The 102,408-nt window shown below is 70.3% G+C and carries 98 protein-coding genes and 1 pseudogene (1 of these 99 running past the window's edge); 69 read left to right on the top strand and 30 right to left on the bottom strand.

Annotated features, from left to right (window positions below; all coding sequences use genetic code 11):
• Positions 1 to 130: 130 nt before the first annotated feature.
• Positions 131 to 367 carry an AlpA family transcriptional regulator gene (locus ACFV20_RS03405; protein WP_071528887.1) on the bottom strand — a complete coding sequence of 79 codons (237 nt, stop codon included), beginning with the start codon at positions 365 to 367 and terminating at the stop codon, positions 131 to 133.
• Positions 368 to 753: 386 nt separating this feature from the next.
• On the opposite strand from ACFV20_RS03405, the gene ACFV20_RS03400 reads away from it, so the two are divergent.
• Positions 754 to 1,071 carry a helix-turn-helix domain-containing protein gene (locus ACFV20_RS03400; protein ID WP_042176503.1) on the top strand — a complete coding sequence of 106 codons (318 nt, stop codon included), beginning with the start codon at positions 754 to 756 and terminating at the stop codon, positions 1,069 to 1,071.
• Position 1,072: 1 nt separating this feature from the next.
• Positions 1,073 to 2,395 carry a tyrosine-type recombinase/integrase gene (locus tag ACFV20_RS03395; protein ID WP_385651984.1) on the top strand — a complete coding sequence of 441 codons (1,323 nt, stop codon included), beginning with the start codon at positions 1,073 to 1,075 and terminating at the stop codon, positions 2,393 to 2,395.
• 67 nt (positions 2,396 to 2,462) lie between these two features.
• Here the strand turns inward: ACFV20_RS03395 and ACFV20_RS03390 are convergent, their stop codons facing one another.
• A complete protein-coding gene (locus ACFV20_RS03390) occupies positions 2,463 to 3,104 on the bottom strand; it encodes a hypothetical protein (RefSeq protein WP_385651824.1) in 642 nt (213 codons plus the stop codon).
• A 306-nt stretch (positions 3,105 to 3,410) separates the two neighbouring features.
• Between ACFV20_RS03390 and hemL the strand changes: the two genes are divergently transcribed.
• The 7 genes from hemL (at position 3,411) to ccsB (ending at position 11,312) form a co-directional block, all read left to right on the top strand.
• A complete protein-coding gene (gene hemL / locus ACFV20_RS03385; protein ID WP_385651823.1) occupies positions 3,411 to 4,727 on the top strand; it encodes a glutamate-1-semialdehyde 2,1-aminomutase in 1,317 nt (438 codons plus the stop codon).
• Entirely contained in the window at positions 4,724 to 5,422 is a 699-nt protein-coding gene (locus ACFV20_RS03380) for a histidine phosphatase family protein (protein ID WP_385651822.1), read from the top strand. The genes hemL and ACFV20_RS03380 overlap by 4 nt, the downstream gene beginning before the upstream one ends.
• A 256-nt stretch (positions 5,423 to 5,678) precedes the next feature.
• Positions 5,679 to 6,974, top strand: a complete 1,296-nt coding sequence (locus tag ACFV20_RS03375; protein ID WP_385651819.1) for a polysaccharide deacetylase family protein — start codon at positions 5,679 to 5,681, stop codon at positions 6,972 to 6,974.
• A 66-nt stretch (positions 6,975 to 7,040) separates the two neighbouring features.
• Positions 7,041 to 7,688, top strand: a complete 648-nt coding sequence (locus ACFV20_RS03370) for a TlpA family protein disulfide reductase (RefSeq protein WP_385651817.1) — start codon at positions 7,041 to 7,043, stop codon at positions 7,686 to 7,688.
• Positions 7,689 to 7,701: 13 nt separating this feature from the next.
• Positions 7,702 to 8,475, top strand: a complete 774-nt coding sequence (locus tag ACFV20_RS03365; protein ID WP_385651816.1) for a cytochrome c biogenesis CcdA family protein — start codon at positions 7,702 to 7,704, stop codon at positions 8,473 to 8,475.
• Between the two features lie 3 nt (positions 8,476 to 8,478).
• Entirely contained in the window at positions 8,479 to 10,233 is a 1,755-nt protein-coding gene (locus ACFV20_RS03360; protein ID WP_385651814.1) for a cytochrome c biogenesis protein ResB, read from the top strand.
• On the top strand, positions 10,230 to 11,312 hold the full coding sequence (gene ccsB, locus ACFV20_RS03355) for a c-type cytochrome biogenesis protein CcsB (protein WP_385651811.1): 1,083 nt from the start codon (positions 10,230 to 10,232) through the stop codon (positions 11,310 to 11,312). Before ACFV20_RS03360 ends, ccsB begins: the two co-directional genes overlap by 4 nt.
• A 15-nt stretch (positions 11,313 to 11,327) precedes the next feature.
• Here ccsB and ACFV20_RS03350 read toward each other — a convergent pair whose 3' ends face one another.
• Positions 11,328 to 12,740: a condensation domain-containing protein gene (locus ACFV20_RS03350; RefSeq protein ID WP_385651810.1), complete on the bottom strand. Its 1,413-nt coding sequence runs from the start codon at positions 12,738 to 12,740 to the stop codon at positions 11,328 to 11,330.
• Between the two features lie 292 nt (positions 12,741 to 13,032).
• On the opposite strand from ACFV20_RS03350, the gene ACFV20_RS03345 reads away from it, so the two are divergent.
• Both ACFV20_RS03345 and ACFV20_RS03340 read left to right on the top strand, forming a co-directional pair.
• Positions 13,033 to 14,100 (top strand): ferritin-like protein, encoded by a 1,068-nt coding sequence (locus ACFV20_RS03345; protein WP_385651808.1) that lies wholly within the window; start codon positions 13,033 to 13,035, stop codon positions 14,098 to 14,100.
• 91 nt (positions 14,101 to 14,191) lie between these two features.
• Positions 14,192 to 15,079: a hypothetical protein gene (locus ACFV20_RS03340; protein ID WP_385651806.1), complete on the top strand. Its 888-nt coding sequence runs from the start codon at positions 14,192 to 14,194 to the stop codon at positions 15,077 to 15,079.
• Here the strand turns inward: ACFV20_RS03340 and ACFV20_RS03335 are convergent.
• Complete coding sequence (locus ACFV20_RS03335; protein WP_385651803.1) at positions 15,057 to 15,677, bottom strand: hypothetical protein; 621 nt, start codon at positions 15,675 to 15,677, stop codon at positions 15,057 to 15,059. The genes ACFV20_RS03340 and ACFV20_RS03335 overlap by 23 nt on opposite strands.
• 104 nt (positions 15,678 to 15,781) lie before the next feature.
• On the opposite strand from ACFV20_RS03335, the gene ACFV20_RS03330 reads away from it, so the two are divergent.
• Both ACFV20_RS03330 and ACFV20_RS03325 read left to right on the top strand, forming a co-directional pair.
• Positions 15,782 to 16,720 carry a Scr1 family TA system antitoxin-like transcriptional regulator gene (locus ACFV20_RS03330; RefSeq protein WP_385651801.1) on the top strand — a complete coding sequence of 313 codons (939 nt, stop codon included), beginning with the start codon at positions 15,782 to 15,784 and terminating at the stop codon, positions 16,718 to 16,720.
• Positions 16,668 to 16,778: a DUF397 domain-containing protein gene (locus tag ACFV20_RS03325; RefSeq protein WP_385651982.1), complete on the top strand. Its 111-nt coding sequence runs from the start codon at positions 16,668 to 16,670 to the stop codon at positions 16,776 to 16,778. The genes ACFV20_RS03330 and ACFV20_RS03325 overlap by 53 nt, the downstream gene beginning before the upstream one ends.
• Before the next feature lie 3 nt (positions 16,779 to 16,781).
• On the opposite strand, the gene ACFV20_RS03320 is transcribed toward ACFV20_RS03325, so the two are convergent.
• Positions 16,782 to 17,075 (bottom strand): PLD nuclease N-terminal domain-containing protein, encoded by a 294-nt coding sequence (locus ACFV20_RS03320; RefSeq protein WP_385651800.1) that lies wholly within the window; start codon positions 17,073 to 17,075, stop codon positions 16,782 to 16,784.
• Positions 17,076 to 17,141: 66 nt separating this feature from the next.
• Here ACFV20_RS03320 and ACFV20_RS03315 point away from each other — a divergent pair, with 66 nt between their 5' ends.
• Both ACFV20_RS03315 and mqnP read left to right on the top strand, forming a co-directional pair.
• On the top strand, positions 17,142 to 18,593 hold the full coding sequence (locus ACFV20_RS03315; protein WP_234846840.1) for a menaquinone biosynthesis decarboxylase: 1,452 nt from the start codon (positions 17,142 to 17,144) through the stop codon (positions 18,591 to 18,593).
• Entirely contained in the window at positions 18,590 to 19,492 is a 903-nt protein-coding gene (gene mqnP / locus ACFV20_RS03310) for a menaquinone biosynthesis prenyltransferase MqnP (RefSeq protein ID WP_385651798.1), read from the top strand. The genes ACFV20_RS03315 and mqnP overlap by 4 nt, the downstream gene beginning before the upstream one ends.
• On the opposite strand, the gene ACFV20_RS03305 is transcribed toward mqnP, so the two are convergent.
• Positions 19,493 to 20,101 (bottom strand): rhomboid family intramembrane serine protease, encoded by a 609-nt coding sequence (locus ACFV20_RS03305; protein ID WP_385651796.1) that lies wholly within the window; start codon positions 20,099 to 20,101, stop codon positions 19,493 to 19,495. It lies immediately after the preceding gene.
• Positions 20,102 to 20,192: 91 nt separating this feature from the next.
• Between ACFV20_RS03305 and ACFV20_RS03300 the strand changes: the two genes are divergently transcribed.
• From ACFV20_RS03300 to ACFV20_RS03260, 9 genes and pseudogenes are all read left to right on the top strand, one after another.
• Positions 20,193 to 20,879 carry a UbiX family flavin prenyltransferase gene (locus ACFV20_RS03300; RefSeq protein WP_385651793.1) on the top strand — a complete coding sequence of 229 codons (687 nt, stop codon included), beginning with the start codon at positions 20,193 to 20,195 and terminating at the stop codon, positions 20,877 to 20,879.
• A 57-nt stretch (positions 20,880 to 20,936) separates the two neighbouring features.
• The gene (locus ACFV20_RS03295) at positions 20,937 to 21,392 is read left to right on the top strand and encodes an Lrp/AsnC family transcriptional regulator (protein ID WP_385651792.1); all 456 of its coding nucleotides are present in this window, start codon (positions 20,937 to 20,939) and stop codon (positions 21,390 to 21,392) included.
• A 45-nt stretch (positions 21,393 to 21,437) separates the two neighbouring features.
• On the top strand, positions 21,438 to 22,601 hold the full coding sequence (gene mqnE, locus ACFV20_RS03290) for an aminofutalosine synthase MqnE (RefSeq protein WP_234846836.1): 1,164 nt from the start codon (positions 21,438 to 21,440) through the stop codon (positions 22,599 to 22,601).
• A 69-nt stretch (positions 22,602 to 22,670) separates the two neighbouring features.
• A complete protein-coding gene (locus ACFV20_RS03285; protein ID WP_385651790.1) occupies positions 22,671 to 23,321 on the top strand; it encodes a UdgX family uracil-DNA binding protein in 651 nt (216 codons plus the stop codon).
• A gap of 16 nt (positions 23,322 to 23,337) precedes the next feature.
• Entirely contained in the window at positions 23,338 to 23,862 is a 525-nt protein-coding gene (locus tag ACFV20_RS03280; protein ID WP_385651788.1) for a GNAT family N-acetyltransferase, read from the top strand.
• Positions 23,863 to 23,953: 91 nt separating this feature from the next.
• Complete coding sequence (locus tag ACFV20_RS03275) at positions 23,954 to 24,253, top strand: DUF4229 domain-containing protein (protein ID WP_385651786.1); 300 nt, start codon at positions 23,954 to 23,956, stop codon at positions 24,251 to 24,253.
• 205 nt (positions 24,254 to 24,458) lie between these two features.
• A pseudogene (locus ACFV20_RS03270) lies at positions 24,459 to 24,518 on the top strand (putative leader peptide); the annotation flags it as partial.
• 67 nt (positions 24,519 to 24,585) lie between these two features.
• On the top strand, positions 24,586 to 25,896 hold the full coding sequence (locus ACFV20_RS03265; RefSeq protein ID WP_385651784.1) for a dicarboxylate/amino acid:cation symporter: 1,311 nt from the start codon (positions 24,586 to 24,588) through the stop codon (positions 25,894 to 25,896).
• A 124-nt stretch (positions 25,897 to 26,020) separates the two neighbouring features.
• Positions 26,021 to 26,686 carry a TetR/AcrR family transcriptional regulator gene (locus ACFV20_RS03260; RefSeq protein ID WP_385651782.1) on the top strand — a complete coding sequence of 222 codons (666 nt, stop codon included), beginning with the start codon at positions 26,021 to 26,023 and terminating at the stop codon, positions 26,684 to 26,686.
• On the opposite strand, the gene ACFV20_RS03255 is transcribed toward ACFV20_RS03260, so the two are convergent.
• Complete coding sequence (locus ACFV20_RS03255) at positions 26,674 to 27,528, bottom strand: MaoC family dehydratase (protein WP_385651780.1); 855 nt, start codon at positions 27,526 to 27,528, stop codon at positions 26,674 to 26,676. The two genes, ACFV20_RS03260 and ACFV20_RS03255, sit on opposite strands and share 13 nt — an antisense overlap.
• The gene (locus tag ACFV20_RS03250; protein WP_385651778.1) at positions 27,528 to 28,835 is read right to left on the bottom strand and encodes a 3-oxoacyl-ACP reductase; all 1,308 of its coding nucleotides are present in this window, start codon (positions 28,833 to 28,835) and stop codon (positions 27,528 to 27,530) included. The genes ACFV20_RS03255 and ACFV20_RS03250 overlap by 1 nt, the downstream gene beginning before the upstream one ends.
• 121 nt (positions 28,836 to 28,956) lie before the next feature.
• Here ACFV20_RS03250 and ACFV20_RS03245 point away from each other — a divergent pair, with 121 nt between their 5' ends.
• From ACFV20_RS03245 to kstD, 4 genes are all read left to right on the top strand, one after another.
• On the top strand, positions 28,957 to 30,258 hold the full coding sequence (locus ACFV20_RS03245; protein WP_385651776.1) for an acetyl-CoA C-acetyltransferase: 1,302 nt from the start codon (positions 28,957 to 28,959) through the stop codon (positions 30,256 to 30,258).
• 241 nt (positions 30,259 to 30,499) lie between these two features.
• Positions 30,500 to 32,419 (top strand): AMP-dependent synthetase/ligase, encoded by a 1,920-nt coding sequence (locus tag ACFV20_RS03240; protein ID WP_385651773.1) that lies wholly within the window; start codon positions 30,500 to 30,502, stop codon positions 32,417 to 32,419.
• Between the two features lie 107 nt (positions 32,420 to 32,526).
• Positions 32,527 to 33,648 carry a substrate-binding domain-containing protein gene (locus ACFV20_RS03235; protein WP_385651770.1) on the top strand — a complete coding sequence of 374 codons (1,122 nt, stop codon included), beginning with the start codon at positions 32,527 to 32,529 and terminating at the stop codon, positions 33,646 to 33,648.
• A gap of 187 nt (positions 33,649 to 33,835) precedes the next feature.
• Positions 33,836 to 35,617: a 3-oxosteroid 1-dehydrogenase gene (kstD, locus tag ACFV20_RS03230; protein ID WP_385651769.1), complete on the top strand. Its 1,782-nt coding sequence runs from the start codon at positions 33,836 to 33,838 to the stop codon at positions 35,615 to 35,617.
• A gap of 19 nt (positions 35,618 to 35,636) precedes the next feature.
• Here kstD and ACFV20_RS03225 read toward each other — a convergent pair whose 3' ends face one another.
• Both ACFV20_RS03225 and ACFV20_RS03220 read right to left on the bottom strand, forming a co-directional pair.
• Positions 35,637 to 36,374 carry a class I SAM-dependent methyltransferase gene (locus tag ACFV20_RS03225; protein ID WP_385651767.1) on the bottom strand — a complete coding sequence of 246 codons (738 nt, stop codon included), beginning with the start codon at positions 36,372 to 36,374 and terminating at the stop codon, positions 35,637 to 35,639.
• Between the two features lie 201 nt (positions 36,375 to 36,575).
• Positions 36,576 to 36,779 (bottom strand): cold-shock protein, encoded by a 204-nt coding sequence (locus tag ACFV20_RS03220; RefSeq protein ID WP_004984723.1) that lies wholly within the window; start codon positions 36,777 to 36,779, stop codon positions 36,576 to 36,578.
• 321 nt (positions 36,780 to 37,100) lie between these two features.
• On the opposite strand from ACFV20_RS03220, the gene ACFV20_RS03215 reads away from it, so the two are divergent.
• Positions 37,101 to 37,949 carry a menaquinone biosynthetic enzyme MqnA/MqnD family protein gene (locus tag ACFV20_RS03215; protein WP_385651766.1) on the top strand — a complete coding sequence of 283 codons (849 nt, stop codon included), beginning with the start codon at positions 37,101 to 37,103 and terminating at the stop codon, positions 37,947 to 37,949.
• 213 nt (positions 37,950 to 38,162) lie between these two features.
• Entirely contained in the window at positions 38,163 to 40,184 is a 2,022-nt protein-coding gene (locus tag ACFV20_RS03210) for a serine/threonine-protein kinase (RefSeq protein ID WP_385651763.1), read from the top strand.
• A 49-nt stretch (positions 40,185 to 40,233) separates the two neighbouring features.
• On the opposite strand, the gene ACFV20_RS03205 is transcribed toward ACFV20_RS03210, so the two are convergent.
• Positions 40,234 to 44,880 carry an FtsK/SpoIIIE domain-containing protein gene (locus ACFV20_RS03205; protein WP_385651760.1) on the bottom strand — a complete coding sequence of 1,549 codons (4,647 nt, stop codon included), beginning with the start codon at positions 44,878 to 44,880 and terminating at the stop codon, positions 40,234 to 40,236.
• A gap of 392 nt (positions 44,881 to 45,272) precedes the next feature.
• On the opposite strand from ACFV20_RS03205, the gene ACFV20_RS03200 reads away from it, so the two are divergent.
• Entirely contained in the window at positions 45,273 to 45,575 is a 303-nt protein-coding gene (locus ACFV20_RS03200; protein ID WP_030840100.1) for a WXG100 family type VII secretion target, read from the top strand.
• 104 nt (positions 45,576 to 45,679) lie between these two features.
• On the opposite strand, the gene ACFV20_RS03195 is transcribed toward ACFV20_RS03200, so the two are convergent.
• The gene (locus ACFV20_RS03195) at positions 45,680 to 46,360 is read right to left on the bottom strand and encodes a hypothetical protein (RefSeq protein WP_385651757.1); all 681 of its coding nucleotides are present in this window, start codon (positions 46,358 to 46,360) and stop codon (positions 45,680 to 45,682) included.
• Positions 46,361 to 46,502: 142 nt separating this feature from the next.
• On the opposite strand from ACFV20_RS03195, the gene ACFV20_RS03190 reads away from it, so the two are divergent.
• The 6 genes from ACFV20_RS03190 (at position 46,503) to ACFV20_RS03165 (ending at position 50,511) form a co-directional block, all read left to right on the top strand.
• Positions 46,503 to 46,814, top strand: coding sequence for a WXG100 family type VII secretion target (locus tag ACFV20_RS03190; RefSeq protein WP_385651754.1), 312 nt, complete (start codon positions 46,503 to 46,505; stop codon positions 46,812 to 46,814).
• Positions 46,811 to 48,070, top strand: coding sequence for a putative T7SS-secreted protein (locus ACFV20_RS03185; RefSeq protein WP_385651751.1), 1,260 nt, complete (start codon positions 46,811 to 46,813; stop codon positions 48,068 to 48,070). Before ACFV20_RS03190 ends, ACFV20_RS03185 begins: the two co-directional genes overlap by 4 nt.
• Before the next feature lie 36 nt (positions 48,071 to 48,106).
• Complete coding sequence (locus tag ACFV20_RS03180) at positions 48,107 to 48,700, top strand: hypothetical protein (RefSeq protein WP_385651749.1); 594 nt, start codon at positions 48,107 to 48,109, stop codon at positions 48,698 to 48,700.
• Positions 48,681 to 49,349: a hypothetical protein gene (locus tag ACFV20_RS03175; protein WP_385651747.1), complete on the top strand. Its 669-nt coding sequence runs from the start codon at positions 48,681 to 48,683 to the stop codon at positions 49,347 to 49,349. The genes ACFV20_RS03180 and ACFV20_RS03175 overlap by 20 nt, the downstream gene beginning before the upstream one ends.
• On the top strand, positions 49,346 to 49,924 hold the full coding sequence (locus ACFV20_RS03170) for a hypothetical protein (protein ID WP_385651745.1): 579 nt from the start codon (positions 49,346 to 49,348) through the stop codon (positions 49,922 to 49,924). Before ACFV20_RS03175 ends, ACFV20_RS03170 begins: the two co-directional genes overlap by 4 nt.
• Before the next feature lie 62 nt (positions 49,925 to 49,986).
• Positions 49,987 to 50,511: a hypothetical protein gene (locus ACFV20_RS03165; RefSeq protein WP_385651743.1), complete on the top strand. Its 525-nt coding sequence runs from the start codon at positions 49,987 to 49,989 to the stop codon at positions 50,509 to 50,511.
• A gap of 93 nt (positions 50,512 to 50,604) precedes the next feature.
• On the opposite strand, the gene ACFV20_RS03160 is transcribed toward ACFV20_RS03165, so the two are convergent.
• The 8 genes from ACFV20_RS03160 to ACFV20_RS03125 form a co-directional block, all read right to left on the bottom strand.
• On the bottom strand, positions 50,605 to 51,246 hold the full coding sequence (locus tag ACFV20_RS03160) for a hypothetical protein (RefSeq protein ID WP_385651741.1): 642 nt from the start codon (positions 51,244 to 51,246) through the stop codon (positions 50,605 to 50,607).
• Positions 51,247 to 51,289: 43 nt separating this feature from the next.
• Complete coding sequence (locus tag ACFV20_RS03155) at positions 51,290 to 51,922, bottom strand: hypothetical protein (protein ID WP_385651738.1); 633 nt, start codon at positions 51,920 to 51,922, stop codon at positions 51,290 to 51,292.
• Positions 51,909 to 52,322 carry a hypothetical protein gene (locus ACFV20_RS03150; protein ID WP_385651736.1) on the bottom strand — a complete coding sequence of 138 codons (414 nt, stop codon included), beginning with the start codon at positions 52,320 to 52,322 and terminating at the stop codon, positions 51,909 to 51,911. The genes ACFV20_RS03155 and ACFV20_RS03150 overlap by 14 nt, the downstream gene beginning before the upstream one ends.
• Positions 52,323 to 52,331: 9 nt before the next feature.
• Positions 52,332 to 53,681 (bottom strand): hypothetical protein, encoded by a 1,350-nt coding sequence (locus tag ACFV20_RS03145; protein ID WP_385651734.1) that lies wholly within the window; start codon positions 53,679 to 53,681, stop codon positions 52,332 to 52,334.
• Positions 53,678 to 53,977: a hypothetical protein gene (locus ACFV20_RS03140; protein ID WP_385651732.1), complete on the bottom strand. Its 300-nt coding sequence runs from the start codon at positions 53,975 to 53,977 to the stop codon at positions 53,678 to 53,680. Before ACFV20_RS03140 ends, ACFV20_RS03145 begins: the two co-directional genes overlap by 4 nt.
• 40 nt (positions 53,978 to 54,017) lie before the next feature.
• Positions 54,018 to 55,049 (bottom strand): hypothetical protein, encoded by a 1,032-nt coding sequence (locus tag ACFV20_RS03135; protein WP_385651729.1) that lies wholly within the window; start codon positions 55,047 to 55,049, stop codon positions 54,018 to 54,020.
• Positions 55,037 to 55,690 carry a hypothetical protein gene (locus ACFV20_RS03130; RefSeq protein ID WP_385651980.1) on the bottom strand — a complete coding sequence of 218 codons (654 nt, stop codon included), beginning with the start codon at positions 55,688 to 55,690 and terminating at the stop codon, positions 55,037 to 55,039. Before ACFV20_RS03130 ends, ACFV20_RS03135 begins: the two co-directional genes overlap by 13 nt.
• 539 nt (positions 55,691 to 56,229) lie before the next feature.
• On the bottom strand, positions 56,230 to 57,045 hold the full coding sequence (locus tag ACFV20_RS03125) for a hypothetical protein (protein WP_385651727.1): 816 nt from the start codon (positions 57,043 to 57,045) through the stop codon (positions 56,230 to 56,232).
• An 81-nt stretch (positions 57,046 to 57,126) separates the two neighbouring features.
• Between ACFV20_RS03125 and ACFV20_RS03120 the strand changes: the two genes are divergently transcribed.
• Positions 57,127 to 57,591, top strand: a complete 465-nt coding sequence (locus tag ACFV20_RS03120; RefSeq protein WP_385651725.1) for a hypothetical protein — start codon at positions 57,127 to 57,129, stop codon at positions 57,589 to 57,591.
• Between the two features lie 12 nt (positions 57,592 to 57,603).
• Here ACFV20_RS03120 and ACFV20_RS03115 read toward each other — a convergent pair whose 3' ends face one another.
• The 3 genes from ACFV20_RS03115 to ACFV20_RS03105 are packed head-to-tail and all read right to left on the bottom strand — an operon-like array spanning position 57,604 to position 61,709.
• On the bottom strand, positions 57,604 to 58,320 hold the full coding sequence (locus ACFV20_RS03115; protein ID WP_385651722.1) for a hypothetical protein: 717 nt from the start codon (positions 58,318 to 58,320) through the stop codon (positions 57,604 to 57,606).
• Between the two features lie 49 nt (positions 58,321 to 58,369).
• On the bottom strand, positions 58,370 to 59,668 hold the full coding sequence (locus tag ACFV20_RS03110) for a hypothetical protein (protein WP_385651719.1): 1,299 nt from the start codon (positions 59,666 to 59,668) through the stop codon (positions 58,370 to 58,372).
• Entirely contained in the window at positions 59,658 to 61,709 is a 2,052-nt protein-coding gene (locus ACFV20_RS03105; RefSeq protein ID WP_385651718.1) for a hypothetical protein, read from the bottom strand. The genes ACFV20_RS03110 and ACFV20_RS03105 overlap by 11 nt, the downstream gene beginning before the upstream one ends.
• Before the next feature lie 625 nt (positions 61,710 to 62,334).
• Here ACFV20_RS03105 and ACFV20_RS03100 point away from each other — a divergent pair.
• The 10 genes from ACFV20_RS03100 (at position 62,335) to ACFV20_RS03055 (ending at position 69,665) form a co-directional block, all read left to right on the top strand.
• A complete protein-coding gene (locus ACFV20_RS03100) occupies positions 62,335 to 63,072 on the top strand; it encodes a hypothetical protein (protein ID WP_385651717.1) in 738 nt (245 codons plus the stop codon).
• A 17-nt stretch (positions 63,073 to 63,089) separates the two neighbouring features.
• Positions 63,090 to 63,980 (top strand): hypothetical protein, encoded by an 891-nt coding sequence (locus tag ACFV20_RS03095; protein ID WP_385651714.1) that lies wholly within the window; start codon positions 63,090 to 63,092, stop codon positions 63,978 to 63,980.
• Positions 63,977 to 65,284, top strand: a complete 1,308-nt coding sequence (locus ACFV20_RS03090) for a CpaF family protein (protein ID WP_385651712.1) — start codon at positions 63,977 to 63,979, stop codon at positions 65,282 to 65,284. Before ACFV20_RS03095 ends, ACFV20_RS03090 begins: the two co-directional genes overlap by 4 nt.
• A gap of 46 nt (positions 65,285 to 65,330) precedes the next feature.
• Complete coding sequence (locus tag ACFV20_RS03085; RefSeq protein ID WP_385651978.1) at positions 65,331 to 66,281, top strand: type II secretion system F family protein; 951 nt, start codon at positions 65,331 to 65,333, stop codon at positions 66,279 to 66,281.
• Complete coding sequence (locus tag ACFV20_RS03080; protein ID WP_385651711.1) at positions 66,281 to 67,204, top strand: type II secretion system F family protein; 924 nt, start codon at positions 66,281 to 66,283, stop codon at positions 67,202 to 67,204. Before ACFV20_RS03085 ends, ACFV20_RS03080 begins: the two co-directional genes overlap by 1 nt.
• 113 nt (positions 67,205 to 67,317) lie before the next feature.
• Entirely contained in the window at positions 67,318 to 67,569 is a 252-nt protein-coding gene (locus ACFV20_RS03075; RefSeq protein ID WP_010041603.1) for a hypothetical protein, read from the top strand.
• A 56-nt stretch (positions 67,570 to 67,625) separates the two neighbouring features.
• On the top strand, positions 67,626 to 68,087 hold the full coding sequence (locus tag ACFV20_RS03070; RefSeq protein ID WP_385651709.1) for a TadE family protein: 462 nt from the start codon (positions 67,626 to 67,628) through the stop codon (positions 68,085 to 68,087).
• Positions 68,088 to 68,516, top strand: coding sequence for a TadE/TadG family type IV pilus assembly protein (locus ACFV20_RS03065; RefSeq protein WP_385651707.1), 429 nt, complete (start codon positions 68,088 to 68,090; stop codon positions 68,514 to 68,516).
• 125 nt (positions 68,517 to 68,641) lie between these two features.
• Positions 68,642 to 69,064: a pilus assembly protein TadG-related protein gene (locus ACFV20_RS03060; RefSeq protein WP_385651706.1), complete on the top strand. Its 423-nt coding sequence runs from the start codon at positions 68,642 to 68,644 to the stop codon at positions 69,062 to 69,064.
• A gap of 373 nt (positions 69,065 to 69,437) precedes the next feature.
• Positions 69,438 to 69,665 carry a hypothetical protein gene (locus ACFV20_RS03055; protein WP_366710518.1) on the top strand — a complete coding sequence of 76 codons (228 nt, stop codon included), beginning with the start codon at positions 69,438 to 69,440 and terminating at the stop codon, positions 69,663 to 69,665.
• Positions 69,666 to 69,730: 65 nt separating this feature from the next.
• On the opposite strand, the gene ACFV20_RS03050 is transcribed toward ACFV20_RS03055, so the two are convergent.
• From ACFV20_RS03050 to ACFV20_RS03040, 3 genes are all read right to left on the bottom strand, one after another.
• Entirely contained in the window at positions 69,731 to 70,084 is a 354-nt protein-coding gene (locus tag ACFV20_RS03050) for a hypothetical protein (RefSeq protein ID WP_385651704.1), read from the bottom strand.
• Between the two features lie 240 nt (positions 70,085 to 70,324).
• Positions 70,325 to 71,383 (bottom strand): hypothetical protein, encoded by a 1,059-nt coding sequence (locus ACFV20_RS03045; RefSeq protein WP_385651702.1) that lies wholly within the window; start codon positions 71,381 to 71,383, stop codon positions 70,325 to 70,327.
• Positions 71,380 to 72,027, bottom strand: coding sequence for a hypothetical protein (locus ACFV20_RS03040; protein WP_385651699.1), 648 nt, complete (start codon positions 72,025 to 72,027; stop codon positions 71,380 to 71,382). Before ACFV20_RS03040 ends, ACFV20_RS03045 begins: the two co-directional genes overlap by 4 nt.
• Before the next feature lie 325 nt (positions 72,028 to 72,352).
• Between ACFV20_RS03040 and ACFV20_RS03035 the strand changes: the two genes are divergently transcribed.
• From ACFV20_RS03035 to ACFV20_RS03020, 4 genes are all read left to right on the top strand, one after another.
• On the top strand, positions 72,353 to 75,391 hold the full coding sequence (locus tag ACFV20_RS03035) for a BTAD domain-containing putative transcriptional regulator (protein WP_385651697.1): 3,039 nt from the start codon (positions 72,353 to 72,355) through the stop codon (positions 75,389 to 75,391).
• Entirely contained in the window at positions 75,388 to 76,116 is a 729-nt protein-coding gene (locus ACFV20_RS03030) for a prepilin peptidase (RefSeq protein WP_385651694.1), read from the top strand. Before ACFV20_RS03035 ends, ACFV20_RS03030 begins: the two co-directional genes overlap by 4 nt.
• Positions 76,117 to 76,398: 282 nt before the next feature.
• On the top strand, positions 76,399 to 77,598 hold the full coding sequence (gene mqnC / locus ACFV20_RS03025; protein ID WP_385651691.1) for a cyclic dehypoxanthinyl futalosine synthase: 1,200 nt from the start codon (positions 76,399 to 76,401) through the stop codon (positions 77,596 to 77,598).
• Between the two features lie 7 nt (positions 77,599 to 77,605).
• Positions 77,606 to 78,283 carry a hypothetical protein gene (locus ACFV20_RS03020; protein ID WP_385651690.1) on the top strand — a complete coding sequence of 226 codons (678 nt, stop codon included), beginning with the start codon at positions 77,606 to 77,608 and terminating at the stop codon, positions 78,281 to 78,283.
• Between the two features lie 43 nt (positions 78,284 to 78,326).
• Here the strand turns inward: ACFV20_RS03020 and ACFV20_RS03015 are convergent, their stop codons facing one another.
• The gene (locus ACFV20_RS03015; RefSeq protein WP_385651688.1) at positions 78,327 to 79,349 is read right to left on the bottom strand and encodes a chitinase; all 1,023 of its coding nucleotides are present in this window, start codon (positions 79,347 to 79,349) and stop codon (positions 78,327 to 78,329) included.
• A gap of 379 nt (positions 79,350 to 79,728) precedes the next feature.
• Between ACFV20_RS03015 and ACFV20_RS03010 the strand changes: the two genes are divergently transcribed.
• Positions 79,729 to 80,424, top strand: coding sequence for a demethylmenaquinone methyltransferase (locus ACFV20_RS03010; protein WP_385651687.1), 696 nt, complete (start codon positions 79,729 to 79,731; stop codon positions 80,422 to 80,424).
• Here ACFV20_RS03010 and ACFV20_RS03005 read toward each other — a convergent pair.
• Together ACFV20_RS03005 and ACFV20_RS03000 are read right to left on the bottom strand one after the other, a co-directional pair.
• Positions 80,411 to 80,722 (bottom strand): PASTA domain-containing protein, encoded by a 312-nt coding sequence (locus tag ACFV20_RS03005; RefSeq protein ID WP_385651684.1) that lies wholly within the window; start codon positions 80,720 to 80,722, stop codon positions 80,411 to 80,413. The genes ACFV20_RS03010 and ACFV20_RS03005 overlap by 14 nt on opposite strands.
• Positions 80,723 to 80,961: 239 nt before the next feature.
• Complete coding sequence (locus tag ACFV20_RS03000) at positions 80,962 to 81,486, bottom strand: GNAT family N-acetyltransferase (RefSeq protein WP_385651682.1); 525 nt, start codon at positions 81,484 to 81,486, stop codon at positions 80,962 to 80,964.
• 98 nt (positions 81,487 to 81,584) lie between these two features.
• On the opposite strand from ACFV20_RS03000, the gene ACFV20_RS02995 reads away from it, so the two are divergent.
• A complete protein-coding gene (locus tag ACFV20_RS02995; RefSeq protein WP_385651680.1) occupies positions 81,585 to 82,877 on the top strand; it encodes a geranylgeranyl reductase family protein in 1,293 nt (430 codons plus the stop codon).
• Positions 82,878 to 83,329: 452 nt separating this feature from the next.
• On the opposite strand, the gene ACFV20_RS02990 is transcribed toward ACFV20_RS02995, so the two are convergent.
• Positions 83,330 to 84,163: a C40 family peptidase gene (locus ACFV20_RS02990; RefSeq protein ID WP_385651977.1), complete on the bottom strand. Its 834-nt coding sequence runs from the start codon at positions 84,161 to 84,163 to the stop codon at positions 83,330 to 83,332.
• 763 nt (positions 84,164 to 84,926) lie between these two features.
• Here ACFV20_RS02990 and ACFV20_RS02985 point away from each other — a divergent pair.
• From ACFV20_RS02985 to recQ, 15 genes are all read left to right on the top strand, one after another.
• Positions 84,927 to 85,286 (top strand): NADH-quinone oxidoreductase subunit A, encoded by a 360-nt coding sequence (locus ACFV20_RS02985; RefSeq protein WP_003992243.1) that lies wholly within the window; start codon positions 84,927 to 84,929, stop codon positions 85,284 to 85,286.
• A gap of 13 nt (positions 85,287 to 85,299) precedes the next feature.
• Complete coding sequence (locus ACFV20_RS02980; RefSeq protein ID WP_007383964.1) at positions 85,300 to 85,854, top strand: NADH-quinone oxidoreductase subunit B family protein; 555 nt, start codon at positions 85,300 to 85,302, stop codon at positions 85,852 to 85,854.
• Positions 85,851 to 86,591, top strand: a complete 741-nt coding sequence (locus tag ACFV20_RS02975) for an NADH-quinone oxidoreductase subunit C (protein ID WP_385651678.1) — start codon at positions 85,851 to 85,853, stop codon at positions 86,589 to 86,591. The genes ACFV20_RS02980 and ACFV20_RS02975 overlap by 4 nt, the downstream gene beginning before the upstream one ends.
• On the top strand, positions 86,588 to 87,910 hold the full coding sequence (locus ACFV20_RS02970) for an NADH-quinone oxidoreductase subunit D (protein WP_053669589.1): 1,323 nt from the start codon (positions 86,588 to 86,590) through the stop codon (positions 87,908 to 87,910). The genes ACFV20_RS02975 and ACFV20_RS02970 overlap by 4 nt, the downstream gene beginning before the upstream one ends.
• Positions 87,907 to 88,767: an NADH-quinone oxidoreductase subunit NuoE gene (gene nuoE, locus ACFV20_RS02965; RefSeq protein WP_385651675.1), complete on the top strand. Its 861-nt coding sequence runs from the start codon at positions 87,907 to 87,909 to the stop codon at positions 88,765 to 88,767. Before ACFV20_RS02970 ends, nuoE begins: the two co-directional genes overlap by 4 nt.
• Positions 88,767 to 90,113: an NADH-quinone oxidoreductase subunit NuoF gene (nuoF, locus tag ACFV20_RS02960; RefSeq protein WP_385651674.1), complete on the top strand. Its 1,347-nt coding sequence runs from the start codon at positions 88,767 to 88,769 to the stop codon at positions 90,111 to 90,113. The genes nuoE and nuoF overlap by 1 nt, the downstream gene beginning before the upstream one ends.
• Entirely contained in the window at positions 90,110 to 92,614 is a 2,505-nt protein-coding gene (locus ACFV20_RS02955; RefSeq protein WP_385651673.1) for an NADH-quinone oxidoreductase subunit G, read from the top strand. Before nuoF ends, ACFV20_RS02955 begins: the two co-directional genes overlap by 4 nt.
• Positions 92,611 to 93,984 carry an NADH-quinone oxidoreductase subunit NuoH gene (nuoH, locus tag ACFV20_RS02950; RefSeq protein ID WP_385651670.1) on the top strand — a complete coding sequence of 458 codons (1,374 nt, stop codon included), beginning with the start codon at positions 92,611 to 92,613 and terminating at the stop codon, positions 93,982 to 93,984. The genes ACFV20_RS02955 and nuoH overlap by 4 nt, the downstream gene beginning before the upstream one ends.
• A complete protein-coding gene (gene nuoI, locus ACFV20_RS02945; RefSeq protein WP_362047301.1) occupies positions 93,977 to 94,642 on the top strand; it encodes an NADH-quinone oxidoreductase subunit NuoI in 666 nt (221 codons plus the stop codon). Before nuoH ends, nuoI begins: the two co-directional genes overlap by 8 nt.
• Positions 94,639 to 95,484, top strand: coding sequence for an NADH-quinone oxidoreductase subunit J (locus ACFV20_RS02940; protein ID WP_385651669.1), 846 nt, complete (start codon positions 94,639 to 94,641; stop codon positions 95,482 to 95,484). Before nuoI ends, ACFV20_RS02940 begins: the two co-directional genes overlap by 4 nt.
• Positions 95,481 to 95,780, top strand: a complete 300-nt coding sequence (gene nuoK, locus ACFV20_RS02935; RefSeq protein WP_003992252.1) for an NADH-quinone oxidoreductase subunit NuoK — start codon at positions 95,481 to 95,483, stop codon at positions 95,778 to 95,780. Before ACFV20_RS02940 ends, nuoK begins: the two co-directional genes overlap by 4 nt.
• A 15-nt stretch (positions 95,781 to 95,795) precedes the next feature.
• The gene (nuoL, locus tag ACFV20_RS02930; protein ID WP_385651666.1) at positions 95,796 to 97,760 is read left to right on the top strand and encodes an NADH-quinone oxidoreductase subunit L; all 1,965 of its coding nucleotides are present in this window, start codon (positions 95,796 to 95,798) and stop codon (positions 97,758 to 97,760) included.
• A 5-nt stretch (positions 97,761 to 97,765) separates the two neighbouring features.
• Complete coding sequence (locus ACFV20_RS02925) at positions 97,766 to 99,337, top strand: NADH-quinone oxidoreductase subunit M (protein ID WP_385651665.1); 1,572 nt, start codon at positions 97,766 to 97,768, stop codon at positions 99,335 to 99,337.
• Positions 99,334 to 100,983 carry an NADH-quinone oxidoreductase subunit NuoN gene (nuoN, locus tag ACFV20_RS02920; RefSeq protein WP_385651663.1) on the top strand — a complete coding sequence of 550 codons (1,650 nt, stop codon included), beginning with the start codon at positions 99,334 to 99,336 and terminating at the stop codon, positions 100,981 to 100,983. Before ACFV20_RS02925 ends, nuoN begins: the two co-directional genes overlap by 4 nt.
• Positions 100,984 to 101,260: 277 nt before the next feature.
• Positions 101,261 to 102,408 carry the 5' portion of a DNA helicase RecQ gene (recQ, locus tag ACFV20_RS02915; RefSeq protein WP_385651976.1) on the top strand. Its footprint extends 1,012 nt past the window's final position, so 1,148 of the gene's 2,160 nt are visible here — the first part of the coding sequence; its start codon is at positions 101,261 to 101,263; its stop codon lies beyond the right edge, outside the window.

Raw genomic sequence — 102,408 nt, 5'->3', positions numbered from 1 at the left:
GGGCCGGTTGGGCGGCGCGCCGGGACCACACCTCCTTTTTTTTTTGGGGGGGGGGGGGGGGGGGGGGGGGGGGGGGGGGGCGGGGGGGGGGGGCCCCCCCCCCCCCCGCTTCGCTTCCCGTGAGGGGTTCTCAGACCGCCAGGTCGTACGCGGCCTGGGCATTGAGCCAGGCGTCCACCTCGGTCCAGCGGTAGCGCAGGTGGCGGCCGACCTTGTGCACGTTCGGGCCGATGCCCCGGTACTTCCACTGGTAGAGCGTCTTGACCGGCACCCCGAGGTACTCGGCGACTTCCGCCGGGGTGGCCAGGGGGCCACGTCGGGAGGCATCGGCGGTGGCGCGGGCGGGACGGGGGGAAAGGCTCGGCATAGGGCTCCCTTTTCGGTTTCGGACAACTGCGTGGACAACACGGCCACACCCTGGGCGGAGAAGTCCAGAGTTGGTTCTAGAAGACTCCAGAAGTTCCCGTTGGTGAGCACGGGAGGCAATACCGTAAGGGCGAATTGGCGGTTGACCAAAAAGTCGGCGCCAGGGTGGCGGGTGGTTCGTACGGGCAGGTGGCGCCCCATCGGCGAAGGATGAAGTTAGCTATAGTGCGCTCGCTTTCCGGCGAGCTGAGTCGGTGACGCAGCCTCTCCAGTACCGTATGGCAGGCATTAGTCGGGGCGATTGTGGATCGGGTGGGAAGCGACTTCTGTAGGGTTTAAGAACCAACTCTTGCCAAAGGCTTCGGCTGCAAGTTACAGCTACCTGTTATGGCAACTAGACCTCTTGAAATGGGCCCCGCCGGCCTGCATACCGCCCGCGCCATCGAGCGCATGCGGCTGGCGCTCGGCCTCACCCAGCATCAACTGGCCGCCCGCTGCACCGCGATGGGCCGCCCGATGACCAATACCGCGCTCAGTCGCACGGAGCGCGCCCATCGGCGCTGCGACATCGACGATCTCGTCCTGATAGCCGCAGCCCTCGGTGTCCCGCCGGCGGATCTGCTGCCTACTGGGGCCCGGCTCGCTCATCCTCGTCACTCCGCGGCAGACGCCTGCGGCGGAGCCCGGGAGGCCCTCCTTGGCTGACGTGTACGACCGCTGGCACAAGTCCCATCCCAAGCCGGACGAGACCCAGTGCAGCGAGCACAAGAGCCGCACCCGGTGGATGGTTCCGACCTCTGACCACGGGACCGGGAAGCGCTGGCAGGTCCGGTACCGGGACCTGGACGGCCACCAGCGCAAGGAGAACTTCCACACGAGGGCCGAGGCCGACAAACGGGCGGCCGAGGTCGACGTCGAGATCCGGAGCGGCAGCTACGTTGTTCCCGCCGAGACGAAGCAGACGCTCGGCGCCTACGCCCAGAGGTGGCTCGACGCGAACTCGGTCGGCCCGACCACGGCCCTCCGCTACGAGGCCACCGTCCGCAACCACATCGTGTCCCACCTCGGCCGGCGCGAGCTGCGGTCCTTGAACAAGCCCTCGGTCGTTCAGGGCTGGATCCGCACACTGCAGGACGGCGGCTTCGAGGTGTCGACGATCGAGGGCATCTTCGACGTCCTCTCCAGCATCCTCGGCATGGCCGTGGAGGACGGACTGCTGCCGAAGAATCCGTGCAAGTCGAAGTCGGTCAAGCTGCCGACCGCGACCAAGAAGAAGATCGTCCCCTGGTCCCTGGAGCGCGTGCGTGCCGTCATCGCAGGGTTGCCCGAGCGCTTCCAGGCAGGCGGCAAGCTCGCCTTCGGGTGCGGCCTGCGCCAGGGAGAGGTCTTCGGATGCGCCGTCGAGGACATCGACTTCAGGGGCGGCTGGATCCACGTCAACCGCCAGGTGCGGCTCGTCGGCACGAAGCCCGTCTTCGCCCTGCCCAAGGGCAACAGGATCCGGTCAGTGCCGCTGTCGGCTCAGCTGGCCACTGCCCTCAAGGCCCACATGAGGCGATTCCCGCCGACGGAGGTCACGCTGCCCTGGGCGAAGCCCGACGGCGAGCCCAAGACCTTCCGGCTGCTCTTCGTCGACGAGAAGGGCCGAGCGTACAACCGCAGCGTCTTCAACATGGGCGCCTGGAAGCGAGCCCTGGTCGCCGCCGGCGTGATCCCTCCCCGCGAGCGCGGGGCGAGGTACCTCCAGGCGGCGCCTGAGGACGGCATGCACGCCCTCCGTCACGCGTATGCCTCCGTGCTCCTGGACGCGGGGGAGAGCATCAAGGCGCTCTCCGAGTACCTCGGCCACTCGGACCCGGGTTTTACGCTCCGGACGTACACGCACCTGCTGCCGTCCAGCGAGAGCCGGACCCGCAAGGCGATCGACGACGCCTTCACCGGCGCGGAGCCGTCGGAAACCGGAGAGCCGCAGGGCACATCACCGCCCTCACCAGAACCAATGTGCCCTCAATGTGCCCTAGCCGCCTGACGGCCGTTCCCCGGCACGCAAAAGGGCGAGGCCCGAAGACCCCGCCCGATCCGCAAGAAACCCCACCTCAGGGCCACACCAGGCAGTACGGCTGGTGCCCCGCCTCGTGGAGCCGTACCGAGAAGTCCTGCCACTCGTGCAGCAGCTGGTAGACGTTGAACGCGTCGCGGGGGCCGCCGCGGTCGGGGACCGTCGACCAGATGAAGGCCGCCGCGCCCACCGCCTCCTCGCCGATGCCGCGCAGCGGGTCGACGACCGTCATCGGGAGCTTGACCACCGCGTAGTCGGGGTGCAGGACGACGAGCTCCAGGGGCGGGACCTTGTGCAGGGGGACGCCCTCGATGCCCGTGAGCACCATCGCCGCCATCGTCTCCGGCTTGATCTTCGTGAACATGCCGTTCATGCCGAGCTCGTCGCCGCCGAGCTCCTCGGGGCGCATCGAGATCGGGACGCGGGCCGCGGTCGCGCCGTCGGGCGCTCCGAAGTACTTGTACGTCACCCCCACCCGACCACCATTCCCGCTGCTCCCGGCCCGAAGATCGTCCACCTGACGTTCAGTACGTCCGGCGGCCCGCTCCGGTTCACTCGGTGCACCCTGTGTCCGACGCGGTTCCTGAGCGTCCTCCGCCTCGCGCCGGTGCCGTCCCCGCCGGGCACGTCGAGGACCCAGGTCATCAGTCCCCTCGCCCAGTCCGCCACCGCGATGCATATCTCCACCCGACTGCTTTTTCTAGGACGCGTCGCCCCCGCCGCGCAACCCGATCATCGTGTCAGTGACCTCCCCCACGGCCGCCCGCCGAAACGTGCGCCGAACCAACTGCCCGCGGGATGTCCGCAGCCTCCGACCACGCCGGGCCGTGCGAGCTGTGTGTATCAGGGTCCAGTCTCGCAGACGACGGCGACCCCGGGGCCGGTTGTCCCGTGCCCCGTCCGCCCACGCCCCTGGCCTACCCTGAACAGGTCACTGGCACCCGGAGCCCGACAGCGTCGGAGAAGGTCGGAGAAGTCGCAGGTCATGAGTGAACTGGCATATCCGTATGAAGCACCGGCCTCGCAGGCTCTGTTCGACCGAGCGGCGGCCGTCACGCCCGGCGGCGTGAACTCACCGGTGCGGGCCTTCCGAGCCGTCGGCGGCACGCCGCGGTTCATGGTGTCCGGCACCGGCCCCTACCTGACCGACGCGGACGGCAGGGAGTACGTCGACCTCGTCTGCTCCTGGGGGCCCATGATCCTCGGGCACTCCCACCCCGAGGTGATCGCCGCCGTACAGGACGCCGTCTCCCGCGGTACGTCCTTCGGCACGCCCGGTGAGGGCGAGGTGGCGCTCGCCGAGGAGATGGTGGCGCGCGTCGCGCCGCTGGAGCAGGTGCGGCTGGTCTCCAGCGGCACCGAGGCGACCATGTCGGCGATCCGCCTCGCACGCGGGTTCACGCAGCGCACCAAGGTGATCAAGTTCGCCGGGTGCTACCACGGGCACGTCGACTCGCTGCTCGCCGCGGCCGGCAGCGGTCTCGCCACCTTCGCGCTGCCCGACACGCCGGGCGTGACCGGCGCCCAGGCCGGCGACACGATCGTCCTGCCGTACAACGACCTCGACGCCGTGCGCGAGGCCTTCCGGGCGCACCCCGGTGAGATCGCCTGCGTGATCACCGAGGCGTCCCCGGGCAACATGGGCGTCGTCCCGCCCGCCGAGGGCTTCAACCAGGGCCTGAAGGACGTCTGCGCCGAGAACGGCGCCCTGTACATCTCCGACGAGGTCATGACCGGCTTCCGGACCAGCCGCGCCGGGTGGTTCGGGGTCGACGGCGTCGTCCCGGACCTGATGACCTTCGGCAAGGTCATGGGTGGCGGCTTCCCCGCGGCGGCCTTCGGCGGGCGCGCGGACGTGATGGCCCACCTCGCCCCGGCCGGGCCCGTCTACCAGGCCGGCACCCTCTCCGGTAACCCCGTCGCCACCGCGGCCGGCCTCGCCCAGCTGCGGCTCCTCGACGACGCCGCGTACGCCAAGGTCGACGCCGTGTCGAAGGAGATCCAGGGCCTGGTCACCGAGGCGCTCACCAAGGAGGGCGTCGCGCACCGGCTGCAGACCGCCTCCAACATGTTCTCGGTGTTCTTCACGGACCGGCCCGTGCGGAACTACGAGGACGCGAAGACGCAGGAGTCCTTCCGCTTCACCGCGTTCTTCCACTCGCTGCTCGCCGACGGCGTCTACCTGCCGCCGTCCTCCTTCGAGTCCTGGTTCGTGTCCACCGCGCACGACGAGCGGGCCGTACAGAAGATCGCCGACGCCCTTCCGGCGGCGGCCCGGGCGGCTGCGGAGGCCACGGCATGAGCGACCAGCGGAGCAACGGCGCCGAGGACATCACCGTCGTGCACGTCATGCGGCACGGCGAGGTCGCCAACCCGGACGGCATCCTCTACGGCCGCCTCCCCGGCTACCACCTGTCCGACCTGGGGCGCCGGATGGCCGACCGGGTCGCCGAGCACCTGTCGGGCCGCGATGTGACACATGTCGTCGCCTCCCCGCTGGAGCGGGCCCAGGAGACGGCCGAGCCGATCGCCAAGGCGCACGGGCTGGACCTGGCGACCGACGAGCGGCTGATCGAGGCCGACAACATCTTCCAGGGCAAGACGTTCGGCGTCGGGGACGGGGCGCTGCGCAAGCCGAACAACTGGAAGCATCTGGTCAACCCGTTCCGGCCGTCCTGGGGCGAGCCGTACGTGGACCAGGTCGTCCGCATGATGAGCGCGCTGAGCGCGGCGAAGGACGCGGCCCGCGGGCACGAGGCGGTCGTGGTCAGCCACCAGCTGCCCATCTGGATCGTCCGGTCCTACGTCGAGCGCCGCCGTCTGTGGCACGACCCGCGCAAGCGCCAGTGCACGCTCGCGTCACTGACGACCTTCACGTACCAGGGCGACCGCATCGTCTCCGTCGGCTACACCGAGCCGGCCCGCGACCTCGTCCCGGCCCACCTCCTCGCCGGCGCGAAGCCGGCGAAGGGCCAGACGAAGGCTTACGGGGCGTAGGTCTCACGAGCCGTTCGGGGGGCTCACGATCCGTCCCGGATGGCCTCACGATCCGTCCGGGGTGGTCTCACGATCCGTTCGGGGGGCGTTCCGCAGGCGTCGAGCCTGATGTGTTCGCCCCCTTCCGACCGCTTACGACTACTTACTGATCGCTTACGACCGCTTCGTTACGGAATCTGCGCATTTCAGCGGAACCTCCCCGTTCGTCACGACCTCTGACTGGGTGACCAGCACGACGTGACGAATCGGGGATGCCATGCGCGCTCTCTCCCGCAGGGGAATGCTCGGACTCGGCGCGGGAGCCGCCGCCGTCTCGCTCGCCGGGTGCGGCGGACTCACGGGCTCGGACGACTCCGGCCGCGCCGACGGTTCCGGCGGCGACTCCGTCCAGGGCGGATCGAAGCCGAAGCCCGGGCCCACCGCCCGCCCCATCGGCGACGGATCGACCAGCCACACCGGCAAGCAGCCCCACCAGCCCGCCGCCCCGCAGCCGCTGGAGCCCGGTCAGACCCCGCCGCAGTTCGTGGTGTTCTCCTGGGACGGCGCCGGCGAGGTCGGCAACGGCCTCTTCCCGCGCTTCCTGGACCTCGCCAAGGAGCACGGCGCGAGCATGACCTTCTTCCTGTCCGGGCTGTACCTGCTGCCCGAGTCGAAGAAGCGCCTGTACGACCCCCCGAACAACCCGCGCGGCGCCTCCGACATCGGCTACCTCACCGACGACCACGTCAAGGCGACCCTGAAGAACGTCCGCCGGGCCTGGCTGGAGGGCCACGAGATCGGCACGCACTTCAACGGGCACTTCTGCGGCGAGTCCCACGGCTCGGTCAAGAACTGGACCCCGGCGCAGTGGCGCAGCGAGATCGACCAGGCGAAGTCGTTCGTCAAGGAGTGGCGCACCAACACGGGCTGGACCGACCTGCCGTCGCTGCCGTTCGACTACGACAAGGAGCTCGTCGGCGGCCGCACGCCGTGCCTGCTCGGCCAGGACAACCTGCTGCCCACCGCCCGCGAGCTGGGCTGGCGCTACGACGCCTCCTCGCCCGGCGGCCTCCAGGTCTGGCCCCGCAAGCGCCAGGGCATATGGGACCTGCCCCTGCAGCAGATACCCTTCCCCGGCCGCGGCTTCCAGGTCCTGTCGATGGACTACAACATGCTGGCCAACCAGTCCCTCAACTCCACCAAGGCCCCGGCGCACAACTACCCGGGCTGGCGACGGCAGTCGGCACAGGCGTACATCCAGGGATTCAAGCGGGCATACGAGACAAACCGGGCGCCTCTCTTCATCGGCAACCACTTCGAGCAGTGGAACGGCGGCATCTACATGGACGCCGTCGAGGAGGCCTTCCGGCACATCGCCCGGGAGAAGGAGAAGGGCGCGGATGTGCGTCTCGTCTCCTTCCGGCAGTTCACCGACTGGCTGGACGTGCAGAAGCCCGAGGTGCTCGACCGGCTCCGCACGCTCGGGGTCGGGCAGCAGCCGGCGGGCGGCTGGCGGGAGTTCACCGGCAAGGCCGCCACACCGAACGCCGACCCCTCGGGGAACCCTGCCTGAAATGCGGTTTTCCACCCGCAAGGGGGGTGGGCGAGACCCCCAGAACGGGCATGCGAAACTTTTCACATGAGTGCCGACAGCGCCCCCCAGCGTTCGAACCGCACGACCCGTGCCACCGAGCGCACCCGCCGTGTCCGCCGCAGCGCCACCCTGGCCGCCTCGCTCGCCGCGACCGCGCTGCTGGTCACCGCGTGCGGCTCCGGCGGCACCTCCGGCGGGGGCGGCAACACCAACTTCGTCACCGGCACCGACGGCATCGCCACGGTCGCGCAGGGCAAGCGCACTCCCGCCCCCGACCTGTCCGGCAAGACCATCGCCGGCAAGACCCTCGACGTCGCCGACTACAAGGGCAAGGTCGTCGTCCTCAACGTGTGGGGCTCCTGGTGCAACCCCTGCCGCGCCGAGGCCAAGTACTTCGCGAAGGTCTCCAAGGCGTACGCGGACAAGGGCGTGCAGTTCGTCGGCATCAACACCCGGGACACCTCCACCGGCGCGGCCCTCGCCTTCGAGAAGGACTGGGGCATCACCTACCCCAGCCTCTACGACCCCACCGGCAAGCTGCTGCTGCGCTTCAAGAAGGGCACGCTCAACCCGCAGGCGATCCCCTCGACGCTCATCCTCGACCGGGACGGCAAGGTCGCGGCCCGCTCGCTGTCCGCGCTCAGCGAGGAACGGCTGCTGAAGATGCTCAAGCCGGTCGTCGCCGAGAAGTGAGCGGAGGAGTGACGTGAGCGCAGTCACCACGCTCGCCGCGGTCGCGGACCCCAACGGCACGGTACTCAGGGGCGCTCTGCTGGTGGCCCTGCCGATCGCGCTGCTCGGCGGTCTCGTCTCCTTCTTCTCGCCGTGCGTCCTGCCGCTGGTGCCCGGCTACCTGTCCTATGTGACGGGCGTCGCCGGCACCGACCTCGCCGAGGCGCGGCGCGGCCGGATGGTGGCGGGCGCCTCCCTCTTCGTGCTCGGCTTCACCGCGGTGTTCGTCTCCTCGGGGGCGCTCTTCGGCTACTTCGGCACCACGCTCCAGGAGCACAAGGACGTCTTGTCCAAGGTGCTCGGCGTGCTCATGATCCTCATGGGTGTCTTCTTCATGGGCCTGATGCCCTGGTTCACCCAGCGCGAGTTCCGCCTCCACCGCAAGCCGGTGGCCGGACTGGCCGGAGCACCCCTGCTCGGCGCGTTGTTCGGCATCGGCTGGACACCCTGTATCGGCCCCACCCTGGCCTCCGTGCTCGCCCTCTCCTCCGAGCAGGGCAGCGCCGGACGCGGGGCCGTCCTGACCATCGCGTACTGTCTGGGCCTGGGCGTGCCCTTCGTGCTCGCCGCGGTCGCCTTCCGCAAGGCCCTCGGAGCCTTCGGCTGGATCAAGCGCCACTACGTCTGGGTGATGCGGATCGGCGGCACCATGATGATCGTGACCGGTCTGCTGCTGCTGACCGGCGCGTGGGACCGCATCGTGCAGGAGATGCAGGTCTGGTCCGACGGCTTCACTGTGGGGATCTGATCGATGAGCAAGACCACCGCCTCCGACCCGGCCCCGTCCGCCGAGGACCGGGAGCTGGGTGAAGCCGGCTCGCAGCTGTCCACCGCCCCCAAGGAGGAGGCGACCGGCCTGCCCTCCCTGGGCGTCGTCGGCTGGGTCCGCTGGTTCTGGCGGCAGCTCACCTCCATGCGGGTCGCCCTGCTGCTGCTCCTGCTGCTCTCCCTCGGCGCGATCCCCGGGTCCCTGATCCCGCAGTCCGGCCAGGACGAGACGAAGGTCGCCGACTTCCGCAAGGCCCACCCGACCCTCGGGGACGTCTACGACAAGATCGGCATGTTCCACGTCTACAGCTCGGTGTGGTTCTCCGCGATCTACATCCTGCTGTTCGTCTCCCTCATCGGCTGCATCGTGCCCCGCACCTGGCAGTTCGTGGGCCAGCTGCGCGGCCTGCCGCCCGGCGCGCCCCGGCGGCTGACCCGGCTGCCCGCCCACACCACCTGGCGCACCACGGCCGAACCCGAGCAGGTCCACCAGGCCGCCCTGGCCCTGCTGAGGAAGCGCCGCTTCCGCGCCCATCTCACCGGCGACGCCGTCGCCGCCGAGAAGGGCTACCTGCGCGAGGTCGGCAACCTCGTCTTCCACATCGCCCTCATCGTGATGCTGACCGCCTTCGCCTGGGGCCAGCTGTACAAGTCCGAGGGCAACAAGCTGGTCGTCGAGGGCGACGGCTTCTCCAACACCCTCACCCAGTACGACGACTTCAAGTCCGGCAACCTCTTCAGCTCCGACGACCTGGTGCCGTTCAGCTTCAACCTGAAGAAGTTCACCGGCACCTACGAGCGCACCGGCCCCAACAAGGGCACCCCGCGCGTCTACAAGGCCGGCATCACCTACAGCACGGGCGCCTACGGCAAGGACAAGACCGACACCGTCGAGGTGAACCACCCGCTGGAGATCGGCGACTCCAAGGTCTACCTCGTCAGCCACGGCTACGCCCCGGTCATCACCGTCCGCGACGCCAAGGGCAAGGTCGTCTTCGACGACGCCGTGCCGCTGCTGCCGCTGGACTCCAACGTCACCTCCTCCGGCGTCGTCAAGGTCCTCGACGGCTACCGCAACGCCCAGGGCGAGAAGGAGCAGCTCGGCTTCAACGCGTTCTTCGTGCCGACCTTCGGCGGCCACGCCAGCGGCACGATGCTGTCGCAGTTCCCGGCCCTGGACAATCCGCTGCTCGCGCTCTCCGCCTACCACGGTGACCTGGGGGCCGACTCGGGCATCCCGCAGAGCGTGTACCAGATGGACCGCAGCAACATGAAGGAGTTCAAGAACTCCGAGGGCAAGCTGTTCAAGAAGCTGCTGAAGCCCGGCGAGACCATGAAGCTCCCGAACGGGGCCGGTTCGGTCACCTTCGGCAAGGACATCAAGGAGTGGGCCGGCTTCCAGGTCGTGCAGCAGCCCGGAAGCGGCTGGGCCCTCGCCGGTGCCCTCGCCGCGATCGGCGGCCTGGCCGCCTCCCTGTTCATCCAGCGCCGCCGTGTCTGGGTGCGCGCGGTCAGGGGCGCCGACGGCGTCACCGTCGTGGAGATGGCCGGCCTCGGCCGCAGCGAGTCCGCCAAGGTCCCCGAGGAACTGGGGCACCTCGCCGGCGACCTCTACGAGCAGGCGCCCGGCGTCCCCGGCGTCCCCGGCGTCCCCGACGACCCCGCAGATTCCCCCGACCCCGATCAGGAGCCGGGTACCGAACCCCCCGTACCTGCCGAAGGGGCTGAGAAGCAGTGACTCTCGCCGCCGCCACCAACGAAAACCTCGCGGAGATCAGCAATGTGCTGATCTACTCCGCGATGGCCGTCTACACCCTGGCCTTCTTCGCGTACATCGCCGAATGGCTCTTCGGCAGCCGCAGCAAGGTCGCCCGCACCGCCGCCGCGCTCACCGCCACGGCGGGCGCCGAGAAGGCCGCCCCGGCCGTCACCGTGAACCAGGCCGGCGGCACCACCGTGCTGGAGCGGCCCAAGGTCACCGTGCGGGCCGCGGCCGGCCGGCGCGACGTGCCCGACGGGCCCGGGGCGCACGGCGGGGACGAGCAGGGCGACCTGTACGGCCGCATCGCCATCTCCCTCACGGTGCTCGCGTTCCTGATCGAGTTCGGCGGTGTCCTCACCCGCGCCCTGTCGGTGGAGCGCGCACCGTGGGGCAACATGTACGAGTTCAACATCACGTTCTCCACGGTCGCGGTCGGGGTCTACCTCGGGCTGCTGGCGCTGAAGAAGAACGTGCGCTGGCTCGGCCTGTTCCTGATCACCACGGTCCTGCTCGACCTGGGCCTCGCGGTCACCGTCCTCTACACCGCGAGCGACCAGCTGGTCCCGGCCCTGCACTCGTACTGGCTGTACATCCACGTCTCGACGGCGATCTTCTGCGGCGCGGTCTTCTACGTGGGCGCCATGGCCACGATCCTGTACCTGTTCAAGGACTCCTACGAGAGCAAGCTGGCGAGCGGCGGCACGCCCGGCACCTTCGCGACCTCCGTCCTGGAGCGCCTGCCCTCGTCCGCGTCCCTCGACAAGTTCTCCTACCGCGTCAACGCGGCCGTCTTCCCGCTGTGGACGTTCACGATCATCGCGGGCGCCATCTGGGCCGGCGACGCCTGGGGCCGCTACTGGGGCTGGGACCCCAAGGAGACCTGGTCGTTCATCACCTGGGTCGCCTACGCCTGCTACCTGCACGCCCGCGCCACGGCCGGCTGGAAGGGCCGCAAGGCCGCCTACCTGGCTCTCGTCGCCTTCGGCTGCTGGCTGTTCAACTACTACGGCGTGAACATCTTCGTCTCCGGCAAGCACTCCTACGCGGGCGTGTAGCTCCCGCCGGGGCACTCACCGCCGGGGAGCGGGGGCGTGGTCCGCGACGGACGCGATGATGTCGCGCAGCCGGTCGGCGTACAGCCGCAGGTTCTTGTGCGCGACGTCCGTGTCCGGGTAGCGGGCCGCGAACCACAGGCCCTCGTGCAGGCGGGTGACCCAGGCGCAGACCTGGTCGCCGTAGGACACGCGGATCAGGCCGTAGGCGTTGCGCTCGGTCCAGGTCTCCGACTCGGGGATGTCGCGGGCGTCGGCGTACGACACGATCGAGTACATGTCGGGGGACGTCGGCCGGAAGTCCGCGCCGAGCAGCCTGAGCACCCGGGCCAGCGGCATGCGGGCCAGCGGCCGGGTGGTGTGCAGCGCGGCGCGTACGGTCTTCAGCGCGGCGGGGAAGTCGGGCGCCCCGTCGACGGGCACCTCGATCGGGGCGCCGCCGACGTACCAGCCCACCGAGTCCGAGTACGCGGACTTCGCCCGGGTGTGGAAGGGCACCACCGTCCGGTAGACGGGCTCGCCGCCGATCTCGTGGACGATCAGTGCCGTCGCCGCCAGCAGCCCGACGAGCGAGCCCCCGTAGGGGCGGCAGTACGCCTCGAAGGCGGCCGCGGCGTCGGCGTCCACGAGCATCTCGCGCATGAGCTTCTGCGTCGGCAGCCCGCCCTCCGGGTCCAGGCCGAGGTCGACGGGGAAGCTCGGCAGCCGGCCGTCGCAGCGGCGGATGAACTCCCGCCAGCGGGCGACGATCCGATGGTCCGCGTCGAGGCGGTCCGCGTCGGCCCGCTCCGCCTCGCAGAAGTCGACGTAGCTGGAGACCGGTTGCCGGTGCGGGGGGCGGCCGGTCCTGTGGGCTGCGTACAACTCCTGGATCTCCGCGGGGATGCGGTAGATGGAGAACGCGTCGACGTTGCTGTGGTCGAAGGCCATGTACACGCTGGTGGAGTCGTCCCGGACGACGGCCGTGTAGATGAGGTTGGGCCAGCGCAGCGCGTCGGCGGTGGTGTCGAAACGGTCCTGGAGGTGCTGGGCCAGGGCCGCGGGGTCGGTGAACTCCCCGGCGTCCTCGCGGTGCAGGGAGACCGAGGCCTCGTCCAGCGTGAACCGGCGGATCGAGTCACCGGGCCCGCCCGCCCAGCGGAAGCCGCTGCGCAGCGTCTCGTGGCGCAGCGTCCAGCCGCGCAGCGCCGCACCGAGCGCGTCCAGGTCGGCCCGGCCCGGCAGGTCGAAGGCGGCGCCGATCCAGGTCGGCACGAACAGACCGTCCTCGCGCACGGTCCGTGCCGTCCGCAGGTGTGACTCCTGGATGTAGGCCGGCGGCCTGGAGTCCTCCGGCAGGGCCTTCGCCGTCGCGACGGTCGCCGGACTGAGCGTCCATTCGACGAGCCGTCCGGGCCGGACCTCGCAGCGCTGGATGTCAGTCATTCGCACAGGGCGTCTCCGTTCGCAGGTGGGACAGACCCGACCAAGACAATGCCGATCGGGCCACCGCCCACACGGGGAGTCGCCGATTTTCAATGGAACGGATGGCACCTCGAACGACGATCCGGGCTCCGGGCAGGACACCGCGTTGACGAATCGGCCCATTCCTCAGATCAGCGGCCCGGTGGGCTGCGCCCGTCACGGGTGCGTCGTAGGCTCGTGAATATCGCAGACGCGCGTCGAAAAGCCCGACTCCATTGCGCCCTCTCGGTGCACGAGCACAGCGGGGAAGTGACGTCCGATGGCGACAGTCGTCAACTACCGGAGCAGCAGAATCCTCGAATTGATGGACGCGCGCGAGGAGCAGCGTGACGCCGAATGGTTGAAGGACGCACTGCAGCAGGCCGTCCTGCTGGAGCTGGCCACACTTCCGCCGTATCTGTGCGCCCTGTGGTCCGTCGAGGACCAGGAGTCGGACGTCGCCCTCGCCATCGGGCGCGTCGTCTTCGACGAGATGTCACATCTGGGGCTCGCCGGGAATCTGCTGACCACGATCGGGGGCACGCCCCGCCTGGCCAGCGCCCAAACGGCACCGAAGTACCCCGGCCCGCTGCCCGGGGGCGTGCGCCCGGGGCTGAAGGTGTTCCTGAGCGGGCTGACCAAGGACGCCCTGGACCTGTTCTCCCGGATCGAGGAGCCCGACGACCCGGTCACCGTGGAGAGCGCCGGGTTCACGTCCATCGGGGCCTTCTACTCCGCGATCGGCGAGGCGTTCCGGCAGCATCCGGAACTGATCACCGGTACCCGGCAGATACGCCGCTTCATGTCGCACCACGGCGAGGGCAACGACGTGGTGGACATCGCCTCGCCGGCCGACGTCGAGAAGGCCATCGGCATCATCAAGGAGCAGGGGGAGGGCACGTCCGCCTCGCCGGAGAACCCCCATCCCGGGGAACAGGGGGAACTCGCCCACTACTACGTCTTCCGGGAACTGTTCCACGGCCGCAGGGTGATCAGGACGTCGGAGAACCCCGACGTGTGGGAGTTCGCCGGCGATCCCATCGCGATGCCCTCCGCCCTGCCCATGGGGACGGTGCCGGCCGGCGGCTGGGAGGCCGGGGGCCTGCCCGCGCCGGACGAGGAGACGAGGCAGCGGCTGGTGGAGGTCAATCTCCAGTACAGCGCGATGCTGAGGTTCCTCGAACAGGCCTGGGAGGCCACTTCGGCGGCGACGATGCAGAGCAGACTCTCGGCAGCGGTGACCCGCATGCGCATGCTCGTCGACCCGTCCGGGCGCCTGATGCAGACCCCCCTGCCCGACGGCAGCGGCCGGACTTACGGTCCTGAATTCAGGTATGTGGATCCGTGATCGCGGACCGTAAATTCGAATTCAACCAGTCTCGCTTTTCACGGGATTGGCCACGACTCGCGACGGTCTGGGGCCGGTGCGATAGTGAAGTATGAGTGAAAACATAGCCATTGACGTCTACGACGACGAACAGTTGACGTCGGAACAAAGAGAAGATGCGATCCGCTCAGTGCGGACCATGGCGGCGCCCGCGATCGAGTCCCGTAACGGTTATCTCGAAACAGAAGCCGCCGCAACGGAATTGTCCAACGCGATCAACAGGCCACTGCTCGATCTTGTCGAGCGGGACGACAAGGCCCGGCACGCGGCTGAGGGCGCGGTGCCCCTGCTCAAGGTCGAACCGGACTTCCACATCGACTGGCTGGACTCCCCGGTCGGCTCCACCGAACCACCGAGCGTCACCGGCCGGAGCTTCTTCGCGCCGCCGTTCCACTTCGGCTGGGCGTGGCACCGGATCGACGGCGGGGCACCCGAAGCGGTCATCGTCGACCGGCCCAGCGGCACGGTGATCTTCGACGGCCGCTCCGGCCCGCTGGCACCGAACGGCCGCAACAAGTTCGTGGAGATCCACGCCGGCTTCGGCGTCGGTTTCCGGCCCGACCGGGACGGCGTGCTGACCGCCACCTCCGACCGGCGGTTCATGAAGTTCTACTACGGGGTCGCCGCCCACGGAATCGGCAGCTGGGCCGTCGCCGAAGGCGGCACCGAATGTTCCATCATGTCGGAGGGGAACTGGAAGGCGGGCGAGTCCCGCAAGAAATTCCGCAAGAGGGTCAGCGTCAACGAGCGCGAGACGTTCGAGTCGAATCTGTTCGGAGACGGAGTCATGCGCCATATGGTCCCGGTGCGGGCCGGCCACGACTACCAGTTCAACGTCGGAGCATGGCTGTTCGTCGACAACACCTCCGGGGTGGGTCAGTCCGGAGCTCTCGCACAGGTCCGGTGCGAGGTGCCGGTCATGGAACTGACCGGCCCGTGACCTGTTCGAGCACGGCGTAGTCCGCGAAGCTGCGGCGGTAGCGCAGGTGCCGGGTCTCCTGGGTGTGCCTGCGCTGCCACTCCTCCACGTCGCCGGGCGCCCGGCACGGACCCGAGCCCGCCCCGCAGTCCTCCTCCTCGCCGGAGACGCAGTACGCCTCGTACTCGGGCTGCGCCGACGGATCCTGCACGATCGTGTACGGCACGTACCGGAAGACCCTGCGGCCGGACGACTCCCCACCGTGCTCGTCACGCTGGTGCTGGCGCAACAGCACGTTCGCGTCGGTCACCGCACTGCCGTCGAACGCGGCCCTGGCCCTGTCCCGCCGCAGCGCCAACTCCTCACAGGTCGCACACCCGGGCACCGGGGAGGGCGGCCGGGCCGGATCGGCCGCCAGGCCTTCCCTGGAACGGTCGTTGAGCGCGCGCACGCCCGCGCTGAGCCGCTCCTCCGGTGTCGCCGCACGGATCCTCGCCGGATCCGCCTGCCACTCCCGGCCACCGCCGACCGGGCGCAGCATCACGTACGGGCCGGTCCTGTCCTGGTACGCGCCGACCTTGCGCGTCTGTGGGTCGTAGACGAGCGTTCCCGGTTCCATTCCGCACACCTCCGTCACTCTGGGTGTATCGAGCGTTGCGCACGGGAACGGTCCGGTTCAATGCTTGGCGTGTGACACCGGTGCACTGTCACGGAGGGGGAGTGGTGGGCCGACGGAACGGCGGGGCGAGCACGGCGGCGGTGTTCGGGGAGGTCCTGCGGCACTTCCGCGAGGCCGCGCTGCTCACGCAGGAGGGCTTGGCCAGGCAGATCCCGTGCGACCGCTCGCATGTCGCACGGGTCGAGGGCGGTACGAGGGTCCCGCAGGACACGTTCGCCAAGACCTGTGACGAACTGCTGGGCACGGGTGGGGTGTTGGCGCGGCTGTGGGCCCGGATCGACTGGTATCCGCAGGTGGAGCATCCCGACTGGTTCCGCCGCCGGGCGGAGATGGACGAGGTGGCCGTCTCCCTGCGGGAGTACCAGGAGCGTGTGATGCCGGGCTTGTTGCAGACGGCGGAATACGCCCGGTCGCTGTCGCGCCGTTATGTGAGCGGGGTGGAGCTCGAGGAACGAGTGCGGGCTCGACTGAGTCGGCAGCAGCGCTTCCTGGCCGACGGCGGTCCGCTGTACTTGGTGGTCCTCGACGAGAGCTGCCTGCGCAATGTGGTCGGCGGCCCGGATGTCATGCGAGACCAGTGCGCCCACTTGCTGAAGCTGGCAGGGCGCCCCAACATCCGCATCCAGGTCGCGCCCGCGGGTCCCGTCGAGATCGTTCGTCCCAGCGGCTCCATGTCGCTGATCGCGCTGCCGGAAGGGCACCACTGGCTGTACTCGGAGTCCCTGAACCGGGGCCACTTCACGAACGATCCGGCCCTCTACGAGCGCTATAACCAGTTCTATGATGTGCTCAGGGCGGACGCCCTGTCAGCTCCTCAGTCCGCCGCTCTGATCCACGAGACGATGGAGAGGTACGGGCACCATGGACAGGAATGCGCTGACCTGGGTCAAGAGCAGCTACAGCGACGGAAACGGCGGCAACTGCATCGAAATAGCCCCCGGTTTCCCCGAAACCGTCCCCGTTCGCGACAGCAAGAACCCTGACGGACCCGTCCTGGTCGTGAGCCGGACCGCCTGGGCGGCGTTCACAGCCGCCCTCTGACGCTCACTCCTCGCGCTTGCGCTCGTCCGGGTCGACGTCCTTGTCCTGGTCGAGTGACTTCAGGAAGTCGGGGTTGTCGTCGGGTGCCACCCACTGCCGGGGGCGCTGGGACGACGGGACGCGCTTCTTGCCGGCGATCAGCCAGGAGATCGACCCGACGAGCGGAAACACCAGCACCAGCAGCGCCCACAGCGGCTTGGGCATGTGGCGGATCTCGTCGTCCTGCGTGCTGATGCAGTCGATGAACGCGTACACGCTGAGCGCCAGCGGCACGAGGAACATCAGTACCCGGAGCATGCGGCCTCTCAGCGAAAGCGGTGGGTGGTTCCAGGCCAGGGTAGCGGCTCGGGGATACTGGACCCCATGGCTTACGACGATCTTCGCTCCCTGCTCAGGGCGCTGGAGCGCGAGGGTGACCTCAAGCGCATCAAGGCCGAGGTCGACCCGTATCTGGAGGTCGGGGAGATCGTCGACCGGGTGCAGAAGTCCGGCGGCCCCGCCCTGCTCTTCGAGAACGTGCGCGGGTCGAGCATGCCGCTCGCGATGAACGTGTTCGGCACGGACCGGCGGCTGCTGAAGGCCCTCGGCCTGAAGTCGTACGCGGAGATCACCGAGCGGATCGGCGGGCTGCTGAAGCCCGAGCTGCCGCACGGCTTCGTCGGCGTGCGCGAGGCCTTCGGCAAGCTCGGCGCGATGACGCACGTACCTCCGAAGAAGGTGAAGGACGGCCCCGTGCAGGAGGTCGTCCTGACCGGGGACGACGTCGACCTGGACCGGCTGCCGGCCCTGTTCACCTGGCCGAAGGACGGCGGGTCGTTCTTCAACCTGGGACTGACCCACACCAAGGACCCGGAGAGCGGCGTCCGCAACCTGGGGCTGTACCGGCTCCAGCGGCACGACAAGCGCACCATCGGCATGCACTGGCAGATCCACAAGGACAGCCGCAACCACTACCAGGTGGCGGCCAGGCGCGGGGAGCGGCTGCCCGTGGCGATCGCCTTCGGGTGCCCGCCCGCCGTGACGTACGCCTCGACCGCCCCGCTGCCGGGGGACATCGACGAGTACCTGTTCGCGGGGTTCCTCGCGGGCAAGCGGATCGAGATGGTCGACTGCAAGACCGTGCCGCTCCAGGTGCCCGCGCAGGCCGAGGTCGTGATCGAGGGCTGGCTGGAGCCGGGCGAGATGCTGCCCGAGGGGCCGTTCGGCGACCACACCGGCTTCTACACGCCCCAGGAGCCCTTCCCGGCGCTGACCATCGACTGCATCACGATGCGCAAGCGGCCGCTGCTCCAGTCGATCGTCGTGGGCAGGCCGCCCACGGAGGACGGGCCGCTGGGACGGGCGACGGAACGCTTCTTCCTGCCGCTGCTGAAGATCATCGTGCCGGACATCGTGGACTACCACCTGCCGGAGGCGGGCGGTTTCCACAACTGCGCGATCGTCTCGATCGACAAGAAGTACCCGAAGCACGCGCAGAAGGTCATGCACGCGATCTGGGGCGCGCACATGATGTCGCTGACCAAGCTGATCGTGGTCGTCGACTCCGACTGCGACGTGCACGACCTGCACGAGGTCGCCTGGCGGGCGCTGGGCAACACCGACTACGCCCGGGACCTGAGCATCGTCGAGGGCCCGGTCGACCATCTGGACCACGCCTCCTACCAGCAGTTCTGGGGCGGCAAGGCCGGCATCGACGCGACGAAGAAGTGGCCCGAGGAGGGTTACACGCGCGACGGCGGCTGGCCCGACATGGTGGAGTCCGATCCGGAGACGGCGGCGAAGGTGGACCGCCGCTGGAAGGAGTACGGCCTGTGACCAGCGCATCCGCCGCGATTCCGCAGCCGGGACGCACCAAGGCGTTCCTGCGGCTGGTGATGATCGAGCACTCGGTCTTCGCGCTGCCCTTCGCCTACATCGCCGCGCTCACGGCCATGTACCAGTGGGACGAGAACATCCACTGGGGGCGGCTGCTGCTGGTCACCGTCTGCATGGTGGGGCTGCGCACCTTCGCGATGGCGGTCAACCGGATCATCGACCGGGAGATCGACGCGCGGAACCCGCGCACCGCGCAGCGCGAGCTGGTCACCGGCGCGATGTCGGTGAGGCACGCCTGGACGGGCGCGCTGATCGCGCTGGCCGTCTTCCTCGGCGCCGCCGCCCTGCTGAACCCCCTGTGCCTGGCGCTGGCCCCCATCGCGGTGATCCCGATGGTGGTCTACCCCTACGGCAAGCGGTTCACGAACTTCCCGCAGGCCATCCTCGGCCTCGCCCAGGCGATGGGCCCGATCGGCGGCTGGCTGGCCGTCTCGGGGGAGTGGTCCTGGGACGCGGTGATCCTCGGCCTCGCCGTGGGCATCTGGATCGGCGGCTTCGACCTGATCTACGCCTGCCAGGACGTGGAGACCGACCGCGAGATCGGCGTGATGTCCGTACCGGCCCGCTTCGGCATCCCGGCGGCGATCTGGGGCGCGCGGGTCTGCCACGCCCTCACGACGGCCCTGTTCGTCTGGTACGCCCTCGCCACCGGCGCCGGCGCGTTCTTCTGGCTGGGCCTGCTGATCGTCGCCGCGGCGTTCCTCTACGAGCACTCGATCGTCCGCCCCCACGACCTGTCCCGGGTGAACCGCGCCTTCTTCAGCGTCAACGGCTTCATCGGCATCGCCCTGTTCGTGTGCGCGCTGCTGGACCTGCTGGTGCGGGGCCTGACGGTCTGATCACGGGGCGGTGAGCGCGCGGCCCGCCTCCGGGCGGCGGCGGAACAGGAACGCCGCCGCCACGCCCGCCAGCAGGCCTGTCAGGTGGCCCTGCCAGCTGACGCCCGTCTGCGTCGGGGCCAGGCCCGCGAGGATCGAGCCGCCCCACACCGCGGCGACCAGCACGCCCGCCAGGACCCCGAAGGCGCGGCGCTCGACGACGCCGCTGACCAGCAGGAAACCGAACAGGCCGAAGATCACGCCCGAGGCGCCCGCGGTGTTGCTGTGCTCCGGGGCGACGAGCCAGACACCGAGCCCGTCCACGACGATGATCAGCGCGGCCACCAGCAGGAAGCGCCGCAGCCCCGACAGCGCGGCCAGGAAGCCCAGGACCAGCAGCGGCACGGTGTTCGCCAGCAGATGGGCGAAGCCGAAGTGGACGAAGGACGAGGGGACGACGTCGGCCAGCTCGGACGGGTCGCGCGGGGTGACACCCAGGCCGTCCAGCGCGTGGCCCGTGGCCACGTCCACGATTTCCAGCAGCCACAGCAGCGCCACCCACGCCAGCATCAGCTTGCCCGCGGCCAGCGCGCGATCGCCCTGTGACCACCCCGCTCGCGGATCCGGCATGGCGACCCCCAGTGCTCGCTCGTCCCCTCCGGGCAACGGCCCGCACCCCTGGACCGGTTCCCCTCCTGTGACGCCCGATAGGCTCGGAGTCGTGAACCCAGTCAAGCCAGGCGAGACGCCACGTACGCCTTGGATCGTAGGGGTGTCCGGGGCATCCGGCACCCCCTATGCCGCTGCCGTGCTGCGGGCGCTGCTGGACGCCGGTGAGAGCGTCGACCTCGTGGTGTCCCGGGCCTCCCGGCTCACCCTGCTGGACGAGACCGGGATCTCCTTCCGGGACGCCCACTGGCAGTCCGACCTGCGGGAATGGCTCTCCCGGGGCGCCGACGGCAAGCCGGGCACCTTCGCCGTCGACCTCGGCGCCGTACGGCACTGGAGCGCCGGCGACCTGGCCGCCGGGCCCTCCTCGGGGTCGTATCCCACCAAGGGCATGCTCATCGTGCCCGCCTCGACGGCGAGCGTCGCCGGGGTCGCGCTCGGCCTGTCGAAGGACCTGCTGCAACGGGCGGCGAGCGTGACCCTCAAGGAGGGACGCAAGCTGATCGTGGCCGTGCGGGAGACCCCGCTGAACGGCCAGACCCTGCGCCACCTGGTCACCCTCGACGACGCGGGCGCGACGGTCGTGCCCGCCTCACCCGCGTTCTACGCGGGCGCGACGCACATCCAGGACCTGGTGGACTTCGTCGCCGGCCGCGTCCTCGACGCGGCGGGCGTGCCGCACCGGCTCTACCGCCGTTGGCAAGGTGAACTCGGCGGCGGTGCGCACCGCGACGGCTGAGCAGTACCCGAACCTCATCGGACTCAACGACAACTTCAGCGGAAGGCTTCGATCGCAATGGACGCGGTGGACAGGCAGCTCATCCAGGCCCTGAGGGAGAACGGCCGGGCCTCCTACGCGGAGCTGGGACGCCTCGTCGGACTGTCGGGACCCAGTGTCACCGACCGCATCAACCGGCTGGAGGCCGCCGGCGTCATCACCGGCTACCGGGCCACCGTCGACGCCGCCTCGCTCGGCCTGGGCGTGACCGCCCTGATCGGCATCTCGCTCTCCGACGCCACCGACCACGAGGACGTGGCGCAGCGGCTGAAGGACCTCACGGAGATCGAGGACTGCTGGTTCATCGCGGGCGACGACTCGTACATGCTCAAGGTGCGGGCGGCGGACGTCGACGGACTGGAGAAGATGATCCGGCGGCTCAGCGGCATCGAGGGCGTCTCCCGGACGCGTACGACCATCGTGCTCTCCACGAAGTGGGAGAACCGGGTCGGGGAGCTGCCCGAAGAGGAGTAGACCCGTCGTCGTACGGTGGGGACGTCGTCGTAGAAAGGTGTGGGCATGGATCTCGGGCTCAAGCGCGAGCTGGAGGAGAAGGTCAGGGCGGGTGAGCGCCTGACCCGTGAGGACGGCATCGCGCTGTACGAGTCGGACGACCTGGCCTGGCTCGGCGGCCTCGCGCACGAGGTGCGCACCCGCAAGAACGGCGACGTCGTGCACTTCAACGTCAACCGTCACCTCAACATGACGAACGTGTGCACGGCCTCCTGCGCGTACTGCTCCTTCCAGCGCAAGCCGGGGGAGAAGGACGCGTACACGATGCGGATCGAGGAGGCCGTCAAGCTCGCGAAGGCGATGGAGTCGGAGAACCTCACCGAGCTGCACATCGTCAACGGGCTGCACCCGAACCTGCCGTGGCGGTACTACCCGCGGTCGCTGCGCGAGCTGAAGGCGGCGCTGCCGGACGTCTCCCTGAAGGCCTTCACGGCGACGGAGATCCACCACTTCGAGACCATCTCGGGGATGAGCGCCTCGGAGATCCTCGACGAGCTGATCGACGCCGGTCTGGAGTCCCTCACCGGCGGCGGCGCGGAGATCTTCGACTGGGAGGTCCGGCAGCACATCGTGGACCACCGCACCCACTGGGAGGACTGGTCCCGGATCCACCGGCTCGCGCACGAGAAGGGTCTGAAGACCCCGTGCACGATGCTGTACGGGCACATCGAGGAGCCGCGTCACCGGGTGGACCACGTGCTGCGGCTGCGTGAGCTGCAGGACGAGACCGGCGGCTTCCAGGTCTTCATCCCGCTGCGGTACCAGCACGACTTCGTCGACATGCAGGACGGCAAGGTGCGTAACCGCCTCCAGGCGCGGACGCAGATGGCGACGGGCGCGGAGGCGCTGAAGACCTTCGCCGTGTCGCGGCTGCTGTTCGACAACGTGCCGCACGTGAAGGTCTTCTGGGTCATGCACGGGGTGCAGACGGCGCAGCTGGCGTTGCAGCACGGTGCGGACGACATGGACGGGTCGGTCGTCGAGTACAAGATCACTCATGACGCGGACAACTACGGGACGCCGAACAAGCTGACGCGTGAGGATCTGCTGGATCTGATCCGTGACGCGGGGTTCCGGCCGGTGGAGCGGAACACGCGGTACGAGATCATTCGGGAGTACGAGGGGCCCGACCCCTTGCTTCGCGAGGCGCCGCAGCCCATGCGGGTCTGATGGCGGGTGCGGGTGTGTGGGGGGCTTTCGCGCAGTTCCCCGCGCCCCTGAGGTGGGTACTCGACCGGCATGGTGGCCACCGGGGCGCCTGAAGACGCCTATACCGCTGAACCCTTTGTGCCTGCGCGGGGCGGTCTTCCCGCTCTGCGGCGGGCCGCTGCCGAGTGCCGGGGGTGTCCCCTGCATCGGGACGCCACGCAGACCGTGTTCGGCGCGGGGGACGCCGATGCCCGGGTCATGCTCGTGGGGGAGCAGCCCGGGGATCAGGAGGACCGGCAGGGCAAGCCGTTCGTGGGGCCGGCCGGGAAGCTGCTGGACCGGGCCCTCGGGGACGCCGGCATCGACCCTGCCGAGGCCTATGTCACCAACGCCGTGAAGCACTTCAAGTTCACGCAGGCCGAGCCCCGGAAGCGGCGGATCCACAAGGCTCCGAGCCTGCGGGAGATGACCGCGTGCGGGCCCTGGCTGGCCGCCGAGCTGGCGGTCGTGGAGCCGGAGCTGATCGTCGTCCTCGGGGCGACCGCCGGGAAGGCGCTGCTGGGGTCGTCCTTCCGGGTGACACAGGTGCGGGGGACGGTGCTGGAGGAGGAGATCCACGGGCGGCCGGAGCGGCTGGTGCCGACCGTCCATCCGTCGTCGGTGCTGCGGTCCGACGACCGGGAGGCGGCGTACCGGGGGCTGGTGTCGGACCTCCGGGTGGCGGCCGACGCCCTGTCGTAATGGCTACGATTCCCGCATGCCCCTTACCCTCACGCTCGAACCCGCCGTCACTCCCGCGCTGCGTGACGGCCTGCTCGATCTGTGGACCGATGTCTCCAACGCCGGGGGAGCCGTCGGATACGTGCCGCCGGTGACGCGCGAGGAGATCCGTCCCGCGCTGGTGCAGCACTTCGCGGCGATGGCGGACGGGCGGGTCAAGCTCCTCGTCGGGCACGACGAGGAGGGGCGGGTCGCGGCGACGGCGTTCCTGACCTTCAACACGCACCACCTGATGACGCACTGGCTGTGGCTGTACACGGTGATGGTGCACCCCAGGCACCAGGGCAAGGGCTGGGGGCGGGACCTGCTGCGCGCCGCCGCGGACACGGCCCGCGCGATGGACGGGATCGAGGCGATCCGGCTGACCTGCCGGGGCGGTCTCGGCCTGGAGCGGTTCTACGAGTCCTGCGGCTACAAGGAGGTCGGGCGGATCCCCGGGGCGATCCGGGTGGGGCCCGGGGAGGACCGCGACGACGTGGTCATGCTGCTGCCCCTCGTCTGACCCCCCTGCAGGACCGGCCGCTGCGCGTGCTTCACTGGACGGTGCCCCTTTGGGTGTGTTCCGGCCGTTCGAAACGGAAGAGTGGATTGAGATGCTCCGCTACACGCTGATGCGCCTCGGAATCTTCGTGGCCTGCCTCGTGGTCGTCTGGGGCGCCGTCTACTCCGGCATCGCCCCGCGCGGACTCGGTAACAGCAACGGGCTGTGGGTCGTGGCCCTCGCCCTGCTCATCTCCGCGCCGATCAGCCTGGTCGTGCTGCGCAAGGAGCGGGACCGGGCGTCCGTGCAGGTCGCGCAGCGCGTCGACCGGATGAAGGCGAACATGGAGGCCAACCGCAGCCAGGAGGACGCCGCCGACGACACCGTCCGCACCCAGGGGCAGACCTCGTAGGGCCTGTCCGCGGGGGTCCTGGCCGGGCCCGCACACGCGTGCAGCGCCCCGTTTCCGTACATGCTCGGAAACGGGGCGCTTTGCGTTGTATGGGTGTGTGCGCGGCGTCACCTGTCAAAGCCAGGCTTTGGGGTCCTCAAAGCTCCGGTGTTAAGGTCGTGGTATGAAGTCAGCAGTCGCGCCCCATTCGCCTCTGAGCGCTCCGCTCGTGGCGCGGCTGCACGTGGATCTCTGTCGGTGCGCGTCCGCTTTCTGTCGTCCCTGACGTCACGCAACCCCCCGTCGTCTCCCACGTCAGTCCCCCCAACGCGTCCCCCCAACGGAGTCAGTCCGTGTCCTCACACACGAAGTCCTTCAAGGTGCCCTTCTGGGCCCAGATACTCGCCGGTCTCGTCCTGGGTGTGCTGCTGGGCTGGCTCGCCCGCAGCCAGGACCTGTCCTGGCTGACCACGACACTGGAGAAGGTCGGCGACACCTTCATCGGGCTGCTGAAGCTCGCGGTCGCCCCGCTCGTCTTCTTCGCGATCCTCGTGTCGATCACCAACCTGCGGAAGGTCAACAACGCGGCCCGGCTGGCCTCGCGCACCCTCCTCTGGTTCATGATCACCTCGCTGATCGCGGTCAGCATCGGTCTGATCATCGGCCTGGTCACCAACCCGGGCGCCGGTACCGGCCTCACGCCCAAGGACGGCGCGAAGCCCAAGGACACCGGCTCCTGGATCGACTTCCTGACGGGCATCGTCCCGACCGACGTCATCACGCCGTTCACCGAGCTGAACGTGCTGCAGATCGTCTTCATGGCCGCCGTCGCCGGTATCGCCGCGCTCCAGCTCGGTGAGAAGGCCCAGCCGATCCTCACCCTCAGCGAGTCCGTCCTCAGCCTGCTCCAGAAGGCGCTGTGGTGGGTCATCCGGCTCGCCCCGATCGGCACCATCGGCCTCATCGGCTACGCCATCGCCACCTACGGCTGGGACCTGATCGGCAAGTACGCGACGTTCACCGCCGACATTTACGTCGGCTGCCTCATCGTGCTGTTCGGCGTCTACCCGACGCTGCTCGCGACCGTCGCCAAGGTCAACCCCGTCCAGTTCTTCAAGGGCGCCTGGCCCGCGATCCAGCTGGCCTTCGTCTCCCGCTCCTCCGTCGGCACCATGCCGCTGACGCAGAAGGTCACCGAGCGGCTCGGCGTGCCGAAGGAGTACGCCTCCTTCGCCGTGCCGTTCGGCGCCACGACCAAGATGGACGGCTGCGCCGCGATCTACCCGGCCATCGCCGCGATCTTCGTCGCCCAGATCTTCGACATCCAGCTGGGCGTCGGCGACTACCTGCTGATCGCGTTCGTCTCGGTGGTCGGCTCCGCCGCGACGGCCGGCCTGACCGGCGCGACGGTCATGCTGACCCTCACCCTCTCCACCCTCGGCCTGCCGATGGAGGGCGTCGGTCTGCTCCTCGCGATCGACCCGATCCTGGACATGATCCGCACCGCGACCAACGTGGCCGGACAGGCGCTGATCCCGGTCCTGGTCTCGGCCCGGGAGAACCTGCTCGACCGCGACGCCTACGCCACGGCCGACGGCTCCTCCCTGGACGCGCCGCTCGACGAGCCGCGCGACCGGACCGAGCCGGTCACCGCGACCGCCTGACGGCGGCACGGCCGCACGGCTGCTCGACGGCAGCACCGGCCGCACGCGTTCACGGGCCCCCTGAGCGGCCCTTCCCCGGACGACCCGGGCGAGGGCCGCCCAGGGGGCCCGTACGCTAAGCGCTATGGGTGCCGTGAAGACCAAGCGGATGCCGCGCGCGGTCCGTGAGCAGCAGATGCTGGACGCCGCCGTGCGGACCTTCGGCCAACGGGGCTACATGGCCGCGTCGATGGACGAGATCGCCGAACTCGCCGGTGTGTCCAAGCCGTTGGTCTACCTGTACCTCAACTCCAAGGAAGACCTCTTCACCGCCTGCATCCGCCGCGAGGCGGGGGCCCTGGTCGACGCGGTGCGGGCCGGGGTCCGCCGCGACCTGCCCGCCGACCGGCAGCTCTGGGAAGGGCTCGGGGCCTTCTTCGCGCACACCGCCGAGAACCCGGACGCGTGGTCGGTGCTGCACCTCCAGGCCCGTACCCACGGCGAACCGTTCGCCGCCGAGGTCACCGCGATGCGCGAGGAGATCGTCGCGTTCGTGACGCAGCTGATCCTCGCCGCAGCCCGCGAGGCACACCGCGACCCGGATCTGCCCGAGCGTGAGGTCGCCGGGCTCGCCGAGGCCCTGGTCGGCGCCGCCGAGTCGCTCGCCGCGTGGGCCAACGCCACGCCGGGCGTCACCGCCCGCCAGGCCGCCGCCACGCTGATGAACTTCGCCTGGGCGGGACTCGGCGACCTCATGGCGGGCCGGCCCTGGACGCCCCCGGAGGAGCCGCAAAGCCCTCACGTCGGGTAGACGTCCCCCGTCACATGGATCCGGTCCCGCGGGCCGCGCAGCTCGAACCGGCCCTCGCGCGCCGCGTACGTCACCGTCCCGGGCAGCAGGACCGGTGCCCGGAACTCCGCGCGCAGACGGCAGTGCTGGGGGACGCCGTGCGCGGCGAGGCAGCGGGCCACGGTCCACATGCCGTGCGCGATGGCCCGCGGGAAGCCGAACAGCCGGGCGGTGAGCGGGTGCAGATGGATCGGGTTGCGGTCCCCGGAGGCGGCCCCGTAGCGGCGCCCGACGTCCCCGGCGAGCCGCCACTCGTCGACCGGCGGCAGCGGCTCGGGCGCCTCCGGCTCCCGGGGCCCCGCGGCCGGCCGGTCCGTGCGGTGCCGGGCCAGGTACGTGCTCGCCGACTCCCAGACGACGGCCCCGCCGCGGCGCATCTCGGTGACGACCGTGGCCTGCGTGCCGCGCCGGTGCGGTACCAGCCCCTCGACGTGCACGGAGAGGTCGTACCGGCCGCCGGGCGCCAGCCGCTCGTGCCGGGTGACGGTGAGCGAGGTGTGGACGAGGCCGAGCAGCGGCAGCGGGAAGTCCCCGCCGCTCATCAGCCGCATGGCCAGGGGGAATCCGAGCACATGCGGATACGTCACCGGCAGCGCGTCCTCCCCGACGGGGAACCCGCAGACCCGCTCGTACGCGACGAGCCGCGCGAGGTCGACGCGCACGCCGGGCAGGACGAGCCGGGTGCGGGGGAACCGGGCGTCGGGACCGGGGCGCTTGAAGGGGGACAGCAGGGCACCCCGGGCGAGGAGCGGGCCGAGGGAGGGCGGCCGGGTGAGGGTGAGGGCGGCGGTGGGGTCGTTCATCACGCCCCCAGCAGGCTCTGGCCGCAGACGCGGACGACCTGGCCGTTGACCGCGCCCGAGGCCGGGTGGGCCAGCCAGGCGGTGGTCTCGGCGACGTCGGCGGGGAGACCGCCCTGGGCGAGGGAGTTCATCCGGCGGCCCGCCTCGCGGATGAACAGCGGGACGGCGGCCGTCATCTTCGTCTCGATGAAGCCGGGCGCGACCGCGTTGACCGTCACGCCGTGCTCGGCCCGCGCGCGCGGGGCCAGCGAGCGGACCAGGCCGACGACACCGGCCTTGCTCGCGCCGTAGTTGGTCTGGCCGGCGTTCCCGGCGATCCCCGCGATCGAGGCGGTGGCGACGATCCGGCCGCCGCGTTTCAGCGTCCCGTCCTTCAGCAGGGCGTCGGTGGTGCGCAGCACGCTCGCCAGGTTCACGTCCAGCACCGACGCCCAGCGTTCGGCGGGCATGTTCACCAGGCGCCGGTCACGGGTGATGCCCGCGTTGTGGACCAGCACGTCCAGGCCGTCCGGCAGGGCGTCGGCGATCCGGGCGCCCGCGTCGGCGGCCGTCATGTCGAGCAGCAGCGCGGTGCCGCCGAGCCGGTCGGCGACGCGCCGGGCGTCCTGCTCGGCCCGCGGCACGTCGAGCACCACCACCCGGGCGCCGTCGCGCGCGAGGATCTCGGCGACCGCTTCGCCGATGCCCCGGGCGGCGCCCGTGACCAGGGCGGTGCGGCCGGCCAGGGGGCGCCGCGGGTCGGCGGCGGCCGTCTCGTCCCAGGCGGCTCCCACCTCGACGACCTGCCCGCTCACATAGGCCGACCCGGGGGACAGCAGGAAGCGCAATGTGGACTCCGCGGCGGCTGCGTCGGTGAGCCGGACCAGGTTCACCGTCCTGCCCCGGCCGATCTCCTTGCCGAGGGACCGCGTGAAGCCCTCCAGGGCCTGCTGGGCCGCGGCCTGGTGGTGGTCGGCGGGGTCGAGGGGCGCGCCGAGCACGACGACGCGTCCACTCGGCGCGACCGACCGCACGACGGGGTGCAGGGCGGCGTGCACCTCCGCCAGGGCCTCGACGTCCCGCACCCCGGTCGCGTCCAGGACGACGGCGGCCGTGCGGGCACAGTCGCCGGGGCCGAGCCCGGTACGGGCCAGGACGGGGGCGAGGTCGAGGCCGGACCGGCCGGCGGTGAGGTGCAGCAGACCGCCGTCCAGCCCGGGCCGCTCGGGGGACCAGCGGGTCAGGGCCACGGGCTGCGGCAGTCCCAGCCGGCGGGTGAGGAAGCGGCCCGGCGCGGTGGCGGTGAAGCGCAGATAGCGGTCGGCCATGGACGACTCCCAATTCCCGAGGGCGGTTCGCTGACGCCCCACTCCTGCTTACTCTGGAGTAAGGTTACCGGAGGTAAGGCTACGTCACGGACGAGGAGCGGGTCGAGATGAGCTGGTCGCGATGAGTGGGTCGACGAGTCCCCGGCAGCTGTCGCCGGCGGTGCGGCGCGTGGCGGTCGTCGGCGGAGCGCGCATCCCCTTCGCCCGCTCCGACGGCCCCTACGCCACCGCCTCCAACCAGCAGATGCTCACCGCCGCCCTCGACGGCCTCGTCGAGCGCCACGAACTTCAGGAGCCGGGCGCCGTCGGGGAGTTCGTCGCCGGAGCCGTGCTCAAGCACGCCCGCGACTTCAACCTCGCCCGCGAGACCGTCCTCGGCTCGCGCCTCCACCCGAGCACCCCCGCCTACGACATCCAGCAGGCCTGTGGCACAGGCCTCCAGGCCGTCATCGCCGCCGCCAACAAGATCGCCCTCGGTCAGACCGAGTCGGCCGTAGCGGGCGGCGCCGACACCGCCAGCGACGCGCCCCTCGGGGTCAACGACCGGCTGCGCCGCATCCTGCTGGAGGTCCGCCGCGCGAAGTCGCCCGGCGCCCGCCTGAAGGCCCTGGCCCAGGTGCGCCCGGGCCATCTCGTGCCGGACATCCCGCGCAACGCCGAGCCGCGCACCGGCCTGTCCATGGGCGAGCACGCGGCCGTCACCGCACGCGCCTGGGGCATCGCCCGTGAGGCGCAGGACGAACTCGCCGCCACCAGTCACCAGCGGCTGGCGGCGGCGTACGAACGCGGCTTCTTCCAGGACCTGGTGGTGCCCTTCCGCGGCCTGGCCCGCGACCAGAACCTGCGCCCCGGCTCGACGGTGGAGAAACTGGCCTCCCTGAAACCGGTGTTCGGACTCGATCACCCCGCACCGACCATGACCGCGGGGAACTCCACCCCGCTCACGGACGGCGCCGCGACCGTGCTGCTGGCGAGCGAGGAGTGGGCCCGCGCACGCGGCCTCCAGCCGCTGGCGTACCTCACCGCGTACGAGACGGCGGCCGTCGACTTCGCCGGCGGTGACGTGGCCGGCGGCGAGGACGGGCTGCTCATGGCGCCCGCGTACGCCGTCCCGCGGATGCTGGAGCGGGCCGGGCTCGCCCTGGACGACTTCGACCTCGTCGAGATCCACGAGGCGTTCGCCTCCCAGGTGCTGGCGACGCTCGCCGCCTGGGAGAAGCGAGGCCTCGGCACGGTGGACCGCGCCCGGCTGAACGTCGCCGGCTCCTCCCTCGCCACCGGCCACCCCTTCGCCGCCACCGGCGCCCGGATCGTCGCCACCCTGGCCAAGCTCCTCGCCGAACGGGACGCCCCCGCCCGCGGGCTGATCTCCGTCTGCGCGGCGGGGGGACAGGGGGTGACGGCCGTCCTGGAGCGCGCCTGAGGGTGACGGTGCGCAGAACCTGAAGGCCTCTCACGTAATCCCCGAGATTGCACAGGCCTGGCTCCGGACCATCCCCGAACCCGCACAGACCCGCCACGTCAGCGCCGTACGATCCCGTTCCTACCGGCAGTAACCCCTGAACGACCTCTCAGGGGGGATCGAGCCGGTTGAGCGCCTCGGCGTGCGAGGCACGTACGTCATGCAGCAAGCAGTCCTTCGCTGCACGCCCCAGGAGCCGCCCGTGTCCACTGCGTATCCCTCCTCCGCCCACGGCGACGCGTACGGGGGACCGAGGCTCGTCGAGCCCGAGGTACGGCGGATGGACGGGGCGGTACGGGAGGCCTCCGTACCGCCACTGGCCCCGCCGTGGGCCCACGGGTCGCTCGCCGACCTGCCCTTCGACAACGCGAGCGCGCACCCGGACTCCGTGGCACTCAGCCGCAGAGACGCCCACGGCACCTGGAGCGACGTCACGGCCGCGCACTTCGCCGACCAGGTACGCGCCGTGGCGAAGGGCCTGATCGCCGAGGGCCTGATGCCGGGCGACCGGATCGCCGTCATGGCCCGCACGATCTACGAGTGGACCGTCCTCGACTTCGCCGCCTGGGCGGCCGGACTGGTCACCGTCCCCGTCTACCCCACCTCCTCCGTCTTCCAGGCCCGCTGGATCCTCCAGGACTCCGGCGCGGTCGCCCTGGTCACCGAGACCGCCGCGCAGGCCGCCGCCCTCGGCCCGGAGCGCCGGCGGCTGCCCGACCTCAAGCACCTGTGGGTCGTCGACCAGGGCCACGTGGACCGGCTCGCGGAGGCCGGGGCGCACCTGTCCGACCAGGAGGTCGAGGTGCGGCGCGGCATGCTCGGCCCCGACACCCTCGCCACCCTCGTCTACACCTCGGGCACCACGGGCCGCCCCAAGGGCTGCGCCCTCACCCACGGCAACTTCTTCGCCGAGGTCGACAACGCCATCGAGCTGCTCTACCCCGTCTTCCGGGCCAGGACCAGCGAAGAGGCCTCGGTGCTGCTGTTCCTGCCGATGTCCCACGTCTTCGGCCGCATGGTGGCGATCGCCTGCGTCCGGGCCCGCGTCCGGCTGGGCCACGCGCCCAGCATCAAGGCCGACGACCTGCTGCCCGACCTCGCCGGCTTCCGGCCGACCTGTCTGCTGACCATCCCGTACATGCTGGAGAAGGTCTTCAACTCCGCCCGCGCCAAGGCCGAGTCGGGCGGCCGGGCCTCGTCCTTCGACCGCGCGGTGGCGGTCGCGCAGCGCTACGGGGAGGCCCTGGAGGCCCAGCAGACCGGCACCGGACCCGGCCCCACCCGCGCCTTGAGGACCGCCCGCGCCTTCTACGACCCCCTGGTCTACCGCCGCATCCGCAACGCCATGGGCGGCAGGGTCCGCTACGCCATCTGCGGCGGCTCCCCGCTCGGCCGCCGCCTCGCCGCGTTCTACGCCGGCGCCGGCATCGAGATCTTCGAGGGGTACGGCCTGACCGAGACCACCGGCGCGACCACCGTCACCCCGCCCCTCAAACCCCGGCTCGGCACCGTCGGCTGGCCACTGCCCGGCACCCGCGTCCGCATCGCCGCCGACGGGGAGATCCTGGTCGCCGGCGACCACGTGCTGCGCGGCTACTGGGACCCGCAGGCCGGCGGCGTCGTCCCCGCCGCGCCCGACGGCTGGCTCGCCACCGGCGACCTCGGCGCGCTGGACGACGAGGGCTACCTGACCATCACCGGCCGCAAGAAGGAACTGCTCATCACGGCCGGCGGCAAGTCCGTCGCCCCGGCCCCGCTGGAGAACTGGCTGCGTTCGCACCCGCTGATCTCCCAGTGCCTCGTCCTGGGCGACGGCCGCCCCTTCGTCTCCGCCCTGATCACCCTCGACCCGGACGGCATCACCCACTGGCGCCAGATGAACGGCAAACACCCCGTGCCGGCCACGCTCCTCGTCGACGACGAGGAACTGCGCGCCGTCCTGCAACGCGCCGTCGACGAGGCCAACAAGATGGTCTCCCGCCCGGAGTCCATCCGCCGCTTCGCCGTCCTCCCCGAGGACTTCACGGAGGAGGCGGGCCATCTGACCCCGTCGCTGAAGCTCCGCCGGGAGGCCGTGCTGCGCGCGTTCGCCGCGGAAGTGGAGGGCCTGTACACGCGGTGATTCACCTTTGCGATGTCTTCACACGGGGTTCTTGACGACGCACGGCGTCTGCCCGTTGGCTTTCGACCACCTCGTCACGATGCTCCCCCCCACGGAAGGCTCCACCAGTGATACCGCGTAACACCCGTCAGGCCGCCGTGCGGCGTCTGTCCATCGCCCTGGCGGTCTCCGTATCGGCTCTGTCCCTCGCCGCGTGCGGGGGCGGCGGGAGTGACGACTCCGCCGCCAAGAAGAGCAACGACCTCACGGTGGGCCTGCTGCTGCCCGACCGGGAGACGGCACGCTTCGAGAAGTTCGACTACCCGCTGATCAAGCAGGAGGTCGCCGACCTCACGGAGAACAAGGGCACGGTCCGCTACGCCAACGCCGAGTCCAGCGTCACCAGACAGAGCGAGCAGTTCCGGAAGATGATCGCCGACCGGGTGGACGTCATCCTCGTCGACGCCCTGAACTCCAAGGCCATCGCCGCCGATGTCCGCAAGGCCAAGGAGGCGGGCATCCCGGTCATCGCCTACGACCGGCTCGCCGAGGGCCCCATCGACGCCTACGTCTCCCACGACAACGAACTCGTCGGCCAGGTCCAGGGCCGCGCCCTCATGGGGGAGCTCGGCGACAACGCCCAGAAGAGCAAGGTCGTCATGATGAACGGCGACCCCGCGGACCCCAACACCGCACGCTTCAAGGACGGCGCCCTCAGCGAACTCCGTGGCCAGGTCGACATCGTCGCGCAGTACGACACCAAGGAGTGGAAGCCGGCGATCGCCAAGGCCAACATGAAGAAGGCCATCCAGAAGGTCGGGCTGAACGACATCGCCGCCGTCTACTCGGCCAACGACGGCATGGCGGGCGCCGTCATCGAGGCACTGGAGGAGGCCGGGGCCTCGAAGCTGCCGCCGGTCACCGGGCAGGACGCCAACCTCGACGCGGTGCAGCGGGTCGTGGCCGGCGAGCAGTACATGACCGTGTACAAGTCCTTCCTGCTGGAGGCGACCAACGCGGCGAAGATCGCCGTGGCCAAGGTCCAGGACCGGGACATCGAGTTCGCCGCGCTGACACGGGAGACGGTCGACAGCCCGACGCGGAAGAACATCCCGGCGATGCTGGTGCCGGTGGTGGCCCTCACCCAGGACAACATCAAGGAGACGGTCGTCACCGACGGCGTGTACACCGTCAAGGACATCTGCACCGCGCCGTACAAGGCGGACTGCGCGGCCATCGGCCTTCAGTAGCCAAGACGTGCGGGTCGTCGGCCCCGGGTCTCGGGGATCCTCCTCGCCGTCGGCCGCGGGCCGCCGGTGGCTGCTCGCGCGGTTTCCCCGCGCCGCCGAGCGAAGGGCGTCGCACGGGCCTTGACTTCGCAAGGCCCCCGCGCGACATTCCCCACCCCTGTCGCGTTCTCGTCGGGCTGGAGCGGCCATGACCCCACGCACGGACACCCCGGGCACCCCCGGATCCCCGTCCCGAAGACGACTCCTGGCCGGGGCCGCCGGAGCCGGTCTCGCGGTCGCCGCCGGAGTCCAACAGGGCGCCCGGGCAGCCGACTTACCCCCGCTCGGCACCTACGACGTCGTCGTCATCGGCTCCGGCGCCGCCGGCATGACCGCGGCCCTGACGGCCGCCCGCCAGGGGCTGAGCTGCGTCGTCGTGGAGAAGGCCCCGACCTTCGGCGGCTCGGCCGCCCGCTCGGGCGCCGGCATCTGGATCCCCAACAACGCCGTGCTCCTCGCCGCGGGGGTGCCGGACACCCCCGCGAAGGCCGCCGCCTACCTCGCCGCGGTCGTCGGCCCGGACGTCCCCGCCGACCGGCAGCGGGCCTTCCTGACCCACGGCCCGCCGATGATCTCCTTCGTCCTGGCCAACAGCCCGCTGCGGTTCCGCTGGATGGAGGGCTACAGCGACTACTACCCCGAGCTGCCCGGCGGCCTGCCGGGCGGCCGCTCCATCGAGCCGGACCAGCTCGACGGCAACCTCCTGGGCGCCGAGCTGGCCCACCTCAACCCGCCCTACATGGACGTCCCCGCCGGCATGGTCGTCTTCAGCGCCGACTACAAGTGGGTCGCCCTGGCCGCCGTCAACGCCCGGGGCGCGGCCGTCGCCGCGCAGTGCCTGGCCCGCGGCGTGAAGGCGGCGGCGCTCGGCCAGAAGCCCCTGACGATGGGCCAGGCGCTGGCGGCGGGCCTGCGTGCCGGCCTGCGCTCAGCCGGGGTCCCGGTCTGGCTGAACACACCCCTGACCGACCTGCACGTCGAGAACGGCACAGTGACGGGAGCCGTCGTCACCCGCGACGGCGCACCCGGCCTGGTCCGCGCCCGCCGCGGCGTGATCGTCGGCTCGGGCGGCTTCGAGCACAACGCCGCCATGCGGGAACGCTTCCAGCGCCGGCCCATCGGCACGGACTGGACCGTCGGGGCCAAGGAGAACACCGGCGACGGCATCCGGGCGGGGGAGCGCCTCGGCGCGGCGCTCGACCTGATGGAGGACGCCTGGTGGGGACCGGCGATCCCCGTCCCCGGGCAGCCGTACTTCTGCCTCGCCGAACGCACCCTGCCCGGCGGACTGCTCGTGAACCGCGCGGGCCGCCGCTTCGTCAACGAGGCCGCCCCCTACAGCGACGTCGTGCACACCATGTACGACGTGAACGACACCGACCCGGCCATCCCGTGCTGGCTCGTCGTCGACCAGAACTACCGCAACCGGTACCTCTTCAAGGACGTCCTGCCGACCCTGCCCCTCCCCGACGCCTGGTACGCCTCGGGGGCCGCGCACAAGGAGTGGACCCTGGACGCGCTGGCCGCCTCGATCGGCGTGCCCGCGGCGGCCCTGCGCACCAGCGTGAACCGCTTCAACGCCCAGGCGCGCCAGGGCGTGGACCCCGACTTCCACCGGGGCGACAGCGCCTACGACCACTACTACACGGACCCCTCCGTCCTCCCCAACTCATGCCTGGCGCCCCTCTGGCTCCCCCCGTACCACGCCTTCCGCATCGTCCCCGGCGACCTCGGCACCAAGGGCGGCCTGCGCACGGACGCCCGGGCCCGGGTGCTGCGCGAGGACGGCTCGGTGATCCCGGGCCTGTACGCGGCGGGCAACGCCAGCGCGGCCGTGATGGGCCACAGCTACGCGGGCGCGGGCTCGACCATCGGCCCGGCGATGACGTTCGGCTACATCGCGGCGAGGGACGCGGCGGGGGTGCTGTAGACGCCGGGGGCTTGCGCGGTCACTCCGCCGGCCTGCGGGCCACGAGGCTCGCCTGAGCGACCGGCTCACCCCGCTCCACGTCCGGCTCCCGCACCGTCGTGGCGCGCAGGGTGAACCCGGCGGCGCGCAGCAGACCGGCCACGTGCTCCGGCCGGCGCCGGAGGAAGGTCAGGGGCACGGCGTGGCCGAACGCCTCCTCGTAGCGGCGGGGCTCGTCGCCGCACTGGAAGCCGAGGAGGAGATGGCCGCCGGGCCGCAGGACGCGGTGGAAACCGGCGAAGAGAGCGGGCAGGTGCTCCTCGGGCGTGTGGATGATCGAGTACCAGGACACGACACCGTCGAGCGAGCCGTCCGGCAGGTCCAGCTCCAGCATCGAGCCCCGCACGAACCGCAGCCCCGGATGCTCGCGCCGGGCGATCGCCAGCATCGACTCCGACAGGTCGAGACCGAACACCGACAGCCCGCGGGACGCCAGGTACGCCGTCACCCGGCCGGGCCCGCAGCCCAGGTCGGCGACCTCGCCGCCCGCACCCACGAGCTCCGTGAAGCCGTACAGCACGCCCCGGTCCAGGGGCGTCCCCGGGCGCAGGTCACCGAACTGAACGGCGTACTCCTCGGCCACGGTGTCGTAGAAGGTACGGGTCTCGGCCACGAAGTCGGGCGCCGCGTCGTAGAAGGTACGGGTCTCGGCCACGAAGTCGGGGGCCGCGCTCACATCGTCAGGGGTGGCCGTCGCGAAGTCGGGGGTCTCGGTCATGGCCGGGGACCCTAGCGCGGCGCCTTCCTCCGAGGCGGCTCCTCCCGGTGCCGGCCGAGGGAGGGGAAGACGGTCATGCCGGGGACGGGCGTCCGACCGCCGGAATTCGCCGGGAATTCATCAGGCCCCTCGGGCGGACGGGCCCGGAAAGGGCAGGAGCCCCGTCGCCTTACGGCGCGGGGCTCCTTGGGTACTACACAATCAGACCGGCGTGACGTTCTCAGCCTGCGGGCCCTTCGGACCCTGCGTGACGTCGAAAGACACCTGCTGGTTCTCCTCGAGGGACCGGAAGCCGGTCGCGTTGATCGCGGAGTAGTGGACGAAGACGTCGGGGCCGCCGCCCTCCTGGGCGATGAAACCGAAGCCCTTTTCGGCGTTGAACCACTTAACGGTTCCGGTAGCCATAAGCCCTCCTTGGGCTCAAAAGGGTTGCCCTGCTCCAGAACCAGCAAGTGTGAAGATGAATTCTGCACAAGTGCATATGTCTGAGAATGACGAGAGCCCGCGGTCACATGCTCCGCAGGCTCTGTACTGCAAGGGAAACCAAACTGCAACTTGCGACGAGCCTAGCACGCAGGCCCCGGAATGCAATAGGGGTCAAGATCACGTCACCCGAATGTTTGAACATCCCTCGGCCGACTGGCGGCGCGGCCCCCTCACCGCCGCCCCCGCCCCGATCGCGGGGGTGCGCGCCGGTCCGTACGCCGTGAGGGCTAGCCTCACGATGTGGACAATCCTCGCACCCGGCCGCGCGTCGGCCACATCCAGTTCCTGAACTGCCTGCCCCTGTACTGGGGGCTCGCGAGAACGGGCACGCTCCTCGACTTCGAGCTCTCCAAGGACACCCCCGAGAAGCTCAGCGAGAAGCTGGTGCAGGGCGAACTCGACATCGGTCCGATCACTCTCGTCGAGTTCCTCAGGCACGCGGACGACCTGGTGGCCTTCCCCGACATCGCCGTCGGCTGCGACGGCCCGGTGATGTCGTGCGTGATCGTCTCGCAAGTCCCCCTCGACCGGCTGGACGGCGCCCGCGTCGCCCTCGGCTCGACCTCCCGCACCTCCGTCCGCCTCGCCCAGCTGCTCCTCGCCGAGCGCTACGGCGTCCAGCCGGACTACTACACCTGCCCGCCCGACCTGAGCCTGATGATGCGGGAGGCCGACGCCGCCGTCCTCATCGGCGACGCCGCGCTGCGCGTCAACATGCTCGACGGGCCGCGCTTCGGCCTGGACGTGCACGACCTGGGCACGCTGTGGAAGGAGTGGACGGGCCTGCCGTTCGTCTTCGCCGTCTGGGCGGCGCGCCGCGACTACCTGGAGCGCGAGCCGGTCATCACCCGCCGGGTGCACGGGGCCTTCCTCGACTCGCGCAACCTCTCCCTGGAGGAGGTCGCCAAGGTCGCCGAGCAGGCAGCCCGCTGGGAGGCCTTCGACGAGGAGACCCTCGCCCGCTACTTCACGACCCTCGACTTCCGCTTCGGCGACCCGCAGCTCGAAGCGGTCGCCGAGTTCGCGCGGAGGGTCGGGCCGACGACCGGCTTCCCGGCGGATGTGCGGGTGAACCTGCTCCAGCCGTGAGCCGGGCGTGGAGGGTCGGGCCGACGACCGGTTTTCCGGCGGATGTGCGGGTGAACCTGCCGCAGCCGTGAGCCGGGCGGTCTCCCCGCACTACTCTGCCGGCGGTGTCCCCGCACTACTCTGCCGGCGGTGTCCCCGCACTACTCTGCTGGGAGTGCAGGCGTACCGGGATCGGAGCCGTCCCCGCCTGCCCACGGGGGAGGGGTGACGCCCATGCGGCCGCTCGACGTCGACGAACCCACCGTCGTGGGGCCCTACCGGCTGCTCGGCCGGCTGGGCTCCGGCGGCATGGGCCGGGTCTACCTGGGCCGCAGCGCCGGCGGCCGCACGGTCGCCGTGAAGATCGTGCACCCGCACTTCGCGCTGGACGAGGAGTTCCGGGCACGGTTCCGGCGCGAGGTCGAGGCCGCGCGCCGGGTGGGCAGCGCCTGGACGGCCCCCGTCCTCGACGCCGACCCGGGGGCGCGGGTGCCGTGGGTGGCGACGGCGTACGCGGCCGGCCCGTCCCTGTCGGCCGCGGTCGCCGACGGCGGTCCGCTGCCGGCCCACACGGTACGGGCCCTCGGGGCGGGGCTCGCCGAGGCGCTGGCGGCGGTGCACGAGCTGGGCCTGGTGCACCGGGACGTGAAGCCGTCGAACGTCCTGCTGACCCTCGACGGCCCGCTGCTGATCGACTTCGGGATCGCCCGGGCCACCGACGGCACGGCGTCCCTCACGTCCACCGGCGTGTCCATCGGCTCGCCCGGCTACATGTCGCCCGAGCAGATCCTCGGCAGGGGCGTCACGGGTGCGGCCGACGTCTTCTCACTGGGCGCGGTCCTCGCGTACGCGGCGACCGGCGCACCGCCCTTCCCCGGCGACTCCTCGGCGGCCCTGCTCTACAAGGTCGTCCACGAGGAACCTGAACTCGGTCTGCTCGACGGGGAGTTGCGGAAGCTGACCGCGTCCTGCCTCGCGAAGGACCCGGCCGCGCGACCCGCCCCGGCCCAGCTGGCCCGCAGCTTGGGCCCCGAGGGCGCGGCCCGGCTGGTGGCGGGCGGATGGCTGCCGGGGGCGCTGGTGGAGCAGGTGAGCCGCAGCGCGGTGCGCTTGCTGAACCTGGAGGCGGCGGGTCCGGGGGCGGCGGCGGGGAGCCCTTCCGGGCCGGTTACGCCGGGGGCGGTGGGGGCCGATGCGGTGCCCGGGGCGGGGGCGGACGCCGCGCCGGGGGCGGAGGGCCCTTCCGGGCCCGTCGTGCCGGGGGCGGGGGGTCCTTCCGGGCCGGTCATGCCGGGGTCGGGGGGACCTTCCGGGCCGGTCGGTTTCAGCAGCCCCTCGGTGGGGGCAGCGCCGGAGACGACCGGGGGTGAAGGGCTGGGGGTCTTCGGACCGGCGCCGGTGATGCCGTCGGGAGTGTCGCCTGTCTTCCCTGGGCCGCCTGTTTCTCCTGGGCCGCCCGCTGCTCCTGGGGCGGCGGAGGCACAGGGGGCTCTGCGGCCATCGGCCCCCCAGGACGCCGCCGCCGTACCCGAACCCCGGGACGGCAACCGGGACGGCAAGGACCACCCGCAGGACATCGACAGCGACAGCGACACCGACACCGATACCGATACCGATACCGATACCGGCACCGGCACCGCCCCGGCCTCCGGGCGACGGCCCGGCAGGGTCACCGTCTCGGTCGCGGCGACGTCCGCACCGGACGGCGCCGGTGGCGGACGGGTGCGCAGGCTGAGCTGCTCCGTGGCGCTGGCGGTCGCCGGGGCGATGGCGGCCGTGACGATCGGATCGGTCTTCGTGTTCGACCTGCTGCCGGGCCGGGGCGGCGACCAGGACGACGCGGACTCGAGCAGCGGTTCCGACGCACCCCCGGCGGCGACCGCGAGCCCCGCCCCCTCCACGGGAGCGGTGCCCGCGGCGTACCTCGGAACCTGGGAGGGCCAGGGCGTCGCCCTCGACGGCAGTCTCCCCCTCGGCACGTTCCGCGTCACGGTCGAACGGGCCGCGGTCGGCCAGGAGTTGGGCAAGCTCCGCCAGACCGACCCGATCGGCGGCACCTGCGTCGACGTACTCACCCTGAAGCAGGTGACGAAGAAGGAGCTCGTCGCGACGTCGGTCGGCGCGAAGACCAACCACAGCGGCTGCAACCCGGCCAGGACGACGGTCCACCTCAAGCCGGTGGGCGACGACCTGCACTACCAGTCGGAGAGCGAGGAATCGGGGCGGACCCGGGCTCGGCTGTCGAAGGTGGAGTGACCAGGGGCAGCCGTCCTTCGGGCCGGACCGGCCGCCCCGGCTCAGCGCCTCACCCGGGGATGACCACCGTCCGCAGCTCCCCGTCGCCGAGGTGCAGCATGCCCTTGCCGGGGGCGACCTGGCCGCCGACCATGCTGCGGTTGAGGCGGACGCCGACGAGGTCGCCGCTGGAGGACTCCTGCGGGGACAGCAGGATGCCGCGGCGGGCCTTCTTCGCGTCGACCTGCCAGCCCGAGAAGCCGCTGCACACGTCCTCCTCGTCACCGGCGATGACGAGCGCGAGCCCGCGTTCGGCGCCGCGCGAGACCAGCTTCTTCATCTGGCTCTCGGCATCGCAGTCCTCCAGGATCTCGCCGTCGTCGACGAGGACCGCGATCGGCTCCTCCAAGGACGCCTGGTCGATCAGCTCCTCGAACTCGTCCTCGTCGATGTCGTCACCGGTGAAGACCTTCAGGACGCCGTCCGTGCCGTCGAGCCCGCGAAGCGGGGACTGGCGCGGGGCCGCGATGACCAGCCGGGTGCCCTGGGACAGGAACGAGTGGGCGAAGTTCAGCAGGACCGTCGAGCGGCCCGACTTCGCCGGGCCCGCGACGACGAACGCCGGTACGCCCTCCGCCAGGTCGGGGCCGAAGCCGACGATCTCGTCGCCGCCGATGCCGGCCAGGCCGAACAGGCGCGAGCGGGACGCGTCCGGGTCGCGCATCTCCCACGCCTCGGGGAAGGAGATGCGGCTGGGCAGGCTGTCGACGCGGAAGGGACGCCGCGAGCGGGGGACCCCGGCGTCGCGGGCCGCGGCCGCCTCGCCGATCGCCGCCAGCGCCGCCGCCTGCCCCTGACCGGTGGTGTCCGCCGCGAGCAGCGCGAACTGCGTCTCCGTACCGAACTCGTTGCGGAACGCCCGGCCCGGCGGAATCTCCTCCGGCACCTTGCGGGCCGGGATGCCGAGCGCCGAGAAGTCGCTGCGGTCGGCGAGCCGCAGACCGTACTTGTCCTCGGTGAGAGTCGCGATCCGGCCCACCAGCAGCGTGCGGTCACCCGTCAGGACCAGATGGATGCCGACACTCGCGCCCTCGCGCATGATCGTCTGCAACTCGTCGGTCAGCGACCCGTGGTCGACCTCGCCGAGCGTGGGCACCCAGCCCTCCCAGCGGTCCAGCAGCACCATGATGTGCGGCAGCCGCTCGTCCTCGGCGACCGAGGCCCGCTGCTCACCGATGTCCGCGAAGCCCTTCTCCGCCAGCGCGTCCTGCCGCCGCCCCATCTCGCCCTTGAGCCGGTTGACCAGCCGCACCACCCGCTCGGTCTGGTTACGGCTCACGACCGCCCCGCAGTGCGGCAGCCGCGTCAGGGCGTTGAGCGCGCCGTTGCCGCAGTCGATGCCGTAGAGGTGCACGTCGGCGACGGAATGCGTCCGGGCGATAGAGCCCGCGAGGGTGCGCAGCACCTGGGAGCGGCCGCTGCGCGGGGCGCCGCCGATCATCAGATGGCCGAAGGACGAGAAGTCCACGGCGACCGGGCGGCGGGCCTGGCTCGCGGGCAGGTCCTCGATGCCGTACGGCGCCGGCGGCAGCTTGCCGGGGCCACCGGCGAACGCGGGCGCCTCCACGTCGTCCAGCAGCAGCGTCTCGTCCAGGGCGGGCAGCCACGGGCTGTGCTGCGGCGGGATGCCGAGCGAGCTGTTGGCGTCACGGATGGTGTCGACGAGGACCTTCAGGTCGGTGATCTCCTCGTCCTCCCGGGACTCCGCCTTCGGCTTGACCAGCGCCGACCGGCCCAGGTCCTCCCAGGTCAGCGCACCCACCCAGGGCATCAGCACGGCAGGGTCGGCCGCCCCGGGCCGACGGCCACCGACCCGGCCCGACTGGAACGGCACCAGCGAGGCGTGCCCGAGCCGGGCGTACGCGCGACCCGGGGTGTTCTTGGAGATGTGCCCGGCCTCGGGCGAGTCGATGACGTCCGACGACTCACCGCCGTCCGTCACCCGCAGCGCGATACGGAGGTTGGTGTTGGCGCGGATCTCGGGAGACACGACACCACTCGGCCGCTGGGTCGCCAGCAGCAGGTGGATGCCGAGGGAACGGCCACGCTGGGCGATGTTCACCAGCCCCGTCACGAAGTCCGGCAGGTCGCGCACCATCGAGGCGAACTCATCGATGACGATGAGCAGTCGGGGCACCGGCGCGTGCGACGGGTCCCGGCGCACCAGGTCCTGGTAGTCCTCGATGTCCTTGGCGTCGGCGGCGGCCAGGATGTGCTCGCGCCGGTGCAGCTCCGCACCCAGCGACTCCAGGGCGCGCTCGACCAGGTGGGCGTCGAGGTCGGTCACCATGCCGACGGTGTGCGGCAGATGCACACAGTCCTTGAACGCCGCGCCACCCTTGTAGTCGACCAGCACGAACGTCATGTTCTCGGGCGTGTTCGCCACCGCCAGCGCCGCCACGATGGTCTGCAGCAGCTCCGACTTGCCCGAACCCGTCGTACCGGCGATCAGACCGTGCGGCCCGTCCTTGCGGATGTCGATGCCGAACGGCCCGTCGTACGACTCACCGATGACGGCCAGCGTCGACTGCCCGCCCATCTGCCAGCGGGCCACGATCGCCTCACTGGTCGGCGGCTCCAGCTGCAGCACGTCCAGCAGCCGGCTCGACCCGGGCAGCGCCGAGTCCTCGGTCTCACCGCTGATGTCCCGCAGCGGCGACAGCGACCGCGCCAGGCGCAGGCACCAGGCAGCGGAGACGAAGTCGGGCCGTACGTCCTTCAGGCGCTCCGCACCGGCCTCCTCGACGCGCAGCCGCAACTTCTCGGTGCGCTCCACCTGTTCGGGCTGCTGGGCGCTGCCGTGCCACGCCTGGAAGGAGGGGAACCCGCCGGCGACCTGCTGGGACTGCTGCTGGACCTGCTGGGCGGCCGGCTCGTACTCCTCGGCCTTCGGCTCGGCCACGACGTAGGCCTGGCACTCGCCGGGCAGGAACCGCTCCTCGGCGTCCAGGCAGATGGCGAACATGGACACGGCGGGACCCTCGCGCAGCAGTCGTACGACGCCCGGGAGGGACCGGAGCCGTCGCGACCCGTCCCACACGACGACGATGTCGGGATCGCTGAAGGACGAACCCTGCGAGGACTTGTTGGCCTCGGCGGCCTTCTTGCGGGCATCGAGGATCTGCGTCAGCTCGCCGATCCTGGCACCGACGGTCTCGGCGTCCGTCCCGATGAGCGCGTTGACGTCCTGCCCGCCGGACGGCCGGGCGTGCGGCAGCCAGCGCACCCAGTCCCAGGACTCCTGGGCGGCGTTGTCGCTCAGCACGTAGAACTGCACGTCCATCGGGCTGTGCAGCGCCGCGGTCTGCGCGACGGCCCAGCGCCCGAGGGCCCGGGCGGAGTCGCCGGGCCCGGCCACGCCGACGACACCGAGGGTGCGCAAGTGCAGCCCGACCGGGGCGTCCTCGATCTTCCAGGTCACCTGGCGGCGATGGTCGTCCTGCTCGGGGTCGTCGAGCACCACCTCGGAGGGCAGCTGCCCGGTCCCGAAACGGACCAGCAGGTGGTCGCGGTCGGTGCGCCGCCGCTCCCACAGCCGGGTACGCGGCCCGGTCCCGAGGGCGAGCACGGTCGCCGGGTCGGGTATGGCCTGCCGGCGGTCGTTCCGCTCGGCGACGAGCGCGTCCTGGGCGTCCTTCTCGATCCGCTCCTTCTGCTCCTCGTACTCCTTGACCTGCTTGGCGTGCGACTTACGCCCGTGCTTCTTGTCGTTGTAGTAGTTGGCGAACAGCAGGATCGGGCTGAGGCCCGCCATGATCAGGTAGTACCAGCGCTGGAAGATCATCACCGAGACGACGGCACCGACCAGAGGCGTCAGCGCCATCAGCCAGGGCAGCGGTCTGGCCTCGTACTCACGCGGCGACGACGGCAGCCGGAAGTTGGTCTGCCGCTCGGGAGGACGCAGCCGCGGGGGCCGGTTGTAGTCCAGCCCGACACCGTCGTCGGACCACTTGAGGGCGGCGTTCGGAGGCGCGTAACGGGTGAGTTCGAGAAGGGTGTTGCCGACGGCGATCTGAGCACCGAGGGGCCACTCGGCGGGGCCGCCCTTCTTCTCCTCCTTCTCCTCCTGCTGGGCGTCCTTCTTCCTGCCGCGCTTCTTCCCGCCGGGTTCCTCCTTGCCCTCGTCCTCGGCGAGGGAGACGCCGTCGAGGGTGACGAGCTCCTTGTCCGTGTGCACGGCGACCCGGCAGGTGCCGTCGGTGGCGACGGAGAGGGTGAGGGCCCGGGCGTCGACCTCGGGATCATCGACACGGACGTACGACGCCGGGCCGCTGCCGATGTCGTACCGCCCGACGCCGAGCCGGTGTACGAACCCGGCCGCGGGCCCGCCCACGACCCGCAGTTCGACGAGCCCGGTGGGCTCACCCGGCAGACACCCCGACGGGTCCTGAAGGCTGACGACGGCGCCTTCGCGCAGGGGCGATCCCACGACAGTGGCGCCGGGATCGACGGCATACCCGTCCACGTACACGAGGGGCGCGTTGTTGGCCGGCGCGTGCCGGTGCTGCCCGAGCGGGATGACCTGCGCCCCGCTGTGCCCCACCTGCTTGGCCAGCTCCTGCGCGATGTCCCCGACGGTGGACTCAGGATCGGCATCGAGCACGACGTCGGCGGTGCCACCGCCGTACGGGTCGACGACGGTCAGAGTCAGGCGCACGACTTGTCCTCCCCGTGCCACTGGGCCGGTAGGGCCGCTGTGGTGTCTGTCGCTGGTTGCCGCTGTGCCGATCGCTCGCTGCGCTGCTCGCTGCCCTGCTCACTTCAGTCACGCGGGTCACAGTGGTACAGGGACGATATCCGTTGGGCACGGCGGCGGGGCAATGGGGAGGCGCCGTGACGTTCCCGATGGCAACGTCGTACACGCTTTCATGACGGGTCGTTCACAAGGCGGGTATGGGCACCACAAGCCACACCCGTAAGCTGCTGACGCAAGAGCGGACGATCACACCGGTTGCCACGGCGACCGGCAACTCGGCCTGAGGGCCGACGAGTCCGCAAACAGGGAGCCACGGGGGTTGGCCCTGCGGCGTTGCGAGAGGGAGCGGCTTCATGGCCAAGGACCTTGATGTCACTTATCAGGACATGCGGGATGCGGCGAAGCATGTCGTGAAGGAGAAGGAAAAGCTCCAGGAGAAGCTCGAGGGCCTCAAGAAGTACATCAACAACCTGGTCCAGGGTGGCTACGTCACGAAGAGCTCGTCGAAGGCGTTCGACGAGAACTTCGACGAGTTTGTGCGCGGCATGAAGGACACGCTGGACGGTCTGGACGGCATGGGCGACTACCTGACCATGGCCGCGGACAAGTTCGAGCAGATCGACGACGAGCTGGCGAAGCAGGCCCGTAGCAAGTAGCGCTCGCGGCTTCGGGGAATCCGGGCCCAGGGCTCAGGGGCTTGTCGGGTGCCGGGAGCGAGATGCTGCCGGCCCCCGGTCGGCCGCCGACCGGACGCGGTTCGTCAGTTGTCGGGGAGGGGCTGCCGCAGCAGGTAGGTGTGCAGGTCGCTGCGGGGCTCTTCCGTGTCGACGCGCAGCCAGGATCCGTCGCGGAAGCGGAGCAGCAGTATCCGCGACTCGTACGCCCCGGAGAACGGGTCGACGAGGATCGCTTCGCCGACGGGCAGCCGGGCGACGACCTGCATGGCCTTCTCCCGTCCGACGGTGACCCGCTGCGGTGGGGCCGCCAGCACGATCCCCTCCTCGGTGGCGAGCACCATGCGCTGATGATGAGTGGAGTGGCTGTACCACTGCAGCAGGAACTGCCCTGCCGCGCCCTGCCAGTTGCCGTCGAAGACCCGGTCGAGTCCCTGCTCGGCGATGATGGCGTCCCGCCGTCTGTCGTCCTCGTCCGCGGCTCGCAGCCGCTCCTTCTCGCCCTGTGTGGCGAGGGCCCGCTTGAACGCTTCCTCCATGTTGGACAGAAGCGTCAGCACCATGAGGAGCGGCATGAACGGTACGGCGAGCACCGCGCCGACCATGCCCAGGGGACGCAGTCTTCCGGGCCGAAGGCGAGGTGAACCGGCAGCCTGCAGCACCTCCGCGGGCGGCTGCGGGATCTTGTCGATCGTGCACCATTCCCCCGCTTCGGAGTGGATGCCCAGACGCTCGGCTATCACACGCTGCTTGGCCCTGGATGTCACGTCACGACTCTCCTTGTCCACCGGAACGGTTCCGTATGCCGAGAGCGTATCCGGTACCGGCGCACGGAGAGGGGTGACGATCGTGCGGACTGAGCTCGCGCACATCTGATGTCACCGAGAACAACCAGAAAGAGAAGTGCTCATGGGGGACCACATCAAGGCGGACCTTGCCGCCATCAAACGATGCTCGCGCGATCTCACCAAGATTCATGGTGAGTTCGAGCGGCACGGCAACCCCGCGGACGAGTATGGCCGGGCTGTCGGGCATGGCGGCCTGAAGGATGCCTTCTCCGATTTCGGGGAGACCTGGAAGAAAACTCGGAAGAAGCTGATGAAGGAACTGGAGCAGCTGGCCGAGTTCACCTCCACCGCCGCCAAGGCGTATGACGAGGTCGATCAGAAGTTGGCCCAGGCCATCCGGGACGCCAAGGCACAGAGCAAGGGGAAGAAGTGAGCAGGACGGACTCCGACTGGCCGCCTCTGTGGCATGACGACCCGACGCCGGGCGACCCGGAGGAAGTGGCCGAGCTGGGGCGCAAGTTGCGCAAGATGGCGGACATGATCGACGAGCAGTCGCGGGTCATCAAGGCACTTGCTTCCGTGGAGGGCTGGGACAGTGAGGCCGGCAAAGGCTTTCACGAGTTGGCCGGCGGCACGGCGGACAAGCTGAAGAAGTCCTTCGAGCGCTACGACGAGGCGGCCAAAGCCATCGGTGAGGACGTGCACGAAGGGAGCTCGGACCAGTTCGCCAGTGAGATGCGCCGTGCGCAGCGCAAAGCCGACAAGGCGCTGAGTGACTATCGCGAAGCCAAGAGTGACCACGATCTCGCGGATCGTGAAGTGCGGAAGTACGAGGAAAAATATCCGGCGCACAACATACCGGCGGCGGAGAAGGACGAGTACGACCGCTGGGTCAAAAAGCGTTCCGAGGCGCTGCTGCGCATCGGCGGCGCCCGGAAAGACGTGAAGGACGCCAGGGAAATCTATGACGATGCGGGGGACAAGGCCGCTCGTCACATCAAGAACGTCGTGCACCATGACGACGTTCGGGACCCGGGCGGATTCATGAACTTCCTGGCCGACTGGGCGGATATGCTGTCGAACATCTCGGCAGTGCTGTCCGTGCTCGCGGTCATCTGTGCCTTCGTGCCGCCGCTGCAGTTCCTGACTCCCATCTTCGCCACCCTCGCCGTGCTGTCCAGCGCTGCGGCCCTTGCCGGGCACGCGTACGACATGTCGGTGCGCGGGGGGAAGGTCGACTGGCTGAAGCTGGGTGCGGACGCTCTGGGAGTTCTGCCCGGCATGGGGGCCTTGAAGGGGTTCAGGGCACTGACCGGCCTCAAGGGACTGGCGAAGGTCAAGGCCTTTGGATCGTTGAGGACTCTTGGGTCGTTCCGGGGCATGGCTGCGATGGACGGTGTCGGACACGCCTTCCTGAACGGTGTCAGTGTCACGGTGACCAACAAGATCCTCGGCAAGGTGGCGCGCAAGGAACTCGTCGACGGCAGGAAGGTCACGGGTCTCATCAAGGGCGCGGGCCTCGGGAGCGCCCTGCACCGGATGCTGAGCGGTGAGAACGGTGAACGGACCGGGTACCAGGAGCCGGAGACGGCCAAGCCCACTCCCACTCCTTCGCCCTCTCCCTCTCCCTCACCCGGGCCCGCTCCGAGGGTCTCGCCCACATCCTTCAACGCGGCCCTGGCGGCGTAGGCCGACCAGCGGCCTGTTCGAGGAAGGCTGTACATCATGGACGACGAACAAGAGCTCGGGCAGTGGGAGTTCATCGGCCGCCGGGGAGGCGATGTCGTCACCCTGGTCAGTGGTTCGGTGATCGCCGCTGTCCCCGAGGCGAGACGGGCCGCGGAGGAAGCAGGGCGGGAGCTACGGTTCGACTTCTTGGACGACCGGGCGGTGCTGTCGCTGCTGCGTCGGCGTCACGACGATGAGCAGGACATGTTCAAGGCCGGCGTGGCCCATGGAATGCCCCTGGCGCTGGTGGGCGTAGGGGCGGTGCTCTACTGGGGCGGTGTGGCGCTGTACTGGGAGAGCCCCACCGCGCGCACGGCCTACCTGGCGGTCACCGCGGCCGTCCTGCTCACGCAGCTCTTCTTCTTCGTACGAAGTGCCCGATCGCACTGGGGTGATCCGGTCCGGCAGAACCTGCGGGCACGGGCGAAGTGCTACCGGGAGATCGCGCACATCGCTCGAAAGGGCGGCGCCGACATCCCGGCTTTCTACCCGCACTACGGCCCCTACCCCTTCGCGGCGACCTTCCGTCCTGAGGCGGACGACCGCGAGAAGTCCGAGAACGAAGGTGCAGATGACCACGGACACCGTTGAGGAAGCCAGGCGCAGCCTCGAGGGAGGCGACGGCATAGAGGTCCGCTGGATCATGCCGGAGGGTTTTCTCGAACTTCCCTTCGAGGCGGACGACCTGGATGAACTGGCGGAGCGCCTTCTCGAGTTGGCCAAGCAGGCTTTGCCCGGTGCCGACGAGGAAGTGCAGGTGCAGTACGCCGCTATGTGCGCGGCGCACTATGACGAGTTCATCGAGGCGGGCGTGCAGTACGCCGGCTTCGTCACCACGGAGGTCGACGGCGTCCGCTGCACGGCCACGGTGAACGTCAGTCTCCTGGACCTCGACGAGCGGGCCGGTGCCAATCCGGCGGGCTTCATCGCGACGACGATGCGGCACCTGGAGCTCGGGGACATCGGCGAAGTGCAGCTGCCCTGCGGCCCGGCGGTGACATGCGTCGGCAGCCGCTCTTCCCACATCGACGGCAGTCTGACGCAGTCAGGCCGGGACGAACCGATCTGGACGTCCTTCATACAGGTCCAGATACCCCTGAACAACGGCACGGTCCTCCTGCTGGAGATGGGAACGCCGACGGTCGAAGGATGGGATGTCTTCTCCACGATGTTCGCCGGGGTAGTGAAGAGCGTCCGCCTCTTCGACACCGATGGAGCTCCGCTGGTGATGCCGGGGTGAAGGGCGCGGCGCCGGGCGATACCTCACCGACGGTGGGGGCGCCGAGGGACTACAGGCTGCTGGTGCCGCGCGAGTGGTTCCGTGTCGACCTCATGCGGGACCGCTGGCGCGCTCAACTCAAGACGTTCGTCGACCGCCAGTCGCAAGGCCGGAACGTTTCCGCGGAACTCAAGCGGGACGTATGGACCACCCTGCGCAACACTGCGGAGGCCGGCCGGGCGCGCGGGGCCATGGAGTTCTTCCTCCTGACAACCTCGCGCGACGGCGGCCTCCCGGCGTCGCTCCTGGTTTCCTTGCTGCCGCGGGGTGAGACCCCCGCCGACCCGGAGAAATACGCGGCATGGCTGGAGCTTCGAGAGCCTGAGGGGCCGGGCCGGCGGCAGGTATCGGTGGTGGAGCTGACGGCCGGACCGGCTGTCCGGGTTCTCGGCGCGGCGACGTTGAACGTCCACGTCCTGATGCCCGGCGGGGTCGGCTACCTGACGCTCTCCTTCTCGTCGCCGCTCACCGGGATGGGTGGTCCGATGGAGCGTCTGTGCGACGCCATCGCGGGGTCGGTTCGGTGGGTGCGGTGACTCGGAGGGACACAGTGCAGAGGCCGACTGACGCTACGGCGAGTGCCGACCGGCGCTGGGGAATGCGCGACCGCTTGGGGATCGCCGGAGTGATCCTCTGCCTGGTGGTCGGCACGGGCCTGATCCTGCTGCTCACGGGCCTGTGGAAGCGGTTTGCCCGCGAGACCCTCCCGACCTTCGTGGGGCTGCCGGGAGGCTCATGGGCACTGGGCGCGGCCCTCGGTGTGATCACGGTGCTCGGTGTGACCGCAGGGCTGCGGTGCACCCCCGGAGTACCGGGCGGAACCCGCCTGACGCGTGCACTGCGCTCCGCGGGAACGACGCTCTGCTGCGCTGCCGCCTTCGGACCGCTCTTCTACCTGCTGAGTGGCTTGCGTGCCAGGAACTGCCGCTCGATGAGTTGCGCCTACCTTCCAGGCACAGGCACCGCTCTCCTCGCCTACGTCGTCACTGCCGGCCTGCTCGGCTGGTCCGTCCACCGCTGGACCAGGGCGAGGGCGGCGGAACAACTCGCGAGGGAGCGGATGCGGGTGCGGAGGCTTCGGAAGAAGGGGAAGGGGAAGAGCCGGGCGGCACGGCAGCGTTAGCATGCAGGACCGCGGTCTCACTTGCCGGACCACCTGACCTCCCTGTTCCTGCTCAGCAGTCGTCACGGCTCGAGGCGCTCCAGGCGACGCCGGTCAATGGGCCGTCTCGGGAAGTCGGAGCGTCCGTGCGAAGTCGTCCAGAGCCTCCATCGCCGCAGCCATCACTTCGGGATCGTCGTGGTGTCCTCGGAGGCACACGTCGGGTGTGCCGGGCGGGGTGTGCCAGTGATAGGTCACCGAGGTCATCATGATGCTGCTGTCCGCCGGGTAGGAACGGGTGACCCGGACACCGTCCTCGCCGAGATGTGGTGAGGCGAAAGCAATGCTGCCGGTGCGTTGTTGCCACTCGGGGATGTCCTGGTGCGGCACGGTCGGCGCGCTGAACCCCTCGCAGGAGGCCGCGTCAGGTGCTTCGCAGTGAATACGGGTGGCATGCATCACCAGGGGCATGTAGGTGAGCGGCACGGGGTGGTAGATGAACGCCTCGTCGGCCTCCAGCTTGTCCCGCAGGATGACGATCGTCTGCTCGTAGAAGTTCTTGTGGAAGCGGCGGAGCTTACGGGTGAGTTCGATGTTGTGAATGGCGGCCAAGCCGATCAGGTGCTGGTCCAGCCATTCCTTGAAGGTCCGTCTGTCGATCTGGAGATGAAGATAACCCCAGAGGTATGGGTCGGCATCCGTGTCGATGTGGAGCGGGGCGCCTAGGTCGGCGCTCCAGAGGGTGCCGTCTGACATGAGCTGTCTCTTTCGTTGGGGCGTTGGCAGTGGCAGGAGGTCTTCAGGCGTAGCTCCAACGCAAGGTACTCATCACGGCGTCGAACAACTCCACGAGGGTGTCGTAGAAGGCGGGATCGGAGCCGGGGGCGATCAGGGCGCTGAACGAGAAGGTGAGGTACCGGTCAGGCGTGCTGTACGGGATCGGTACCAAGTACTCGACCCGGCGGTGAGCCACGTCGACGCCCTGGGCCGCGTCGGCGGGTACATCTCGTTCCGAGCGGAGGGCCGCGGTCTCGTCGAGCTCCCGCAGCTCGGCTCCGGTGGTCTCGGAGGCTAGTGCGGCCAGGACCGCTTCTGGGCCGCTGCTGGGCCTGACCCGCGGAATCTCGATCGGTTCGGAGGCCACGATCGAGACGGGCAGTGCGACGCCGTGGAGGCGTTCGGTGGGGAGGTAGAGAGTCATTCCTCCCTTGGCGCTGGCCCGGCGGACGACCTTCTTCAACTCCTGAGTCAGCTGCAGCCGAGCCTTCGGAATATCGTCCTTGGGAAAGCCGGCGGGCAGCTGTCTCACGGCCTTGCGGACGATGCGGTCCATCGCCTCCTGGGTACCCGTGTGCAGAGGGATCACGTCCCAGCCGGGTGGCGGCACCAGGTTGAAGCCATTTGGGGCCCGGCGGTGCTCAACGGTGGTCATTGCGCCCTCGCATGGCTTCCACGGTATAGGCAACGCCTACGAAGAGTGCCCAGGCCGGGGCGGCGATCATGCCCGGCCAGAAGCCGAAGAACAACGAAGGCAGGAAGAAGCCGCCTCCCATGGCCAGATCTCGTGTGAGGTAGGGCGGACGGCCAGCATGACGGGGGTACTTCGCGAACACCCAGACGTAGTGCAGGAGGCAGCCGACGATCCCGGCCTCATAGGCGTAGAGCACGGTATTCATCAGGGACTTCGGCACAAGGATCATGATGCCCAATACCGGCAGAAACAGAGGCATTCCGATAAACAGCGTCAGCCGGAGACGCCGGTTGGGTCCGGTGCCAATCCCGGTGCGGGCGGCTTCGGCTTCCGCAATGCGTTGCGCCGAGTGCAGGTCCATGGTCATTCCTCACCAGTGGGTATCAGGGGCGGGCTTCAGGGTGTTGTCCTTCCAGTCCGAGTACGCCGCGTTGTACGGCTTCTCGCCGGTTCCGAACTCCTCGTGGGTCAAGCTTGTCAGGTCGCTCTTCCCCAGCGCCTTGTCCGTGACGTCCATCGCCATGCCGGTCCAGGCGACGCCGAGGCCCGCCTTGTACGCCTTGTACGCCTTGTCCGCGGCAGCCCCCGCAGCCTCCGGGAAGGCAGCCTTGTTCGCCTGCAGCATCTTCGCCATGCCGGCCATCTCCTTGTCGCCGAGGTGCGCCAGCGTCGACAACGGGCTGACTCTCAGCGGGTTCTTGACGACCAGGCCGACGTTCTGGGAGATGGACTTGCGCATTGCGTTACGGGCCGCTCCGATGGCCTGCCGCCCCGCTCCCTGCGGCATTTTCGTCATCATCCGCCCTGTTTCATCCAGGATGCCCTTGACGCCCCTGAGGCCCCGGCTCAGGCCGGCGGTCCGGGCGGCCTGAGCGGCACCGACGGTCGCCTTGGCGCCGCTGGCGAGCTTCGCGGCGGCCCCGAGGCCGCCCACGACGAGTAGCCCACCCACGACGTCGAAGATGACATCCGTCCAGGTGGCGTCGCCGGACGCCACCAGCAGGAGTCTGAGCCCGATCGTGAGCGCCGCGATGCCGAGCACGAGCAGGTTCAAGCCGGGGATGGCAAGTGCCACAAAGCCTGCAATCGTCGCGATCCAGCCGAGAACATCGATGAAAGCCTTGATCAAGTCGGCATTGTCATGGACCCAGCCCTTGACGTCGTCCCACCACGAGTCCTCGATCACGTCTTCGATCTCGGCGCGGATCTTCCCGGCATGGTGCTTGGCGCGAGTGTCCCGGTCTCCCGTGATGTCGTTCAGCCGATTCCGGTACGACTGAAGTGGGTCGTGGTCGGTGCCGCTGACGGAGGGCTGAGGGGTGTCCTTGTCTGCGGAGGCGGCTTCCTTCTTCTTCTCCGCCTCGATCTCGCCCTGCTTCTCCTTCGCCTGATGCAAGACCTTGTCGGCGTCCGACTGGAAGTCCTCCAGCTCGTTCGACCATGTGGTCAGATGGCCGTGCACACGCTCGTACCGGCTGGCCACCTCCCGCATGTGCTTCTCCAGCGTGCCGGACTCTTCGCGAAGGCGTTTGACGTACTTGCCTTTGAGAGTGTCCTCGCCGCTGATCGCCTGGAGGTTCTTGGCCTGGTCCCGGAGTTTCTTGGCGACCGACTCCATGTGCTTGACCTCGGCACGGATCTCTTCCGGGTCACCGGGTACGGGGTCGGAGTCACAGAGCGGCTGCCAGTCGACCGGACGGCGCTTGGATGTCGGTGTCACTTCTTCTGCTTCTTCTTGTTCTGCTTGGCCAACTGCTCGTCCAGGCTGACGAACGCCTTCTTGGTGCCAGCCACGAGTTTGCCGACCGAATCGAGCGACTCGACGAGCCGGGTGCGGTAGTCGTCCCAGTTGTCGACGAAGTCCACCATCACGTCGGCTACCTCGCCGGAGCCCCAGTGCTTGTCCATGTCGTCGCGACGATTCTCGATGTCCTCGAAGGTCTTCTTGAGCTGGCCGAGCTTACGCTCGCAGTCCGCGAGGAAGTCGTAGTCGACAGTCAGGTCCGAGTCGCTCATGGCTGACCCTCCCCCCCCCGTATGTGTGTTTGTTGTTGGTTCATCGGTTGACGGACTGAATCTCCTGCACCGTGACGTCCTGGTCGTTGCCGAACGTGCCGTTGGGTAGCTGCGTCGGGTTGGGGTTGCCCGTGCCGGTCCAGGTGATTTCCCAGGTGACGGTGGCTTGGAGCTTGAAGGTGCCGTCGCCGGAGGAGCGGAGATACCTGATGCCGCAGGGCGGGGTCCTGTCGGCCTTGCCCTTGGCGTAAGGCTCGCCGATCGAACCGTCCTCGTTGATCGTGCACTCGCCGGAGGCGGGATAGGTCTCGGCGTCGGGCGTACCGGGCTCCAGTTTGAGAGAGACCGGCTTTGCGGTGGTGGTGGCTTGGATGTCGAGGCCGCCCACATTGAGCGCGGCGGTGACCGAGACCTCTTTGAACTTGGCTCTGTCCAACCAGGCCCAGGTGGGGAGGTTGACCTTGGTGGTCGCCTCGGGGGCGACGGCTACTTCGGTGTTCGGCAGTTGGATGCGGTTGTAGGCGAGTTCGGCGAGAACTTGGGGAGTGACCGGGTTCTCCACGGGCGGTGCAGCACCGTTCTCGACCCAGAAGGGTGGCTTGTCGCAGAGCTGGGCTTCGGGCTCCATCCAGCGGTCCTCGTCGCGGACGGCGACCCACCAGTTGCCCTCGTCCTTCTGGTCGAGGTTGTAGTTCTTGTACTTTCCGTCCTTGTACTTGTCGCGGAACATGCCGGCCGAAGTCTTGGCGTAGCTGTGCTGGCCCGGGGTGTTGACCGTCTCGTCGTACATGCTCTCGACATACTTGGAAAAGTCCTGCGCGGAGCGTGGTTCGTACCAACATGCAGGTGGGGTCCAGTTGCCTACAGGGGTGACATTGCCCTTGCGGCCACCGCCCGAGGTGGTGCTCTTGTACCTGATCATGGAGACGAGGTCACTTCCGGACCGCTTGCCGCTGGCACCGACCTCGGCCTCGGACGCGCCAGGGCCCTTCGCCGCTGCGGTGCCGGCGAACGTGCCGATAGCCGCCAGGAGAGCGCTCAGCGTGGTTATGCCTCGGGTCAGGGCGCGCACGTGTTGTCCCCTCGCTTCGACAGCACCTCCGTGGTCTGCCAGACCCCGTCGCTGTTCTTCTTGAGCTGGGTGCTGTAGGTGACGTACGGGCTCTCGTCGGACGGCGACTTGTCCACCGTTCCGGTTTTGCGGTTCTTGTTGTAGGCCTTGCTCTCGTCGGCGCAGTAGACAACAGCGGCCGTGTCGCTGTCCGCGACCTTGACCTTCGGGTTGAAGTAGCGCGTGGAGCCTGTCCACGTGAGGTCCTCGTCCAGCCAGGCCCGGACCCACTTCTGCGCGCTCACGAGTGCTTTGCCCTGGCGGTAGTACGCGAGTGTCGCCGAGTTCGTGTCGCCGCGGAGGATCGCGTCGTCCACCGCGTTCACCGTCTGCGTCACGTCGGACAGCACTGCGTTCTCGGCCGGATCACCTGTCCTCCAGCCTTCGAACTTGTTCTCCACGCCTTTGGGAAACGTGATCTTGGGCCTGTCGGCGGGGCCGGATGCGCCTGCGCTTGGCGAGGTCGACGTCGCCGTGTCGCCCGCGTCGGCCCCTGCGATCTTGTCGTTGCTCTTCGAGCTGTCGTCCCCGCTGCCGCAGGCCGTCAACAGCAGTGCTGCCGTCGCCATCAGTGCGGCAGCAACGGGCAATGGGCGACGCATCACAGTGACTCCCCGTGAGACAGAAGTTCAGTCAAGAGCACTGACGCTATCGGTGGGGTTGCTGGTTTCACCAGAGCGAACTACTGCAAGAACAGGGGCAATCCGGAGCGTATGGGGCCCTCTGGGTGCTGGTTGTGTCCTGATCGTTCCCCGAAGAGGGGGCAGCCCCGGCGTCGCGGTTCGCGGCGTCCGGGGCCATGGAGTGGGGGTTGTGATTCGCTAGTGCGGTGCCCTGCACCTCGGGCAACTGCATAGCAGATACGCCGACGTGAAGAGAGCCGGGTGATGTGTTCGTCGGCCAGGATCTCGACCTTGCCGCGGTCTTCGGTCACCGCTCCCTCTACGTTGCCGGCCCAACGAGAGGTCGACGCCAGGAGCGATGAGATCATCGCATTCCGGCCGCTGCTGGTCCCGCGGACCTGGCCGGTGCGGTGGTGACCTTCGACACCCCGCCGACGCAGACCGGCACGCGGTGCGGGATTCGAGGCGTGATCGCTGCTGGGGTCCGGCCGGGCTGTTCCTAGTGTCTGTGTCGATGTTCAGGAGTCAGACGGGTCCTTGTATGGCCGGACGGTGGCGGCAATCTTCCGTACAGTCTCGTCCGGTACCTCGTCAGTCACGCCCTTGGCGCCGAAGAACGACCAGGAAGCCAGGTCTCCTTGGGGGTTCTTGAAGGCGAATGTAAATGCCTTGCCGTTCGTCGCGCACTTCTGTGTTCTCTTCACGCCCACCGACCAGGCGGTTCCCAAGGTCCCCTTGATGCCGGAGTTCGTGGTGAACGGCTCCACGGTGCCCGGCCTCACCTTGTTCTTGTCAGGCTGGGCGAATTGCCCGTACACCCACGTCCTGGGGTCAGAGCTGGCTATCTCCTCGGCACTCCGGGCGCCGTTGTTGCCCCTGGAACCTGCGACGGCCAGCGGCGTGTCCTCCACAGTGCCGCCTTTGTCCTCGTCCGAGGTGCACCACTGTTCCTTCAAGTACGCGGGGGCGCGCATCGCGATCAGTGGTGTGTCGTCCGGGTCGTCGTTCTCGGAGACATACGTGACCCAGTCCGTGGACTGGAGAGCCCACTGCGGCGGAACGTCGAATGCGATTCCCTGCTTCGGGTTCACCACAACCTTCCAGCCCTTGACCGTGGCGGTTTCGGTGTCCGTACCCCGAGGATCGTTCGGACTCGCCTGCGGGGAGGTTTCCTTGGTGGGGGCGGGGTCAGTATCGGCCTCGTTGCTGTCGATCAGGATGAAGCCGGTCGCGGTCGCGGCTGCTACGACGGCTGTCGCCGCGATGACGGCGACGACCGTGCTGCGGCTCCGGCCGCCGGACCGCGGAGGCACCGGCGTACCGGCCTGCTGCATGTTCGATGCCTGCGGCTGCTGGAGCGGGTTCGGCTGGTGGTATCCGGGCTGCAGGTACGGATTCGATGGCTGCCCGGTCGGATGCTGCTGCGGTTCCTGCCCGCCCTCGGACGGCTGCTTTCCTGGCCACATGCGGCGCAACGATACGTTGATCAGCGTAGGAGTGCGGCCGGTCGAGATGGGCGGAGTGGACAGCGCAAGCAGGAGGCCCAGGGGGACCTGGGCCGTACCCGCAACCAGCAGAGATTCCTCGCCGCCCTCGCCCGCAAGGCCGCCACCCCGGCCACCCTCGCCGACCCGTCGAAGTCGTTCCCGACCCTGGACGCGGGACTCGACACCCCCATCGTCGACGAGGGCACCGAACTCCCGGACCTCATGGGGCTGTGCGAGGCCCTGCGGAAGGCCACGGGCGGCGGAGGGCGGCGGATCGACGTGCCCGTGGCCGACCCGGACCTGCGCACCTCCAAGGGCAGCGCGGTGAAGTGGGACGACCGTCGGGCCCGCGCCCTGTTCGACGCCCTGCGCGAGGACAGGCTGCCCAGCTGACCGGCGGGCGGCTCACTGCGCGAGCTTGGAGTCCTGTGCCCGCACCACGTTCTCCGACATCTTGGCGTCGCTGGGCAGCCTGCTGTCGGCGATGGCGAAGCCGTTCACGGAGAAGTAGACGGCGACCAGGTCGCCGTAGCGGGCGGCCTCGGTGTGCAGCGTGTGGGTGATGCCCCGGAACGTCGTCGTCGAGCGGAAGGCGACGGTACCGGTCCCCGTCCCCGCCCCCGTGCCCTTCTCCGCGGTGACCGAGTCGTACGCCGTGGTGTTCTTGCCCGCCTTCGCGGTGAACCCGCCGCCGCACTGCGCAACGGCCTTCGCCAGCCCGGCCAGCACCGACTCGGCCTCGGACGCCGGCTCGTACGCGGCGAGCGTGATGTACGTGCTCTCCTTGCCGTAGCCCGCCCCGGCGCTGCGCGTGACGTCGGCCTGTGGCGTCCCGAGGGGGAGTTGGTTCATCACGTGGGCCAGCGGGGCGCAGCCGGGCTTGTCGACCGTGACCTCGTCCGCGGACTTGGCGAAGGCGTACTGGGCTTCCGGCTCGTCCACGTTGTAACCGGGCAGGTCGCCCTCCGTCACGATGGCCTTCGCCAGCCGCTGCGCAGGGGTGATCTGCTTGGCTCTCGGTGTCGTCGGCGCGTCGGCGGGCGTGTCCTCGCCACCCGAGCAGGCGGTCAGTGCTGAGGTCAGGGCCAGGGCGGAGACGACGGCCAGGGCGGCGCGCTTCAAAGGGGAGCTCCTCGGTAGCTGGTTAGGACGGGATTCATGGCTTGGGTGATCAATGAGCTTGTCGGCGAGCGGCGTTGACGCCCGCCAGGGGTGACATCAGCGAGCCGTAGCCCGTCGCCGACCACACGCTCCGCCCTGCGGGGAGCTCGAAGTAGGGCACCGTACGGCCGTTGTCGTCCGTGTCGGTGAGCACCTCCGGGGCGCGGTGGTCCCGCAGCGCGTCCGCGCAGTCCTGGCAGACCGCCGCGTCCAGCCGGTCCCGGCGGCCGAGCGGACGCCAGCCGGTGCGCAGGGCGGCGCGTCCGTGCAGGGGGTTGAAGAAGCAGAGGGGCAGGCCGGGGGAGTCGGTCAGGGCGCCCTGGCCCTCCTGCGCCAGGGCCAGGGCGCCCGCCAGGTCCGGCAGGCCCCGGGCCTTGTCGAGGACCGTGCCGGCGGCGGCGTAGGCGTCGAGGGCCTGCTGGAGGCCGGGTGTCGTGGCGACGTCCGCGGCCTGGGTCGCCTCGCCCAGCGCCAGTACCTCCGCCTCGGCGCGGTGCCGCACCCGTGCTTCGTCGGCCGCGCGGGCCGTGGCGAACACCAGGTGCGGGAAGGCCGGGGACCGCTTGCGCGACCGGAGCAGGGCGGCGCGGGTCGCGAGCGCGGTCACGGCCAGGGCCGGTACGGCGAGGAGCAGCCACCAGCCGGTTCTGCCGTAGCCGGACTCGCCGGAGCCGGAGCCGGAGCCGGACTTGCCGGAGCTGGATGCGGAGGCGGGCCCGGACTTCGTGGGGTGCGGGGACGGTCCGTCCAGAGCGGCCGTCGCCTCCTCATAGCGCTGCTGGCCCTTGCCCTCCGCCACCAGGTCCACGGCCTTCGCGGTCAGGTCCGCCGGCCCGGCGTCCCGCGTCTCGTCCAGGAAGCCGGCGGCGGCCACGGCGTCCCGGGTCTGGTGGGCGTCGGAGGGCCACTCGTAGCCCTCCAGGGAGTCGGGGAAGTCGCTGTCCGTCGTGATGACGATGAGTTCGCGGCGGTCCGGGAGCCGGTCGCGGACGATCCCCGCCAGCACCTCGGAGTCGCCGTCGAAGGCGTCGCCCTTGGTGAGGGGCGTGAGGACGACCTTGATGGGCAGGCCCGTGCGGTGGATCCGGTCCGCCAACTGACGCTGCCGGGACGGCGATACGGCATCGGCGTAGGAGTCGTCGACGTAGACGGGGGACGTGCGCAGCGCCTCCGCGATGCGCCGGCCGGCGCTCGGGCCGCCGCCGGCTTCGTCGCCGTTGCCGTCGGCCGCGTGGGCGGGGGCCGTGGTGAGCACCGTCAGCAGCAGCGTGGCGAGGACGGTGACCAGGCGCTTGACGTCAGTGGACACCGGCGGTCTCCCTCACCTTGCGGACGAGCCGGGTGATGCCGTGGGGCACGGCGGTCAGCGGACCGTCGGTCGCTTCGAGGTAGGGCAGGCGGCTGCCGCCCGCGGTCGGGGCGGGCAGCTTCAGCAGACGGTCCGGGATGCCGCGCGGGTGGGCGACGGCGGTGTTGCGGCAGACCTCGCAGACCGGGAGCAGCCGGCGGGCGGCACCCTCCGCCGAGACGCGGACGTGGTGGCGGCCGACGGCGGGCCCGTGCAGGGGGTTCACGCCGCAGCACCGGTCCGTCGCATCGCCGGAGAGCGCGGCGCGGCCCGCTCGCGCCAGCACGATGACGGCGACCAGGGTGGCGGCGTCGGTGCCCGCCTGCCGGGCCCGGTCGAGGTCGCCGTCGAGGAGCAGCATCGCCGCGTCGAGGTGGTCCCAGGCGGGGCCGTGCTCTTCCCGGCTGCTGAACTCCTCGGTCAGCGCGGTGAGTTCCGCGTGCGCGGTACGGCGGAGGTAGGACGCCGACGGCTCCGTCGGGGCCGTGAGGGGCAGGCGGCTCGTCGGCTCGGGCGGGGGAGAGCGCCACCGCAGCAGGCCGGTGACACCCGAGGTCAGCGCGGCGAGCACACCGGACAGCAGGAGTGCCGCGAAGGCGCCCAGGAACAGGCCGGGCCAGAAGTCGGTGGCGAACAGGGGCGGCAGGTCGTTCTCGTGGGCCGCGCTCGGAGCGGCGGGCGGGGTGGGCGCGGCTTGGGGGCGGTCCGTGCGTGGCGTCCTGTCGAGGTGGGTCATCAGCTGGTCGAGACGCTCGCCGAGCAGGTGGTCGTCGGCCTCGTCCGCTTTGCTGTCCCCGAGCGTGAGGGAGTCCGGGAGGCCGAAGGACAGCCGGTCGGACTCCAGGCGCAGTCCGTGGTTGACGACGTCGATGGTGCCGTCGTCCGGATCGGCGACGACGTACACCCCGGCCTGGCCCACCTTGGCGTGCACCGCCGCGGCGAACAGCTCCGCGTCACCGGCCGCCTCGCTCTCCGGCGTCTGCGGCACCAGCAGGATGAACACCGGGCCGCCGCCGTCGGAGCGCCTGAAGTCGCGGATCCGCTCGTGCAGCCGCTCCCGCTGCCGGGCGTCGAGGACCCGGGGGCTCTCCGGGTCGGTGTAGACGGGGTCCTGCCTCAGCCCGGCCGCGACCCGCTCCACCCGGGCCGACAGGTCGGCGGGGGTCGGCGGCCGGGCCGCGCTCGACGTGGTCTGGTCGAAGACGACGGGAGCGGTCAGGGCGATGGCCGCGCCGGTGAGGACGGCCGCGCCGGGCACGACCCACCGGGGGACCCGCCGTCCGGCCCCGGAACGCCGACGGCGCCGCCGTACGTACCCGGCCGTCAGCACGATCAGCAGCGGTACGCCGGCCAGCAGGCTCCCCGTGAGGAACGACTGGTTGTTGCGGTCGGACGGGCCGATGTACATCTCGGCGGGCTCGCCACCGGCCCGGAACCTCTCGCGCGCCGCCTCCGCCCTGGCCGTGGCCTTCGCGCCGCCCTGGTTGATGACTTCGGCGAAACGCTCGAAGCCGTGCAACGGGCCCGCGTCGTAGGGCACTTCGTAGAGGGCGACGGTCGTGGCCGCCTCGGCGGGCACGCGTACACCCCAGGCCGTGGCCTGCGCGACGTTCGTCCCGTCGATCAGGACGTACAGCCCGTCCCGCCCGAGCCGGTCGTGGACCGCGCCGAGCAGCTGCCTGCCCTCCGAGCTGCTCGACATGGGCAGGACCAGGACGTAGGTCGGGACGCCCGTCCTCTGCGCGACCCGGGCGAAGTCGGGCGCGGTGGAGCGCGGGACCTCGCGGGGGAGCTGATCGCTGACGTAGACCGGGTTCTCACGGAGACGGTCGGCGAAGTACGCGGCCTGGCCGGGGGTGTCCACGGCGGCGGCGGGGGTGGCGGTTGCGAAGAGGGCCGTCAGCGCGCAGAGGGCGAGAAGCAGGTCGCGTACGCGGGCGCGGTCCGGGCCACGGCCCCATGTCCGCGCTGCCCAGGCGCTGTTGGTCGTGACTGCCCTCAACGGTGAGCCCCCCGCGGTCCGATCGCTGTCCGCGCCGCACTCTACTCGGGGCTTCGCGAGTGCCATCGATCGCGGTCGCGGGGTTGCGGCTCGGCCGGTTCAAGTGGAGGCCCGGGCGCACCTCCCGGAGGAACTCCGGCCGGGACGCCCGCCTGGACCTCAACGCCCTCACGGCTGACCCCGGACGTCCCGCGGTCCTCACCCACGCGAGCGAGTGAGCGTGCCGTGCGTCACCCCCGCGTCGTGAGTGAATCGTGCAGGCATGATGGGCGACAGGTGACGAATCGGCCGCCGCGCAGAGGCTGTTGGGGTCGAGGCTGATTCGCTCACGCACAGGTGGTGCCGGCATCCGGGGCTGGGCCCGGCCGGGTTGAGCCAGTGTGACGTTGCAGATGGATAACAGGCCGTGCCCTGTGGCCGGTGGGGCCGGACGCGCCTTGAGGGGCTTATGTGCGGCTGATACGGTGCGATGGCTTGACACTCACCCCCAGTGCTGGCTATTCGCCCAGGTCGGGCGGGTACGTCCGGCCCGTCCCGTACTTCAGCGTGCGGGTCGTCGCGGGTGAAGTGTCCGCATGTGAAAGCAGATGACAGACATCTTCTTGGGTGTACGGGGAGCGGTTGCGTGAAGATCCAAGAGCGTACGGGGGCGGGCGCAGGTCGTTCCGCCGCTCCGGCTCAGCCGTCGGTCGGCGACCGGCTTCCCACCCCGCCTCGCGAGCGCAAACCGGCACTGGCCGCGCTGGCGGTGCTGCTCATCCTGGTGGGCGCGCTGGGTGCGACGATGCTCGTCCTCCAGGCCGGTGACCGCATCGAGGTCATCAAGGTCACGCAGGAGATCCCCGCGGGCGGTTCGGTCAGCACGTCCAACACGACCTCTGTCATGGTGGCCAAGGACGACAGCATCCACTACGTCGAGTACGGCCAACTGAAGCAGCTGCAGAAGCTGAAGGCCGTCAACCCCATCCCCGCCGGGGTCGTCGCGGTCGGCGAGATGTTCGGCGACGCCGCGGGTGTCGCCGCGGGCAAGGCCACGGTGGGTCTGTCCCTCAAGGCCGGCCAGTACCCGACCGGCATCAAGCAGGGCGACACCGTCGCGGCCTATCGCGTCAGCTCCGCCTCCGGTTCGAGCAACAGCAACAGCAACTCCTCGTCGTCCTCGGCGGCCGACAGCTCCGTCATCGTCGACAGCGCCCGTGTCAGCTACGTCCCGGGCCCGAAGGACAGCGGCGACGAACTTGTCGGCAGCACCAACCTCGCCGTCACCCTGACCGTCGACAGCGACAAGGCCGCCGCCCTGGCGCAGGCCGCCTCCAACGGCGAGGTCGCTCTCGTCCAGGTCCCCGGTAACTCCGGCAACTAGAAGGCGGCACTCGACCCATGGCGCTCATCGCTCTCGCCGCCGACAAGGGTTCCCCCGGCGTCACCACCGCGGCCGTCGCACTCGCGGCGGTCTGGCCGCGGCGTGTCCTGCTCGCCGAGACGGACCCGGCGGGCGGTGACCTCGTCTACCGCAGTGCCGCCGCGCACGGCGGACCCCTCAACCCCAACACCGGCATGCTGTCCATCGCGGCCACCGCGCGCCGCGGCCTCGTGCCCGACCAGCTCTGGGACCACGTACAGCCGCTGAGCGGAGGACTGGAAGTCCTCGTCGGCCTCGGTGTCGCCGAGCAGGCCGCCGGGCTCGCGGGGCTGTGGCCGACCCTCGGACACGCCTTCGCCTCCCTCGCCGACTCCCCGAACGCCGCCGCCGACGTCATCGCCGACTGCGGACGCGTCAGCGGGGACACCCCGGCCGTCGAACTGTTCCCGCACGCCTCGCTGGTGCTGCTGCTCTCCCGCACCGAGCCGGAGGCCCTCGCCCGCGTCCGGGACCGCGCCGCCGCCCTGGCCACCAAGCTGCACGGCGGGCCGCGCGGCGCCGCGAGCCTCGCCAACCCGGTGATCGGTGTCGTCCTGATCGCCGACACCGGCACGGCCGGCAAGCTCGCCTCGCAGGTCAACGACATGCTCGTGCACGCCCAGACCGGCGCCCGCGTGGTCGGCACCATCGCCGACGACCCGGCCGGCGCCGACCAGCTGGCCGGGCGCAAGCGCGGCCGCCTCGACAAGTCACTGCTGATCCGCTCGGCCCGCAAGGTCGCCGCCGACATCTACCAGCAGTACGGCGCCGCCTGGGCCGCCTCCGCGCAGGCCAACCAGGCACCGCACGCCCACCACGCCCCGCACGCCCCGGGCCGGACGCAGGGCCACGCGGGGGCCGGAGCATGACCGCTGTCGACCACCAGTTGGTCAAGCGGTTCCGTCAGGACGCCGGCGACCGCATCGCCGAGCAGCGCCGGCAGGACCAGGTCGCGGGCGTCACCCCGATGTCCACGGAGGACGAACGGCAGTACGCCCGCGCCGTCATAGCCCAGATCCTGGAGGAGTACGCCCGCGCCGAGATCAACGCGGGCCGTACGCCGCTGGACGCCGAGACCGAGGAGCAGTACGCGGCCGCCGTGCACGCCGCGCTGTTCGGCGTCGGCCGGCTCCAGCCGCTGCTGGACAACCCCGACGTCGAGAACATCGACATCAACGGCTGCGACCAGGTGTTCATCGGGTACGCCGACGGCCGTGAGGTGCAGGGCGACCCCGTCGCCGAGACCGACGAGGAGCTCATCGAGCTCATCCAGGTGCTGGGCGCCTACTCGGGTCTGTCCTCCCGGCCCTTCGACTCGGCCAACCCGCAGCTCGACCTGCGCCTGCCCGACGGCTCGCGTCTGTCGGCCGTCATGGACGTCACCCGGCGCCCCGCGCTGTCCATCCGCCGTGCGCGCATGGGCAAGGTCTTCATCTCCGACCTCGTCGGCAACGGCACCCTGACCCCCGAGGTCGCCCACTTCATGGCCTGCGCGGTCCGCGCCCGCAAGAACATCATGATCGCCGGCGCCACCAACGCCGGCAAGACCACGCTCCTGCGCGCCCTCGCCAACGAGATCCCGCCCCAGGAGCGCCTCATCACCGTCGAACGGGCCCTGGAGCTCGGCCTCGACACCTTCCCCGACCTGCACCCCAACGTCGTCGCCTTCGAGGAACGCCTGCCCAACTCCGAGGGACAGGGCACCATTTCGATGGCGGAACTGGTGCGACGCTCGCTGCGTATGAACCCCTCCCGCGTCATCGTCGGTGAGGTCCTCGGCGACGAGATCGTCACCATGCTCAACGCCATGTCGCAGGGCAACGACGGCTCGCTGTCCACGATCCACGCCAACAGCTCGCACGAGGTCTTCAACCGTATCTCCACCTACGCGCTGCAGGCCACGGAACGGCTGCCCATCGAGGCCAGCCAGATGCTGATCGCGGGCGCGGTCAACTTCGTCGTCTTCATCCAGCGGCGCAACAACTACGGCAGCGGCGGCCGCCTCCAGCGCATGGTCACCTCCGTCCGCGAGGTCAACGGCGTGGACGGACGCGTGCTGTCCAGCGAGGTGTTCGCGGAGGCCCCCGACGGCCGGGTCGTGCCGCACGCCCCCATAGCCTGCCTGGAGGAACTGATGGCACACGGCTACCGTCCGTCCGGGACCTGGGGGTGAGCCGCGGATGACCACGAACCTCGCGGCACTCGGCTCGCTCGGCTCCATGGGCGGCCTGTTCTCCACCACCGTCCTGTACGCGATGGGAAGCGGCGTCGCCGTCGGCGGCGGCCTCGCTCTGCTCCTCGTCGCCGTCCGCGGGCTGCCCGCCAAGCCCGACCACGAGAAGCAGAAGGCCGCCGAGCGGGCGAGCGAACTGATCCGCTTCGCCGGGCAGCGCGGCTCGCTCGCCGCCATCGTCGGCCTGGTCGTCCTGGTCCTCACCCGGTGGGCCGTCGCGGGCCTCGCGGCCGGTGTCCTCGTCTTCTTCTGGGACCGCCTGTTCGGCGGCGCCGGCGAGGAACGGGCCGCCATGCGCCGCGTGGAGGCCCTGGCCTCCTGGACGGAGTCCCTGCGCGACACCATCGCCGGTGCCGTGGGCCTGGAGCAGGCCATTCCGGCCTCGGCCCGCGCCGCGGCGCCCGTCCTGCGGCCCCACCTCGACGCCCTCGTCGACCGGCTGCGTGCCCGCACCCCGCTGCCCGAGGCGCTCCAGCAGCTCGCCGACGAGATTGACGACGCCTCCGCCGACATCATCGTCGCGGCCCTCATCCTCAACGCCCGGCTGCGCGGCCCCGGTCTGCGTCAGGTCCTCGGCGCCCTGGCCAAGTCGGCCCGCGAGGAGGTCGACATGCGCCAGCGCGTGATGGCCCAGCGCGCCTCGACCCGCAGGTCCGTGCAGATCGTCGTCGCCGTCTCCATCGCCTTCGTCCTCGGCCTGTCCATCTTCAACCGAGACTTCGTGGCGCCGTACGGAACGGCCATTGGCCAGCTCGTCCTGGCCTGTGTCTGCGGCCTGTTCGCCCTCGGCTTCTGGTGGCTGCGCAAGCTGTCCACCATCGAGACGCCCGAACGCTTCCTCGTCCGCGACGAGGCCTCCGTCCAGTTCGTCCGCCCGAGGACGCCGTCGCAAGCGCAGTCCCAGCAGCGGCTGCCGCAGGAAGAGGGGGCGCGCTGATGGACCTCACGATGCCGCTCGTCGTCGGCGCCGTCATCGGCCTGGGCATCTACGCCCTCGTCCGTGCCCTCATGCCCGGCAAGCGCAGCGCGATCTCGCAGGTCGCGCGGATCGACGCGATGCGGGCCCGTGGCTCGGCCTACGAATCGGCCCGCGTGGAGCGGGAGAAGGGCCGCCTGGGCGCACTGCGCGCCGAAGTCGGCCTGCGCGTCTCGGAGTTCTACCTCCAGCAGGGCTGGGAGCAGCGCTCGCTGCGCGCGGACCTGGCGGTGCTGGACCGCAGCTGGGAGAAGTTCCTGGCGACGAAGGTGCTGCTGGGCGTGGCCGGCCTGTTCTTCGGCCCGTTCCTGTTCGCCATCGTCTACACCCTGGGCTTCGGCCGCAGCCCGATCATCCCGGTCTGGCTGGCCCTGCTCTGCGCGGTCGTCTTCTTCTTCCTGCCCGACCTGGAGGTACGGCGGGACGCCGCCGAGAAGCGGCGCGACCTGCGGCGCGTGATCGGCGCCTACCTCGACCTGGTGTCGATGAGCCTCGCCGGCGGACGGGGTCTGCCCGAGGCGCTCATGGCCGCGGCCGAGGTCTCCGACGGCTGGGCCAACCAGCGCATCCGCAACGCCCTGTCCGACGCCCGCATCACCGGCGTCAGCCAGTGGCAGGCGCTGGGCGCACTCGGCGAGGAGATCGGCGTGGAGGAACTCAAGGACCTCTCCGCCTCCCTGGCCCTGGTCGCGGACGACGGTGCCAAGGTCCGCGAGTCCCTCGCCTCCCGCGCCGAGACGATGCGTCACCGCGAACTCGCCGAGATCGAGGGCAGCGCGGGCGAGAAGTCCCAGTCGATGCTCGTCGCGCAGCTGCTGCTGTGCGCCGGGTTCCTGGTGTTCCTGATCTTTCCGGCGGCGATGCGGGTGTTCCAGGTGCAGTGAGCCGTGCGTGAGCTTCGCGGTGGGCTCGCCGGAGAACGCGCGGTGAGCCGGCAGTGAGCGACCTTTCACAACTCCAGAACTTCCGTGAACCGAATTCGAAAGGACAAGACGTCATGAACGGACGCAACTTCCACACCGGCATCCCCGCCGTGGACTTCCTCGTCACCTTCCTCCAGGCCCGCACCGAGCGGGCCCGCTCCGGCGAGCTGGACCGCGGTGCCTCCGCGGTCGAGTGGGTCATCATCTCCGCGGTCGTCGTGGCGATCGTGGGTGTCGTGGCCGCCATCATCAACGCCGCGCTGAGCGAGGGCGCCAACAAGGTCGGCGACTGCATCAAGGGCGCGGACGCGGGCAAGACCTGCTGATCGCCCTCGGGAGCATCACAAGCATCAGGAGCATCAGGAGCAACGGGGTTCACGGGATGCCGGCAGACGTGGGCAGACGGGCACGCCGCTGGGTGCGGGCCGCACGGGAACGGGCGGCCGCCCGCGGCGACTCAGGCATGACCGCGATCGAGTTCGTACTGCTCACCCCGGTCCTGTTCTTCATGATCTTCGCGACGGTGCAGTTCGCGCTGTATTTCTTCGCGGACCACGTCGCCCAGGCGGCGGCCCAGGCCGGAGCCCGCAAGGCCCGTGCGACGGCCGACGAACAGCCCGGCGCGTGGCGGGGCGAGGCACGGGACGTCGTCGACAGCTACATCCGCCAGCTCGGTCCGCAGCTGGTCCTGTCCCCGGACGTGACGATGGTGCAGCCGGAGCCGAACACGGTGGGCGTGGAGATCGCGGCCCGGGTCCCGACGGTGTTCCCCGGGCTGGACCTCACCGTGCACGCGCAGTCGGCCGGGCCGGTGGAGCGGTTCGTACAGGAAGAGGGCAACTGAATGTCCGTCCCCTCTCCCGGGAAGGCCCGCCGCGCCACGGACGACAGCGGCCTGTCCACCGTCGAAGTCGTCATCCTCGCACCGGTGATGATCCTGTTCATCCTGGTCCTGGTGGCCTTCGGGCAGCTCGTGGACGGCCGCGGAGCGCTGGACGGCGCGGCCAGGGACGCGGCCCGCGCGGGTTCGATCCAGAAGGACCACGCGACGGCCATGGCCGAGGCGAAGAAGGCCGCGGAGGCGAACCTGGCGGACGTCTGCTCGGGCCCGGTGAACGTCGTGCAGACCAGCCAGGGCTTCGAACCGGACACCATCTTCACGGTCGAGGTGAGCTGTCAGGTGCGGGGTCTGGCCATGCTCGGCCTGGACGTCCCGACGACGCTGACGGCGAGCTTCAGCTCCCCGCTCGACCCGTTCCGGAGGACGGTGTGAAACCCTTCCGGTCTTTCCGGCCCTTGCGGCCTTTCCAGCCCTCGCGGTCCTCGCGGTCCTCGCGGTCCTCGCAGCGCTCGGAGCCCTCGCGGTCCTCGCGGTCATCGTGGTGGACGGCCCGTGGCGTGCGTCTGGACGACCGCGGTTCCGGCGCGGGCGCGGTCATCATCTTCACGCTCGTCTTCCTCTCCCTCTCCGCGTTCGTCATCGACGGCGGTCTGTCCATCTCCAAGCGGGAACGTGCCGCGGACATCGCCGAACAGGCCGCCCGCTACGCGGCCCAGGACATCGACCGCGACGCCCTCTACGAGAACGAGGGCGGCCCGGCGCCGATCAACTTCCAGAACTGCAACGCCCGTGTGAAGGCCTTCGCCCGCGAGATGGACATGACGGGCGCGGACATCGGAGCGACCCACTGCGTCGCGGCGAACACCCAGGCGGTCGAGGTCGAGGTGCAGCTCACGTACTCGCCGGTCTTCACGGGCATGTTCTACGGCGGGGACGTGGTGGTGCACGGGCAGGCGGTTGCGGAGAACGAGGTCGGCTGAGCGACGAGGTCGGCCGGGCGACGAGGTCGGCCGGGCGACGAGGTCGGCCGGGCGATGCGGTCGGCTGGGCCGGATCCCGAACATCCCGCGAATCTGCACACCGTTCACCGTGAGGTCGGGACGGGACGGGGCAGCATCCCGGCCCGGACCGTTTTTCGCGCCGCGTACTGCATTCCTGTATCGCGAGACGGCGGAAAATGTGAAGGCCGCAAGGTCTCCGGTGACCGAATGGTCACACCCATGAATGTGGAGCCTGCTTTCCGTCCGCTTTCCTTTCCACGGACCGGGCACCGACTGGCCGCCCCTACTCCGGCGTGCTTTGATCGTTCACGCTCGAGCATGTCGAATTTTGAACCGAAGGGAACCGCCCCCCATGGCCTTCACCCCGCAGATCCAGACCGCCCAGATGTCCGACGCCGAGCTGGACACCATCGCCGGCGGCCAGGCGGGCGCTGCCGCGGGTGCCGGTGCCGCGGCCGGTCTCTACGTCGAGACGACGGCCGCGGGCCTCACCGCGGGCGTCGGCGGCGGCGTGGGCCTCAGCGTCTCGCCGCAGGGCATCGCGGCGGACCTGCACGTCAACGCGGCCGTCGCGCACTGACGAACGCATGAAAGGGCCCCGGGGTATCGACCCCGGGGCCCTTTTCGCATCGCTCGGGCCGGGGCCTACTTCCCCCCGCCGTCCCCCTTGCTGCCTTTACCGCCCCGCTTGTCCACGGTCTTCATGGCACCGTTCGCCTTCTTGGCGAGTTCGTCATCCAGCTTCTTGAACTCGCGCACCACGGCGTCGGACATACTCGCCAGCGCGTCCAATTGCTGCGTGATGTCCTCGCGCCCGTCTTCCCAGTTGGACTCGAAATCACCGAGCGCGTCATTGACACTGCCGTCGCCGATGTCGTCCTGGTAGCTCTCGAAGAGCTTCTTGGTGTGATTCAGCCGGGTCTTGATGGACCGCAGCCGACGCCCATAGCTCTCCAACTCGGTCAGCGGCAGCGCGAGGTCACTCTTGCCCTTGGCCATGGATTCCCCCAGCAGGTCAGACGGTCAGTGATATGGCAGACGGGTGTAGCGATCCCCTCGACCGCCGACCCGCAACCCGACCGAAGGTCTCGCGTGACTCACATTCTCTCGGGAAGCGATGCCAGGAAACCATCGACCTCATCCCGCACGTAACCGGAGAGATCGGTCGGCATGAGACCGCGCACCGGACGGTGAACTCGTCAGCCGTCCCTTCCTTCACCGTCGCTGCGGTCACGTCGCTCAGCGGTTGATCGACTGGATTTCCTGGACGTTCATGTCCTGCGTCGTCTCGAACGTGCCGTCGGGCAGGTCGCCGCCCGTGCCGTCGGAGCCCTCCCAGGTGATCTTCCAGGTGACGCTCGCGGAGAGCCGGTAGGGGGTGCCGTCGGTCGCGCGGAGGTAGCGGATGCCGCACGGTGGGGTCTTGTCGGCCGCGCCCTTGGTGTACGGCGTGCCGATGGAGCCGTCGTCGTCGATCTCGCAGTCGCCGGAGGCGGGAAAGACCTCGGCGTCCTCGGTGCCCGGGTCCAGGTGGAGGGCGACCGGCTTGGCGGTGGTCTCCGCCCACAGGCCCGTACCGGGCAGTTCCGCACGGACCTTGACGTCCTTGAACGTCCCCTTGTCCAGCCAGACCCACGTCGGCAGGTTCACCGTCGACCTGGCCGCGGGCTTCAACTCCACCTCGGTCTCGGGAACCTTGACCTTGTCGTAGGCGTAGTCGGCGAGAACCTCCGGAGTGGGGGCGTTCGGCACGTCGGGGATCTCGCCCGCGTCCTGCCAGAACATCAGCCGGCTGCACAGGGACGTGTCGTCGAGCTCGGTCACGTTCGGCGCGACCCCACGCCAGAAGTAGCCCTTCTTGCCGAGGTTGTAGTTCTTGTACCCCTTCACGGTCGCCGGCTTCGTGAAGATGGTGGTGGCGTCCTTCTCGTCCCGGAAGTGGTCGGTCCAGAGCTCCGATCCGTACCAGCCGTCGCGCAGCCCGGCGTCCCCGCTCCCGTCGTTCTCCGAGAAGTTCTTCAGCTGCTCAGGGGTGAAGACAGGCTCGTACCAGCACGGCGGCGGCTTCCAGTTGACGTCCGTCGACGCGACGGTGCCCTGCTTGCCACCGGTGGGGCCGCTCGTCCGGGTGACCTTGATGCGGGAGTGCGAGGCCGAAGCGGACAGTTCACCGTTCTCGTCGGAGCCGCCCCGGACACCGCTTCCCATGCCTCCGAAGGCGCCGGCCGGCGAGGAGCTCAGCAGTGCGACGACCAGTGATGTGGCGACCAGGGGTATCGCTCGGTACGTCGCCCTCACCTTGAGCACTTCCCCCGCTCACCGCGCACCGACGAGTTCTGCCACACACCCTGCTCGTTCTTCGTCAGGGAGACCGAGTAGCTGACGTAGGGGTTCGTGCCCGCCGGATTCCCCTCGACCCTGTGGGTCTTGCGGTTCCTCGTCTTCGCGTTGCTTTCGTCCGTGCAGTAACTGAGTGCTGCTCCCCTGCCGTTCTCGGCCATGACGACCTTGGGGTTGAAGGCGGGCAGCTTGCCGATGACGGTGAGGTCCTTGTCCGTGTAGGACTTGATCCACCGCTTGGTCATGCCGCGGACGCCCTTGGTGTCGTAGAAGCTGACGGCTTCACTGTCCGGGTCGTTCGCGATGATCGCCGCGTAGCCGGCCCGGACCTCTTCCTTCGCGTCGTCCAGCACCGCCTGCTCCACCGGATCACTGCTCGTCCAGTTCTCGAAGGTCAGCTGGAAGCTGCCGGGGAGCTTGATGACGGGGCGCTTGACGTCGGGCGTGGGGGACGACTTGGACGCCGTCGGGCCGGGGGAGCTGTCGCCCGCGCCCTTGATGTCGTCCGGCGACGTGTCGTCGCCCCCGCCGCAGGCGGTCAGGAGCAGCGCTGCCGTCGTGGCGAACGCTGCGGCAGTCGTGGTCAGTGCGCGGCGGGCCACAGTTGATCTCCCCCGTGAGTTTCGGTGTACGCGACAGGGAACGAAGCTATCAGGGGCAGGGCAGGACGCTTTGAGAGCCAGTGGTGGATCGGGTGGGGATCGTGAGGGGTCTGCGTGGCGATTGCGAAGAAAGGGGTCCGGGGCGCGCGGCTCAAGGGTGAACAGCCGTGACGCCGGGGGCAAATCGGACGGTTGCGGGGATCCTTCGATCCGCCCTTCGACGACCCCGAAAAGAGTCCATAAGATCTCTGTAGGCTCAGCACACTCTCACCCCACAGCCAGCCCGGCCCCACCTCACACCACACACGACCCCAGGACACCCGCCATGCCGCGACGCCGCACCTCAAGCTCGTCAAGCTCGACGGGAAGTACGTCGGGAAGTACGACGGGAGCGGCGGGAACCACGGCCGCGCCCAGGAACCGGACCCCGCAGCCGGTGACGATCCGGCGGCGGTCCTTCGGGGACTTCCTCAAGGCGTTTCTCGCCTTCGTCGCCCTGGCCGTGCTGCTCGTCGGCGTGCCGGGCGCGCTCGCCACGCAGATCGGGTGGCCGCTGCCGGACGGGATGCCGGGGCTCGACTGGCTCCAGCAAGAGATCACCGTCCACACGTTCCTGAACATCCTCACCGTCATCGTGTGGCTGGCGTGGGCCCAGTTCACCGCGTGCGTGCTGGTGGAGATGAAGGCCGCGCTGTCGGGCGTCGGCGTGCCGGGGCGGGTGCCCGGCGCCGGGCCGAGCCAGCTGCTCGCACGGCAGCTCGTCGCCGCGCTGCTCCTCGTCGGCGCCACCGCCGCCAGCTTCACGCCCGGTCTGTCGCAGCTCGGCCACGGTTACGACGCCCACCAGAAGCCGACCGTCGCGGCGGCCCAGGCCACCCCGGGGCTCTTCGCCCAGCAGCAGGAGCAGGCCTCCGGCGCCGCGGCCGCCCTCGCCGAGCAGGCCTCGCACGCCGCCGCCCACGCCGACGCCGGTGGCAGCACCGCCCGGCAGGGTGACACGAAGTACTACCGGATCCAGCCGCCCGAGGGACGTCACCACGACTCCCTGTGGGAGATAGCCCAACGGCACCTCGGTGACGGGCGCCGCTACAAGGAGATCTTCGAGCTCAACAAGGACCGTGTGCAGCCCGACGGGTCCAGGCTCTCCGAGGCCAGTCTCATCCGGCCCGGCTGGATCATGGAGATGCCCGGCGACGCCCGCGGCGGCGACCTCGTCGAGATGCCGGACGAGGCGCCCGACGTGTCGCCCGACGTGCAGCAGCAGATCGGCGACTACGCGCAGACCGGGGACCACGCCCAGGGCGCAGGCGGAGCCCAGGGCGGCAGCGGCCACGCGCAGGGCGCAGGCGGAGCCCAGGGCGGCAGCGGCCACGCGCAGGGCGGCGGCGCCACCCACGTGTCCGTCCCCGACCAGCAGCGGCCCGCCCACGACGGCGGTCACCAGCAGGCCACCGCCGCCGGCGCCGAGTCCGACAGCTCCTTCGGCCTGCCCGAAGCCCTCCTCACCGCCCCCCTCCTCGCCGCCGGACTCCTCGGCGCCCTCGGGCGGCGCCGCCGGCAGGCGCTGTGGCAGTCGGCGTTCGGGTCGGCCGGCGGGCGGCGCGGCATGGAGCCGCCCACGCCGACCGGTGACGCCCAGGACGTCCAGGACGCGCTGCTCGTCGGCGCCGACCCCGAGGGCGTGCGACTGTTCGACCGGTCCCTGCGGGGCCTCGCCGCCTCCCTCGCCGAGGAGTCGCGCGCCCTGCCGGTCGTCTACGCGGCCTGGCTCAGCAACGGCGACCTGCACCTCCAGCTCGCCCAGCCCGCCGGGAAGCCGCCCGCGCCCTGGCAGCAGGGGCAGGACCAGACCTTCTGGATGCTGGCCCGCACCGACGCCGAGCGCTACGAGGACGTCGACACGGCCGCGCCCTACCCCGGCCTCGTCAGCCTCGGCACCATGGACGACTCGCGCCTGCTGCTCAACCTGGAGGCCGTGCCCGGCATCGTGTCGCTGAGCGGCCGGGAGGCCGACCGGGCCGCCGTCTTCGCTTCCGTGGCCGCCGAGTTGGCGACCAACGGCTGGTCGGACCGCATGACCATCACGCTCGTCGGCTTCGGGCAGGACCTCGCGCCCCTCGCCCCGAACCGCATCCGGCACCTGGAGGACGTCGAGGCCCTCCTCGAGACCATGGAGGCCGAGACCCGGCAGCGGCGCGGAGCGCTGGGCGCCGCCGGGCACGACTCCGTCCTCACCGGGCGCACCGGGCCCGCCCAGCACACCCGTTGGGCCCCGCACCTCGTCCTGCTCGCCGCCCAGCCGTCCGCCGAGGACGCCGTGAAGCTCGCCGAGCTGGCCGCCGACGCGAGCCGTCTCGGGATCGGCTACCTCGTCGGCACCGAGACCGGCGATCTGCCGGGCGCCGCCTGGGAGATGGAGATCACAGGCCAGGGCAAGCTGCTCGCGCCGCTCCTCGGGCTCGAACTCGACGCGCAGGTGCTGCCCGAGCCCCAACAGCGGGCCGTGGTGGAGCTGTTCGTGGAGGCCGACCCCGAGCGCGAGAGCGACGGACCCGCGACCACCCCGCCGTTCCTCGTCGACATCAGCGAGCAGGGCCGTCCGGCCGTGTACGCCAGGCTCGTCGGGCCGTACGAGATCATCGGGCTGGACGACCCGGACGGGGAGCGCAGCGCGCTGCTGCACGAGGCGCTCGCCCTGCTGCTCCTGCACCGCGAGGGCGTGCACCCGCGCGTGCTGTCCTCGGCGCTGTGGCCGCGCGGTGTCACCGACGACGTGCGAGGCGCGCTGCTCGACCGGCTGCGCGAGTGGCTCGGCACCGACCCCGACGGCACGCCCCGCCTCGCCACCGACGGCTCCGGCCGGCTCATCCTCGCCAAGACGGTCGTCTCCGACCTGGACGTGCTGCGGTCCCTCTACCACGAGGCCACGCAGGGCAGGGGCGTCGGCAGCCGGGCCGTGCGCGGGCGGCTGCTCACCGACGCGCTCGTGCTGGTGCGCGGGCCGCTGCTCGCCGACCGGCCCGAGGGACGCTACCGGTGGCTCACCCACGAGATCGTGGACGCCCAGCTGCCGCTGCTCGTCGCGGACACGGGGCTTGCGCTGTGCGCGTTCCACATGGAGAAGGACCGTGCGGAGAAGGCCATCGAGGCGCTGAACGCGGCCCTGCGCACCGCCCCGGCCGACGAGCGCCTGTGGCACGAGCTGCTGCGCGCCACGCACGCCACGGGCGACTCGGACCGGCTGACGGCCCTCGCCACCGACCTCATCGGCCGCAGCGGGGCCCGTGGGCTGCCGCCGCGCACCGAGGCACTGCTCGACGAGCTGCTGCCGACGTGGCGTGACGCGATCGCCGCGGCGGGATGAACACCGGACTGCTGGTCCTCGCCGCCGCGCTGTGGGGCGCGGCGGCGGGCGCGTTGCTGCCGCGCGCGGCCTACCGGTTCTCGGCGCCGTCGGGGGAGGCGTGGCGGGGGGAGTGCCCCGGCGGGCACGCCGTCGAGGGCTGGCTCGGGCGGGCGGTGTGCGCGGAGTGCGCCGAGCCCGGGTACGGCCCGCGTACGGCGCCGTTGGTGATCGCCACCGCCCTGGTCTGCGCCGCCCTGGCCGCCGCGACGGGCACCCGCCCCGAGCTCGGTGTCTGGCTGTTGCTGGCCCCGGCCGGGGTGCTGCTCACGGTCGTCGACTTCCGCGTACGGCGGCTGCCCGACCCGCTCACCCTCCCCTTCGCCGCGGCCGCCCTGGCCCTGCTGGGCCTGACCGCCCTCGTCCCCGAACACGCGGGCCACTGGACGACCGCCCTGCTCGGCTCCCTCGCCCTCGGCGGCGGCTACTTCGTCCTGTTCCTCATCAACCCCGCCGGGATGGGCTTCGGCGACGTCAAGCTGGCCCTGGGCACCGGCGCCGCCCTGGGCTGGTACGGCTGGCCGACGGTCATGCTCGGCACCTTCGCCGGATTCCTGCTGGGCGCGCTGTACGGCGCGGCCCTGGTCCTCACCCGCCGGGCCACCCGCAAGACCGCGATCCCCTTCGGCCCGTTCCTGATCACGGGCGCGTACCTGGGCCTGCTGCTGGGCGCCTACACGGCCTGACACCGGCGCCCGCGCCTCAGGGGGTCATCCCGTGGTGGCCCGGAGGACGCGATACGTGACGTACAGGCCGGGTGCGGGTACGCCGAATCGCGTGTGTTCCACGCAGTCAGCGCTGTCTTGACGCTGATCATGACAAACGCATCGCAGGCCGGGGCCGACCCTCAGGGGCAGGCAGCGGACGGCGCCGTACGACCTCGCCCCCCACGGCCTGGCGTCCGGCCCGTGAAGTCCCTGGCGTACGCTGGGCTCGTCCGTCCACAACCCTTACGAAAGGGACGCCCGGTGACCGAGAAGGCCGACCTTCAGCCCATCCTCGACCGTGCAGCCGCCGGTGGGCGGATCACCCCGGACGAGGCGCTCGTGCTGTACCGGGACGCCCCGCTGCACGCCCTGGGCGCCGCCGCCGACGCCGTACGCCGCCGCCGGTACGCCGGGACCGAGCACATCGCGACGTACATCATCGAGCGCAACATCAACTACACGAACGTCTGCGTCACGGCGTGCCGCTTCTGCGCGTTCTACGCCGCCCCCAAGGACACCGCCAAGGGCTGGACGCGCGACCTCGACGACATCCTGCGCCGCTGCGCGGAGACCGTCGAGCTGGGCGGCACGCAGATCATGTTCCAGGGCGGCCACCACCCGGACTACGGCGTCGAGTACTACGAGAAGCACTTCAAGGCGATCAAGGACGCCTTCCCGCAGCTGGTGATCCACTCGCTGGGCGCCTCCGAGGTCGAGCACATGGCCCGGATCTCCGGGGTGAGCGTGGAGGAGGCCATCCAGCGCATCCACGCCGCCGGGCTCGACTCCTTCGCCGGTGCCGGTGCCGAGCTGCTGCCCGAGCGGCCCCGCAAGGCCATCGCCCCGCTGAAGGAGTCCGGCGAGCGCTGGCTGGAGATCATGGAGATCGCCCACAACCTGGGCGTGGAGTCCACCTCCACCATGCTCATGGGCACCGGGGAGACCAACGCCGAGCGCATCGAGCACCTGCGCATGATCCGGGACGTCCAGGACCGCACGGGCGGCTTCCGCGCCTTCATCCCGTACACCTACCAGCCCGAGAACAACCACCTGAAGGGCCGCACGCAGGCGACGCTCTTCGAGTACCTGCGGATGATCGCCATCGCGCGGCTGTTCATGGACAACATCGCCCACATCCAGGGCTCCTGGCTGACCACGGGCAAGGAGGTCGGCCAGCTCTCCCTGCACTACGGCGCCGACGACCTCGGCTCGATCATGCTGGAGGAGAACGTGGTGTCGTCGGCCGGTGCCAAGCACCGGTCCAACCGGATGGAGATCATCGATCTGATCCGGAAGGCGGGCCGGGTGCCCGCCCAGCGCGCCACCACCTACGAGCACCTCGTCGTCCACGACGACCCGGCGAACGACCCCGTCGACGACCGCGTGGTCTCGCACATCTCCTCCACGGCCATCGAGGGCGGCACGGCTCACCCCGAGCTGAAGCTGCTGGCCCCCAACTGACCCCACCGTGCTGACGATCCACGCCGCCCCGCTGGTCCTGCCGGCGGGCGCGGACCCCAGCACGGACGCACCCGTCGTGGACGGCGCCGTCGTGGTGGACGGCGACCGGATCATCGCCGTCGGGCCGTTCGAGGAGGCCGTCGAGGACGCGCCGGGCGCGCGGGTGCGGCGCTGGCCCGGCGTGCTCACCCCGGGGCTGCGCCAGTGGCACGCGCTGTGGCTGCTGCGCCAGTGCTACCACCCCGACCCGCGCGAAGCCGACGAGCTGGGTGAACGGCCCCTGTGGGGCGAGCGGTTGGCCGCCCTCGGAGACCTCACCGAGACCCGCTGGTCGGGCAGCGTACGGCGCGGGGTGCAGCGGATGCTGCGCTACGGCACGACCGCGGTCGCCTCGCCCGGCGCCCGTTTCCGCGATCCCCTGGTGGCCACGGCCGTCGCCCGGTCCGGGCTGACCGTCGTGGGGACCACGGGGGCTCCCGGCACGCTCCTCGGTGAGCGGCCCGACCTCGACCCGTTCGCGGAGGGATACGACCTCCCCGGCACGGTCCACGGCCCGCTGACCATCGGCGGCCGGGCCGATCTGGCCGTGTTCGACGTGCCCGACGAGGCGACCCTGCGTGAGCGCGGGGCGGCCACCTGCGTGGCGACCGTGCTGGCCGGCCGGCTGGTCTACCGGGCCCGCTGAGCCCGGGCCCGCTGAGCCCCGGCCCGCTGAGCCCGGGCCCGCGTCAGCCCGCGAAGGCCTCGCCGAACGCCCCGGCCTCCTGCGTCACCCCGCTGCAATCCGTCGCCGCCTTCGCCGAGTCGGAGCCGTCCGCGCACGGCCGGTCCCGGGCCGTCGCCCACATCGACACCCAGGCGATGCCCTTCTCCTCGGCGAACGCCCGCACCTCGGCGGCGTCCGCGAGCGTGAACGTCTCGTTCGCCACGTCGTTGACGCCGATCATCGAGGTGAGCGCCATGCCCCGCCAGGCGGCCGGGCCGGAGGTGCCGAAGGTCTTCTTCAGCTGGGGGTGTGCGGCCTTGGCGGCCGTGAGGGCGTAGCCGCCCATGTCACCGTCGTACGACGAGCCGTAGTTCATCGTCATGAGGTTGACGGTGGAGACCTGTACGCCCTTGTCGTTGGCGGAGGAGAGCAGTGCGAGGCCGTCCTCGTCGAGGCCGGAGGGCATCACCGGGAGCGTGAACGAGACCTCCAGGTCGGCCCGTTCCTCCTGCAACCGCGCTATCGCCTCCGAACGCCGCGCGACGGAGGGGGAGTCGGAGAGTGCGTCGCCCTCGATGTCGAAGTCGGCCAGGGTGGTGCCCGCCGCGTCGAGGGCCTTGCCGTAGGCAGCCGCCAGCTCCGCGGCGCTGTCGCAGTTGACCGCGAGTTCCTTGCCGGAGGCGCCGCCGAAGGAGACCCGGACCCGGGCGCCGTCCTCCTTGAGCTTCGCGACGCGGGAGGCGACCTTCGCGTCGCCGATGGCGTGCGTGCCGTTCCAGCGCGGCGTGCAGTCGTCGCCGTCCGCTATGACGAACGCCAGGTTGTACGTCGTGGGGGAGCCGGCGGTGTCGGTGCGGGCGGCCTCGGTGGCGCTGAGGTAGGGGGCGTACGAGGTGCCGGCCGCGGCCGTCGCCGTGGGGGACGTGGCGGACGGGGGAGCCTCGGCGGCCGGTGGGGCCGCGTCGCCCTGCCCGGAGCACGCGGCGGTGGCGAGGGCGAAGAGACAGCCCAGCCCGGCCGCCACCGGTTTCCGGCAACTCCTCATGACGTGCGCTCCCGTTCTCGTGAGGCTGGTGGTCGGACAGGACGTACGTTTCCCGGCAGCGAACGTCTCACGAGGCCGGTTGCGCGGCGGGTTCCGCGGGCTTCCCGGGAGCTCCCGGAAAAGGGACGGCTTGCGCCGTTTCCCGCGGGTCTCGCACAAGAAAACCCGAGTTTAGGGCACATATAGGCGCCCTTACCGTCCGGGAACGCATTCCGGGCCCGCCATCGAGAATCACGCCCCTCGTGGTCACCGCAGCAAGAGCGCAACGGACCCGCGGAAGGCCCGGGCACGACCATCGCGTGCCCTGCCGGGGCGGGAGCCGCGGCACACACCCGGCCGCGCGGCCCCCGCCCCGAGGGGGTGCTGCAAGAATGGGCCCGTGACCCGCGCATCCCTGGACAAGCAGCCGCACGAAGTCGCCTCGATGTTCGACGACGTGGCGGAACGGTACGACCTGACCAACGACGTGCTGTCCCTCGGCCAGGACCGGCGATGGCGCAAGGAGGTCGCCAAGGCCGTCGACGCGCGCCCCGCGCAGAAGATCCTCGACCTCGCGGCGGGCACCGGCACGTCCTCGCTGCCCTTCGCCCGCACCGGCGCCTACGTCGTCCCCTGCGACTTCTCGCAGGGCATGCTCCAGGTCGGCAAGCAGCGACAGCCCTGGCTGCCGTACACCGCCGGCGACGCCACGCGGCTCCCCTTCAAGGACGACACCTTCGACGCCGTCACGATCTCCTTCGGGCTGCGCAACGTGCAGGACACGGACGCGGCCCTGCGCGAGATGCTCCGGGTGACCCGGCCCGGCGGGCGCATCGTGATCTGCGAGTTCTCGCACCCGACGTGGGCGCCCTTCCGCACGGTCTACACCGAGTACCTGATGCGCGCCCTGCCGCCGGTCGCCCGGGCCGTGTCCTCCAGCCCCGACGCCTACGTCTACCTCGCCGAGTCCATCCGCGCCTGGCCCGACCAGCCCGCGCTGGCCGAGCGGCTGGGCAAGGCCGGCTGGTCCCGGGTGGCCTGGCGCAACCTGAGCGGCGGGATCGTCGCCCTGCACCGCGGCTTCAAGGCGGGCTGAGCGCCATGGACGGGTCGCCCGGCTCGTCCAGCTCGCGCCGCAGACCGCCCCGGGGCGGCCGGGGGACCCGCGGTTCGTGCACGCCCCCGCCGCCCTCACCGGGGCCGAAGTCGAACCACACGTAGACCATCGAGTCCCGCGGCACCTCGGCACCGGGCTGCGGGTACTGGCGTACGACGTAGTCGACGACGGCGAGCGGGGGCTCCGGCCGGTCCGGCGTGGTGAGGAGGAGACCCCGCGCCCGGGCCGTCTCCCGCGCGTCCACGGCCATCAGCCCGACCAGACGCGGTACGCACACTTCGGGTGTCTTGTGGGATATGTGCACAGATGTCACCCCCAGCGGTACGGGCAGGGTAACTCCCGCCCCGTACCGACCGGAAGCGACGGATGTCCTTCTGTGGCAGCAGATGCCGTGGCAGACGCGGCAGATGCCGTGGCCGACGTGGCAGACGACGTTGCCGACGTGGCGGACGGCCCGGCGGACGTGGCAGACGACGTTGCCGACGTGGCAGACAGCCTGGCGGACGTGGCAGACGACTACGGTGCGTCGGTGGGCCGGAGGTCGAGCCGGTAGCAGTGTCCCGTCCGCTGCGAGGCCGGGGTCGTGAACGTCTCGGTCAGACGCATGCCCAGCCGCCGCGTCACCGCGATGGACCGGCTGTTGCGGGCGTCGACCATCGCGACGACGCCCGGGACGCCGACCGCCCGCATCCGCTCCAGGGTCCGCCGCGCGGCAGCCGTCACATAGCCCTTGCCCCAGTGCTCCCGGCCCAGCCGCCAGCCGATCTCGATCTCGCCGGCCGGGCCCCAGGCCCGCTCCCACGGCTGGGCGCCGGTGAAGCCGATGACCTGTCCCGACGCGTCGAGCACGGTCCACAGGCAGAAGCCGAGCTCGGCGTCGTGCCGGCGCTGGCGGGCGGTGAGCTCCTCGTAGACCGAGAGCTCCGCGGCCCTGCCGCCGTGGAACTCCATGACGTCCGGGTCGTCGAAGATCCGGTGCCAGGCGAACGCGTCCTCGTGCGTGGGGACGCGGAGCCGTACGGCGGGGAGAGCTCGATTCACGGGGCAGCCCTTCAGCCGGGTGATGAATACCGCTGCATAGACTGCCCATGTCGGGTGCCGCTCGGCACATCAATTCCGAACCTTGGGGAGATCCCGCCGTGAGTGTCGTGACCGAGCCCCTCCCGGAGAACACCGCCGATGTGATCGTCGTGGGCGCGGGGCCGGCGGGCTCCACCACCGCCTACCACCTCGCCAAGGCGGGGCTCGACGTCCTCCTGCTGGAGAAGACCGAGTTCCCCCGCGAGAAGGTCTGCGGCGACGGCCTCACCCCGCGCGCGGTCAAGCAGCTGGTGGCCATGGGCATCGACATCTCGGAGGAGGCCGGCTGGCTGCGCAACAAGGGACTGCGCATCATCGGCGGCGGGGTGCGGCTGCAGCTCGACTGGCCGGATCTCGCCTCCTTCCCCGACTACGGCCTCGTCCGCAAGCGCGACGACTTCGACGAGCAGCTCGCCCGGCAGGCCCAGAAGGCCGGTGCCCGGCTGTTCGAGCGGTGCAACGTGGGCGCGCCGATCGTCGACGACCGCACCGGCCGCATCACGGGCGTGCACGCCAAGCTCGGTGAGGAGAAGCGCGAGGTCACCTTCCACGCGCCGCTCGTCGTCGCCGCCGACGGCAACTCCACCCGGCTGTCCCTGGCGATGGGCCTGCACCGGCGTGAGGACCGGCCGATGGGCGTGGCGGTGCGCACGTACTTCACCAGCCCGCGCCACGAGGACGACTACCTGGAGTCCTGGCTGGAGCTGTGGGACCGCCGCGGCGCCGAGGACCGTCTGCTGCCCGGCTACGGCTGGATCTTCGGCATGGGCGACGGCACCTCGAACGTCGGCCTGGGCGTGCTGAACACCTCCGACTCCTTCAAGGAGCTGGACTGGCGCGAGGTCCTCAAGGCCTGGTGCGCGTCGATGCCGGAGGACTGGGGCTACACGCCGGACAACATGACCGGCCCGATCCGCGGCGCCGCCCTGCCGATGGCCTTCAACCGCCAACCGCACTACACCAAGGGCCTGCTGCTCGTCGGTGACGCGGGCGGCCTGGTGAACCCCTTCAACGGCGAGGGCATCGCCTACGCCATGGAGTCCGGGCAGATCGCCGCCGACGTCATCGTCCAGGCCCATGCCCGGCCGACCCCGGCGAGCCGCGAACTGGCCCTCCAGCGCTACCCGCGCGTCCTGAAGGACACCTACGGCGGCTATTACACGCTGGGACGCGCCTTCGTGAAGCTCATCGGCAACCCGAAGGTCATGCAGATCGCGGCCCAGCGCGGTCTCACGCACCCGATGCTGATGAAGTTCACCCTGAAGCTCCTCGCGAACCTCACCGACCCCACGGGCGGCGACGCGATGGACCGCATCATCAACGGCCTGAGCCGGGTGGCCCCGAAGGCCTGAACGGACGGACGGCACGCGAGCCCGCCCGCGGGTCCGCGTGCCCTCGGGGGCCGCGGCCGGCGGCCTGGACGGCATGTGGCCCCGGTCGGCGGGCTGGACGGCATGTGTCCCGGCCCGCGGGTCCGGTCGGTGCGAGGCCCCGCCCTGCGGCTCTGGACGGTGCGAGGCCCGGCCCGCGGGTCTGGACGGCGTGGGGCCCCGTGGCTCTCGGCGGCAACACCCTGCCAGGTGAGGACAATTCGGGCGTGCGGTGCCGGAGTGGCGGAAGGGCGTGGGCGGTCTGTGGTGCCCGGTGGCCTTCAGGAGGCCTCTGAGGGGGCCTTGGAGCGCCTCGAGGGCGGGATGGAGGGCCGGGGGCCCGCGGACCCCGGACAGGCCGGGAGGGCCGTTGCCCTGGTGTGGCAGCGGCCCCCGAGCCCGTATGTGCGGAAAGGGTCAGACGGTGTACGGCGTCAGAGGACGCGCACCGCGCCCGACGCCGGGTAGCCGGACAGGTCCTGGATGACGACGCCCTTGGAGGGGTTGGCCGCGTCGAGGTACTGGCCGTTCCCGATGTAGACACCCACGTGGTACGCGGAGCCCTTGCCGCCCCAGTACAGGATGTCGCCGACCTGGACGCTGGACAGCGGGACGTCCGTGCCGGACATCGACTGGTCCTGCGAGACGCGCGGCAGGTCCACACCAACCTGCTTGTACGCGGCCTGCACCAGCGAGGAGCAGTCCCAGGCGTTGGGACCGGTGGCGCCCATGACGTAGGCGTCGCCCACCTGGGCCTTGAGGAACGCGATGACCGTCGCGACGCTGCCGCTGGCGGGCGCCGACACGGACGTGGAGGTGGACGCGGACGCGGAAAGGGTGGCGCGCTCGGTGCTGCGGTTGGCGCGCTCGGCGGCGGCCTTGCGGGCGGCCTCGGCGGCCTCCTTCTTGGCCTCCGCCTTCTTCTTCGCCTCGGCGAGGTCCTTCTTGGCCTCCGCGGCGGCCTTGGCGGCGGCGGCGTCACGCTCGGCGCGCAGCTCGTAGTTCGCGGCCGCCTGCTGGGTGGCGGCGGCGGACTGGGCGACCTGAGCGGACATGTCGGCCGTCAGGGTGGGCAGTTCGATCGTCTGCGTCACCGGCTCGGCGGCGTTCGCCGAGGCCGACGCACCCGCCGCTGCCATGCTGAGAACGCCACCGGCCACTCCGGCGCGCAGGGCGATCGATGAGGTCGCGCTGCGGCGGGGCTTCCGGTGGCTGCGTATGTGAGCGGTGTGGGACATGGGAATAACCGGTACCAGGGGCTCCTTCATATCTTCAAGAAACGTGTGCTGCGCCACAGTTGTTCATCCGAGGCCTCAAAACCCCCCAACGAGCCCCTTTATTGACGCCGTAACGGACATTGCGGGCGCACCGTGACCGGCCTGTGATCACGGTGTTTGATCAATACGCCCGAATTGCCCCGCGCCTACCATCGGTTGGGTTGATTGGCCAAGCCCCGTTCTCATCGATCTCTCATCCATGTGATGGAGGTCACGGAACGGCCGCCCTGCCGGTCGCGTCCCGGCGTGCGGATCACGGCCGGGTCACGGCCTCGCGGAGATCGTGAACGCGTGCACGTGTCCACACCCCGCCCCGTGCACCCCCTCACGTGTGAACGCGCCTCTATCAAGAGATCAACTCCACCGCCAATTTGCATGCAAGCGAACCCTCTTGATATTGAGACGACCCCTCCGGCCTGCGCTGACGAGCCAAAATGTCACCTCTCGTGATCACTCGGACGCTTCGCGTGTGAAGATCACCGCTCATCCGACTTCATGATCGATCGTCAGGTGGTGGAGATCACAAAGCTTGTGCAATACCCCGTGTCGCAGATCACAGAGCGTCGGGCATAAGATGCACGCGGTTGGGCTTGTGACCTGCTTCACATGTTCCCGATCTTCGCCGGGGCGGGCGGGGTTCGAGGGACAGGTGGGGCGGATGTGAGCCCGATGCAAACCTCCCCCTAGGTCTCGGCTCCGCTCGACCAGGGGGGACCCCCATGCAGTCAGTGCCGACTGAGAGGAGCGAGGAGCGGTGAACGCTTATGCGCCCATCCTCGTACTGGGAGCCCTCGGGGCAGGCTTTGCGATCTTCTCCGTGGTCATGGCCACGTTGATCGGGCCCAAGCGGTACAACCGGGCCAAGCTCGAGGCCTACGAGTGCGGTATCGAGCCGACCCCCACGCCTGCCGGCGGCGGGCGCTTCCCCATCAAGTACTACCTGACGGCGATGCTCTTCATCGTCTTCGACATCGAGATCGTCTTCCTCTACCCCTGGGCCGTCACCTTCGACGCCCTGGGGATCTTCGGGCTCGTGGAGATGCTGCTCTTCGTGCTCACCGTCTTCGTCGCGTACGCGTACGTATGGCGGCGCGGCGGCCTGGAATGGGACTGAGGGGCCACACGTCATGGGACTCGAAGAAAAGCTGCCGAGCGGCTTCCTGCTGACCACCGTCGAGCAGGCCGCGGGCTGGGTGCGCAAGGCCTCGGTCTTCCCCGCCACCTTCGGCCTCGCCTGCTGTGCCATCGAGATGATGACCACCGGCGCCGGCCGCTACGACCTCGCGCGCTTCGGCATGGAGGTCTTCCGGGGCTCGCCGCGCCAGGCGGACCTGATGATCGTCGCCGGCCGGGTGAGCCAGAAGATGGCGCCGGTGCTCCGGCAGGTCTACGACCAGATGCCGAACCCCAAGTGGGTGATCTCCATGGGGGTCTGCGCCTCGTCGGGCGGCATGTTCAACAACTACGCCATCGTCCAGGGCGTCGACCACATCGTGCCGGTCGACATCTACCTCCCCGGCTGTCCGCCCCGGCCGGAAATGCTGATGGACGCGATCCTCAAGCTCCACCAGAAGATCCAGAGCTCCAAGCTCGGCGTGAACGCCGAGGAGGCGGCCCGCGAGGCGGAGGAAGCGGCGCTCAAGGCGCTGCCCACCATCGAGATGAAGGGGCTGCTGCGGTGAGCGACGCGAACGGCAACGGTGTCAATCCCGAGAAGGACCTCTCGGCGGAGAACCTCCCCGGGCAGCGCGGCCAGGGCGGCGAGGAGATCCGCGTCCAGCGGGGCATGTTCGGCGCGAACAACGGCGGCGACACCTCCGGCTACGGCGGCCTGGTCCGCTCGGTCCGGCTCCCGGGACCGGCGGCCCGCCCCTACGGCGGGTGGTTCGACGAGGTCGCCGACGAGCTGGAGGGCGCCCTGGAGGAGCAGGGCCTGCTCCCGGACAACGCCATCGAGAAGACGGTCGTCGACCGGGACGAGCTGACCTTCCACATCGAGCGCGAACACCTCGTCCTCGTCGCCCGCACCCTGCGCGACGACCCCGCCCTGCGCTTCGAGCTGTGCACCGGCGTCAGCGGCGTGCACTACCCGAACGACAAGGGCCGCGAGCTGCACGCCGTCTACCACCTGCGCTCGATCACCCACAACCGGGTGATCCGCCTGGAGGTCAGCGCCCCCGACAGCGACCCGCACATCCCGTCGCTGTTCGCGGTCTATCCGACGAACGACTGGCACGAGCGCGAGACGTACGACTTCTTCGGCATCGTCTTCGACGGCCACCCCGCCCTGACGCGGATCATGATGCCGGACGACTGGCAGGGCTTTCCGCAGCGCAAGGACTACCCCCTCGGCGGCATCCCCGTCGAGTACAAGGGCGCCCAGATCCCGGCTCCGGACCAGCGGAGGTCGTACTCATGAGCACCTCGCACGCTTCACCTCGCGAGACCACCGAAGGCACCGTCTACACGGTCACCGGCGGCGACTGGGACGAGGTCGTCGAGACCGCGGCCCGGGCCGACGACGAGCGCATCGTCGTCAACATGGGCCCCCAGCACCCGTCCACCCACGGTGTGCTCCGCCTGATCCTGGAGATCGACGGCGAGACCGTCACCGAGGCCCGCTGCGGAATCGGTTACCTGCACACCGGCATCGAGAAGAACCTCGAGTACCGGACGTGGACGCAGGGCACCACCTTCGTGACGCGCATGGACTACCTGACGCCGTTCTTCAACGAGACGGCGTACTGCCTCGGTGTCGAGAAGCTCCTCGGCATCGAGGACCAGATCCCCGACCGGGCCTCGATCATCCGCGTGCTCCTGATGGAGCTGAACCGGCTCTCCTCCCACCTGGTGTGCATCGCCACCGGCGGCATGGAACTCGGCGCGACCACGATCATGATCTACGGCTTCCGTGATCGTGAACTCATTCTCGACATCTACGAGCTGATCACCGGCCTGCGGATGAACCACGCGTACATCCGCCCCGGCGGACTCGCCCAGGACCTGCCGCCCGGCGCGGTGGACCAGATCCGCGAGTTCGTGAAGAAGATGAAGAAGAACCTCCCGGAGTACGACAAGCTCGCCACCGGGAACCCCATCTTCAAGGCCCGGATGCAGGACGTCGGCTACCTCGACCTGGCCGGCTGCATGGCCCTCGGCGCGACGGGCCCGATCCTGCGCTCCACCGGCCTGCCGCACGACCTGCGCAAGGCGCAGCCCTACTGCGGCTACGAGACCTACGACTTCGAGATCCCGACCGCCGACACCTGCGACTCCTACGGCCGCTTCCTCATCCGGCTGGAGGAGATGCGCCAGTCGCTGAGGATCGTCGAGCAGTGCCTGGACCGGCTCCAGCCCGGCCCGGTCATGGTCGCCGACAAGAAGATCGCCTGGCCGGCCCAGCTGGCCCTCGGCCCCGACGGCCTCGGCAACTCCCTCGACCACATCAAGAAGATCATGGGCACCTCCATGGAGGCCCTGATCCACCACTTCAAGCTGGTCACCGAGGGCTTCCGCGTCCCGCCGGGGCAGGCGTACGCGGCGGTCGAGTCGCCCAAGGGCGAACTCGGGGTGCACGTCGTGTCCGACGGCGGCACCCGCCCCTACCGGGTCCACTTCCGCGACCCGTCCTTCACCAACCTGCAGGCCATGGCGGCGATGTGCGAGGGCGGCCAGGTCGCCGACGTCATCGTCGCGGTGGCGTCCATCGACCCCGTGATGGGAGGCGTCGACCGGTGACCACATCGTCTTCCGAGCGGGGCGTCAGCCTGGGCATGCCCGACCTGCCCGCCCCCGCCTACCCGGACGACGTCCGGGCCCGACTGGAGACGGACGCGCGCGAGGTCGTCGCCCGCTACCCGGACTCCCGGTCCGCCCTGCTGCCGCTGCTGCACCTGGTGCAGGCCGAGGAGGGACACGTCACCCGCACCGGCATGCAGTTCTGCGCGGACGTGCTCGGCCTGACCACGGCCGAGGTCACCGCGGTCGCCACCTTCTACACCATGTACCGGCGCCGGCCGAGCGGCGACTACCAGGTCGGGGTGTGCACGAACACCCTGTGCGCCGTCATGGGCGGGGACGCCATCTTCGAGGAGCTCCAGGAGCACCTCGGCGTCGGCAACGGCGAGACCACCGGCGACGGCAAGGTCACCCTGGAGCACATCGAGTGCAACGCGGCCTGCGACTTCGCGCCGGTCGTGATGGTCAACTGGGAGTTCTTCGACAACCAGACCCCCGACAGCGCCAAGAGCCTCGTCGACGACCTGCGCGCGGGACGGCCGGTCACCCCCACCCGCGGGGCACGCATGTGCACCTTCAAGGAGACCGCCCGGATCCTGGCCGGCTTCCCCGACGAGCGGGAGGGGGCCGTGGAGGCCGGGGGAAGCGCGGGACCCGCCTCGCTGGTCGGCCTGAAGCTCGCCAAGGGCGAGGGCTCACCCGCACGCGTGGTGCACCCGCGCGGTGAGGCGGCCCGTACCGGGGCACCGCACGAGCCGTCACCGACGGAGCACTTGAGCTCGCACGACGCGCCGCAGGACACATCGGCCTCCGACCCGGCCCACCCGGCCGGGCCCACCGCCGAGGAGGGGGAGTGATGACCTTGGCACCCGAGCTGAAAGACATGAGCCCCGAGAAGCTGCTCGCACCGGTGCTGTCGGCCTTCTGGGACGAGGACAGGTCCTGGACGCTGGACGTGTACCGGCGGCACGACGGCTACGAAGGGCTGCGCAAGGCGCTCGCCATGTCGCCGGACGACCTGATCGCGTACGTCAAGGAATCCGGTCTGCGCGGACGCGGCGGCGCGGGCTTCCCCACCGGGATGAAGTGGCAGTTCATTCCCCAGGGGGATGGAAAGCCGCACTATCTTGTTGTCAACGCCGACGAGTCGGAGCCGGGGACGTGCAAGGACATCCCGCTCCTCTTCGCGAACCCGCACAGCCTCATCGAGGGCATGATCATCGCGTGTTACGCCATCAGGTCGTCGCACGCCTTCATCTATCTGCGGGGTGAAGTCGTCCCCGTACTGCGGCGGTTGCACTCCGCCGTGCGCGAGGCCTACGAGGCGGGCTTCCTCGGCGAGAACATCCTGGGCAGCGGACTCGACCTCGACATCACCGTGCACGCGGGCGCGGGCGCGTACATCTGCGGTGAGGAGACCGCACTGCTGGACTCGCTCGAAGGCCGCCGGGGCCAACCGCGGCTTCGTCCCCCCTTCCCTGCCGTCGCGGGCCTCTATGCGTGCCCGACTGTGGTGAACAACGTCGAATCGATCGCGTCGGTTCCCGCGATCCTCCAGCGGGGCAAGGAATGGTTCCGGTCGATGGGGAGTGAGAAGTCGCCCGGCTTCACGCTCTACTCCCTCTCCGGCCATGTCGCGAGCCCCGGCCAGTACGAGGCGCCGCTCGGGATCACGCTGCGCCAGCTGCTCGACATGAGCGGCGGGATGCGGCCCGGGCACCGCCTCAAGTTCTGGACGCCGGGCGGCTCCTCGACCCCGATGTTCACCGACGAGCACCTCGACGTCCCCCTCGACTACGAAGGAGTGGGCGCCGCGGGTTCCATGCTCGGCACGAAAGCACTCCAGTGCTTCGACGAGACGACCTGCGTGGTCCGCGCCGTCACGCGCTGGACGGAGTTCTACGCCCACGAGTCCTGCGGCAAGTGCACGCCCTGCCGCGAAGGGACCTACTGGCTCGTGCAGTTGCTGCGCGACATCGAGGCCGGCAAGGGACGGATGTCCGACCTCGACAAGCTGAACGACATCGCCGACAACATCAACGGCAAGTCCTTCTGCGCCCTCGGTGACGGCGCCGCCTCGCCGATCTTCTCCTCGCTCAAGTACTTCCGCGAGGAGTACGAGCAGCACATCACGGGCCGGGGCTGCCCCTTCGACCCGGCCAAGTCGACGGCCTGGGCCGACCGCACGGAGGTGAACGCATGACCGTGACCACCAGCTCTCCCTCCGGCGGGGGAGAGGCGGCGGTCCCGCCGGAGGACCTCGTGTCGCTGACGATCGACGGCGCCGAGATCAGCGTGCCCAAGGGCACCCTGGTCATCCGGGCCGCCGAGCAGCTCGGCATCGAGATCCCCCGGTTCTGCGACCACCCCCTGCTCGACCCGGCCGGTGCCTGCCGGCAGTGCATCGTCGAGGTCGAGGGCCAGCGCAAGCCGATGGCGTCCTGCACCATCACCTGCACCGACGGGATGGTGGTGAAGACCCACCTCACCTCCCCGGTCGCGGAGAAGGCCCAGAAGGGTGTGATGGAGCTCCTGCTCATCAACCACCCCCTGGACTGCCCGGTGTGCGACAAGGGCGGCGAGTGCCCCCTGCAGAACCAGGCCATGTCGCACGGCGACGCCGACTCCCGCTTCGACGGCCGCAAGCGGACCTACGAGAAGCCCGTCCCGATCTCCACGCAGGTGCTGCTCGACCGCGAGCGGTGCGTGCTGTGCGCCCGCTGCACCCGGTTCTCCAACCAGGTCGCCGGCGACCCGATGATCGAGCTGATCGAGCGGGGCGCGCTCCAGCAGGTCGGCACGGGGGAGGGCGACCCCTTCGAGTCGTACTTCTCCGGCAACACCATCCAGATCTGCCCGGTCGGCGCGCTGACCTCGGCGGCGTACCGATTCCGCTCCCGCCCCTTCGACCTGGTGTCCTCCCCGTCGGTGTGCGAGCACTGCTCGGGCGGCTGCGCCACCCGTACCGACCACCGGCGCGGCAAGGTCATGCGGCGCCTCGCGGCGAACGACCCCGAGGTCAACGAGGAGTGGATCTGCGACAAGGGGCGGTTCGGGTTCCGGTACGCGCAGCAGCGCGACCGGCTCGAGACGCCGCTGGTGCGCAACGCCGAGGGCGAGCTGGAGGCGGCCTCCTGGCCCGAGGCGCTCCAGATCGCGGCCCAGGGGCTGCTGGCCTCCCGGGGCCGCACCGGAGTCCTGACCGGCGGCCGCCTCACCGTCGAGGACGCCTACGCATACAGCAAGTTCGCGCGGGTGGCCCTCGACACCAACGACATCGACTTCCGCACGCGCGTGCACAGCAGCGAGGAGGCCGACTTCCTGGCCGCCCAGGTCGCCGGGCGCGGCCGGGACCTCGACGGCACGGGCGTCACCTACACCGCGCTGGAGAAGGCCCCGGCCGTCCTGCTGGTCGGGTTCGAGGCGGAGGAGGAGGCGCCCGGCGTCTTCCTGCGGCTGCGCAAGGCCTGGCGCAGGCACGGGCAGAAGACCTTCTCGCTCGCCACGCACGCCACCCGGGGTCTGGAGAAGGCGGGCGGCACCCTGCTCCCGGCGGCTCCCGGCACCGAGACCGAGTGGCTGGACGCGCTCGCGAGCGGCGCCGGCCTGGAGGACGGCGGTGCGCTCGCCGCCGAGGCGCTGCGGGCCGAGGGCGCGGTGATCGTCGTCGGCGAGCGGCTGGCGGCCGTGGCCGGCGGGCTCACCGCCGCCGTCCGCACCGCCGCCGCCACCGGCGCCCGGCTGGTGTGGATCCCGCGCCGGGCCGGGGAACGCGGCGCGATCGAGGCGGGCGCGCTGCCGTCGCTGCTGCCGGGCGGGCGCCCGGCCACCGACCCGCGCGCGCGGGACGAGGTCGCCGCCGTCTGGGGCGTCGCCGGTCTCCCGCACCGCTACGGCCGTGACACCGGCCAGATCGTGGAGGCCGCCGCGACCGGCGAGCTCCAGGCCCTGCTGGTGGCGGGTGTGGAGGTCGCCGACCTGCCGGACCCGGCACGCGCGCGTGCCGCGCTCGACGAAGTGGGCTTCCTCGTCTCGCTGGAACTGCGGCCCAGCGAGATCAGCCGCAAGGCCGATGTCGTCCTGCCCGTCGCGGCGGTCGCCGAGAAGGCCGGCACCTTCCTCAACTGGGAAGGCCGCATCCGCTTCTTCGAGGCCGCGCTCAAGCCCGACCAGATGACCCGCCGCTCCGCGCCCACCGACGCGCGCGTGCTGCAGATGCTGGCCGACGCCATGGACGTCCACCTCGGGCTGCCGGACCTGCGTACCGTGCGCGGCGAGATCGACCGGCTCGGCGCCTGGGACGGCCCGCGGGCCGGTGAGCCCCTGGAGACCGCGGCCGCGCTGCCGCGGCCGGCCACCGGGGAGGCCGTGCTCGCCGGGCACCGGCTGCTGCTCGACCAGGGTCTCCTCCAGCAGGGCGACGAGGCACTCGCCGGCACCCGGCACGCCGCCCGCGCGCGGGTGTCGTCCGCGACGGCGGCCGAGGCGGGTGTCAAGGACGGCGACCTGCTCGCGGTGACCGGCCCCCAGGGAGTCGTGGAACTCCCGCTCCAGATCAGCGAGATGCCCGACCGGGTGGTGTGGCTGCCGCTGAACTCCACCGGTGGCGGTGTCGCCTCCGACACCGGGGCGCGGCCCGGCTCCCTCGTCCGCATCGGCCCGGCGACCCTCGCCGGCGAGGCCCCCAAGGAGGTGGAGGCATGAGCCCGTCCCTCGCCGCTGAAGACCTCTCGATGTTCGGTACCGACCCCTGGTGGCTGGTGGGCATCAAGGCGGTGTTCTGCTTCGCCTTCCTGATGGTGACCGTGCTGGTCTCCATCGTCATGGAGCGCAAGGTCGTCGCCTGGATGCAGCTGCGCATCGGCCCGAACCGGCACGGCCCCTGGGGCATGCTCCAGTCGCTCGCCGACGGCATCAAGCTGATGCTCAAGGAGGATGTCGTCGTCAAGCGCGCGGACAAGGTGGTGTACGTCCTCGCGCCGATCGTCGCGGCCATCCCGGCCTTCATGGCGATCGCGGTGATCCCCTTCGGCCCGGCCGGCAACGAGATCTCGATCTTCGGCCAGCGCACCACGATGCAGCTCACCGATCTGCCGATCGCGATGCTCTACGTCCTCGCGGTCGCCTCGGTCGGCATCTACGGCATCGTGCTGGCGGGCTGGAGCTCCGGCTCGACGTACCCGCTGCTGGGCGGTCTGCGCTCCTGCGCGCAGATGATCTCCTACGAGATCGCGATGGGCGCCGCCTTCGCCTCCGTCTTCCTCTACTCGGGTTCCATGTCGACCTCGACGATCGTCGAGCAGCAGGCCGACCGCTGGTACATCGTGCTGCTGCCGGTCTCCTTCGTCCTCTACATCGTGACGATGGTCGGCGAGACCAACCGCGCCCCCTTCGACATGCCCGAGTCCGAGGGCGACCTGGTCGGCGGCTTCAACACCGAGTACTCGTCGATCAAGTTCGCGATGTTCATGCTCGCCGAGTACGTCAACATGGTGACCGTCTCGGCCGTCGCCACCACCCTGTTCCTCGGCGGCTGGCGCGCCCCCTGGCCGGTCAGCTCCTTCTGGGAGGGCGCCAACCACGGCTGGTGGCCGCTGCTGTGGTTCACCGTCAAGGTCCAGCTGCTGCTGTTCATGTTCATCTGGATCCGCGGCACCCTCCCGCGCGTGCGCTACGACCAGCTGATGAAGCTCGGCTGGAAGGTCCTCATCCCGGTCTCCCTGGTGTGGCTGATGCTCGTCGCGAGCGTCCGGGCCTTCCGCAACGAGGGCTACGACTTCGCCGACATCGCCCTCTACGTGGGCGGCGGCGTGCTGGCCCTGCTCTTGCTCTCCTTCGTCGCCGACATGTTCCGCGAGAAGGCCAAGAAGGCCGAACAGCCGGCCGAGGCCCCGGCCGCCTTCGACCCGATGGCGGGCGGATTCCCCGTACCGCCCCTGCCCGGACAGGAACTTCCGCCGGTCCCACGCCGCACACGCCGTGAGCGGGAGCTGATTGTCAGTGGTGGGCCCGATACTCAGAGTGACGGATCTCTGGGCGGAACTACGGATGGAAAGGAGGCGTCCGATGGCTGAGGAACTCGAGCGTGCGAAGGGTGAGGAACCCAAGGACACCAAGCCCGGTTTCCAGAACCCCGTGGCCGGCTTCGGCGTGACCTTCAAGGCCATGTTCAAGAAGCGGCTGACCGAGCAGTACCCGGAGCAGCAGAAGACCACGGCTCCGCGCTTCCACGGACGGCACCAGCTCAACCGCCATCCGGACGGCCTGGAGAAGTGCGTCGGCTGCGAACTGTGCGCCTGGGCCTGCCCCGCCGACGCCATCTACGTGGAGGGCGCGGACAACACCGACGAGGAGCGCTACTCGCCGGGCGAGCGGTACGGCCGCGTCTACCAGATCAACTACGCCCGCTGCATCCTGTGCGGCCTGTGCATCGAGGCCTGCCCCACCCGGGCGCTCACGATGACCAACGAGTTCGAGCTGGCGGACTCCAGCCGCGCCAACCTCATCTACACCAAGGAGCAGCTGCTCGCCGGTCTCGAGGAGGGCATGGTCGACTCGCCCCACGCCATCTACCCCGGCACCGACGAACAGGACTACTACCGGGGCCTGGTGACGGAGGCCGCGCCCGGCACCGAGCGGCAGGTCGCCCACTCCAAGGGCGAGGTGGTCCAGGAGGCCGACTCGACCTTCGGCGGGACGGAACCCGCCTCCGAGGGAGTGATCGGCCGATGACCGCCCAGCTCGCCGCCGCCTACTCCACCTCCACCGGAGAGGCCGTCCAGTTCTGGATCCTCGGCACCGTCGCGGTGATCGGCGCCCTGTGCACCATCCTCATGAAGAGGGCCGTGCACAGCGCGCTCTGCCTCGCCGGCACCATGATCATCCTGGCGGTTTTCTACCTTGCCAACGGCGCCTACTTCCTGGGCGTCGTCCAGATCGTCGTCTACACCGGCGCGATCATGATGCTGTTCCTGTTCGTCGTGATGCTCGTCGGCGTCACCGCGGCGGACTCCCTGAAGGAGACCATCAAGGGGCAGCGGTGGCTGGCCCTGCTGTGCGGGCTCGGCTTCGGAGTCCTGCTGATCGGCGGGATCGGCAACGCCTCCCTGACGGACTTCAACGGCATCGGCCAGGCCAACGCCGGGGGCAACGTGGAGGGTCTGGCGGCCCTCATCTTCACCAAGTACGTCTTCGCGTTCGAGATCACCGGCGCCCTGCTCATCACCGCCGCCGTCGGCGCCATGGTGCTCACGCACCGCGAGCGCACCGAGCGCGCCAAGACCCAGCGGGAGCTCGCCGAGCAGCGCGTGCGCGAGGGCAGGTACCTGCCGCCGCTGCCGGCGCCCGGTGTGTACGCCCGGCACAACGCGGTCGACATCGCGGGCCTGCTGCCCGACGGCACCCCGTCCGACCTCACCGTCAGCAAGACCCTGCGCGAGCGCGGCCAGATCCGTGACGTGTCGCACGAGGCGCTCAACGACCTCAAGGCCCTGGAGCAGCGGTCCGAGGAGCGTCTGGAGCGCAGGGCGGTCGGGCCGGCGAAGTTCCAGCGGTCCGAGGAGGCGTCCAAGTGAACCCCGTCAACTACCTCTATCTCGCGGCCCTGTTGTTCACGATCGGCGCCACCGGCGTGCTGATCAGGCGCAACGCGATCGTCGTGTTCATGTGCATCGAGCTCATGCTCAACGCCTGCAACCTCGCGTTCGTCGCCTTCTCCCGGATGCACGGCAACCTCGACGGGCAGATCATCGCCTTCTTCACGATGGTCGTCGCCGCCGCGGAGGTCGTGGTCGGGCTCGCGATCATCGTGTCCCTGTTCCGTGCCCGCCACTCGGCCTCGGTCGACGACGCCAGCCTGATGAAGCTGTAAGGGGTCGGAAGAATCGTGGAGAACCTCATTGCGCTGCTGGTGGCGGCGCCCCTGCTCGGAGCGGCGGTCCTGCTGTGCGGCGGCCGGCGGCTGGACGCCGTCGGCCACTGGCTCGGCACCCTGCTCGCGGCCGTCTCGTTCGTGATCGGTCTGGTGCTGTTCACCGACATGCTGAGCCAGGACGCCGAGCACCGCGTCCTGAGCCAGCACCTGTACAGCTGGATCCCGGTCGAGGGCTTCCAGGCGGACGTCGCCTTCCAGCTCGACCAGCTGTCCATGACGTTCGTGCTGCTGATCACGGGCGTCGGATCACTGATCCACCTGTACTCCGTCGGGTACATGGAGCACGACGAGCGGCGCCGCCGCTTCTTCGGCTATCTGAACCTGTTCCTCGCGGCGATGCTGATCCTCGTCCTCGCCGACAACTACCTGCTGCTGTACGTCGGCTGGGAGGGCGTCGGTCTCGCCTCCTACCTGCTGATCGGCTTCTGGCAGCACAAGCCCAGCGCCGCCACGGCCGCGAAGAAGGCCTTCCTGGTCAACCGCGTCGGCGACATGGGCCTGTCCATCGCCATCATGCTGATGTTCCTGTGGTTCGGCACCTTCGCCTTCGGTCCGGTGCTCGGCAGCCTGTCCGAGCCGGGACTCGCCGGTGAGGCCGGGGAGGGCAAGCTCACCGCGATCGCGCTGATGCTGCTGCTCGCCGCCTGCGGCAAGTCCGCCCAGGTGCCGCTGCAGTCCTGGCTCGGCGACGCGATGGAGGGCCCGACCCCCGTCTCGGCCCTCATCCACGCGGCGACGATGGTCACGGCGGGCGTCTACCTGATCGTCCGCTCCGCGGCCGTCTTCAACGGCGCCCCGGACGCGCAACTGGTCGTCACCATCGTCGGTGCGGTCACGCTGCTGTTCGGTGCGATCGTCGGTTGCGCGAAGGACGACATCAAGAAGGCCCTGGCCGGTTCGACCATGTCGCAGATCGGCTACATGATCCTCGCCGCCGGACTCGGCCCCATCGGCTACGTCTTCGCGATCATGCACCTGGTGACGCACGGCTTCTTCAAGGCCGGGCTGTTCCTCGGCGCCGGCTCGGTCATGCACGGCATGAACGACGAGGTCGACATGCGCCGCTACGGCGGACTGCGGAAGTACATGCCGGTCACCTTCATCACCTTCGGCCTCGGCTACCTCGCCATCATCGGCTTCCCAGGCCTGTCCGGCTTCTTCTCCAAGGACAAGATCATCGAGGCGGCGTTCGCCAAGGGCGGCACCGAGGGCTGGATCCTCGGCGCCTGCGCCCTGCTCGGCGCGGCCATCACCGCGTTCTACATGACGCGCGTGATGCTGATGACGTTCTTCGGCGAGGAGCGCTGGCGCAACGCCCCGACGCCGTCGCCTGCCCAGCCCGACGTGGAGCCCGCCGCCGAGACGCGCGGCGCGTACACCCCGCCGCACCCGCACGAGTCGCCCAAGATCATGACGATCCCGATGATCGTGCTGGCCGTCGGATCGGTGGCCGGAGGCGCGTTCTTCAGCATCGGCGACCGGTTCCTGCACTGGCTGGAGCCCGTCACCGGGCACAGTCACGGCCACCCGCCGATCAGCGCGGGCGTGGTGACCGCCGCGACGGTCGCCTGCATGATCATCGGCGTCGCCCTCGCCTGGGCCCAGTACGGCCGCCGCCCGGTCCCGGCCGTCGCCCCCCGCGGCTCGCTGCTCACCCGGGCGGCCCGGCGCGACCTGTACCAGGACGACTTCAACCACGTCGTCCTGGTCCGCGGCGGCGAGCACCTCACGCGGTCCCTGGTCTACGTCGACCACACCCTGGTCGACGGCGTCGTCAACGGCACGGCGGCCTCGGTCGGCGGTCTCTCCGGGCGGATGCGCAGGCTGCAGAACGGCTTCGCCCGCTCCTACGCGGTCTCGATGTTCGGCGGCGCCGCGGTCATCGTCGCCGCGACCCTGCTGATGAGGGCGGTCTGATACCGATGTCCTTTCCTCTGCTGACAGCGACAGCGGCGCTCCCGGCCGTCGGGGCGATCGCCACCGCCGCCGTACCGGCCGCGAAGCGCACCGCCGCCAAGTGGCTGGCGCTGCTCTTCTCCCTCGCCACGCTCGTCCTGGCGATCGTCGTCCTGGTCCGCTTCGACCCGGACGGCGACCGCTACCAGCTCACCGAGTCGCACGCCTGGATCGCCGACTTCGGCGTCCGCTACGAGCTGGGCGTGGACGGCATCGCCGTGGCGCTCATCGCGCTCACGGCGCTGCTGATCCCCTTCATCATCCTGGCGGGCTGGCACGACGCCGACCCCCTGGAGACCGGCAGCAGCCGGTGGCGGCCGACGCAGGGCTTCTTCGCCCTGATCCTCGCCGTCGAGGCGATGGTGATCCTCTCGTTCGAGGCCACCGACGTCTTCCTCTTCTACATCTTCTTCGAAGCCATGCTGATCCCGATGTACTTCCTCATCGGCGGCTTCGGGGACCGTGCCCACGAGCACGGCGAGAAGGCGGCGGCAACCCAACGGTCGTACGCGGCCGTGAAGTTCCTCCTCTACAACCTGGTCGGCGGTCTCATCATGCTGGCCGCGGTGATCGGCCTCTACGTGGTCGCCGGGAACTTCTCGCTCCAAGAGATCGCCGAGGCCCGCGCGGGCGGCACGCTCGACATGGCGACCAACACCGAACGCTGGCTGTTCCTCGGCTTCTTCTTCGCCTTCGCGGTGAAGGCGCCGCTGTGGCCGCTGCACACCTGGCTGCCCAACGCCATGCAGGAGTCGACGGCTCCGGTCGCGGTGCTGATCACGGCGGTCGTCGACAAGGTCGGCACCTTCGCGATGCTCCGCTTCTGCCTCCAGCTGTTCCCGGAGGCCAGCAAGTGGGCGACGCCCGCGATCCTCGTCCTCGCCCTGATCAGCATCATCTACGGGGCGCTGCTCGCCGTCGGCCAGCGGGACATCAAGCGGCTGGTGGCGTACGCGTCGATCTCCCACTTCGGCTTCATCATCATGGGCATCTTCGCGATGACCAGCCAGGGCCAGTCCGGGGCGACGCTCTACATGATCAACCACGGCATCTCGACGGCCGCGCTGATGCTGGTCGCGGGCTTCCTGATCTCGCGGCGCGGCTCGCGGCTCATCGCCGACTACGGCGGTGTGCAGAAGGTCGCCCCGGTGCTCGCCGGCACGTTCCTGATCGGCAGCCTCGCGACGCTGTCGCTGCCGGGGCTGGCGCCGTTCGTCAGCGAGTTCCTGGTCCTGGTCGGCACCTTCACGCGCTACCCGGTGATCGGCATCATCGCCACCTTCGGCATCGTCCTCGCCGCGCTGTACACCCTCGTCCTCTACCAGCGGACGATGACGGGCCCGGTGAAACCGGCGGTCTCCGCGATGCCGGACCTCCGGGTCCGTGAGCTCGTGGTCGTCGCCCCGCTGGTCGTCCTGCTGATCTTCCTGGGCGTCTACCCGAAGCCCGTCACGCAGATCATCGATCCGGCGGTCAAGCAGACCATGTCCGACGTCCAGAAGAAGGACCCCCAGCCCGAGGTGGAGGCGGCCAAGTGAGCGCAACAGCCGTCCACAGCCTGTGGACAAACGCGGCCGATCCGATCGCCAAGATCGACGCGCCGAAGATCGAATACGGGCAGCTCGCCCCCACTCTGATCATCGTCGGCGCGGCACTCGCCGGGATCCTGATCGAGGCGTTCGTCCCGCGGAAGTCCCGCTACCACGCCCAGATGTTCGTGTCCGTCGTCGCCCTCGCCGCCGCCTTCGCCGCGGTCGTGGCGCTCGCGGCCGACGGGTACGGCACGACCAAGGCGCACATCGCGGCGATGGGCGCGATCGCCGTCGACGGGCCCGCCCTGTTCCTGCAGGGCACGATCCTGCTCGCGGCGCTGGTGGGCCTGTTCACCTTCGCCGAGCGGCGCCTCGACCCGGAGGCGCACGGCAGCCGCGTCGACTCCTTCGCCGCCCAGGCCGCGTCCGTGCCGGGCAGCGAGAGCGAGAGGGCCGCGGTCAAGGCCGGGTTCACCACCACCGAGGTGTTCCCGCTGCTGATGTTCGCCGTCGCCGGCATGCTGATCTTCCCGGCGGCCAACGACCTGCTGACGCTGTTCGTGGCGCTGGAGGTCCTCTCCCTGCCGCTGTACCTGCTGTGCGCGCTGGCCCGCCGCAAGCGGCTCATGTCGCAGGAGGCGGCCGTCAAGTACTTCCTGCTGGGCGCCTTCGCCTCCGCGTTCACCCTGTTCGGCATCGCCATGCTGTACGGCTACGCGGGCTCGATGTCGTACGCCACGATCGCGCAGGTCGTCGACGGCACCGTGCAGGACGTCAACCCGGCGCTCGCCGACACCATGGGCAACGACACGCTGCTGCTGATCGGCGCCGCGCTGCTGGTGATGGGGCTGCTGTTCAAGGTGGGCGCGGTGCCGTTCCACATGTGGACCCCGGACGTGTACCAGGGCGCTCCGACGCCGGTGACCGGCTTCATGGCGGCTGCGACGAAGGTGGCGGCGTTCGGTGCGCTGCTGCGGCTGCTGTACGTCGTGCTGCCGGGCCTGCGCTGGGACTGGCGGCCGGTGATGTGGGCCGTGGCCATCGTCACAATGCTGGGTGGTGCGATCGTCGCCATCACACAGACCGACATCAAGCGGTTGCTGGCGTACTCGTCGATCGCGCACGCCGGGTTCATCCTCGCGGGCGTCATCGCGACCACACCCGACGGGGTCTCGTCGGTGCTGTTCTACCTGGCGGCCTACTCGTTCGTGACGATCGGCGCCTTCGCGGTGGTCACCCTCGTCCGTGACGCGGGCGGTGAGGCGACGCACCTGTCCAAGTGGGCCGGGCTCGGGCGCAGGTCCCCGCTGGTGGCGGCGGTGTTCGCGGTGTTCCTGCTGGCCTTCGCCGGCATTCCGCTGACGTCCGGTTTCGCCGGGAAGTTCGCCGTGTTCAAGGCGGCGGCGGAGGGCGGGGCGGCACCGCTCGTCGTGATCGGTGTGATCTCGTCGGCGATCGCCGCGTTCTTCTACATCCGCGTCATCGTGCTGATGTTCTTCAGCGAGCCGCGGCCGGAGGGCCCGACGGTGGCCGTGCCCTCTCCGCTGACGATGACGGCGATCGGGGTGGGCGTGGCGGTCACGGTGGTGCTCGGTGTGGCGCCGCAGTACTTCCTGGATCTGGCGGGGCAGGCGGGCGTCTTCGTCCGCTGACGTCCGCGTACCCGTGCGTGGGACCCGGTCTCCTTCGGGAGCCGGGTCCCTCGGCGTTCCGGACGGTGGCGAACGCCTCGGGCGGCAGGTCGTCCAGGGTCTCGCCGTCGGCGTAGCACTGCGGTCGGCGGCCGGGCCTCGGTCGAACCCCTGTAGGAGGGTGATCCCCCTCGGGCGGTGGGACCTGTGGATAACTCCGGGGCTGTCGGTACGGGCGCCTATGGTGGACGCAGTGGCCGAGGCAGTGGCCGAGGCGCGACGCACGGGGGACGCAACGATGGGCGCGACGGGCGGGACAGGTGTGATGACGGAACAGGACGCGGTGACCGGGACCGGGGCGACCGGGACCGGGGCGGCCGGGCCCGGCGTGACCGGTGCCGGTGTCGGCGTCGGCGTCGGCGTCGACCCGGCAAGCGGCCCCGGTGGGCCCCTCGGCGCCGACGTCAGCGAAGCCCTGGCCGCGCTGCACCGGGTCTTCGGCTACGACGCCTTCCGCGGCGAGCAGGAAGCCGTCATCGAGCACGTGGTGGCGGGCGGTGACGCCGTCGTCCTCATGCCGACCGGCGGCGGCAAGTCGCTGTGCTACCAGATCCCGTCCCTGGTCAGGCCCGGTACGGGCGTGGTCGTCTCGCCTCTCATCGCCTTGATGCAGGACCAGGTGGACGCGCTGCGGGCGCTCGGCGTACGGGCCGGGTTCATGAACTCCACGCAGGACTTCGACGAGCGGCGGATGGTCGAGGCCGAGTTCCTCGCCGGCGAGCTGGACCTGCTGTACCTGGCCCCGGAGCGACTGCGGCTGGAGAGCACGCTCGACCTGCTCTCCCGCGGCAAGATCTCCCTCTTCGCGATCGACGAGGCGCACTGCGTCTCCCAGTGGGGCCACGACTTCCGGCCCGACTACCTCGCGCTGTCGCTGCTCGGCGAGCGCTGGCCGGACGTGCCGCGGGTCGCGCTCACGGCGACGGCCACGCGCGCCACCCACCAGGAGATCACCCAGCGGCTGAACATGCCGACGGCCCGCCATTTCGTGGCGAGCTTCGACCGGCCCAACATCCAGTACCGGATCGTGCCGAAGGCCGACCCCAAGAAGCAGCTGCTGAGCTTCCTGCGCGAGGAGCACGCGGGCGACGCGGGCATCGTCTACTGCCTGTCGCGCAATTCGGTGGAGAAGACCGCCGAGTTCCTCAGCCGCAACGGCGTGGAGGCCGTGCCGTACCACGCGGGCCTGGACGCGGGCACGCGCGCGGCCCACCAGTCCCGTTTCCTGCGCGAGGACGGCCTGGTCGTGGTGGCGACCATCGCCTTCGGCATGGGCATCGACAAGCCGGACGTCCGCTTCGTCGCCCACCTCGACCTGCCCAAGTCGGTCGAGGGTTACTACCAGGAGACCGGGCGGGCCGGCCGCGACGGGCTGCCGTCGACCGC

The organism is Streptomyces sp. NPDC059696, assembly GCF_042733745.1.
Classification (GTDB): domain Bacteria; phylum Actinomycetota; class Actinomycetes; order Streptomycetales; family Streptomycetaceae; genus Streptomyces.
This window is presented reverse-complemented; position numbering and strand designations above follow the sequence as displayed.

Coding starts and splice junctions, on each gene's coding strand:
- ACFV20_RS03130 (WP_385651980.1), bottom strand. CDS start 55,690: ATGCGTCGCCCATTGCCCGTTGCTGCCGCACTGATGGCGACGGCAGCA.
- ACFV20_RS03190 (WP_385651754.1), top strand. CDS start 46,503: ATGGGGGACCACATCAAGGCGGACCTTGCCGCCATCAAACGATGCTCG.
- ACFV20_RS03250 (WP_385651778.1), bottom strand. CDS start 28,835: ATGGCCGACCGCTATCTGCGCTTCACCGCCACCGCGCCGGGCCGCTTC.
- ACFV20_RS02940 (WP_385651669.1), top strand. CDS start 94,639: ATGACCGCCCAGCTCGCCGCCGCCTACTCCACCTCCACCGGAGAGGCC.
- ACFV20_RS03225 (WP_385651767.1), bottom strand. CDS start 36,374: ATGACCGAGACCCCCGACTTCGCGACGGCCACCCCTGACGATGTGAGC.
- ACFV20_RS03175 (WP_385651747.1), top strand. CDS start 48,681: ATGACCACGGACACCGTTGAGGAAGCCAGGCGCAGCCTCGAGGGAGGC.
- ACFV20_RS03315 (WP_234846840.1), top strand. CDS start 17,142: ATGGCTTACGACGATCTTCGCTCCCTGCTCAGGGCGCTGGAGCGCGAG.
- ACFV20_RS03150 (WP_385651736.1), bottom strand. CDS start 52,322: ATGGACCTGCACTCGGCGCAACGCATTGCGGAAGCCGAAGCCGCCCGC.
- mqnE (WP_234846836.1), top strand. CDS start 21,438: ATGGATCTCGGGCTCAAGCGCGAGCTGGAGGAGAAGGTCAGGGCGGGT.
- ACFV20_RS03085 (WP_385651978.1), top strand. CDS start 65,331: ATGGGCGGCCTGTTCTCCACCACCGTCCTGTACGCGATGGGAAGCGGC.
- ACFV20_RS02970 (WP_053669589.1), top strand. CDS start 86,588: ATGAGCACCTCGCACGCTTCACCTCGCGAGACCACCGAAGGCACCGTC.
- ACFV20_RS03255 (WP_385651780.1), bottom strand. CDS start 27,528: ATGAACGACCCCACCGCCGCCCTCACCCTCACCCGGCCGCCCTCCCTC.
- ACFV20_RS03360 (WP_385651814.1), top strand. CDS start 8,479: ATGAGCAAGACCACCGCCTCCGACCCGGCCCCGTCCGCCGAGGACCGG.
- ACFV20_RS03390 (WP_385651824.1), bottom strand. CDS start 3,104: ATGCATCGCGGTGGCGGACTGGGCGAGGGGACTGATGACCTGGGTCCT.
- ACFV20_RS02990 (WP_385651977.1), bottom strand. CDS start 84,163: ATGAAGGAGCCCCTGGTACCGGTTATTCCCATGTCCCACACCGCTCAC.
- hemL (WP_385651823.1), top strand. CDS start 3,411: ATGAGTGAACTGGCATATCCGTATGAAGCACCGGCCTCGCAGGCTCTG.
- ACFV20_RS03080 (WP_385651711.1), top strand. CDS start 66,281: ATGGACCTCACGATGCCGCTCGTCGTCGGCGCCGTCATCGGCCTGGGC.
- ACFV20_RS03340 (WP_385651806.1), top strand. CDS start 14,192: ATGAGTGAAAACATAGCCATTGACGTCTACGACGACGAACAGTTGACG.
- ACFV20_RS03180 (WP_385651749.1), top strand. CDS start 48,107: ATGGACGACGAACAAGAGCTCGGGCAGTGGGAGTTCATCGGCCGCCGG.
- ACFV20_RS03200 (WP_030840100.1), top strand. CDS start 45,273: ATGGCCAAGGACCTTGATGTCACTTATCAGGACATGCGGGATGCGGCG.
- ACFV20_RS03120 (WP_385651725.1), top strand. CDS start 57,127: ATGCTGCTGCGGTTCCTGCCCGCCCTCGGACGGCTGCTTTCCTGGCCA.
- ACFV20_RS03285 (WP_385651790.1), top strand. CDS start 22,671: ATGGTGGCCACCGGGGCGCCTGAAGACGCCTATACCGCTGAACCCTTT.
- ACFV20_RS02955 (WP_385651673.1), top strand. CDS start 90,110: ATGACCGTGACCACCAGCTCTCCCTCCGGCGGGGGAGAGGCGGCGGTC.
- kstD (WP_385651769.1), top strand. CDS start 33,836: ATGACCCCACGCACGGACACCCCGGGCACCCCCGGATCCCCGTCCCGA.
- ACFV20_RS03245 (WP_385651776.1), top strand. CDS start 28,957: ATGAGTGGGTCGACGAGTCCCCGGCAGCTGTCGCCGGCGGTGCGGCGC.
- nuoI (WP_362047301.1), top strand. CDS start 93,977: ATGGCTGAGGAACTCGAGCGTGCGAAGGGTGAGGAACCCAAGGACACC.
- ACFV20_RS03345 (WP_385651808.1), top strand. CDS start 13,033: ATGGCGACAGTCGTCAACTACCGGAGCAGCAGAATCCTCGAATTGATG.
- ACFV20_RS03220 (WP_004984723.1), bottom strand. CDS start 36,779: ATGGCTACCGGAACCGTTAAGTGGTTCAACGCCGAAAAGGGCTTCGGT.
- ACFV20_RS03125 (WP_385651727.1), bottom strand. CDS start 57,045: ATGCAGCAGGCCGGTACGCCGGTGCCTCCGCGGTCCGGCGGCCGGAGC.
- ACFV20_RS03320 (WP_385651800.1), bottom strand. CDS start 17,075: ATGCTCCGGGTACTGATGTTCCTCGTGCCGCTGGCGCTCAGCGTGTAC.
- ACFV20_RS03075 (WP_010041603.1), top strand. CDS start 67,318: ATGAACGGACGCAACTTCCACACCGGCATCCCCGCCGTGGACTTCCTC.
- ACFV20_RS03155 (WP_385651738.1), bottom strand. CDS start 51,922: ATGACCACCGTTGAGCACCGCCGGGCCCCAAATGGCTTCAACCTGGTG.
- ACFV20_RS03305 (WP_385651796.1), bottom strand. CDS start 20,101: ATGCCGGATCCGCGAGCGGGGTGGTCACAGGGCGATCGCGCGCTGGCC.
- ACFV20_RS03165 (WP_385651743.1), top strand. CDS start 49,987: ATGCGCGACCGCTTGGGGATCGCCGGAGTGATCCTCTGCCTGGTGGTC.
- ACFV20_RS03090 (WP_385651712.1), top strand. CDS start 63,977: ATGACCGCTGTCGACCACCAGTTGGTCAAGCGGTTCCGTCAGGACGCC.
- ACFV20_RS03375 (WP_385651819.1), top strand. CDS start 5,679: ATGCGCGCTCTCTCCCGCAGGGGAATGCTCGGACTCGGCGCGGGAGCC.
- ACFV20_RS03160 (WP_385651741.1), bottom strand. CDS start 51,246: ATGTCAGACGGCACCCTCTGGAGCGCCGACCTAGGCGCCCCGCTCCAC.
- nuoF (WP_385651674.1), top strand. CDS start 88,767: ATGACCTTGGCACCCGAGCTGAAAGACATGAGCCCCGAGAAGCTGCTC.
- ACFV20_RS03260 (WP_385651782.1), top strand. CDS start 26,021: ATGGGTGCCGTGAAGACCAAGCGGATGCCGCGCGCGGTCCGTGAGCAG.
- ACFV20_RS03070 (WP_385651709.1), top strand. CDS start 67,626: ATGCCGGCAGACGTGGGCAGACGGGCACGCCGCTGGGTGCGGGCCGCA.
- ACFV20_RS03280 (WP_385651788.1), top strand. CDS start 23,338: ATGCCCCTTACCCTCACGCTCGAACCCGCCGTCACTCCCGCGCTGCGT.
- ACFV20_RS03030 (WP_385651694.1), top strand. CDS start 75,388: ATGAACACCGGACTGCTGGTCCTCGCCGCCGCGCTGTGGGGCGCGGCG.
- ACFV20_RS03335 (WP_385651803.1), bottom strand. CDS start 15,677: ATGGAACCGGGAACGCTCGTCTACGACCCACAGACGCGCAAGGTCGGC.
- ACFV20_RS03400 (WP_042176503.1), top strand. CDS start 754: ATGGCAACTAGACCTCTTGAAATGGGCCCCGCCGGCCTGCATACCGCC.
- ACFV20_RS03050 (WP_385651704.1), bottom strand. CDS start 70,084: ATGGCCAAGGGCAAGAGTGACCTCGCGCTGCCGCTGACCGAGTTGGAG.
- ACFV20_RS03065 (WP_385651707.1), top strand. CDS start 68,088: ATGTCCGTCCCCTCTCCCGGGAAGGCCCGCCGCGCCACGGACGACAGC.
- nuoH (WP_385651670.1), top strand. CDS start 92,611: ATGAGCCCGTCCCTCGCCGCTGAAGACCTCTCGATGTTCGGTACCGAC.
- ACFV20_RS03295 (WP_385651792.1), top strand. CDS start 20,937: ATGGACGCGGTGGACAGGCAGCTCATCCAGGCCCTGAGGGAGAACGGC.
- ACFV20_RS03035 (WP_385651697.1), top strand. CDS start 72,353: ATGCCGCGACGCCGCACCTCAAGCTCGTCAAGCTCGACGGGAAGTACG.
- ACFV20_RS03210 (WP_385651763.1), top strand. CDS start 38,163: ATGCGGCCGCTCGACGTCGACGAACCCACCGTCGTGGGGCCCTACCGG.
- ACFV20_RS02980 (WP_007383964.1), top strand. CDS start 85,300: ATGGGACTCGAAGAAAAGCTGCCGAGCGGCTTCCTGCTGACCACCGTC.
- ACFV20_RS03055 (WP_366710518.1), top strand. CDS start 69,438: ATGGCCTTCACCCCGCAGATCCAGACCGCCCAGATGTCCGACGCCGAG.
- ACFV20_RS03140 (WP_385651732.1), bottom strand. CDS start 53,977: ATGAGCGACTCGGACCTGACTGTCGACTACGACTTCCTCGCGGACTGC.
- ACFV20_RS03095 (WP_385651714.1), top strand. CDS start 63,090: ATGGCGCTCATCGCTCTCGCCGCCGACAAGGGTTCCCCCGGCGTCACC.
- ACFV20_RS03015 (WP_385651688.1), bottom strand. CDS start 79,349: ATGAGGAGTTGCCGGAAACCGGTGGCGGCCGGGCTGGGCTGTCTCTTC.
- ACFV20_RS03405 (WP_071528887.1), bottom strand. CDS start 367: ATGCCGAGCCTTTCCCCCCGTCCCGCCCGCGCCACCGCCGATGCCTCC.
- ACFV20_RS03275 (WP_385651786.1), top strand. CDS start 23,954: ATGCTCCGCTACACGCTGATGCGCCTCGGAATCTTCGTGGCCTGCCTC.
- ACFV20_RS03370 (WP_385651817.1), top strand. CDS start 7,041: ATGAGTGCCGACAGCGCCCCCCAGCGTTCGAACCGCACGACCCGTGCC.
- ACFV20_RS03380 (WP_385651822.1), top strand. CDS start 4,724: ATGAGCGACCAGCGGAGCAACGGCGCCGAGGACATCACCGTCGTGCAC.
- ACFV20_RS02925 (WP_385651665.1), top strand. CDS start 97,766: ATGTCCTTTCCTCTGCTGACAGCGACAGCGGCGCTCCCGGCCGTCGGG.